Origin of the sequence: Histidinibacterium lentulum (genome assembly GCF_003789055.1) — a bacterium.
In the GTDB taxonomy this organism is placed as follows: domain Bacteria; phylum Pseudomonadota; class Alphaproteobacteria; order Rhodobacterales; family Rhodobacteraceae; genus Oceanicola; species Oceanicola lentulus.
In genome coordinates, this window is sequence record NZ_ML119094.1 from 1 (window position 1) to 91962 (window position 91962).

At 63.7% G+C, this 91962-nt stretch carries 91 protein-coding genes and 1 pseudogene; 46 read left to right on the top strand and 46 right to left on the bottom strand.

Going from position 1 to position 91962, the window contains the following annotated elements:
* Positions 1-120: 120 nt before the first annotated feature.
* The 7 genes from EAT49_RS19920 to EAT49_RS19950 all read right to left on the bottom strand — a co-directional run bounded on the left by EAT49_RS19920 (position 121) and on the right by EAT49_RS19950 (position 10217).
* Positions 121-2442: a class I SAM-dependent DNA methyltransferase gene (locus EAT49_RS19920; RefSeq protein WP_246003920.1), complete on the bottom strand. Its 2322-nt coding sequence runs from the start codon at positions 2440-2442 to the stop codon at positions 121-123.
* Positions 2439-2861, bottom strand: coding sequence for a type II toxin-antitoxin system VapC family toxin (locus EAT49_RS19925; protein WP_123644074.1), 423 nt, complete (start codon positions 2859-2861; stop codon positions 2439-2441). The genes EAT49_RS19920 and EAT49_RS19925 overlap by 4 nt, the downstream gene beginning before the upstream one ends.
* A gap of 3 nt (positions 2862-2864) precedes the next feature.
* Positions 2865-3113 carry a FitA-like ribbon-helix-helix domain-containing protein gene (locus EAT49_RS19930; RefSeq protein WP_123644075.1) on the bottom strand — a complete coding sequence of 83 codons (249 nt, stop codon included), beginning with the start codon at positions 3111-3113 and terminating at the stop codon, positions 2865-2867.
* 48 nt (positions 3114-3161) lie between these two features.
* Entirely contained in the window at positions 3162-3437 is a 276-nt protein-coding gene (locus tag EAT49_RS19935) for a WGR domain-containing protein (RefSeq protein WP_123644076.1), read from the bottom strand.
* Between the two features lie 84 nt (positions 3438-3521).
* On the bottom strand, positions 3522-4454 hold the full coding sequence (locus EAT49_RS19940) for a DUF2493 domain-containing protein (protein WP_123644077.1): 933 nt from the start codon (positions 4452-4454) through the stop codon (positions 3522-3524).
* 366 nt (positions 4455-4820) lie between these two features.
* Positions 4821-5852: a DUF7146 domain-containing protein gene (locus EAT49_RS19945; protein ID WP_123644078.1), complete on the bottom strand. Its 1032-nt coding sequence runs from the start codon at positions 5850-5852 to the stop codon at positions 4821-4823.
* Positions 5853-5855: 3 nt separating this feature from the next.
* Positions 5856-10217 (bottom strand): bifunctional class I SAM-dependent methyltransferase/DEAD/DEAH box helicase, encoded by a 4362-nt coding sequence (locus EAT49_RS19950; protein ID WP_123644079.1) that lies wholly within the window; start codon positions 10215-10217, stop codon positions 5856-5858.
* Positions 10218-10396: 179 nt separating this feature from the next.
* Here EAT49_RS19950 and EAT49_RS19955 point away from each other — a divergent pair, with 179 nt between their 5' ends.
* Positions 10397-10693, top strand: coding sequence for a hypothetical protein (locus tag EAT49_RS19955; RefSeq protein WP_088716141.1), 297 nt, complete (start codon positions 10397-10399; stop codon positions 10691-10693).
* Positions 10694-10715: 22 nt separating this feature from the next.
* On the opposite strand, the gene EAT49_RS19960 is transcribed toward EAT49_RS19955, so the two are convergent.
* From EAT49_RS19960 to EAT49_RS20005, 10 genes are all read right to left on the bottom strand, one after another.
* Complete coding sequence (locus tag EAT49_RS19960) at positions 10716-11738, bottom strand: nucleotidyl transferase AbiEii/AbiGii toxin family protein (RefSeq protein WP_088716142.1); 1023 nt, start codon at positions 11736-11738, stop codon at positions 10716-10718.
* Positions 11731-12324 carry a DUF6088 family protein gene (locus EAT49_RS19965; RefSeq protein ID WP_123644080.1) on the bottom strand — a complete coding sequence of 198 codons (594 nt, stop codon included), beginning with the start codon at positions 12322-12324 and terminating at the stop codon, positions 11731-11733. The genes EAT49_RS19960 and EAT49_RS19965 overlap by 8 nt, the downstream gene beginning before the upstream one ends.
* A gap of 57 nt (positions 12325-12381) precedes the next feature.
* On the bottom strand, positions 12382-13026 hold the full coding sequence (locus tag EAT49_RS19970; protein WP_123644081.1) for an antitoxin of toxin-antitoxin stability system: 645 nt from the start codon (positions 13024-13026) through the stop codon (positions 12382-12384).
* Complete coding sequence (locus EAT49_RS19975; protein ID WP_123644082.1) at positions 13019-13438, bottom strand: hypothetical protein; 420 nt, start codon at positions 13436-13438, stop codon at positions 13019-13021. The genes EAT49_RS19970 and EAT49_RS19975 overlap by 8 nt, the downstream gene beginning before the upstream one ends.
* Before the next feature lie 74 nt (positions 13439-13512).
* Positions 13513-13710, bottom strand: a complete 198-nt coding sequence (locus EAT49_RS19980) for a hypothetical protein (protein ID WP_123644083.1) — start codon at positions 13708-13710, stop codon at positions 13513-13515.
* A gap of 1 nt (position 13711) precedes the next feature.
* Positions 13712-14089 (bottom strand): DUF6915 family protein, encoded by a 378-nt coding sequence (locus EAT49_RS19985; RefSeq protein ID WP_123644084.1) that lies wholly within the window; start codon positions 14087-14089, stop codon positions 13712-13714.
* A gap of 10 nt (positions 14090-14099) precedes the next feature.
* On the bottom strand, positions 14100-14591 hold the full coding sequence (locus tag EAT49_RS19990; protein ID WP_123644085.1) for a DUF6878 family protein: 492 nt from the start codon (positions 14589-14591) through the stop codon (positions 14100-14102).
* 101 nt (positions 14592-14692) lie between these two features.
* On the bottom strand, positions 14693-15211 hold the full coding sequence (locus EAT49_RS19995) for a DNA repair protein RadC (RefSeq protein ID WP_123644086.1): 519 nt from the start codon (positions 15209-15211) through the stop codon (positions 14693-14695).
* A gap of 107 nt (positions 15212-15318) precedes the next feature.
* Positions 15319-15759, bottom strand: a complete 441-nt coding sequence (locus EAT49_RS20000) for a JAB domain-containing protein (RefSeq protein ID WP_123644087.1) — start codon at positions 15757-15759, stop codon at positions 15319-15321.
* 126 nt (positions 15760-15885) lie between these two features.
* On the bottom strand, positions 15886-17085 hold the full coding sequence (locus EAT49_RS20005; protein ID WP_123644088.1) for a DUF932 domain-containing protein: 1200 nt from the start codon (positions 17083-17085) through the stop codon (positions 15886-15888).
* Between the two features lie 294 nt (positions 17086-17379).
* Here EAT49_RS20005 and EAT49_RS20010 point away from each other — a divergent pair, with 294 nt between their 5' ends.
* Together EAT49_RS20010 and EAT49_RS20015 are read left to right on the top strand one after the other, a co-directional pair.
* Positions 17380-17949, top strand: a complete 570-nt coding sequence (locus EAT49_RS20010) for a DUF2087 domain-containing protein (protein WP_123644089.1) — start codon at positions 17380-17382, stop codon at positions 17947-17949.
* Complete coding sequence (locus tag EAT49_RS20015; RefSeq protein WP_246003921.1) at positions 17918-18322, top strand: GFA family protein; 405 nt, start codon at positions 17918-17920, stop codon at positions 18320-18322. The genes EAT49_RS20010 and EAT49_RS20015 overlap by 32 nt, the downstream gene beginning before the upstream one ends.
* A 134-nt stretch (positions 18323-18456) precedes the next feature.
* On the opposite strand, the gene EAT49_RS20020 is transcribed toward EAT49_RS20015, so the two are convergent.
* Positions 18457-18861 (bottom strand): single-stranded DNA-binding protein, encoded by a 405-nt coding sequence (locus tag EAT49_RS20020; RefSeq protein ID WP_090271194.1) that lies wholly within the window; start codon positions 18859-18861, stop codon positions 18457-18459.
* A 207-nt stretch (positions 18862-19068) separates the two neighbouring features.
* Complete coding sequence (locus tag EAT49_RS21355; protein WP_185020858.1) at positions 19069-19206, bottom strand: hypothetical protein; 138 nt, start codon at positions 19204-19206, stop codon at positions 19069-19071.
* Between the two features lie 83 nt (positions 19207-19289).
* Here EAT49_RS21355 and EAT49_RS20025 point away from each other — a divergent pair, with 83 nt between their 5' ends.
* The 3 genes from EAT49_RS20025 to tcmP all read left to right on the top strand — a co-directional run bounded on the left by EAT49_RS20025 (position 19290) and on the right by tcmP (position 21721).
* Positions 19290-19610, top strand: coding sequence for an H-NS histone family protein (locus tag EAT49_RS20025; protein ID WP_123644090.1), 321 nt, complete (start codon positions 19290-19292; stop codon positions 19608-19610).
* A 203-nt stretch (positions 19611-19813) separates the two neighbouring features.
* Complete coding sequence (locus EAT49_RS20030; RefSeq protein WP_123644147.1) at positions 19814-20569, top strand: DUF5131 family protein; 756 nt, start codon at positions 19814-19816, stop codon at positions 20567-20569.
* A 12-nt stretch (positions 20570-20581) separates the two neighbouring features.
* Positions 20582-21721, top strand: coding sequence for a three-Cys-motif partner protein TcmP (gene tcmP, locus EAT49_RS20035; RefSeq protein ID WP_123644091.1), 1140 nt, complete (start codon positions 20582-20584; stop codon positions 21719-21721).
* Positions 21722-21993: 272 nt separating this feature from the next.
* On the opposite strand, the gene EAT49_RS21360 is transcribed toward tcmP, so the two are convergent.
* The 7 genes from EAT49_RS21360 to EAT49_RS20065 all read right to left on the bottom strand — a co-directional run bounded on the left by EAT49_RS21360 (position 21994) and on the right by EAT49_RS20065 (position 29979).
* Positions 21994-22158 carry a hypothetical protein gene (locus tag EAT49_RS21360; RefSeq protein WP_185020859.1) on the bottom strand — a complete coding sequence of 55 codons (165 nt, stop codon included), beginning with the start codon at positions 22156-22158 and terminating at the stop codon, positions 21994-21996.
* Positions 22159-22548: 390 nt separating this feature from the next.
* Positions 22549-23022, bottom strand: a complete 474-nt coding sequence (locus tag EAT49_RS20040; protein ID WP_123644092.1) for a hypothetical protein — start codon at positions 23020-23022, stop codon at positions 22549-22551.
* A gap of 100 nt (positions 23023-23122) precedes the next feature.
* Complete coding sequence (locus EAT49_RS20045; protein ID WP_123644093.1) at positions 23123-25294, bottom strand: ParB/RepB/Spo0J family partition protein; 2172 nt, start codon at positions 25292-25294, stop codon at positions 23123-23125.
* Between the two features lie 127 nt (positions 25295-25421).
* Positions 25422-26534, bottom strand: coding sequence for a helix-turn-helix domain-containing protein (locus EAT49_RS20050; protein WP_123644094.1), 1113 nt, complete (start codon positions 26532-26534; stop codon positions 25422-25424).
* A 203-nt stretch (positions 26535-26737) separates the two neighbouring features.
* Positions 26738-27667, bottom strand: a complete 930-nt coding sequence (locus tag EAT49_RS20055; RefSeq protein WP_123644095.1) for a ParB/RepB/Spo0J family partition protein — start codon at positions 27665-27667, stop codon at positions 26738-26740.
* Positions 27657-28802, bottom strand: coding sequence for a plasmid partitioning protein RepA (repA, locus tag EAT49_RS20060; RefSeq protein ID WP_185020860.1), 1146 nt, complete (start codon positions 28800-28802; stop codon positions 27657-27659). The genes EAT49_RS20055 and repA overlap by 11 nt, the downstream gene beginning before the upstream one ends.
* A gap of 292 nt (positions 28803-29094) precedes the next feature.
* Positions 29095-29979 (bottom strand): recombinase family protein, encoded by an 885-nt coding sequence (locus tag EAT49_RS20065; RefSeq protein WP_123644097.1) that lies wholly within the window; start codon positions 29977-29979, stop codon positions 29095-29097.
* Positions 29980-30217: 238 nt separating this feature from the next.
* Here EAT49_RS20065 and EAT49_RS20070 point away from each other — a divergent pair, with 238 nt between their 5' ends.
* On the top strand, positions 30218-31453 hold the full coding sequence (locus EAT49_RS20070; RefSeq protein WP_246003922.1) for a helix-turn-helix domain-containing protein: 1236 nt from the start codon (positions 30218-30220) through the stop codon (positions 31451-31453).
* Between the two features lie 18 nt (positions 31454-31471).
* Here the strand turns inward: EAT49_RS20070 and EAT49_RS20075 are convergent, their stop codons facing one another.
* The 6 genes from EAT49_RS20075 to EAT49_RS20100 form a co-directional block, all read right to left on the bottom strand.
* Positions 31472-31936 (bottom strand): bifunctional (p)ppGpp synthetase/guanosine-3',5'-bis(diphosphate) 3'-pyrophosphohydrolase, encoded by a 465-nt coding sequence (locus tag EAT49_RS20075; RefSeq protein ID WP_123644149.1) that lies wholly within the window; start codon positions 31934-31936, stop codon positions 31472-31474.
* 152 nt (positions 31937-32088) lie between these two features.
* Positions 32089-32931 carry a helix-turn-helix domain-containing protein gene (locus EAT49_RS20080; protein WP_123644098.1) on the bottom strand — a complete coding sequence of 281 codons (843 nt, stop codon included), beginning with the start codon at positions 32929-32931 and terminating at the stop codon, positions 32089-32091.
* Positions 32932-33169: 238 nt separating this feature from the next.
* Positions 33170-33826 (bottom strand): hypothetical protein, encoded by a 657-nt coding sequence (locus EAT49_RS20085; protein ID WP_123644099.1) that lies wholly within the window; start codon positions 33824-33826, stop codon positions 33170-33172.
* A gap of 250 nt (positions 33827-34076) precedes the next feature.
* Positions 34077-37178 carry an efflux RND transporter permease subunit gene (locus EAT49_RS20090; protein ID WP_123644100.1) on the bottom strand — a complete coding sequence of 1034 codons (3102 nt, stop codon included), beginning with the start codon at positions 37176-37178 and terminating at the stop codon, positions 34077-34079.
* A complete protein-coding gene (locus EAT49_RS20095; RefSeq protein WP_123644101.1) occupies positions 37175-38473 on the bottom strand; it encodes an efflux RND transporter periplasmic adaptor subunit in 1299 nt (432 codons plus the stop codon). The genes EAT49_RS20090 and EAT49_RS20095 overlap by 4 nt, the downstream gene beginning before the upstream one ends.
* A gap of 4 nt (positions 38474-38477) precedes the next feature.
* Positions 38478-38975 carry a cytochrome b gene (locus tag EAT49_RS20100; RefSeq protein ID WP_123644102.1) on the bottom strand — a complete coding sequence of 166 codons (498 nt, stop codon included), beginning with the start codon at positions 38973-38975 and terminating at the stop codon, positions 38478-38480.
* Between the two features lie 137 nt (positions 38976-39112).
* Here EAT49_RS20100 and EAT49_RS20105 point away from each other — a divergent pair, with 137 nt between their 5' ends.
* Positions 39113-39685 (top strand): TetR/AcrR family transcriptional regulator, encoded by a 573-nt coding sequence (locus EAT49_RS20105; RefSeq protein ID WP_246003923.1) that lies wholly within the window; start codon positions 39113-39115, stop codon positions 39683-39685.
* Positions 39678-40055 (top strand): hypothetical protein, encoded by a 378-nt coding sequence (locus EAT49_RS20110; RefSeq protein WP_123644104.1) that lies wholly within the window; start codon positions 39678-39680, stop codon positions 40053-40055. The genes EAT49_RS20105 and EAT49_RS20110 overlap by 8 nt, the downstream gene beginning before the upstream one ends.
* Here EAT49_RS20110 and EAT49_RS20115 read toward each other — a convergent pair.
* Positions 40034-40447, bottom strand: coding sequence for an RrF2 family transcriptional regulator (locus EAT49_RS20115; protein ID WP_123644105.1), 414 nt, complete (start codon positions 40445-40447; stop codon positions 40034-40036). The two genes, EAT49_RS20110 and EAT49_RS20115, sit on opposite strands and share 22 nt — an antisense overlap.
* Positions 40448-40565: 118 nt before the next feature.
* On the opposite strand from EAT49_RS20115, the gene EAT49_RS20120 reads away from it, so the two are divergent.
* The 8 genes from EAT49_RS20120 to EAT49_RS20155 are packed head-to-tail and all read left to right on the top strand — an operon-like array spanning position 40566 to position 46611.
* On the top strand, positions 40566-41048 hold the full coding sequence (locus EAT49_RS20120; protein ID WP_246003924.1) for a hemerythrin domain-containing protein: 483 nt from the start codon (positions 40566-40568) through the stop codon (positions 41046-41048).
* Positions 41049-41055: 7 nt separating this feature from the next.
* The gene (locus tag EAT49_RS20125) at positions 41056-41589 is read left to right on the top strand and encodes a DUF2478 domain-containing protein (RefSeq protein ID WP_123644106.1); all 534 of its coding nucleotides are present in this window, start codon (positions 41056-41058) and stop codon (positions 41587-41589) included.
* Complete coding sequence (locus EAT49_RS20130; RefSeq protein ID WP_246003926.1) at positions 41586-42272, top strand: 5-formyltetrahydrofolate cyclo-ligase; 687 nt, start codon at positions 41586-41588, stop codon at positions 42270-42272. Before EAT49_RS20125 ends, EAT49_RS20130 begins: the two co-directional genes overlap by 4 nt.
* The gene (ubiT, locus tag EAT49_RS20135) at positions 42269-42796 is read left to right on the top strand and encodes a ubiquinone anaerobic biosynthesis accessory factor UbiT (protein WP_123644107.1); all 528 of its coding nucleotides are present in this window, start codon (positions 42269-42271) and stop codon (positions 42794-42796) included. The genes EAT49_RS20130 and ubiT overlap by 4 nt, the downstream gene beginning before the upstream one ends.
* Positions 42793-43791, top strand: coding sequence for a ubiquinone anaerobic biosynthesis protein UbiU (gene ubiU / locus EAT49_RS20140; protein ID WP_123644108.1), 999 nt, complete (start codon positions 42793-42795; stop codon positions 43789-43791). The genes ubiT and ubiU overlap by 4 nt, the downstream gene beginning before the upstream one ends.
* A gap of 5 nt (positions 43792-43796) precedes the next feature.
* On the top strand, positions 43797-44708 hold the full coding sequence (ubiV, locus tag EAT49_RS20145) for a ubiquinone anaerobic biosynthesis protein UbiV (protein WP_246003927.1): 912 nt from the start codon (positions 43797-43799) through the stop codon (positions 44706-44708).
* A gap of 20 nt (positions 44709-44728) precedes the next feature.
* Positions 44729-45934 carry an NnrS family protein gene (locus EAT49_RS20150; RefSeq protein WP_123644110.1) on the top strand — a complete coding sequence of 402 codons (1206 nt, stop codon included), beginning with the start codon at positions 44729-44731 and terminating at the stop codon, positions 45932-45934.
* An 11-nt stretch (positions 45935-45945) separates the two neighbouring features.
* Positions 45946-46611 carry an NnrU family protein gene (locus tag EAT49_RS20155; RefSeq protein WP_123644111.1) on the top strand — a complete coding sequence of 222 codons (666 nt, stop codon included), beginning with the start codon at positions 45946-45948 and terminating at the stop codon, positions 46609-46611.
* A 3-nt stretch (positions 46612-46614) separates the two neighbouring features.
* Here the strand turns inward: EAT49_RS20155 and EAT49_RS20160 are convergent, their stop codons facing one another.
* Both EAT49_RS20160 and EAT49_RS20165 read right to left on the bottom strand, forming a co-directional pair.
* Positions 46615-46926 carry a carboxymuconolactone decarboxylase family protein gene (locus EAT49_RS20160; protein WP_123644112.1) on the bottom strand — a complete coding sequence of 104 codons (312 nt, stop codon included), beginning with the start codon at positions 46924-46926 and terminating at the stop codon, positions 46615-46617.
* Between the two features lie 11 nt (positions 46927-46937).
* Complete coding sequence (locus EAT49_RS20165) at positions 46938-47636, bottom strand: cyclic nucleotide-binding domain-containing protein (RefSeq protein ID WP_123644113.1); 699 nt, start codon at positions 47634-47636, stop codon at positions 46938-46940.
* A gap of 256 nt (positions 47637-47892) precedes the next feature.
* Here EAT49_RS20165 and EAT49_RS20170 point away from each other — a divergent pair, with 256 nt between their 5' ends.
* The 10 genes from EAT49_RS20170 (at position 47893) to EAT49_RS20215 (ending at position 61274) form a co-directional block, all read left to right on the top strand.
* Positions 47893-50616, top strand: coding sequence for a nitrate/nitrite transporter (locus EAT49_RS20170; protein WP_109565320.1), 2724 nt, complete (start codon positions 47893-47895; stop codon positions 50614-50616).
* A 64-nt stretch (positions 50617-50680) separates the two neighbouring features.
* On the top strand, positions 50681-54439 hold the full coding sequence (locus EAT49_RS20175) for a nitrate reductase subunit alpha (RefSeq protein WP_123644114.1): 3759 nt from the start codon (positions 50681-50683) through the stop codon (positions 54437-54439).
* Entirely contained in the window at positions 54436-55962 is a 1527-nt protein-coding gene (narH, locus tag EAT49_RS20180) for a nitrate reductase subunit beta (protein WP_050930785.1), read from the top strand. The genes EAT49_RS20175 and narH overlap by 4 nt, the downstream gene beginning before the upstream one ends.
* Positions 55962-56666 (top strand): nitrate reductase molybdenum cofactor assembly chaperone, encoded by a 705-nt coding sequence (gene narJ / locus EAT49_RS20185; protein WP_185020861.1) that lies wholly within the window; start codon positions 55962-55964, stop codon positions 56664-56666. Before narH ends, narJ begins: the two co-directional genes overlap by 1 nt.
* A gap of 1 nt (position 56667) precedes the next feature.
* Entirely contained in the window at positions 56668-57453 is a 786-nt protein-coding gene (narI, locus tag EAT49_RS20190; RefSeq protein ID WP_123644115.1) for a respiratory nitrate reductase subunit gamma, read from the top strand.
* 5 nt (positions 57454-57458) lie between these two features.
* Positions 57459-58253 (top strand): peptidylprolyl isomerase, encoded by a 795-nt coding sequence (locus EAT49_RS20195; protein WP_123644116.1) that lies wholly within the window; start codon positions 57459-57461, stop codon positions 58251-58253.
* 20 nt (positions 58254-58273) lie between these two features.
* On the top strand, positions 58274-58843 hold the full coding sequence (locus tag EAT49_RS20200) for a hemerythrin domain-containing protein (RefSeq protein WP_123644117.1): 570 nt from the start codon (positions 58274-58276) through the stop codon (positions 58841-58843).
* Positions 58833-59465, top strand: coding sequence for a carbonic anhydrase (locus EAT49_RS20205; RefSeq protein ID WP_123644118.1), 633 nt, complete (start codon positions 58833-58835; stop codon positions 59463-59465). Before EAT49_RS20200 ends, EAT49_RS20205 begins: the two co-directional genes overlap by 11 nt.
* Entirely contained in the window at positions 59462-60739 is a 1278-nt protein-coding gene (locus EAT49_RS20210) for a molybdopterin molybdotransferase MoeA (protein ID WP_123644119.1), read from the top strand. Before EAT49_RS20205 ends, EAT49_RS20210 begins: the two co-directional genes overlap by 4 nt.
* Before the next feature lie 13 nt (positions 60740-60752).
* The gene (locus EAT49_RS20215) at positions 60753-61274 is read left to right on the top strand and encodes a DUF2478 domain-containing protein (protein ID WP_123644120.1); all 522 of its coding nucleotides are present in this window, start codon (positions 60753-60755) and stop codon (positions 61272-61274) included.
* 150 nt (positions 61275-61424) lie between these two features.
* On the opposite strand, the gene EAT49_RS20225 is transcribed toward EAT49_RS20215, so the two are convergent.
* A complete protein-coding gene (locus EAT49_RS20225) occupies positions 61425-61700 on the bottom strand; it encodes a hypothetical protein (protein ID WP_123644121.1) in 276 nt (91 codons plus the stop codon).
* A 194-nt stretch (positions 61701-61894) separates the two neighbouring features.
* On the opposite strand from EAT49_RS20225, the gene EAT49_RS20230 reads away from it, so the two are divergent.
* From EAT49_RS20230 to EAT49_RS20305, 16 genes are all read left to right on the top strand, one after another.
* Complete coding sequence (locus EAT49_RS20230; RefSeq protein ID WP_123644122.1) at positions 61895-62254, top strand: hypothetical protein; 360 nt, start codon at positions 61895-61897, stop codon at positions 62252-62254.
* The gene (locus EAT49_RS20235) at positions 62193-62963 is read left to right on the top strand and encodes a lytic transglycosylase domain-containing protein (RefSeq protein WP_123644123.1); all 771 of its coding nucleotides are present in this window, start codon (positions 62193-62195) and stop codon (positions 62961-62963) included. The genes EAT49_RS20230 and EAT49_RS20235 overlap by 62 nt, the downstream gene beginning before the upstream one ends.
* Positions 62960-63250, top strand: a complete 291-nt coding sequence (locus tag EAT49_RS20240; RefSeq protein WP_100196091.1) for a TrbC/VirB2 family protein — start codon at positions 62960-62962, stop codon at positions 63248-63250. Before EAT49_RS20235 ends, EAT49_RS20240 begins: the two co-directional genes overlap by 4 nt.
* Positions 63251-63259: 9 nt before the next feature.
* The gene (locus tag EAT49_RS20245) at positions 63260-63538 is read left to right on the top strand and encodes a VirB3 family type IV secretion system protein (protein WP_045682577.1); all 279 of its coding nucleotides are present in this window, start codon (positions 63260-63262) and stop codon (positions 63536-63538) included.
* Positions 63528-65912 (top strand): VirB4 family type IV secretion/conjugal transfer ATPase, encoded by a 2385-nt coding sequence (locus tag EAT49_RS20250; protein ID WP_123644124.1) that lies wholly within the window; start codon positions 63528-63530, stop codon positions 65910-65912. Before EAT49_RS20245 ends, EAT49_RS20250 begins: the two co-directional genes overlap by 11 nt.
* A complete protein-coding gene (locus tag EAT49_RS20255) occupies positions 65909-66124 on the top strand; it encodes a hypothetical protein (RefSeq protein ID WP_123644125.1) in 216 nt (71 codons plus the stop codon). Before EAT49_RS20250 ends, EAT49_RS20255 begins: the two co-directional genes overlap by 4 nt.
* Before the next feature lie 4 nt (positions 66125-66128).
* Positions 66129-67295 (top strand): lytic transglycosylase domain-containing protein, encoded by a 1167-nt coding sequence (locus tag EAT49_RS20260; protein ID WP_123644126.1) that lies wholly within the window; start codon positions 66129-66131, stop codon positions 67293-67295.
* Positions 67292-68089, top strand: a complete 798-nt coding sequence (locus EAT49_RS20265) for a type IV secretion system protein (protein WP_123644127.1) — start codon at positions 67292-67294, stop codon at positions 68087-68089. The genes EAT49_RS20260 and EAT49_RS20265 overlap by 4 nt, the downstream gene beginning before the upstream one ends.
* A gap of 14 nt (positions 68090-68103) precedes the next feature.
* Complete coding sequence (locus tag EAT49_RS20270; protein WP_246003928.1) at positions 68104-68763, top strand: VirB8 family type IV secretion system protein; 660 nt, start codon at positions 68104-68106, stop codon at positions 68761-68763.
* Positions 68760-69473, top strand: a complete 714-nt coding sequence (locus EAT49_RS20275) for a TrbG/VirB9 family P-type conjugative transfer protein (RefSeq protein WP_123644128.1) — start codon at positions 68760-68762, stop codon at positions 69471-69473. Before EAT49_RS20270 ends, EAT49_RS20275 begins: the two co-directional genes overlap by 4 nt.
* Complete coding sequence (locus EAT49_RS20280; RefSeq protein WP_123644129.1) at positions 69470-70795, top strand: TraB/TrbI/VirB10 family type IV secretion system protein; 1326 nt, start codon at positions 69470-69472, stop codon at positions 70793-70795. Before EAT49_RS20275 ends, EAT49_RS20280 begins: the two co-directional genes overlap by 4 nt.
* Before the next feature lies 1 nt (position 70796).
* Positions 70797-71831, top strand: a complete 1035-nt coding sequence (locus EAT49_RS20285) for an ATPase, T2SS/T4P/T4SS family (protein WP_123644130.1) — start codon at positions 70797-70799, stop codon at positions 71829-71831.
* Positions 71832-71852: 21 nt separating this feature from the next.
* Positions 71853-72272, top strand: a complete 420-nt coding sequence (locus tag EAT49_RS20290) for a hypothetical protein (protein ID WP_123644131.1) — start codon at positions 71853-71855, stop codon at positions 72270-72272.
* A complete protein-coding gene (locus EAT49_RS20295; RefSeq protein ID WP_123644132.1) occupies positions 72272-73297 on the top strand; it encodes a TrbL/VirB6 family protein in 1026 nt (341 codons plus the stop codon). Before EAT49_RS20290 ends, EAT49_RS20295 begins: the two co-directional genes overlap by 1 nt.
* Positions 73298-73598: 301 nt before the next feature.
* Positions 73599-75587, top strand: a complete 1989-nt coding sequence (locus EAT49_RS20300; protein WP_123644133.1) for an ATP-dependent nuclease — start codon at positions 73599-73601, stop codon at positions 75585-75587.
* Positions 75587-77455: a UvrD-helicase domain-containing protein gene (locus tag EAT49_RS20305; RefSeq protein ID WP_123644134.1), complete on the top strand. Its 1869-nt coding sequence runs from the start codon at positions 75587-75589 to the stop codon at positions 77453-77455. The genes EAT49_RS20300 and EAT49_RS20305 overlap by 1 nt, the downstream gene beginning before the upstream one ends.
* Positions 77456-77559: 104 nt before the next feature.
* Here the strand turns inward: EAT49_RS20305 and EAT49_RS20310 are convergent, their stop codons facing one another.
* From EAT49_RS20310 to EAT49_RS20320, 3 genes are read right to left on the bottom strand one after another with little or no spacing between them, the layout of a single operon-like run.
* Positions 77560-79542 carry a type IV secretory system conjugative DNA transfer family protein gene (locus EAT49_RS20310; RefSeq protein WP_123644135.1) on the bottom strand — a complete coding sequence of 661 codons (1983 nt, stop codon included), beginning with the start codon at positions 79540-79542 and terminating at the stop codon, positions 77560-77562.
* Positions 79535-81886: a relaxase/mobilization nuclease domain-containing protein gene (locus tag EAT49_RS20315; protein ID WP_123644136.1), complete on the bottom strand. Its 2352-nt coding sequence runs from the start codon at positions 81884-81886 to the stop codon at positions 79535-79537. Before EAT49_RS20315 ends, EAT49_RS20310 begins: the two co-directional genes overlap by 8 nt.
* Complete coding sequence (locus EAT49_RS20320) at positions 81873-82475, bottom strand: helix-turn-helix domain-containing protein (protein WP_123644137.1); 603 nt, start codon at positions 82473-82475, stop codon at positions 81873-81875. Before EAT49_RS20320 ends, EAT49_RS20315 begins: the two co-directional genes overlap by 14 nt.
* A 561-nt stretch (positions 82476-83036) precedes the next feature.
* On the opposite strand from EAT49_RS20320, the gene EAT49_RS20325 reads away from it, so the two are divergent.
* From EAT49_RS20325 to EAT49_RS21365, 3 genes are all read left to right on the top strand, one after another.
* Positions 83037-83756 carry a ParA family protein gene (locus tag EAT49_RS20325; RefSeq protein ID WP_123644138.1) on the top strand — a complete coding sequence of 240 codons (720 nt, stop codon included), beginning with the start codon at positions 83037-83039 and terminating at the stop codon, positions 83754-83756.
* 247 nt (positions 83757-84003) lie between these two features.
* Positions 84004-84423, top strand: coding sequence for a hypothetical protein (locus EAT49_RS21640; RefSeq protein WP_246003929.1), 420 nt, complete (start codon positions 84004-84006; stop codon positions 84421-84423).
* A 151-nt stretch (positions 84424-84574) separates the two neighbouring features.
* Positions 84575-84745, top strand: a complete 171-nt coding sequence (locus EAT49_RS21365) for a hypothetical protein (RefSeq protein WP_157903864.1) — start codon at positions 84575-84577, stop codon at positions 84743-84745.
* 348 nt (positions 84746-85093) lie between these two features.
* Here the strand turns inward: EAT49_RS21365 and EAT49_RS20335 are convergent, their stop codons facing one another.
* The 7 genes and pseudogenes from EAT49_RS20335 to EAT49_RS20370 form a co-directional block, all read right to left on the bottom strand.
* Positions 85094-86122, bottom strand: a complete 1029-nt coding sequence (locus EAT49_RS20335; protein ID WP_123644140.1) for a hypothetical protein — start codon at positions 86120-86122, stop codon at positions 85094-85096.
* Positions 86123-86375: 253 nt separating this feature from the next.
* The gene (locus EAT49_RS20340) at positions 86376-87269 is read right to left on the bottom strand and encodes an abortive infection family protein (protein ID WP_123644141.1); all 894 of its coding nucleotides are present in this window, start codon (positions 87267-87269) and stop codon (positions 86376-86378) included.
* Between the two features lie 508 nt (positions 87270-87777).
* Entirely contained in the window at positions 87778-88971 is a 1194-nt protein-coding gene (locus EAT49_RS20350) for a GIY-YIG nuclease family protein (protein ID WP_123644143.1), read from the bottom strand.
* Positions 88964-91012: a pseudomurein-binding repeat-containing protein gene (locus EAT49_RS20355; RefSeq protein WP_123644144.1), complete on the bottom strand. Its 2049-nt coding sequence runs from the start codon at positions 91010-91012 to the stop codon at positions 88964-88966. Before EAT49_RS20355 ends, EAT49_RS20350 begins: the two co-directional genes overlap by 8 nt.
* Positions 91009-91425 carry a hypothetical protein gene (locus EAT49_RS20360; RefSeq protein WP_123644145.1) on the bottom strand — a complete coding sequence of 139 codons (417 nt, stop codon included), beginning with the start codon at positions 91423-91425 and terminating at the stop codon, positions 91009-91011. Before EAT49_RS20360 ends, EAT49_RS20355 begins: the two co-directional genes overlap by 4 nt.
* Positions 91422-91865: pseudogene (locus EAT49_RS21845) on the bottom strand (type IIL restriction-modification enzyme MmeI); the annotation flags it as partial. The pseudogene EAT49_RS21845 and the gene EAT49_RS20360, both read right to left, overlap by 4 nt.
* On the bottom strand, positions 91866-91962 hold a 97-nt coding region (locus tag EAT49_RS20370), incomplete at its 5' end, for a transposase domain-containing protein (protein WP_148078744.1).

Below are 91962 nucleotides of genomic sequence, written 5' to 3' on the forward strand. Positions count from 1 at the left end.
TACGCCCAGCGATCTGAGAAACGCATTCGTAGCACACATTGCGAAACGCACTCCCTGCCTCATTACAGGGATGCCTTCGCAACTCGTCAGCTCAGCCAGAAGGTGGGGCTCAGCCGCCGCTTACAGATGTGTTATCACAACATCACTCGGTAGAATGCCAACAGGCAAGTATTCTCGACGCTCAGACGAGACCTGAGGGACGAGTATCTGGGAACTTTGAGCTAGATTTCGGTAACGAAATTGATGCGGGTTCTTTCTTAAGGTTCGTGCAACTTCTCCGCCGCCTTCTCTGTATTTTCGAACCCCAGAGATGCGCTCGGCTGACCCTGGCAGAGATTCAGCGAGTTTCAAATCACCATCTTCAAACCACAGACAGAAACGTTGTACGCCGTCGATGAATTCACTCGTGCCCTTAACTGGTCGAATGAAATCAACAAGCTCAGGCGATTTTTCCAATGCACTATTTCGTTCACTGGTGCTGAGGAACAAGTGTCCACCGTCATATGCAGCGTTTCCCGTTATCATTCTCGAAAGCCGGCCAGCCGGTGTTGCACGAGGGTGGACGACAAGATCAGACCCCTCGACCAAGTAGGGGCTAATATTAGAGACCTCCTTCTTTGTGTCTCCCTGAAAGATAAACTTCGGCGCGGCGCTTCTCTTGTTCAACCCAATAATTGTAACAGTCACGCCTGCGTTATGCGCAGCGTTATTTGACCATTTGAATGGCAGGTACGCAAAGTTGATCTCGCATCCAGTCCTATAAACCTCAGGCCAAAGGACGGGAACATGTGTCCCTTCGTTGATGGAGTTGGTAGCAACAAATGCAACTCGATCCAATGCGGAAATGTAATCGCATGCCTTTAGAATGAAGCCGCAAACGTAATCGAGGTTCTTGTATTTTTTGCTTCCCTCAAAAATTAGAGCTAGATCTTCCTTCTGCTCCGAGCTCTGCTTCTTTCCACCAACGTAGGGCGGGTTCCCGCAAATATAGGTCTCTCCCCCCTCGTTCGCGAAGTCGATCTGCGCCTGATCCAGGGGCGCCATGAACAGGTCATCGGCCTGAAACTTCACCCCCGTCCCTGTGGGCGGGCAGACCGACAGCCAGTCCAGCCGCAGGGCGTTGCCGCAGGTGATCCAGTTCTGCGCGTCCAGCGGCAGGAACTCGGCCAGTGCCTCTTTCTGGCCGCGATAAGTCACGTCGCATTGGTATTCCGCGATGATCAGCGCCAGCCGCGCGATCTCGGCCGAGAAATCCCGCAGCTCGATCCCGCGATAGTTGGTCAGGGGAATGTCGGTGCGGCGCTGCGGCTCGCCCCGGCGCTTGTTAATCTCATATTCCAGCGCGCGCATTTCCTTGTAGGCGATGACAAGGAAGTTGCCCGACCCGCAGGCGGGATCGAAGACGCGGATCTTGGCCATGCGGGCGCGCAGATTGGCCAGCTTGCGCGCGTTGTCGCCCGCCGCCTCCAGCTCTGCACGCAGGTCATCAAGGAAGAGCGGGTTCAACACCTTCAGGATGTTCGGCACGGAGGTGTAGTGCATGCCGAGGACCGAGCGTTCCTCTTCATCTGCGACGGCCTGGATCATCGACCCGAAGATGTCGGGGTTGATCTGCGTCCAATCGAGGCTACCGATATGAGAGAGGTAGCGCTGCGCGATCTTGGAAAAGCGCGGCACATCGGTGCTGCCCGAAAACAGCCCGCCGTTCACATAGGGAAAGGCATCGGCCCAGCGGGGCAGCCTGGCCTCGGCGCGCTTGGCGATGGGGGTGTTCATCGCGCGGAAGATTTCGCCGATGACTTCGTGCGTGTTGGACCCATCGCGGTTCGCCATCTGGTCGATGGTGGCGGTGAACAGGTTGTCGCTGACGAAGATGTCGGTGTCTTCGGCAAAGAAGCAGAAGATCAGCCGCGCCATGAAATGATTCATGTCGTGGCGTTTTTCCGCGCTGCCCCAGTCAGGGTTGTCCTTGATCAGCTCGACATAGAGCCGGTTGAGGCGGCTGGTCGCGCGGATGTCAAATGCACTTTCGCGGATCTGCTTGACGGTGGAGATGCCAGCAAGCGGCAGGAAGAAGCCGAAATGGTCGGGGAAATCAGTGTAGCGGCAGGCGATGGTTTCGCCGGTCGTGATATCCTCGGCCTCGAGGTCGATGCCGTCGGTGGCGAGGATGAACTTGGCCTTGGCGCGGGTCGTGGCGGGGCTATCGCGAAGGGCGGTCAGGGTCGCCGCGATGTCGCCCGGCGCGCAGGTCGCAAGGTGGATGTTGTTGGTCTGAAGGACGCCGCCGATATCGGACTTGTTCGATGCGCCGGTGCGCAGCCGCTTGATGGTCGTGTCCTTGTTGCCGAAGGCCATGAGGAAGGCATAAGGGAACTCGACCGCATCAAAGGGCTGCTCGGCGAGTTCAGAAACGGCTTGTTCGATTTCAACGGCGTTCATGCGGCGGTCCAGGGGTTGATCAGGTCGATCTCGCAGCCCTCGAAGTCAGGCGTATTGCGCGTGGCGACGGTGGCACCACGGGAGTGGGCAATGGAGGCGATCTGGCAATCGGCCTGGGCGATCGGCCGCCCGGCGGACCGTCGTGTGGCAGCGATGGTGGCATAGGACTGCGCGGCGTCGCTGTCGAAGGGCAGGATACGACCGGCGAGGTCTTCGCGCAGGATACGGTCCACGGCGTCAATCAGCGCGGCGCGGCGCTTGCCATTCCCCATGATCGCGAGGCCGTAGCGCAGCTCTGCCTCCGATATCGCAGTCAGGTAGACGTTGAGCCCGTCCTGAGCCGACAGCCACAGCTCGACCCTGGGCTCGGGGGCCGGGCGCAACAGCTCCGAGATGACATTCGTATCGAGGATGATCATGCGTCAGGCCTGGTCGAACGCGGGCGGTTCACGCATGGCCTCTCGCTGCGGAAGGTCGAGATCAACGCCACCGATAGGCGCGACCCGTGCTCGGATGGCCGCGGCAAGATCATGGGATGGCTTCGCTTCGCCGACGACATGGCGCAAGATCTCGCGCGCCTCCTCTTCCATCGAGCGGCCATGCTCGGCTGCGCGGATGCGAAGGCGGCGCTTTACGTCGTCGTCAAGGTTCCGGATGGTAATGCTCGCCATGATATCCTCCTGAGAGGAGTGTAATCATCGCAATCAATGCGATCAAGACTAATCGCCTGATTGCAGGGCCTCATAGCCCCGCCGCTTCTTCACCGCAGCAAGCTTCATCAATGCCGTGATGGCTTTGCCTTCATCAGGATGGGTCTCGACCATCATCTGCCCCCGAAACCCGATCCGGCCCCATTCGCGCACGAGGCTGGCGCGACCGAAGAGGTCGCGTTGCACACTCAGTCGATAGAAGCGACGCATGTTACGCGCCGGATCGATCCGGCGCATCTGCACATCGGTCGGGAAGACATCAAGCTGGATCGGACTATGGTACATGTAGTGATAGGGTGAAGTTTCCTACACAATATCAGGTGGAAGCCTGCGCTTCCACCTCGATTTCCCCGCGAGGGGAAAGGGGGCTCACGCCCCCTTCTCGAACTTCATGACCGGAATGCCCAGCTTCTTGGCCTTGTCGGCGAGGTTCTCCTGGATGCCATTGCCCGGGAAGACGAGGACGCCCACGGGCAGCACGTCGAGCATGGCGTCGTTGCGCTTGAAGGGGGCGGCCTTGGCATGCTTGGTCCAGTCGGGCTTGAAGGCCACCTGGGTCACGCCGCGGGCCTCGGCCCATTTGGCAGCGATGGTCTCTGCTCCCTTCGGGCTGCCACCGTGCAGAAGAACCATGTCGGGATACTTGGTCCGGACTTGATCCAGCTTACCCCAGATGAGGCGGTGATCGTTGAAGTCGGTCCCACCGGTGAGGGCGACCTTGGGGCCTGCGGGCAGCATCACCTCGGTCTCCGCGCGGCGCTTCGCGGCCAGGAAATCGCGGCTGTCGATCAGCGCTGCGGTCATGTGCTGGCGGTTCACCATCGAACCGGTGCGGGGGCGCCAGGTGGAACCGGTGTGATGGACAAACTCGGTCGCGGCGTGATCGCGCATCATGTCCATGCAGTTGCGCCGTTCGATCAGGGTCATGCCTTCGGCCGTCAGGCGCTCGAGTTCGGTGGATTTCACCTCGGAGCCATCCTGCTCCCGCTGGAGGCGGCGTTGCGCCTGCTCGTTCTCGTCCAGCGACCGCTCGATCCGGGCCGTGGCGCGGTGGAAGAGGTTGACCTGACCCCAGAGCACCTCTTCGAGGTCGGGTTCCATGCGGGTGTCTTCCAGGGTCGCGACGAGGGCATCGAAGATGTCGGCGACGGCGACCGCGAGGCGCTGCCCATCGGGCATCGGGCGCGGATCGGGCTCGTCAAAGGGGCGGTAGCCATAGAGCTGCAGCTCGTCGAGCGCATGGGCGGTCTGGGATGCGGTGTGGGCGGGTTCATACGCGTCGTCGTGGGTGTGGATCGTCATCGGTTCTTGCCTCCGGGCCTGTCTGGTCCGCGCGTCATCCCGCGCGGCCTTCATGGGCTGCGAAAGCCGTGGGAGGGGACGGCCCTTCACCCCCTTTCGGGGCCGGAACGCATGTGGAGGAGGACGGGGGGCGGCTGATTTGTCTCGCGATGCAAAGCGGGGGCTCGTCCCCCGCGGCGGAAATCAGTCGCCCCCCGTCCTTGAAGGGGCGGCCCCTTTGACGGCCGCCTGCCCATCTCTTGAAGGCCGCTCGGGGGACGGGTGGATGAGATTGCCCGGGAAGAGGCAAAGCCGACGGTCCACAGCCACGACAGGAATCCGTGACCCCTGCCCCGCACTCCCGGACCGCCCCTTGCGCGATGCAGCTCAGCCCAACAGGCGATGCCAATCCTCTGGACCGATCTGCCCTGCCAGATGTTGACGAAGCGCCTCCTTGCCGTTCGCCCGGAGATCATCGTTGAAATCCCCGAGACGCGGTTCCAGCACCCGCACGCGCACCCCGACCTCGGAAGCTCTGGCGCTCAACCTCTCTGCCGCGCGTTGGCCAGCGGGATCGCGGTCGATGGCGATGTAGAGGCGCTGCAGCCCCTCCGGCAGCAGGACGGCCCCGAGGTGTCCCGACGAGAGCGCCGCCCAGAAGGGAAGGCCGGGCACGGCCTCGACCAGGGACAGCATGGTCTCGATGCCTTCGCCGACCACGAGGATGTCGTCATGCGGGGCCAGCCTGACTGCATTGCCAAGGAGATGACCCATGGCACGCCGCTGCGTCTCGACCCGCGCTTTTCCCTGTCCGTCTGGCGCGAGCCAGGTGCGATGCACGCCCTGCAAGGCCCCTGCCCCATCGGTGACCGCGGCGATCAACGCCGGTCTGGGGAGGCTCCGGGTCTGGCCCTCATCCCGATGCCAGCACTTCGGGTGGAAGCGCAGCGCGCTCATCGTGCCTCCTTGGGTCAGGCCCCGGGCGCGGAGGTAGGTGTCGGCAAGCGTGCCTGCGATCGGCACCGAGGCTGCAAACAGACGCGCTGCGGCCGCTGGTGTGCCACCGGGGGCCTTGGCCTTCTTCGGCTCTGGCGCATCTGGGTGAACCGGCTGCGGGCGGCCAAGATGCGCCCGGGCCTCGGCCAGAAGGTCGGGAAAGCGGGAGATCCCGGTCCTCTCGCGGATGATGTCGAGAAGATCGCCATGCTCGCCCGTGGCGCCATCGGTGAACTTGCCGGCAGCGCCCGGGCCGGACGCGGGCCCGGTCAGGCGCACGAAGAGCGACCGGCCGGGGTTGTTCTGCAGATCGCCCACGATCCAGTAGGACCCTTCCCGCCGACCAGCGGGAAGGTAAGCGCGACACACGCTCTCTGCATTCTCCGCAAGAGCGCGGATCACATCTTCGGTCTCGGAATACATGGCTCAGCACCCTCCGCGTGCATGTAGTCCCGTCACAGGACAACGTGCAAGCAGACGATCAAGTACGGCGATGCCGGCTGAGTCCGTCGGGCAGAAAAGGCGCAGCTTCCAGCTGATGATCTCCGAGAAGCAGCCATCGGCCTTGAGTCGGTCCTTCGCCGCTTCCGTGAAGCCAGAGAGCTCGATCCGGTTCACGCCCATGACGCGGGAGAGGTGCAATTCCATCCCTTCGGCCAGCCGCACCACGGTCTTGCCCTCGAGAACGAGGGCATGGACCTGCGCCGCCGTCAGCTGCGGCGCGTCATTGGCCAGCGTGGTCGCGACCCAGGCAGGCGAGACCCGGCGGCCAATGATGCGCTGGCCGTCATCGGTCTGCAGCCGGTAGACGCGGGTTTCATCCTGTGGGAGCTGCTTCCAGATCGGCAGCAGCAGCCCCGCCACGATGTGGAGCGTGGCTTCCGAGAACTCCGGCATCTCAGCCAGTTCCGCGGTCCAGGCGGCAGCGAAGGCCGCGCGGTCGGCCTCGAGCCAGTGGGTTTCGTCCATAATCCTGGCCGGAACCGTGGTGGCCTCGGTCGGGCGGATCAGCCGCAAGCGGGGCTCGATCGTGCCGTCGTCCAGCATCAAGCTGGTGGCGGGCACCTGCACCGCGGCACGGCCCGAGCGGCTGTTGACCAGCAGGCGTGCTTGTGGGTCGTCGAGCCAGTCGAGCGCATCCGCGAGCGAGGTCGGCGTGTTGCGCCGCTTCTCCGCGATGGTGAGGAGCTGGGTTTCCGCGCCGGAGCCCGGGTGGGTGTAGATCACCCGGGCATCCGTGACCCGGAAGCTCTCGGCGCGCAGCGTCTCGAGGCCGAGGTCGTAGACACCGGCCGCGATGGCGCCCTCGATCCGCTGGTCGAGGAGTTCTTCGAAGGCCGAGAAGAGCACGGCCTGCATGTCGATCGTAAGCGCGAGCAGGCGATTGAGAAAGGTCGTGATCGGCGGCAGGTCGTCCTTCAGACCGTTGTCATCGGTCAGGCTGAGCCCTGTCGCATCCTCAAAAGCGCCAAGCGAGCAGCCCGCCACATCGCCGCGATAGAGGCGGCGGTAGAGTTGGCGAAGGGCATCGCGGGCGTAAGGCGACTCGAGGTTATCCTCGGGCCGGAACAGCCCCTGCCCGCCGGTCTGGCGCTGGCCACGCGTGATGGCCCCGAGCGTGTCGAGGCGGCGGGCGATGGTCGAAAGGAACCGTTTCTCTGCCTTCACATCGGTGGCCACAGGCCGGAAGAGCGGCGGTTGCGCCTGGTTGGTGCGGTTGGTGCGCCCGAGGCCCTGGATCGCCGCATCAGCCTTCCAGCCAGGTTCCAGAAGATAGTGGACCCGCAAGCGCTGGTTTTTCGCGCCTAGATCGGCGTGATAGCTGCGCCCCGTGCCGCCCGCATCCGAGAAGATCAGGATGCGCTTCTGGTCGTCCATGAAGGCGGCTGTTTCCGCGAGGTTGGCCGAGCCGGCACGGCTTTCGACGACGAGGCGCGCGGCAGGACCCTCGCCCTTCCTCACGATCCGACGCGAGCGGCCCGTAACCTCTGCCACGAGGTCCGTGCCGAAACGCTGGACGATCTGGTCGAGCGCCCCCGGCACCGGCGGCAGGCTGGCCAGCTTCTCGATCAGCGCATCGCGCCTGCGGGCGGCTTCGCGGCACTCGACCGGCTGACCATCCCGCACCACGGGCCGGGACGAGAGATTGCCCTCGCTGTCGGTGAAGGGCTCGTAGAGCTGCACCGGGAAGGAATAGGCGAGATAGTCCAGGACGTATTCCCGCGGCGTGATGTCGACGCGGATGTCGTTCCACTCCTCGGTCGGGATCTCTGACAGGCGGCGTTCCATCAGCGCCTCGCCCGTCGAGACGATCTGGACGACAGCCGCATGGCCCGCCGCAAGATCGGCTTCAATGCTGGCGATCAGCGTGGGGGTTTTCATGCTGGTCAGCAGATGACCGAAGAAGCGCTGCTTGGCGCTCTCGAAGGCAGAGCGCGCGGCGGATTTGGCTTGGCGGTTCAGCGTGCCGTTCTCACCTGTGATATTGGCCGCTTCCATGGCAGCCGCGAGGTTATTGTGGATGATGGCGAAGGCCCCGGCATAGGCGTCATAGATGCCGCGCTGCTCGGGCGTCAGCGCATGCTCAAGCATCTCGTATTCGACGCCATCGTAGGAAAGCGACCGGGCGGTGTAGAGGCCGAGCGATCGCAGATCGCGCGCCAGGACCTCCATCGCGGCGACGCCGCCCGCTTCGATGGCCTCGACGAACTCCCCGCGCGTCGCGAACGGGAAGTCTTCGCCGCCCCAGAGTCCGAGCCTTTGCGCATAAGCGAGGTTGTGGACGGTCGTGGCCCCCGTGGCCGAGACATAGACCACGCGGGCATAGGGCAGTTTGTGCTGGAGGCGCAGTCCCGCCCTGCCCTGCTGCGAGGCTTCCGTATCGCCACGCTCGCCCTTGGACCCTGCGGCATTCGCCATGGCGTGGCTTTCGTCGAAGAGGATCACCCCGTCGAAATCCGCCCCCAGCCAATCAACGATCTGGTCGACGCGGGATTTCTTGGCGCCCCTCTCTTCGGAGCGAAGCGTTGCATAGGTGGTGAAGAGGATGCCCTCGGTCAGCGGGATGTCGCGGCCTTGCGCGAAGCGCGACAGGGGCGTCACCAGAAGTCGCTCCTGGCCGAGGGCAGACCAGTCGCGCTGAGCATCTTCCAGGAGCTTGTCGCTCTTCGAGATCCAGAGCGCCTTGCGGCGACCCTGACACCAGTTGTCGAGCAGGATCCCGGCCGACTGGCGGCCTTTGCCCGCGCCAGTGCCGTCGCCGAGGAAGAAGCCGCGACGGAAGCGCACGGCGTCCGCGGCATCGTCGGGCGCGGCCGAGACCATATCGACGGTTTCATCGACGGTCCACGAACCGGCGAGATACGCACCATGCGCTTCGCCCGCGTAGATCACCGTCTCGAGCTGGGCGTCGGAAAGCAGGCCGTCGCGCAGAACGGCTGCGGGGAGTTTCGGGCGGTAGGAAGGTTTCGGGGGCGCGACCGAAGCCATCGCCGCGGACTGGACCAGCTTGGTCGGGTGCGGGGCAGCGCCAGGGATGTCGATCGCCTGCAGGCGGAAGGTCTCGTAGATCGCGTCGGAAAGGCGCGCGGCGCCGAGATCGTCCGCCGTCTCGCGCAGGGTGTAGCCGAGGTCTTCGGCATCTGGCGCTGCGACAATTGCATTGGCACTGGCCGATGACGTTGCCCCCAAATGTCGAGCGGGAGGGCCGGACGTACGGGCTGGTTTTTCCCGGAAAGGGGAAGTGGGCTGGGGGCGAGGCAGCGCGCCCTCTTCCAACTCGAGGCGCGGGGGGCACTCGGCCACGATCCGGGTGAGGAGCTGCGGCGCATCGACGGACATCGCCCGAGCCAGATCGGCGGTGATCCCACCCCGTTCGCCGCCGCGGCACTTGTCGAAGACCGAAATCCGCGTCTCGAAGCTGGTGCCATGCTTGGCGAAGGCGGCACCGGACACAGCGCCCGTGAACCCGAGATGCGCGGTCTCGGTCAGGCGTGTGAAGGTCTCGGCCCAAGCCGGGACATCAGGCGCAAAACCCGCCCCCGTGATGGCCACCAGACGCCCGCCGGGCGCGAGCCGGGCTAGGGCCGAGCGCAGATGCCGGGCCGTCGCCTCGGTCGTCCGGCCATCGACATTGGCCACAGCCGAGAAGGGCGGGTTCATCAGGATGACGCTCGGGCGCAAGCCCGCGTCGAGGTGATCGTCGATCTGTGCGGCGTCGAAACTGGTGACAGGGCACCCCGGAAAGAGGAGGCGCAGAAGATCGGCGCGCGTGTCGGCCAACTCGTTCAGCGCGAGGCTGCCACCCGCGATCTCAGCGAGGATCGCCAGAAGGCCGGTCCCGGCCGAGGGCTCGAGGACGAGGTCACGGGGCGTGATCTGGGCTGCTGCCATTGCAGCCAGTCCCATGGGCAGCGGCGTCGAGAATTGCTGGAAGCGCTCCATTTCCTCCGAGCGCCGGGTATGCGTCGGCAAGAGGCCCGCCACCTTGGCAAGGATCGGCAGCAGCGCCGCGGGCGAGCCGACCCGGGCGAGCAGCGCGCGGCCGAATTTCCGCAGGAAGAGGGCGAGCGCCACCTCGCCCGCCTCATAGGCAAGCTTCCAGTCCCAGGCACCATCGGCATCGGAGCCGCCAAAAGCGCGCTCCATCTCGAGACGCAGGCGCAGCACGTCGATCTGGAAGCCCTGCGCGAGATCAGGCTGCAGTGCCTCGGCCACGGCGAGGATTGCGGGCGCGGGTTCAGTGGACGGAACAGGAACGGGAGGCGCAACAGGCACGAGATAGGTCATCGGGAAACTCCGGAATGAGGGACAGGGATAGGCCCGGACACCCTCTCTCTCGGGCACCCTCAGGCCTGATCTTCCCCGACCCCTCTCTCCCTCTCGAACCGGTGCGTTCCGTTCGCTTGGCTTGATTTTGTTCCTGTTCTGTTCTATATTGAGGGCCAAGCCAGAAAGGGAGTTTCCCGATGGACAGCACCACATACACCCTGCCCGCGACACCGAAGCAGATCGCCTATGCGCGGTCACTCGCCCTGCGCAATCAGACCCTTCTGCCCTGGGAGGTTCAGCAGGACCGCCGGTCCTTGAGCGTCTGGATTGAGGCTCAGGCCCAGCTGAAGCCGGTCTCCGACATGGACCGGCTGCCGACCTCAAAGCAGGTGGCCTTCGCGGAGAAACTTGCCCGGATCAAACAGCGCGCCGTTCCGGAAGAGTGCTTCCGCGACAAGGGGCTTATGTCGAAATGGATCGACGGAAATAAGTAGCGGGAATCTTCCGAAAAGATGGTCAGTCAGGCTTGAACGCTGCATTGGCCTTACGCGCGATGTCAGCGCAGCGGTCCATCAAGTCGCCAAAGGGCTCTGGTGTTTTTGCAAGCAGGCCGTCCTCGGCCATCCGGCGATAATCGTCAGCGAGAACGTCGAGGGCTGCACCGCTTGGGGCCAGTTGGAGTTGACCACAGGTTGCGGCTCCGTAATCGATCCACGTGGCATCCGCCGCCTTCTCTGCAAAGAACATCGTCTTGTGCCGGGCGACAGCGGTCGCAAGCGCGCGATCTTCGATGGCCGCAGCGGCGATGCCCGCATCGTCCAACCGGGCGACATCATGCCAGTGGCGAGAAAAGCGATCCCCTCGCATACGGTTTTGCAAACAGAAGACGTGGATCGCTGTCGCCTTTTCCCAGAACGTCCGTTCCGCATGCATCACGCGCGGGCGGGCAGTGGGAAACTCCACGCCTTCGATCACCGACGCGGCATCGCAAACGATATCGCGTGGGGATGCGGGCTCTCCTGTAGAACGCGCGCCGAATTCCAGCATCACGCTCGGAGAAACGTATCCAGTGCCTTGGGCGAGGTGCGGGTAGTCGATGAACAGCTTGTCGCCATCAATCCGAAGGCCGGCATCGACCCCTTCCCGATCAATTGCCTGCTGCAGGATCGGCTGAATGGTCCCGGCCACCCATTCAGGCAAAGCCTTTCGAACACGTTTCGACCAGCGCCGCTCTTCGCTGGATGTGGCGGGCATGGCGTCTTCACGGCCCTCCAGCAGATCCGGGATCAGCGCTCTGATATCGAAGGTCAGATCCACATCCTCGGAAAACCGGTCAATGACCCGGTAGGCCTTCGACAGCGAGGTGCCGCCCTTGAAGACGAGGTTTGTGCCGATGGGCGATCCAAACAATTGCTGGATCGCCCAGACCACCCAGACGTCCTTTTCGAGGAGATGGGCTGGTCGGCCGAGCCGATCGGCCGCGACACCAAGAGCATCCAGTCGGTCCTTACCGCTGAGGCGCAGGAATGCCTCAGCCATGGACCATCTCTCCGACTAATCGTGCCAGCCAAGTCGGAAACTGCGGCGCGGCGGACATCAGCTCAGTCTTTGCCGTCTCCGTGAGCTTGGATCGCAGGATTTGAAGAGCTTTGGGAGCCTCATCCGGCCCGAGCCATGCCAGCGCACGGACGGCCTGGCCCGAGGTCTTGCTCCCAAGGGCCAACTGCCAACGCGGCGCATGACGCAGTTCGACTTCCTGCCGGCCAAGGCTCAGCACGCGGCTTCGACCGGAAGTAAGGTAAACCGACTTGACCGGCACCTGTGTCGTGAGGCCCAGAGCGTTTGCCGCAGCAGCGCCACTCGGGACGATCGTCTCGCCCCGCTGCATAGCGAGCGCTTCAATCGCCTGTTCAGCCGACGGGCTACGCGGTCCAAAGCGTGTCTGGACCGGGCGCATGTAGATGCCGCGTCCTGCACGGATCAACTCGCCGCGCGCAGCCAGACGCGACAGCGTTTGATCGACCGCCGCGCGCGAGCCGAGATGCAAAAGCCCCTTCGCTGCCAAGGGCACCCCCTCCGGCAACGTCGTTGCGACATTCATAATGCTCTCGGCCATGCGCTCCATGATCGCTCCTTTGTCAGAAACATACGCAGTTTTCTGACAGTTTTCAACCGTGCGCCCTTACCCGAAGCGACGCCCGGCTTCCGTGAAGGTGTACTCGTTGACGATGATCCCCTCCTCGATGGCCTCATCCGAGGTCAGGTGGTCGTATTCAGCCTCAAGCTGGCGGTAGAGCCAGCGGGCCAGATCACGCAGCGCCTCGGTCACGATCTCCTCGGCGTCCTCGGTCGGTGGCTGCCAGGTCGGGCTGTCCCGCGTGACGTCAACGGCCATGGTATATTCGTGGTAGTAGCGGCCACGGTGGCTGACCTCGGCGGCGAGCTGGTAGAAGTTCCGCCGCTGGATGGCCTGCAGCCGGTCGGCTATGCCATGCAGCGTCGCGTCCTTGGGCGCGTAGTCCCGGGTGCGCGCGGCCGCGCCCTTTGCCTGGGACCAATAGCCCTCGAAGCAGGCCCCATCGCCCTGGCTCCAGAAGCCGGAGAACCAGATGCAGGGCTTGGCCCGTCTCCCGCCACCCATCAGGCGGACGGGGGTGGTTTTCAGGCGGATGCCGAGGATTTCGCAGACCCGCTGGAAATCCTCATAGACCGCGTCCCACCAATCGTCGTGGGGGCCCAGTTCGCGATACCAGCTGCGCGCCTTTTCCTTGGCCGCATCCGAGAGTTCGGGGAACTGGTAGACGGTGGTACAGATCACCTCAGGCATCGACGTCCTCCCCGTTCAGCGCGGCGGCCAGCCATTCCTGGCTGCCGGTCCAGCCGATGGATTTGCGGGCACCGAGATCGATGACATGCGCGCCGCCGCCGAAGGCATCGAGGCGGGGCCGGGAGCAAGTCAGGGCATACTGGAACCCCCAGAGGCCAGTGAGCCCGAGCTCCTCGGCGAGGCGCAGGACGAAGCGGATGACGGCTTCGACATCGCCGTGCTCGTCATCATGGATCCAGAGGCTGCTGCCCTCGGGCGCGTTCTGGTGAACCAGATCGAAGCCTGCGACCTCCGGGTCATCGGCGTCCTGATCCGCAGCGCGCAGTTCCTGGAGCAGCGCGAGCGCGCGGGCCGCCTTGTCGGGGCTGCCGACGTCGAGCAGGCATGAGAAATGGGTGAAGTAATCCGCCATGGGAACCTCCTGAATTTGAAGACCCGGCCGAGAGGCCGGGCACTGGATTGGGATGAGGGGTTTGTTGGGACCGATCAGCCGGAGGGCGGATCGCTCGCTGCCTGTCGCGCGGCATGGGCGCAGAGCATCTGCCGGTAGAAACGCTTGCGCGCGGCCCGGAAGCCACGAACGGCGCGCGTGTCGGGGTGGAGCGCCCGGACCGCCGCCCGCAGGACGGTGTAAGGCGACGCCTTCGCCGGCAGGCCGAGACGCTGATAGGCCGGATCGGTCATCTCAGCTGACCTCGACCACTGGTGACGCAAGATGCGGATCGACCAGTGCCTCGATCCGCTCGGCCCGGCCCATCCAGGGTTCGGGCCGGATCGCCTTCACCCAATCGGCAAAGCTCGGGATGAAGCCGAGGTCTTCCTTCACATGCTGCTCGCCGACCCAACGGGTCGGGATGACGCGCCCTGTCGAGAGGGTGAGGGTCGGCCCGAAGATCGTCTCGGCCATGAAGATGCCCTCGGCATGGTGGCGCAGCGCCCGGTGCCGAAAGTCAGCGGTGATCTCCTTGCTGGCGTCGAACCAGGTGTGCACGGAGATGAAGTCGTCGACCGTGCCGCCCCATTTCTTCACCGAGGACAGGGCGTGGTGATAAGGATGTGCCATCGCCACCCCCTCAGAAGTCGTGGGTGTAAAGTTCGGACGAGGTGAACCGTTCGTTGAACTCGAGGTGGATGCAGCGGGCCGCGGCGTCGAAGCAGAACTCGCCCCAGGCACCGTCGTTGTTCTCCCAACCACCATAGGTGTCGGAGAGGAAATCGTAGGCCAGCTGCTCGACGACATCTTCCAGCGGGAGCTGCCGCATCTCGACCTCGGGGTCGTCCCACGTCAGCGCCGCGTATTCGATCTCGGTCGCGGGAAACTCGACGGCGGTCTCACCGGACCATGCGCCAATGCTTTCGATCTGGCCGCTGTCACCGGCGCCGTCAAAGGTCACGGTGACATGGGTGATGCCGGCAGCCATCAGGCCATCGAAGAGGCGGTCCTTGTTGCCGGGGCGCAGCGCTTCGATGCGGGCCGCGCGCGCGGCATGGGCCGCGAAGATCTGCGCCACGTCGACGGTCGAGGGCGCCATCGGGGGTGCGAGGGTGGGTTCACTCAGGGTCATCGGGTGTCTCCGGTAAGGGGAAGGGATCGGAGCCGGGCCGGGCGATCTCTCTCCCCCGGACAAGCTCCAAATCCCCCCTGCCCTTCTCTGTCTCTCGGGCCTCACGCAGCGACCGGCAGTGACCTGGCGGCGAAGGCGCGCCAGAGCGGGTCGACGAGACGTCCGTCCAGAAGATCGGCGCGGTGGCGCAGCCGCTGCGCGAGATCGGGCTCACCCCAGGCAGCCGCGCGGCCCGCCTGCGCGCGCAGCTGGCTTGCCTCGGTCACGACGCCCCGCACCTCGGACGCGCTCGTCATCGGGTGGCACCAGACGACGGCGTGGTCGCTGGCGGCCCCGGCCAGAACAAGGCGCGCATCGCGGTCGAGGATTGCCAGAAGCTGGGGTGCGGCACCCGGGGCGATCCCCTCGGCATGGTCGATCGCGCCTTGCATGGCCTCGGCCAGGCTCGCGAAACGGGCGAGGACCAACGGGGCGGCACGGCCAGACATCAGATCAGCCAGTGCACAGCGAGCCAGGGTCAGGGCGAAGGGGTGATTGGGATCGGTGTTACCCGAAGTAAAATGCGGCGGGATGCCCCGCGCGTGGGCGGTCGGGTGGATGGGAAAAGGCAGATCGAACATGGGAGTATCTCCGACGGCGCGGGAAGCCTCTCTCCCCGCTTCACCGTCAAAGACAAAACCGCTGCCCTCTTCCTCGACGGGGCAGCGGTGATAGGTCCGATGGGCCCTCAGAGCTTGCCGAGGGCCCGCAAGCTCAGCTCAGTTCCGGCGCCGACGATGATGTGATCGTGCAGCGTCAGCCCAAGGTACTTGCACCCCTTCTGGATCTCCTTGGTCATGCTGAGATCGGCCTCCGAGGGCGTCGGATCGCCTGACGGGTGGTTGTGGATCAGGATCAGGGCGCTGGCGTTCAGCATCAGCGCCCGCTTGATCACCTCGCGCGGATAGACCGGGACATGGTTGACCGTGCCGGTCGAGAGAAGCTCATCGGAGATGATGCGGTTCTTGCGGTCGAGATAGAGCACGTGGAACCGCTCGATCGGGCCGCGGACGGTGAGCGCGCAATAGTCCATCAGCGCCTGCCAGCTGCCGATGACCGGGTTCTGGCTGAGGTAGCGACCGAGGATGTCGCGGGCCTCGAGGATGACGGTTTCTTCCTGGGGGGTCATGGAGGTTCTCGCTGAAATGCGCAGGCCGAAGTCCCCAGCCCTCTCGGGGCGGGGCCCGTGGCATGTATGTGGAAGGGGAAAGCGCGACCGCCGCGCGCGAGGGCGGTCGCGTTATCGGGTCCGGCGTCAGCCGACCCGGTCGAGGAGCTTCTTCGCGCGCCCTTCCATGTCGAGGCGGGCGTCTTGCTGGGTCTTGTCGCGCGCAAGCCGCGTGATGCCCTGCACGAAGTCAAAGATGCTCTCCGGCGGGCGGCCTTCTTCCATCAGCACTTTCTCGATGATCTTGCCGGACTCTGCCTTCGAGAAGCCGCGCTTGCGAAGGAAGTTATCCCGATCCTCATCTGTCCGCGCGACGATCTGCTGTCGCGCCGCCTTGATGCCGTTCACGAAGCCCTGCGGCGAGGAATTGGCAAACCGCGTGAGCGCCGGCGCCGCCTCATGGGCAAAGCGCGACGCGGCGTATTTCGAGTGACGGATCCGGATCTCCTGAAAATCCTCGACGCCCCAGAGGTTGCGGTTCTGGCACACGGCACGCAGGTAGAAGCTCGCCATGCCGAGGGTCTTCGCCCCCACCTCGGAGTTCCAGCAGTAGAAACCCCGGAAGTAGAGATCGGGCGAGCCATCCGGCAGCTTGCCCGCTTCGATCGGGTTGTGATCGTCGACCAGGAACAGGAAGACATCGCGGTCCGAGGCATAGAGCGTTGTCGTGTCGCGGCTGATCTCGACATCGGGGTTGTAGACCCCCGTCGACCAGTCGAGCACACCCGGCACCTTCCAGCGCGTGTCGCCGGTGCCATTGCCCGCGATGCGCTGCACTGCCTCGACCAGTTCATGGTCATGGATGCGGCCATAATCGGGGCCGGTCACAGCACGCAGTTCGGTCCGGCCGTCTTCCGTCTCGAAGGTCTTCACCTGCTCGGCGCGGTGGTTGGTCAGGCCGTATTGCAGGTTGATCCCCGCCAGCGGCGCGGGCAGCTGCCGCAGGTAGGAGGCCGGTGCGCCGACGATGCTGGCAAGCTGGCCGAAAGCCCAGTGCGTGGGCGCGACCGGCTCATGCGCTTTCGGCAGCATCAGATGCAGCCGCTCAGGGTTGTCGCGCGCGGCCTCGACCCGGATATCGGCGGTCTGCACCACACGGCTGCGGCTGCGCTCAGAGCGGCCCTTCACGTTGGCCCAAAGATCATCGAGCGACAGGTACCGCTCGTCATCAGGCCGATTGAACCACTCGGACGACACCCGCCCGTTCCGCTCACCCCTGCTCACATCCACTTTCCAGCCACCAGCCCGCGTCGGTGCGACCGGATCCAGAACTTCCACAACGCCCATCGGCTATCTCCCGCAACGGGCGCCGGAAGCCACTCTCCCAGCCCTCAACCCGTCACCGGGAAACCGGCACTCCTCTCACTCTGGAACCCTCACGGGCTTCCACTGTCAGCTTCATTGCATCCGGTCGCACAATCGACTAATTGAGCAGAACGGTCGGCAGTCACCGAGGCGTCGCTGCTCCAGTCGGAGTGCTAAACCTGCCGCGATATCGATGAACGACATCGCATCTTCCAGGGCGTTGTTTCGTTAAGTCAGCGACCGACGAAGCAGCACAACGCCTGTGTTGGATGTATGATGACCAAAACACCCCTATCGCTCCACGTCGATGACGTGACCGTCTTCTCTCGCGCGCTGTCGAAGCAGCTTGACGAAACCAGCCCCTCTCACCTCGCACTGATGAACATGGTCGCGAGGGCGGCGGGCTTCCAGAACCTGCAACATATGCGCGCTGCGGCCGCCGCCCGGAACCGTTTGGACACGCGCGAGGCCCCACCAATCGTGGATGCAAGATCTGTCGAACGCACGCTGAACCTGTTCGATGCGCTGGGACGACTTCGACAATGGCCTTCCCGTCGTGCTGTTCAGACGCTTGCTCTTTGGGCCCTTTGGTCGACTTTCCCCGTGGAAAAGGCGCTCGGCGAAAAGGCCGTGAATGCGCACCTGGCCTCCGAGCATACATTCGGGGATGCGGCGACCTTACGGCGGACGATGATCTCTTGCGGGTTAATGACCAGAAATCGCGACTGCTCTGACTATCGCCGAGTGGAGCGAAAGCCGCCTGCGGAGGCACAGGCCGTAATTAGCCACGTGAGTACTCGGCGGCGGGCACGGCTTGAAAGCGAAAGGGCATCCCAAAGTGCATAACGGGTCGTGTCTTTGCGGTGCCGTTCGGATCACCGTTCAGGGAGAGCTTCCGCAACCGAATGCCTGTCACTGCACCGCCTGCCGCAAGCAAAGCGGACACTTCGGCGCCTCGGTTGATGTGCCGCGCTCCGCGTTGTCGATCACTGGGCAGGAACACGTCCGGTGGTATCGCTCGTCGGAAAAGGTGCGGCGCGGGTTCTGTTCGGTCTGCGGGTCGACGCTCTTTTGGGACCCGGTTCATCATGACTGGACCGCCATCGCCATGGGCGTGTTCGACGGTCCAACCGGAACCAATCTGTCCATGCACATCTTCGTGGCGGAGAAAGGTAACTACTACGCTATCAAAGACGGGCTCCCGCAGAATGAACAATAGGCTAGGAACTTACGCCGGAGACTTTGGTTCATCGTTGTACCAGTATCGGCTGTTTTGTGCGCCAAGCCGCTTTGTGGCAGTGCCGCGAACCCGGCGGGTTTCCCCGCCGGGCCCGAGGGGGGAGACCCCGTTCCTCAGAACGGGATCTCGTCGTCGCGGTCGACCAGTTCGGGGTTTTCGTTCTCGGCCGACTTCGGGCGGCTCAGGAAGTCGACCTTCTCGGCGATGATCTCGCAGCCGTAGCGGTCGTTCCCCATGCTGTCGATCCACTTGGTGTAGTGGATACGGCCGTGGACGAGGACCTTCATGCCCTTTTCGCAGTGCTCCGCGACCGTCTTGCCGAGACCGTTGAAGCAGGTGATGCGGTGCCATTCGGTGTCCATGACCCGGTAGCCGTTCTCGTCGCGCAGGACGCGACCTTCCGAGAGGCGGGGGCGCGAGGTGGCGAGGCTGAAGTTGGTGATCTTGGTGCCGCCCTGGGTGGTGCGGACTTCGGGGGTCTGACCGATGTTGCCAGCGAGGATGACGATGTTCTGCATGGTAAGCTCCTGTGTGTCCTGTCTTCGGGACCGTCCCTTCGACAAGACCCGGAAAAAGCCCGTCGGGTGACGCGTGCACGGTGGACAGCATGGACGCCGGAAACCCCCAGAGGACCGGGGTGGAGCGGGCAGGACGCCAAAGGCGGCCAACACGGCCCGGACTGACGCGGGGTTGCGCGCAGGAGCCCGAACGGGATTAGGGGATTGTCAGTCGAAGGGATGGCCCAGAAGCCAGAGATGCGCGAGGAGCCCATGCCCGACCCTGTCACCTTGCCCATCGGAAAAGCCTGACCCCCAGTTCAGCACCTCCATGGCGGCGGAAACGGCGATCACCAGTCTTGCCACCCCTGCCCTTGCCTTCCGGGAGTTGCGGCACCCTGCCACGACGGGCTATCGATACCGGGACATTCAGGGCATGGACCGCATCAATGGCTGATTACGATCTCGAGGCACTGTCGCTCGGCGAGCTGAAGAAAATGCAGAAGGACGTCGCCAAGGCGATTTCCACATTCGAGGATCGTCAGAAGGCGGAAGCCCGCGCCAAGGTGGAAGCTCTCGCCCGGGATCTGGGCTACTCACTAGCCGAACTTGTCGACACCGAGACGAAATCCGCCCGTTTGCCTGCCGCGGCGAAATACCGGCACCCTGAGAACCCGGCGCTCACTTGGTCCGGCCGGGGGCGCAAACCGCAGTGGTTCGTGGAGGCGTTGGCGGCGGGAAAGACCGCGAGCGACCTCGCCATCAGTTAAAGGCTTGACCTACGCGATCGGCCCTGAGCTGACCTTGCACTCCACGTTTTGCGCTGCTGTGCGCCTCCCCGTAGTTGACGTTCGCAATGACCCCCGGCGAGTTCAGGCGGAAGCAGATGCGTCCGCTTCCGAGGCTGCGCGATAGCGGGGGATTCCTTACAGTCGCGAAAACTTTTAATATTACAAAGAAAATCGAGGCGACCATGGCACAGAGATCTGAGATCGAATGGACAGACGCGACGTGGAATCCCGTCACGGGATGCACGAAGGTCGGTCCTGGCTGTGACCACTGTTACGCGGAAAGGTTTGCAGAACGCTGGCGCGGCACTGCAGGGCATCCTTACGAACAGGGCTTCGACTTGCGGCTTTGGCCTGCGCGGCTGGCACAGCCAGCCCAGTGGAAGAAGCCGCGCATGATCTTCGTCAACTCGATGAGCGACCTTTTCAACAAGGACATTCCGCGCGAGTTCATCGACCGCGTATTCGATGCGATGGAAGCTGCAGACTGGCACGTGTATCAGGTGCTTACCAAACGGTCGTCGCTAATGCGCAACTATGTGCGCCGCCGCTACGACAGTGGGCGAGTGCCGTCACATATCTGGCTGGGCGTGTCTGTCGAGGATGCCGCCCACAAAGGGCGGATCGAACACCTTCGGCAGATTAACTCTGACGCGCGCTTCATCTCATTCGAGCCTCTGCTCGGTCCGATTGGCGAGGTTGACTTAACCGGCGTGGCTTGGGCGATTGTCGGCGGCGAGAGCGGTCCTGGCGCGCGTCCTATGGAAGCGGCGTGGGCGACCGAATTGCGTGTGGCCTGCGAGCGATACGACGTGGCGTTCTTCTTCAAACAGTGGGGCGGTGCGCGTCCGAAATCCGGTGGTCGTCTGCTTGAAGGTGAAGAATGGAACGGTTTCCCATGGGAGATCGTGCCCAAGGCGATCATAGCGGAATTGCAGTAGCGAAAGATACGAATGGCAGCAGATTTAGACCTTTACCGTGACCGCGAACAATCTTTTATAAAGCACCAGTTCCTGACGAAATACCTCCAAGCGGCGGCCTACAAGACGCTGCAAGGCCATTCTCCGACATTCAATTTTGTAGATGCCTTCGCTGGACCGTGGCGCGTGTCGGATGACGCCAAATATTCAGACGCCTCTTTCGATCAGGCAATCAACACACTGGAAGCCGTTCGCGCTGATCTTGGGAAGCGCGGTGTAGGTGGGTTGAAAATACGCTTCTGCTTTTGCGAACAGCGCCCAGAGGCGGTTGCGCGCCTTCGGGAATACGCCGCTTCTAAGGGGCTGTTCGAGATACATGTTTTCGAAGGCGCATTCGAAGACAACCTCAACGCCATTGCCACCAAACTGACCGATGGCTTCACGTTCACCTTCATCGACCCGACCGGATGGAACATCCGCAACGAGGAGGTGTTTCGCTTTCTGCGCGAACAGAACGGCGAGTTCATGCTGAATTTCATGTCGGACCACATCAACCGACATGCCGAGTATCACGAGGTGGCAGCGTCGTTCGCTCGGTTCCTCGCCGATGCCCAATGGGCTGACGAATTTGCGCGCCTGCCAGCCGAGTGGAGCAACGAGCGGAAGATGCTGCACTTGATGAAAGCCGCAATGCGCGCAAACAAGGTGGCGTCATACCTGCCAGATTTTTCGATCATGGTACCAAGGCGCGACCGGGTGAAGATGCGCCTCATACTCGGGACGCACAGCCCGTCCGGTTTGGAGGTTTTCCGCGACGTTCAGGAGAAGGTCGAGAAGCAAGAATTGGAGATGAGGCACAACCTTCGCGAAGGGGACAGCCCGCAGGTCAGTCTGTTCTCGTCGGCGGACATAGCGGCGTTTCAGCAGGAACAGAAAGGCGTCGGCTGCAAAGCGAACAGAGCGCGGGCGGAGGAGATCATCGTCGACTTTCTGCAAGGCAGAACGCGGGCGTTTCCCGGGCCCATGTTCAATCTGGCGATGGAGGAAGTTCCGATCCGTCGCACGCATCTAAACAAGGTCATCATGGATATGCGGGACCGGGGCGTAGTTCGTTTCGATCTTCCAGCCCCTAAGCGTGTCCCCCAGCCCAATACTGCAATTTCGTTGGTCTGAGTGGCTCTCAGCAGCGCCTGTCTCACTCCGCCTGCGGGGCCGATCAGCCCGGAGCCGACCGCATAAGCCTGATTGAGTGTCCGCCACTGCCGTAAGCCGGGGGTGCGTTCGCTAATGCAGCGAACTACCGGTCCTCCCGCCCTGTGCGCACCAAGATCTGTGCAGGTGGCACATAGGTGTTCCTCAGATCGGCACCGACGATCACTCTGTCGGCGATAAGCCCGGAGGCGCACCTGCGCCGTAGCGGGCCCTCGGGAAGTGAGGCCGAAGCCTCACCCGAAGGGATCGTATTCCGAGACGATCAGGACCTCGTCGCCGTCGATTTCATCGGCGGGGATGGCGCCGAAGGTTCCATCCCCTGCCTGAAAGACAACGATCGAGACCATGAGCGTGGCGGCGAGGGAGGCGGCGAAGGCGTGTGCATCTTTGCGGGACATCTGTTTGGCTCCTGTCTTGGAGGCGGGGGACCATCCCCCGCGCGACAGGACCCCGCAGGCCCGAAGACTGGCTGACATCACCGGGTGCGTTCGGCTCGACCGAATCCACCCGGCGGCACGGGCTCGCCCGTAGTCCGACCCCTTTGCGGGTTGATCTCGAAGACAGGATTCGGGGCAAGGAAGGGAATGGCGAGCGGGGGATGGTGCCCCAACGTCAGGAGCCGGTTGTCCCGCTCATGCTTGGAACGCCGCCAGCCTCCCAGGCAGGCTCTTGGTTGAAGACCTCCGTCTTGGGGGATGGATCCTAAGGCGCCCCGCGATATCGCGGGACGAGCTTCTTGGTCGGTGAGAGGCCCGGCCCTTCGGCAGACCCTCACGCATTGTCGGGGCTCAGGCGGCCAGGTCCGCGCCCCCTGCCCTTTCGCCTTCCTCGGCACCGACGATCTCGAGCCGCGCGTTGCGATAGCCCTCCCGCGCAATCCATAGCTCGGCCGCGGTGACGGACTCCGCCAGATGCAGCAATTCAGTGTTGCCCCCGAAGTCGAGGAGCACACGCACCTGCCCAGCCTTCGGTACCTCGGCCACTTCGAAGATCAGTCGGCTGTCCGCCGAATGACTGCGCATGATGGTGACGAGGATCACCCCGTCCGAGGAGAAGTTCCCTTCATGCAGCGTAAAAAAGGCCGGTGCCGTCCAGGTCGGATAGACCCGGGGCGGCTCCTTCTTCACAAGGCGGCCGACGCCGTTCGAACGCTCCCAGGCGGCAAGCTTCTTGGTGAAGCGTGCCGGCGGCTTGGGACTGCCGTCGGTGTAGCGAACGAGCGCCCCCAAAGGGGCTGTGTCGATGATGTTTGTTGCAGACATGATTCCTCATCCCAAATGCGAGTATCCGCATTCATCATATTGATATTGCTGTGTTTTGTGAGATATAGGGGCGGGTTTTCCCGCCCCCGGATGGCTCAGATCACTCTGCTGCCATCATCGACGCATCGCTGTCCGGCAGATCGGCCGTCAGAAAGGCCGGGAGATCGACATCCTCGGGCTGACCCGCGTCCTCCCCCTGCCCTTCTGCGATCGCCTCGCCGTCGCTTGCCACCAGATCGGCCCGGCGCAGGACCTCGGGCAACCAACCGCTGCCCTTGAGAAGCCGCTCGGCCTCCGTTGCCATCTCACCCTTCTTCAGATGGTCGAGCAGTTGCGCAGTCCCCTCCCCTTTCGCCTCGCGCACAGCCTCGAGGATCCGAGCCTTTGGCACGCGGTTGAGATAGCCATCGACCGTCGGCTCCCAGCCTGCCTCGACCATGTCGAGATCCACCGCGTGGGCCACGAGGTCGGCATGCGCCATGCGGCGGGTCAGACCGCTGGCCGAGATGCCCGCACCGTAAGGGTTCACCTTCTCATGGAGCGCATTGATCCCGAAGCTGAGGCAATGCGCCAGAAGGGCGAGACGGCTGCCCTGGTCGAGAGCCGTCAGATAGTCCCAGAGGGCAGCATCATCGCCGAGGGGTAGATCAGCCTCCCAGGCGACATGACGCTCGTCGACCAGCTTAGCCACGACGCTGTCCTTCAGGTCGGGCGCCTGGGCGGACATGTAGACGTGGCGCACCGAAGCCTCGAGACAGCTGCCCGAAGCAGAGGAGGTGCGGAAGGTGTCCGTCACCAGCTTCAGGAGCAGGAGCGTCAGCGCGACGTCGGGAGAACGCCCGATGGCCTCACGCAGCGCGAGGGTCCGATGCGCGGTCAGTTCCATGACCAGCCGCTCGGGAAGCGGCTTCAGCGCCCCGTCGTCTTCCTCGTCGGATGCGTCCGCGCCGATCGGGTGACCACCCGAGGTGATGACGGTACCCCCGGCGGAGGTCGCCGACGGGTTCCAACTGGAACCCCCGACATCACCCCCCTGCCCCATGGCATCCGCGCCATCACCATCCTGGACCGCGGTCTCCTCGCGCGGCTCGTCCTCAGGCCGGACATAGCCGCGATAGACCGCGAGACTACCGTCCCGATCCAGCGTGACGAAGACACCCGCGCGACCGACCTCGACCGGGTCGAAAATCACGGGCCGTTGCTCAAGCGCTTCCATCGCCGTCTCGAGCTGACCGAGCCGGGCATCGATCTCCTCCGGGTATTCGTCCTGGCCGGAGTATTCCTCCTCCAGCGCGCGGTATTCGGAGAGCAACGCCGCATGGGACGCGCTTTCCTCGTCGGCCATCGGCGCGGGATCACCGGCCAGACGCCGCAGGCCGTGGCTGTAGCCATAGGGCAGGTCGGTCGCCACCTCGATCCACTTCCAGCCCTCCGAGGCCAGAGCCTCTGCTTCGGTATGGAGCTTCTCGGAGACCAGCCGGTCGAGCAGGGCCGGATCCTCGAGCCAGCCGCCGTCATCACCCTGGAAGAGATCGCGCAGGACGACACCGCCCGCCGCCTCAAAGGCATCGACACCCACGAAGACCGCGCGACGATCCGAGGTCCGGACCGAGGTTTCCGTCAGCATGCGCCGGATAGCATAGGGCTCCTTGTTCCAGGAGTTCTTCACCGCATCCCAGACCTGCACCTGACGCGCGTGATCCGGGTTCACCGTGAAGGCCATCAGCTGTTCGAGCGTCATGCCATCCTCGGCATAGACCTCAAGCAGGGCAGGGGCCACGGACGCGAGCTTCAGGCGCTGTTTCACGATCTGCGGCGTGACGAAGAAGGCCGCCGCGATCGCTTCCTCGCCCTGACCCTTCTCGCGCAGGGCTGCGAAGGCGCGGAACTGGTCGAGCGGGTGCAGGGCGACACGCTGCATGTTCTCCGCGAGCGAGTCGTCCTCGGCGAGAATTTCCGACGCAGCATCCCGCACGATGCAGGGGACCGGCGCGGTCTTCGCCAGCCGCTTCTGCTTCACCAGCAACGACAGCGCCTGGAAGCGACGACCGCCGGCCGGGATCTCGAACGTGTCGGTCTCGACACCATCGGCATCGAGCACGGGCCGGACGTTGAGGCTCTGCAGGAGCCCGCGCCGCCCGATGTCCTCGGCCAGTTCCTCAACGGAGACGCCAGCCTTGATGCGCCGCACATTGGACTGGCTCAGCACGAGCTTGTTGAAGGGGATGTCCCGCGATGGGGACAGGACGACGTTGTGGGCAACTTTCGCCATCAGATCTTCTCCACGACGGGCGCCGGAAGCCACTCTCCCGATCTCACCTCCCGTCACCCCTCAAACCCCCAGCCTTTTCCTCTCTTCGTCAGTCTTGACCGCGGTCAAGACGTGCAAGTTGGATGCTCTATGCCTTCATGATCGTTTCAAAGTATGCCTCGGGCTGCCTGATCGCTTCGCCTTTTCCCAACAGGTAGTCCAAGATCAGCAAAAGCCGTCCAGCCCCAGCTTTCTGAAGACCACGCATCAGTTTTTCTTGGCGTATTCTAAGCAATCGACCGATGTCGAAGAGAACGCGGTTGAGGGCTTCGCTTGTTCGTGGAGGGTCTGGGAAGAAGTCCGCGACATGTGAAAAGTCCGTCCATGCCATTTTTGCCGGGTCCCGGTTCATGGTCGGTGCTCCAACGCTTTGGGAAGCGTTGGTCTGGTTCACGTGCGTGTCTTTCTTAATATGTTCTTTTTTTACAGACTCTATCTGCCGGTCATTTTGTCCGGTCCTGGCGGACATTTCGCTCGCGCACTCACGGCCGAGGGTTTGGTCTTGCGATTGCTCTCGGTCCGCACGGGTGTTTGAATCGTGGCACTCTCCGTAGCTCGGTTTGGCATTGGCTCCGAGCTCGCGGAGACCAGCGATGATTTGCAAGACTGTGTCGGCAGTCAGGGTTGCTCGACGAAGCAGGTTTCGGATCGTTTCCAGTGAAGCCCGCCGTGCGTCATGGAGCTGTTCGTCCTGTAGGAGGGACGCGCGCAGCGCTAGCGCTTCTGCCTTGAGGGAGCGCAGGCGTTCACGCTCTTCCGTGACCTTCGATGCTCTGGCTGCAAGAGCATCGTGGCTCTGCAGTAGCGGACCCAAGTCGATCCCAAACGCATCCCTGATGATCCCTCCGTAGCGGAGAGGGAAGCGTTTCCCGTTCGCTGAACTCTTTCGCTGGATGAGACCCGCAGCCTCAAGGCGCCCCAGGCAGCGGCGAAGCGTTCTTTCATCAATGCCGTTTGCGCGCTGTGATAAGGAGGCGTTTGAAGGAAACACAACGGTCAGCTTGCAGTGTGTTTCACCAGAGTTGGGGCTCTGATCGCGCGGAAGAAAGCTGATGAGCGCTGTCAGTACGGTGACGTCGTTGCTCGTGAGGCTCAGGTCTTTCCGAAGAACCCGCACCGGCCCCAGAAGCTCGTAGGGGTTAGGGCAGGCATTAGCCGCCTGTTCCGCCAAGGCGGTTCGTGCTTGAGTGACATGTCTCATGGTGTTTCGGAAGAAAAAGCTTCCCCGTTCACCGCGAGCGGTGTTGAACTCGATTCGTTTTGGGGGTATCAATCAGGTGTCGAGACTGATTGAGGCCCTTCGGAAGCACCGCTTTCGGGGGGTCTTTCCTTTTCTAGCCGTTCCTCCTTTCGTTTTCTGCTCGTTGCTCTTGATGTCTTGACCGCGGTCAAGACACGGGGTCGTCACTTTGGGCCGTCTTGACCGCGGTCAAGAAGCTCTCCGATCAGCTTTCGGACGGCCTCTTCGACGCGTGGGGCAAGATCAGCGTCCACATCGATAGTGATGCGATTGCCTTTGCGGCCGATCTTCACGCGCTCACCTGGCTCAGCCTTGGGCGGAGTTGTCTTGGTGGCCGTGAGCAGCGTAACCGCTGCGTCAAGCCGCTCTGGGCCAGGCAAGCTACGGGGGATTTCGCGGGCGACTTCCTTGGCTCTCGAGACGTCCTTCTCGCACAGCCTGAAAAGCTTCTCCCAGACCCGCCGACCAACGCCATGTGCTGGTCCGATGGCCTGGATCAGCTCCATCGGAATGCCCGTCGCGATACGGTTCATCCGAGAGACGAGAGACTCATCGATCTGGAGTGCCCGATAGGCGATAGTCTGGGCGTTCTTGCGCGTCTCGTCTGTTTTCCCAAGTTCTCGAATGATGCCGGCGACGAACAAAGCCCTCTCGATGAACGAGGGGTCTTGGCGGGCATTGTTCTCCACGCCTTGGGCGATCAGTGCTTCCTCTTCGGTCATTTCCATGACCGTGGCGCGCACCTTCTGACCAAGCTCACGACAGGCGAGAAGCCTGCGGCGCCCATAGACGATTTCAAGTGCGCCATCCTGGGTTCGGCGGACAAGAATGGGAACCTTTTGCCCATGCTCCCGGATCGAGGACACAAGTTCCTCGAGACCATCGCTCGGATCGATACGGTCCATGACCGCGGACATCCGCACGGCGCTCGGGTCGATCAGGCGCGTGGCGTGTTTGTCTTCCTCGAGCACGGATGCTTGCGCACGAGCGACTGTCGGGCTCGTACGTTTCAGATCAAGATCCACGTCCTCTTCTGCAGTCGCGGCATTGCCCATCGCGTTCTTGAGGGAATCTCCGAAGACCTTACGCGCCATGGCTACGCCCCCATGCCTTTAGGATTTCGCGTTCGACTTCGTCGGTAACGCGCGAAACGGACTCGATTGCACGCTCGTAGGTTCTGCGGTTCACGTCGCGAGGTTCGACCTCAAAGATGCTCTGCTGCGTATTGGCGGCATCACCTACCGCTGTCGACTTCAGGAACTCGGCCGGGAGGACCGCATCGCCAAGGACCGTCCGAAGCAGAGACGAGATCTGGACCTGTGGACCATCGGTATTCTCGTAGCGGGTGATCAGCACCCGCACGAAGTTCAGACCGTGTTCGGGAGCATGCGCCTCGACGACGCCCATCAGGTTGCTTGCCATACCGAGGAAGCTTGCCAGGGACATGACATCAAGCATGGACGCGTTAAGCGGGATCAGGACCCCGGTGGAAGCAAAGAGGGCAGAGATCACCGAGAAGTTCAGCTGCGGCGGGGTGTCGAAGATCACCACATCATACCTGCTCAGGACAGGCTCAAGCGCTTCACGGATCCGACTGTGGAAGGTGGTGGCGCCGTGTCTGAAGCTCAAAGCGACCTCGAACTCGTACTCCATGATGTCCATGGAGGCCGGGATCAGATCCACAGTCGGGAAGTTCGTCTTTCGAATGATATCGGAGGCGGGCAGGGGACCTTCCGACCGGATCAAATCGTAGGAGGTCGGCATGTCCGGATCGAGTTCAGGGGTCACCCCGAACAGGTTCGTCAGACTTGCCTGGCTGTCGAGGTCGATCAGCAGGACCCGATAGCCGCGAAGGCCCAGTAGCTGACCAACATGAGCCACGGTCGACGTTTTTGCGGACCCACCCTTCAGGTTGAAGATTGTCACGACCTGGCACGGTTCGCCGGCTCTTCTGTGAGGGTGCTCATCGGGCTTAATCCTGCCCGTCTCAAGAAGGACGCGTTGGGCCTCGACCATTTCCTCGGCAGAGAAACTGCGGCGGTTGCCACCCTCGAGTATACCTTCGGGAAAGCCTTCGAGGTTTGACACATGGTGGCGGAACGTGTTCTGGTTGAGCCGTAGGAGATCTGCCGCTTCCCGCATCGCGAAGCGGCGGAGACCCTTCTGGGCATCCGGTGGAAAAGTCTCCTGAGCATGTTCTCGCAACCGGCTACCAAGCCGCTTGGACATGACATCGAATCTTTGAGAGGCTCGTATCCCGCTCATCACTGCCCTCAAGTCTTTATTGTTTTGTAGACCTTAACAGTTTTGGTGAGTAAATCCAGCCCAAACCGTTGAACGGCGTATGCGCGTTGAAGGGGCTGATTTCTGACGAGAGAAAACCGTTAAGTATCAGTGCGTTGGGTGGCCTTGTTCGCAGCGTACTTCAACAGCTCGTGGGTCGTGGCGTCGTGGCCACAACATGTATTGTGGACGCCTACGGACTGCAGATCATAAGAATCGCATGGCGATTCCCGCGACTTCAATCAAGTAGCCCCAGCCTCTCGGCTCGCTCCAACAGCATCTTCACGGATGACGGCTGCCAGCTGGTCCGCCCACGCGGCGTCCGCTCCCGCATTTTCTCGAGCCGGTTGCAGATTTCTTGCAGCGTAATCTCCGGGTTTGCGCCCTTGATGCCGGCAACGATGGCCGGCAAACGGTCGTCGGTATCGCGGCGACCGGCACGGCCCAACACGGTTTCGTCCAAGAACCCATCCCGCACATACGCGTTCACAGCGCGGAGTAATCGGCTTTGTGTCCACTGACGTTCATGGGGCAGGGGAGCGTTGATGATGCGCAGCACGTCCTCCCAGGCCATGTCGGGCCGCAGGCGACGAACGTGCGGTACCCAGTCCTGTGCCGTCTCGTTCAGGCGATCCATGTAACCGTCTTGCCTCGCCAGCCGCACTTTGCGAAGCGCCGCGGGATCGCGGGCGCGCAGGCCCGGGTTGCCGCCGATCCGACCCTTGCTGCGTGCCGAGGCCAGCCCCGCTTTGGTGCGTTCGCGGATCAGGGCGCGCTCGAACTCGGCCGCGGCACCGAGAACTTGCAGGGTGAACTTGCCCTGCGGCGAGGACGTGTCGATCGGATCGGTCAGCGAGCGAAAAAAGGCACCTTTCGCCTCCAGCCGCTCGATGACCTCGAGCAGATGCGACAGCGATCGCGCCAGACGATCAATGCGCACGACGACCAGCGTATCGCCCTTGCCAATCCGCTCGAGCACGCGGGCCAGCACGGGCCGCGCACGGTTGCCGCCCGAGGCCTGCTCTTCGTGGATCTCGACGCAGCCCGCGGATTTCAGGGCCTGCGACTGGGGCAGGGGGGTCTGATCCTCGGTCGAGACGCGCGCGTAGCCGATCAGGGGCATCAAAACAGGCCGTTTGCAGTTTCATATGTCACTAATAAACGACCGTTTGTAGACGTACGCAAGGGGTGTTTCCTTCGTCGCGCTGAGTTCGGGAAGCCTTGTATCAATGGGCTGAAGCCCGCGAGAGGCGCTCCAGCGTCCTCGAGAAGACAGGGGCCTCGGGCGCCTCTATAGTAGAGAAAATCGCAGCCCCTTAAACTCCATCGTCAAGCGCGCATAATGGCCGTATAATGCGCGCATGAACCGATCACGCCAGACATATATGGACGACGAGGGGGTGCCTCTTGAGGACATGGAGGCGTCCGAGGACCGGGATGACGCTGATCTCTGGTTCCTGCCCGGGCCGATAGAGGACGAACCGGATTACCTGCCGCCCGGACCTCCGCCTGAGGCGAAGGAATCCGATGTTGTCGATGCCTGGCGCGCGGCCGAGGCCGGGCAGGCGGCGCAGCTCGCCCGTGTTTCTGCGCGCCTGGGAATCCTTGATGAACGCCTGCGCCGAGGCCCGGCTGGCTGGCGGCAGCGGCTTGCCCTGATCGAAGCCGCGGATCTCAGCTGGCTCACGCAGGACCGCATTGGGCTCGACCGGTTGTCGCTCTACATGGCGCTGCGGGTTTCGACCGTCACGGATGATGCGCAAGCGCTGTACCGGATCGGCTGGACCGTGCGGCGGCTGACCGGCGGACCCGCGCCGTTGGCGCATCGGTCAGGTGTGGGCGACCTCGAAACCTTTCTCGACCGGCGCGACCGCCCGGGGCAGGGGGAGCGTTTCGACGATGCCAAGGCGCCCTCGCGCGTGGCCGAGATGGCAGAGCGCGAAGCCTTTGAGGACCGGGCCGCCGGATGGCTCGCGATGATGGATCAGGCTGAGGATCTCCACCCCGTGACACGGGCCTGCATGGGCTTTCATCTTTGGCACGTCGCGGAGCTTTCACCGGTCGATGACCCGCTCGAGGCTGCGGTGACGGCTGCGCGTGTCGCGATCGCCGATCTCGCGCCGTCGGGGAGCGCTCCGGGCGCAATCTTCGCACCCATCGCCATGGGCGGGGGAGGGGGTTTCCGCGCGATCGGGGACCAGCCCGCCCGATTGGCGCGCTGGCTGAGCGCGATGGAGAGCGCGACATTGGCAGCCTTGCGCAGGCTCGACGAGATCGAGGCTTGGGCAGCGGCTGCCGAGCGAACGATGGCACCGCTCTCGGGCAAGACACCGCCGTTGCTGCGGGACCTTTTCACAAGCTGGCCGCTCGTCTCGGTACAGATGGCTGAGAAACTGACAGGTGCGCACCGGGCAACGGTTCAGCGCAACGTCGACTGGATGGAGGAGCGGGGCCTGATCCGGGAGGTCACGGGGCAGGGGCGCTATCGCATGTGGCGGATCGTCGAGACGCGCGCGACAGAGACAAGATCGAGCTCTGATCGAAATGATGGGCTGTCGCCTGAGGATCTCTACGATGTGCTGGCCGCACGCCAGTGATACCCGAATACAGCGCTGTCAGGTGTCTGCATCCCGCAGCTCCCGTAGAGCAGCGAGGTAGCGGTTCATGCGGCGCATGTCTTTTTCGGTCAGTGCGGACAAACGCGAAGCGTTCAGGTTGTCGAGGATGTCGGCCGTCTTGACCCGACGCGCAATCTTGTTGCCCTTGGCGCGCTGAACGAAGGCCACGTACACTGCCTCGCTGTCGCCTTCATCCTCGGGCCGCTTCGTTACAAGGCGCAAGGCGTCGAGCACAGTCGGCGAGAACCCTTCTTTTTCCAGGCGCTCGAATGTCCAGCCGGGGCCGTCTTCGACCACGTCATGCAGGACGCCCACGATCCGTTCGTCGTCGGTCTCCAATGACATCATCACCCGGAGCGGATGTAGCAGATACGGCGCACCGGCCTTGTCGGTTTGTTCCCGATGGGCTTCCGCAGCGATTTCGATGGCACGTTGAAGGTTCAATGGCTTCTCCTGGTTCATGAATGTGATCGTGACCATTCGGTCGATATACAGCGCGATGGTATTCGCACGATGTCGATCTGCTCAACGTCCATGCGTTCGATGCCTGAAGGAAATCGTCTCTCGTCTTTGACGTGAGCCGACACAGGCGGTGTCGCAGGAGCACCGCAAAGTCATCGTGTAATCTCGCCTGCGATCACGGCCTTCCCATGAACCGCGAGTGTCGCGGTGAACCTTGGGCAGCCAAACTGCCGGATGACGTCGACGACCCGCGCATCGTAGGCAGCCTGCCCGATGAGCCGACACAGATCTGACGCGTGAAACTGCCGGTTGCCGCTGGGTGCGGCTTTGATCTGAGCGAGCAACACCCGCTCGCGTGGGTCAGCTGCCTGTTGCGGAGTTGGCGCTTCCGTTGGTCGGCTTTCCGAACCGGGTGAGGTTCGCCATCGGCGCATGAACCCGAGAAGATAGCCGGCGGGAACCCTGTCGTTCCCGCGAGCTCGGTTGAAGGCAAGGAATCGGTCCCAGATCACCTGCGTGTCGACGTTCCAGCAGGGCAGGGCCCTCTTCGCAGCTTTGTTCAACTCCGCCCAACACGTCTGGAAGACGTTCGATACCTCAGAAATAGTGATCTGTCCCGAGAAAATAGTTTTGTTATTTCTTTCTCTAGATAGTGATGTGTCGCCTGTGCCTGACGCAACATCCTGATCGCCGTCCTCAGTATCGAAGGCCGTAAAGCGGAAGAGCCAGGGCGCGAATTTGCCGTTGGGCTTGTCGCGTCTCAGCTCCAGCTCAGACGCTTCGAGTTCAGACAGCAGCTCGGTCAGGTACTGGCGCGAGATGCCCATCTTGGATGCCAAGTCGGCCAGCGTGAAGGCGGCCGTCCCTCGCGGCAGCCCGTTGTAACCCTCCTTCCACGCAATGGCGTCGAGGATGACGGTCGCCAGCTTGTGGGCGGAAACGGACAGATCTGTCTGAGTGATCCGCCTCAGGATCAGGCCGGTCGTGGGTTCCATGGTCGGTGTCTCCTGTGAGAGACGACCCCATGCCGAGAGCAAACAACATTATTGCCAGCAAAACAACTTTGCTGGTTGCGGCGGTTCGGACAGTGCGCTAGAAGATCCTTGTTCACGGGTTCTTCTAGTGCGGCGTCAGGCTTTTCGGTCTGGCGTCGTTTCCCTTTTTGGTTCGGTGCACCGTCACAGGCGCAAGATGATCAGGTGCGGACCTGCCCCGGGCCAGGCCCGGCCAAGTTCAGTAGCGGACCTCTTCGAAACCGTAGTTCCCCTCATGATCCCGCCAGTCCACGAAGACCGAGCGGTAGCTGACCCAGTTGCAGTGCCCGGTGTCGGGCAGCTGTGATGCGGGCGGGACGTGGGCAACACTCGACCGTGTCCATCGATAGTCACCCTGCACACCGTAGGATCCGAGGCGCGTGGCGTCGTAACGGTTGCAATCGCCTTCACTGTTTTCGCGTTGGCTGAACTGGATGTGAAAGACGCGGATGCTGCGGACGAAGTCGAAGGCGTCGCCCGAAATGTCGATGTCGGCCTGCTCGTCTGACTGGACTTGGACCAGGGGCAGGGGATCTTGCTGTACGCTGGCCTGGGGCGCCTCTCGGAAGGCGATATCGTAGAGCCGTTCCATCGGCGAGAGCGGGGCAGGGGCGTTGAACGACGCCCCCATAGGGCAACGCCAGATCTGCAAGGGCGGCTCAATCGGCCAGGGTGTGATCCTGCGGATGAAGACCGCACGCGCATGGGCACAGGGTGCCGATGCCGGCCAGCCGCCCGCGAGACAAAGCAGAATGGCACAGTCGACCTGGTAGGCTTGCGCCGGCTCGACCGAACCGACGAGGCTCGATACTGTAACGGCCGCAGCAGCTGCTGCGGTCCGGACCTTGTGATTCATGACACCGACTCCAGCTATAATGGTGCGGCGATACAAAACAACACTAACGATAGCAAGCGGATTTGATTGATCGCGCGCACCCTGGGCACATCACGCCCCGAACGTAAGGGACGCGGGATAGTACACAACCGTTACGGAGTGCAGATTGCCAAGAGGGCAAGCGGGGACCGGCTTCGACTCATAGCAGCCATTGGCCGGGCAAACGTCAGAATGCTTCAGCCCGCTTGTCGTTCCGAAAATAAGTGGCTGATCAGCCAGCTCCCGCCAGTTCGCCAGTTCCTCGTTTTCCGTGCCTGAGGTCCTCAAGTGCTGCGTAGAACGCAGGCAAAACCAGAAGGATCAGTACTGTCGCAGCCAAGAGTCCGAAGACAACCGAGATCACCAGCGGCTTGAGCGTCTGGGCCTGCGTCGAGGATTCCAGCAGCAAGGGTGCCATGCCCATGATCGTCGTCGAGACCGAGACGAAGATAGGACGGAACCGCGATCGCACGGCTTCGCCTGCGGCCAGCGCAGCTGACAGTCCTTCGGCGCGGCGGGTGTTGATGACGCCGACCAGCAGGATCGCGTTGTTCACCACGATTCCCGCAAGCGAGGCCGCCCCCACCAGCGAGGGCATGGAGATGTTGTAGCCCATCAGGACATGGCCCCAGATGACGCCCAGGAACGCCAGCGGGATGGTGATCATCACGATCAGCGGCTCCACATAGCTGCGGAACTGGAAGCTGAGGACGATGTAGATGCCCACCAGTCCGATCAGGAACCCGCGCAGGATCGAGACGACGGTTTCCGCCGAATTCGCGGCCTGCCCACCGATCTCGAAGATCAGGCCGGGGGTGGCAGCCGCGAGGTCCGGCAGAAAGCCCTCGGCCAGCCGGGCGGTGATCGCGTCGGCATTGCCGATGCGGCCGTCCACATCGGCCGCGACGGTCAGCGTACGCAACCCGTTGCGGCGCGTGATGGTTCCCCACCCACGTGCTTCGGTGACGGTGGCGATGCTCGACAACGGCACGGTGCCGCCACCGGGCAGCGCGATCTCGAAAAGGTTCAGGTCAGCGCGGTTGGCGCGGTCCTCATCGGCAAGCCGCAGCTCGATTTCCCAGGCCAGATCGCCGCGCCGGATTTCCGCAAGCTGTGTGCCGAGAAAGGCCGCGCGAAGTTGGCTTGCCACATCCGTTGCGGCCAGCCCCAGCGCCTCGGCCCCCGGCGACAGGCTCAGCCGCAATTCGGGCGCGCCCGGGCGCAAATCGAGGATCGCGTTGCGCACACCGGCATAGGTTTCAAGCTCCGCCAGCGTGGCGCGCCCCGCCGCCTCCAGCGTGGCGAGGTCGGGGTGGCTCAGGCGCAATTCCACCGCGATGCCCTGCGGGCCGATCCCCGGCTCGGTCAGGATCAACGAGGACACACCGGGCAGAGTGCCGATTTCCGCGCGCCAGAGCGTGACGATTTCGTCCAACGTGCTGCTGCGTGTCTCGGCGCCGAGCAGGTCCACCGCGACGGTGGCGACATGGGCACCGGCCTCGCCCGCCGAGAGGTTGCGGCCCAGCCGGGTGATGCGGCGGATCACCAGCGGTTGTGCCTGGGGCTGATCGGGGGACAGGCGGGCGTTCGCGCGGTCCAGCGCCGCCTCTACTTGTGCGACGGCCTCGGTCGTGCGCACAAGCGGCGTGCCCGCGGGCAGCATCAGCCGCGCCTCCAGCACGTCGCCGTCGATCTCGGGCATCGCCTCGCGCTTGACCACGCCGCCGCCCAAGGCGCCGACGGTCACGATCAGCGCCCCGATGGCCAGACCGACAACAAGCCAGCGCGCCTTGATCGCGGCGTCTGCCAAGCGGCCCACGCCACGTTCGCGCAGGGCATCGAAACCCGCCTCGAAGCGGATGCGAAAACGGGATGCGGCGGTGTCCTTCATCCCGCCTTTCAGGTGATGGGGCAGGATCAGGAAGGCCTCGATCAGCGAAGCGGCGAGTGCGGCCAGCAGGACCACCGGAAGAACCTCCAGCACCGCCCCCAGTTCGCCTGCCAGAAAGGCAAGGGGCAGGAACACGGCCAACGTCGTCAGGAAGGACGAGATCACGCCGGGCGCCACGGCTGCGACGCCCGCCGCGACGGTTTCGACCGTGGCCCCCTTGGCCGAATGAACCGCGATGGAATCCGCGATCACGATGGAATCGTCCATCACGATCCCGATCGCCATCAGAAGCGCCACCAGCGTCATCATGTTGAGGCTGAGCCCTGTCAGCGCCATCCAGACGAAGGCGCCCGCAAAGGCCATGGGCAGGCCCATCGCTGCCCAGATCGCGAAGCCAGGTCGGAAAAACAGACTCATGACGACGACCACCAGCACAAGGCCTATCACCCCGTTCTGAACCAGCATCACCAGCCGGTCGCGGATGATGGAGGTCACGTCCTGCACCACCTCCACCGTGATCGTGTCGGGCAGGCGGGCGGTTTCCTCGGCCACCAGCGCCGCGACGCCGTCGAGCACCCGCAGCGCGTCGGCATCGAGCGCCTTGGCGACATCGAGCACGATGGCGGGGATGCCATCGACAAAGGCGCGGTCTTGCGGCGGGTCGAAGCGTTCCTCGATCGCCGCCACGTCGCCCAGCGTCAGGGTCGCGCCATTGGGCAACACCAGAACCGGGATCGTGGCAAGCGTCCTGGCTGTATCGCGCTCGGCGGTGAAGCGCAGGGTCAGCTCCGCGCCCGGCCCCTCCAGTGTGCCTGCGGGCAGGTCGATGTTCTGCGCGGCGATGGCGGTGGCGAGCGTCGTGGGTGTCAGCCCGTGGCTGTCGAGCACGGCGCGCTCCGCAATGATGGTCAGTGTCCGGGTGCCGAGGCCGCCGCGCGTGACGCCCGCGACACCTCGTAGGGCGGTCAGCCGGTCCAACAGCGCGTCAGCGTAGCGGTCCAGCTCGCCCAGAGGCAGATCGCCCGAGATGGCGACCGATGTGACAGGATCCGAGCGGTGCAATTCGCGCACCACGGCAGGATCGGCGCGGTCGGGGAAGGTGTCGATGGCGGACACCTCGGTGCGCAGCGAATTGACGAAGCGCAGCGCATCGTTACCGGGCGCCATGGTTGCCACGGCCCGCGCGCGACCAGTCTGGGCCGTGCACGTGAAGGTTTCCAGCCCCTCGACACCCTGCACTCCGTCCCAGAGCGGCGCGCAGATCGCGGCTTCCACATCCTCGGCTGCAGCGCCCCGGTAGGGCACGGTGACCTCGGCCTCGACGGCGCGGAAATCGGGGAAGGTTTCGCGCAACAGGCCCGGCGCGGCAAAGATGCCCGCTGCAAGGAACAATAGAAGCAGCAGGTTGCCCGCCGTCGGGTGGCCGGTGAACCAGCGTATCATGGCTGGACCTCGACCGGGGTCAGGGCCATGCCGGGAATGGCCGGCGCGATGTCGTCGATCACCACGCGTTCGCCCGGCGACAGGCCAGCGGCGATAACGACGCGGCCATCCTGCGCGAAGGCGGCGGTGACGGGGCGCAATTCCAGCAAGTCTTCGGGGCCAAGGATACGCACCATGTCGCCATGCAACGCCGCCTCGGGGATCGCGATGAGGCCTGTCATGGAAGCGCCCGAAAAGGAAAGCTGCACCTGCATGTTGGGCACCAGCGGCAGGCGGCGGGGCGGGTCCGCGCCCTCATAGGGGTCGTCAACCCTGACCACCACCGGCACGGTGCGCGCACGGGCATCCAGCGCGCCCTCGATCCCGACAACACGGGCGCTCCAGATCTGCCTCGGGTCCGACAGAGGGCTAAGCGTCACTGCAATCCGCGTGGCGGGCATGTCGCGCATCATGTCGGCAAGGGTGATGCCCTCCGGTGCATCTCCCAGCAGCTGTCGAAAGCTGTCGATGGGCAGATGCGCCACGACCTCGGCCGCCGCGATCCCGTCGGCACGGATCACCACCTGACCGGGGGCGACGGTCTGAAACAGCTCAGCATTCACCTCGGTTACGCGCAGGTCGAACGGCGTCGTCAGGGTCGTGCGGTCGAGCGAGCGGCGCGCCCGGTTGATGGCGGCCTCGCTGCGCGCGACCTGTGCCGCGATCCGCGCCTCGCGGGAGGGGATCAGGGCGAGCGTGTTCTCCAGTTCCGCCACCGTGCGGCGGGCCAGAAGGGTCGCGCGCTCGGCCTCGTCGGCGCGCGATTGCGGAACGGCGCCTTGCGCGACGAGTGTGCGCGTGCGTTCCAGATCGGTCTCGGTCAGGGCCAGCCGGTTCTGTTCCAGCGAAAGGATGCGCCGTGTGTTGTCCGCCTCTGCCGTAAGCTGCACGCGCTCGGCCTCCAGCACCGCGAGGTCGGCCTGCGATTGCGCCAGCGCCAGCTCGTAGTCGGCGGGGTCGATTCTCAGCACTTCCGTCCCCGCCGGGATCAGGCGACCGGGCTCAAGGTCCGGATGGCGCCAGATCACCTCGCCCTGCACCTCGGCCACGGCGACCCAGGTCTCGGCCGCGCGCAGGTTGCCCCAAGCGGTCGCGGCGGGCCGAATATCCTGCGCCGCGACCGTCATCACCCGAACGGGCAGTGCGGGCGCGTCGCCCCCGACCTGCGCGGGGCCGGGGGCAGACGCGACCATCCAGGCCGCCGCGGCAATGCCGAGCGCGATGGGTGGCAGCGCCAGGAGCGGGGCGAGGCGCATGGGTTCAGCCCTGCGCCCGGCGCATCCGCGCCAGCGTGTCGTCGCGCAGGATGAACTGGTGGTAGAGCGCGCCCATCACATGCAGCGCAACCAGCGCCAGCAGGATGACCTTCATCACGTCATGCCCCTGCGCCGCGGCCTCGACCCCGCCGAACCACGCGACAGACCCGCTGAGTGGCATCAGGATCATCAGCGCGTAAAGCCCGACATGGGTGAGCTTCGCGAGAATGCCTTGCACCTTGCTGGCCTCGATCGCCGGGGGCACGCCGCGCCGGGCGCGCAGGGTCAACCGCCACAGCGCGAAGATCATCACCAGCGCGCCGCCCGCCACATGGGCCAGCACGAGCGGGTCGAACCCAGCCTCCAGCCCATCTGTGATGTGGTCCCATGCGGCCGACATCGCGTCCTTGAAAAGATATTGCTGCGCGATCAGTGCGAAAATGAGCCAATGCAGCGCGATCTGAAGGCGGGAATAGCCGGCGGGGGCGGTCTTGGCGGGCATGGCGAGGATCCTTTCGGTCAGGGTGCGCGACCCGGATAGAGGTTGCGGTTGTCAACAGTATATGTTAGTGAGTTATAACTAACAAGAGGTGACTCGTGTCGGGCCGTCAAAGTGCTGAAGAGAGAAAGGCGCAGATCGTGGCCGAGGTTCTGCGGCTGGCCGATGAGATCGGACCCGACCGGCTGAGCACCACGGATGTCGCGCGTGCCATCGGCCTCAGTCAGCCTGCGATCTTCCGGCATTTCCCCACCAAGGGCGCGCTCTGGCTGGCGGTGGCCAAGGATATCGCTGACCGGTTGCAGAGTTACTGGGCTGCGGCCGAGGCAGGGGCCACCGGGCCGCAGGCGCGCCTGAAAGCGTTGATCGGTGCGCAACTGACGGCCATTGCTGAAACGCCTGCCCTGCCGTCGATCCTGTTCTCGCGCGAGTTACAGGTGGACAATCCAGCGCTGCGCGAGGTGTTTCGCAAGCTTCTAGGCGTGTTCCAGGGCCGACTTGTCGCCGCGATCAGGGAACTTCAGGCGGCGGGTCACCTGCGCCGGGACGTCATCCCAGAGGATGTCGCCATCCTGCTGACGTCGCTGGTGCAGGGTGTCGCCATCCGCTGGACACTCGGCGCCCGGGGCTTTGCGCTCGTGCCTGAGGGGTTGCGGCTGTTTGACGTGCAGATGGAACTTCTACGCGCAAAGGAGGGCGCTTGCGATGCCTAGAACCAGTCTGACGCGCCGCATAGCAGGCGGTGTTGCGATTGCCTTTGGCGTGCTGACCGTTTTCTCTGGTGGCCGAACATTGCTCGGATCAGCCGACATGGGGGCAGTCGTACCCTTCGTGCTGTGGTTCAATACTCTAGCCGGGCTTGCCTATGTCGTCGCGGGTCTCGGCCTGTGGCAGGGGCGGCGATGGGCCTGGCCCCTATCGTTCGCGATCTTCGCCGCAACGTTGCTGGTTTTCGCGGCGTTCGGCCTGCATGTCGCCCGAGGTGGAGCCTTCGAGATGCGTACCGTTTACGCCATGGCCCTGCGCAGCGCGGTCTGGGGCTGGATCGCGTGGGTGGCGCGTCAGGCGTTTTCCGGTCGGTAAACGCAATCGGCCAGGGTGCTGCGGTTGAGGTCGGCGACAAACGCCGCCTCGGCATGGGCTAGCCGCGCTTTCAACCGACATTGCGGGGTCAGGGTGCAGCTGTTGGTGCCGACCGCGAAGCATTCCACCAGAGCCTGATCGGCTTCAAGCAACGCCACCACATCGCCCAGGCGAATGTCCTCGGGCGCGCGGGCAAGCATGGCGCCGCCGCCGCCGCCGCGCCGGGTCTCGAGAAGACCTGCCGCGGCAAGTGCCGAGATCACCTTGGCCAGATGGTTGCGGGAGACACGGAATTCATCGGCGAGTTCCGACGTGGTGAAGGCCCGGTCGGGTGCGCCCGCCATCCGCATCAGAACGCGCAGGCCGTAATCGGTGAAGGAGGTGAGGCGCAAGGTCGCGATCCTGATTTGGTAGTTGAAATGCGCATTCACGAGCGGTATGCGTATCTCAAATACCAATTCGCTGCGGCCCACGCAAGGACCGGGCGACGCGCGAGGGAAAGGACCCGCAATGAAAGACCTCCCAGAAACGGACGTGCCTCAGGAGACCGGCGCGCTGATCGATCACATCCTGACGCGCTATCACGAGATGCATCGGGAGGATCTCGCCTCGCTCGTACTGCTCGCCGACCGGGTCGAGCGGGTGCACGCGGACGATCCCGAGGCGCCCACGGGGCTCGCCGCGGCCATCCGGACGCTCGCCGGGGAGATGGAGGATCACATGATGAAGGAGGAGATGATTTTGTTTCCGGCCATGCGCGCGGGCGGCGGGCCGGGCATCGAGCACCCCATCGCGGTAATGCGCGCCGACCATGACGATCACGCCGAAAACATCGCGCTAATCCGGCGGCTCACCTGCGATCTGACACCGCCCGAGCACGCCTGCGGCTCTTGGCGCTCGCTCTATGGCGGCCTGACGACGCTGTTCGACGACCTTGGTGCGCATATCGCGTTGGAAAACAACGTGCTGTTCCCGCGCTTCGAGCAGGCTTGAGGCGAAGATGCGGCTTGCGGGAGTGACAGTCGGGGGACGCGGCGGGACGGATCGTCTTATGGACGCGGTGGCTGACCGGCTAACGCAGGACGGCGTCCGGCTGGTGGGTGCGTTGCGCGCGGCCTCGCCCGATGCCGGATCGGGATCGTGCGACTGCGATCTCTGGCTTCTGCCCAACGGGCCGCGCTGGCGCATCACGCAGGATCTCGGACCCGGCGCCACCGCCTGCCGGATGGATGCGGGCGCCTTCGAGGAGGCCGTCGGGCTGGCGATGTCGCGGCTTCGGGCCGGCCGGGCAGACCTCGTGATCCTCAACAAGTTTGGCCTGAGCGAGGCAGAGGGGCGCGGCTTCCGCGCGCTGATCTCCGAGGCGCTTGCCCGCGGCGTTCCTGTCCTGACGGGTCTCTCCGAAACCCACAGGGCCGCGTTCGACCGCTATGCCGATGGCATGGCGACGATCCTCGCACCGACCGAGGCTGTAGTCATGGACTGGTGCAACGCCGCCGTCGCAACCGTGGCCGAGGAGGGCGTGACGCCATGAGCGGACAGGGGACTTACGCCTCGCCCCCCTGCATGGCGGCGGAGGTGGACCCGACCTATTTCGATCCGCTTGGCACGAATGCGCAGCAGGCGCGCGATGTCGCGCGCTGGCGCCGGGCCGAGCGGACAAGACTGGCCGGCCTTAGGGAGGGGCTGGGCCAGACAGGACGGGCGCAGGTGAGCAATTCCATCTGCGGTCATCTCGAAACGGTCCTCGCCGCGCGCGGGACCCTCCGGGAGACCGTGCTTGCCGGCTACTGGCCGATCCGAGGAGAGCCGGATCTGCGCCCGTTCCTGTCCGATCTTCACGCGGCGGGCGTCCGTATCGCGCTGCCGGTGGTGGAGACCCCCGCAGCGCCGCTCGTGTTCCGACGATGGACGCCGGGCATGCGTATGCTGCGCGGCCATTGGAACATCCCCGTTCCGCCGCCCGAGGCGGAGGTCCTGGTGCCCGATATCGCGCTTGTGCCCTGCCTCGGCTGGGAAGAGGGTTGTTACCGGCTCGGCTGGGGCGGCGGCTATTATGACCGGACACTTGCCGCGCTTTCGCCGCGGCCCGTCACCATCGGCATCGCGCTGGCGGCAGCCCGACTGACCACAATCTACCCGCAGCCCCATGACATTCCCCTCGACAGGATCGTGACGGAGAAGGGCGTATCGGGGGAGCGAAAGGACCCATCATGATCCCGACGAGCGAACCAACGGCCCGGTTGCGGCCCGGCGAAGGCGCGATCGCGCGGCTTGCCTGCCTTGTGCTGCAACCGGTCCTGACGCGCGTTGTCCGTCGGGTCGCGGCGCGGCACCCGTCTCTCTTCGCGCGGCTCGGACCGCACCAGGCGACTGACTTCCTGATCGATCCCGTGGAACTGCCCTTTGCGCTGCATCTCCGCCCCGACCCGCAGGCGCTCGTCTTCCGCGCCGTGCCGCGCGATACGGCGCCGCAGGTCGGGGCCACGATCCGCGGGCGGTTCTTGCTGCTTCTGGAACTGATCGACGCCGAGCAGGACGGCGATGCGGCCTTCTTCTCGCGCGATCTGGAAATCAGCGGGGACACCGAGGCCGTCGTTCGTCTTAGGAATGCGCTCGACGACATAGACGGCTCGCTGGCCGAGGAGGCGTCGGCGATGTTCGGGACACCCGGACGGACGGTTCTCGCACGGTTGCGGCGGGCCTATCCGGATGCCACCAAACCGAGGGAATACGCATGAGCCTTGCCGAACTGATCTGCCCCGCGGGCACCCCCGCCGCGCTGCGCACCGCCGTCGACGCGGGCGCCGATGCGGTCTATTGCGGCTTCCAGGATGCGACCAATGCGCGGAACTTCCCGGGGCTGAACTTCACCCCCGATGAACTGGCCGAGGCGGTGACCTATGCCCATGCGCGCGGCACCAAGGTGCTGCTGGCGCTGAATACCTATCCGCCTGCGGGCAAGGTCGATCTCTGGCGACATGCGGCGGACACCGGCGCGCGCTTGGGCGTTGATGCCTTCATCGTGGCCGACATGGGCGTGGCCGACTACATCGCCCGGATGTATCCGGGCGTCCGGCTGCACCTGTCGGTACAGGCCGCGGCCTCATCGCCCGAGGCGATCCGCTACTATTGCGAGAACTTCAGTGTAAAGCGTGTGGTCCTGCCGCGCATCCTGACAATCCCCGAGATCCGCCAGATCCGCCGCGAGATTCCCTGCGAGATCGAGACCTTTATCTTCGGCAATCACGGGCTGATGGTGGAAGGGCGATGCAGCCTGACCAATTACCTGACGGGTCAATCCACGAACATGGACGGGGTGTGCTCGCCCGCCTCAGATGTGGAATATGTGCGCGACGCTGACGGGTCGATGTCCTCGCAGCTCGCGGGTTTCACCATCGACCGGTTCGGGCCCGAGGAGAAGGCCGGCTATCCCACGATCTGCAAGGGCCGCTACGCCGCGCCCCATCGCCCCGAGGGCTACTACGCCTTCGAGGAACCGATCAGCCTGAATCTGTCGCGGCTCCTGCCCGAATTAATCGAGGCGGGCGTGCATGCTTTCAAGATCGAAGGGCGTCAGCGCTCGAAGAGCTATGTCCGCGGCGTTGTGCGTGCGTTCCGCGCAGCGGTGGATGACATCAAGGCCGGACGCGAGGCAAACATCGCCGACCTGATCGCCCTGACCGAGGGGCAGAAGCAGACCCAGGGCGCCTTCGAGACAAAGAAATGGCGGTGAATACCATGACGAAACTGACGCTCGGCCCGATCGCTTACCACTGGTCCGCGGATGCACGGCGTGACTTCTATGCCCGCATCGCGGATGAGGCGCCCGTCGACGAGGTTTATCTGGGCGAGGTGATTTGCTCCAAGCGCGCGCCCTTCCACCAGGCAGACCTGCCGGCCACGATCGAGCGGTTGGAGCGCGCAGGCAAGCGCGTGATCCTGTCAACGCTGGCCGAGGTGATGCTGAAACGCGAGCGCAAGGCAACCGAGGACATCGCCGAGATGGTCTCGCCCGAGATGGAGGTGAACAACGCCGCAGGGCTTTACGCGCGAGGTAAGCGTCCGCATCGGATCGGCCCCTTCATGAACGCCTACAACGACGCGACGATAGCCTGGATGGCCGGGCAGGGCGCGACCCATGTCTGCCTACCGGCCGAGATGCCGGCCCCGGCCATTGCAGCCGCGGCGCAGGCAGCAGTTGCGTTGGGCCTGGGTGTCGAGGTGCAGGTTTACGGCCGCGCGTCTCTGGCTGTGTCAGCGCGGTGCTATCACGCCCGCGCGCACGGCCACACCAAGGACAACTGCCAGTTCGTCTGTGAAGAAGACCCCGACGGCATGCCGCTCCGCACCCGCGACGACCGCCCGATCCTGCGGGTGAACGGCATCCAGACCCTGTCGGAAAGCTATGTCGACCTGCTCCCCGAAGTGGCCCGTCTGATTGCCGATGGCGTCACGCACCTGCGGCTGATGCCACAGGCGGTGGACATGGTCGCGGTGGCGCAGGTGTTTCGCGATGTGCTCGATGGGCGCGGGCCGACAGGCGAGGCCGATGCCCGCCTTGCGACGCTGAGCGGGGATGCGGGCCTGAGCAACGGTTTCTATCATGGCACGGCGGGCTACCGCCGCATTGCCGCCGCGGCGCCGGCCTGAGCGCGCAAGGGACGCCACAAATGACCTCGACCGCCGAACAGATGCGCGCCTGGACCGGACCCGCGATCCTGACCTACGGGTTCCGCCCGTTCTTTTTCGGTGCGGCGGTCTGGGCCGTGCTGGCGATGGTGTTTTGGGTGCCGATGCTGTCAGGGCACCTGATGTTGCCCACAGCCTTCGACCCCGTGTCATGGCACGCGCACGAGTTCCTCTACGGTTATCTCGGCGCCGTCGTCGCGGGCTTTCTGCTGACCGCGGTCCCCAACTGGACCGGGCGTTTGCCGATCGTCGGCTGGCGGCTCGGGATGCTCGCGGGCTTGTGGCTGATGGGCCGCGTGGCGGTCGCGATCTCGGGAAGCGTCCCTGCCGTGCTGGTTGCCTTGGCAGACCTTGCCTTTCAGGCTGTCTTTGCGCTTCTGATCGCGCGCGAGATCGCGGCGGGCAAGAACTGGCGCAACCTGATCGTGCTGGCGATGCTGGGGGTCTTCATCCTCGGCAACGCGCTGTTCCACTGGGAGGCGGCAAAGGGCGACTACGCGGCCCAGGGCTACGGCCTGCGGCTGGGTCTTGGCACGGGCATCATGATGATCGCCGTGATCGGCGGGCGGATCGTGCCCTCCTTCACCCGCAACTGGCTTGTCAAACGGCGCAGCACAGCCTTGCCCGTCCCGCCGATGCAGCCCTTCGACAAGGTGGCGCTGGCGGCTCTTCTGGTGGCGCTTGGGCTGTGGGTCGTGCTGCCTCTCGGGACGCCGACCGGGCTGGCCCTTGTGCTGGCAGGCGTGTTGCATGCACTGCGCCTGGCCCGCTGGGCCGGACACCGGACCTTTGCTGAACCGCTGGTGACGGTGCTTCATGCCGGCTACGCCTTCGTCCCACTGGGGGCTCTGGTATTGGCTGTGGAAATTCTTGCTCCGGGGTCGTTCGGAATGGCAGGCGCGCAACATTTCTGGATGGCTGGCGCAATCGGGCTGATGACGCTTGCCGTGATGACACGCGCCACGCTGGGTCATACAGGGCAGAACCTCACCGCCGGCGCGGGGACGGTTATAATCTACCTAGCCCTGATCCTGTCCGTATTCGCGCGGGTCGCTGGGGGCGTATGGCCCGAATTTTCCAGCCCGTTGCACACGGTGTCCGGGCTGTCGTGGATCGTCGCCTTCGGCAGCTTTGCGGTCATTTACGGCGGGCTTTTGCTACGTCTGCCCGCCGCCAAGCGGATCTGAGGCGCGCACCGATGGGATGGTTCGAGTTCGCCCTCGCCTATGTCGTGTTCTTCCTGTCGCATTCCTTGCCCGTGCGCCCGCCGTTGCGGCCTCGGCTTCAGGCTCGACTAGGCGCTTCCGGCTTCACACTGGCCTATTCTGTCCTGTCGCTGGCGGTACTTTCCTGGTTGATCGGGGCGGCGGGTCGCGCACCGCATGTTACCCTTTGGGATTGGGCCCTATGGCAGGTCCATGTCCCACTGACGGTCATGGGGCCGGTCTGCCTGATCCTCGCGCTGTCCATCGGCCGGCCCAACCCGTTCTCGTTCGGCGGGGCGCGCAACGATCTGTTCGATCCTGCACGGCCCGGAATCGTCCGCTTGTCGCGTCACCCGCTGCTTCTGGCGTTGGCGCTTTGGGCGGCGGCCCATGTCGTGCCCAACGGAGATCTGGCCCATGTGATCCTGTTCGGTACCTTCGCCGCCTTCGCGCTGCTGGGAGGCCGACTGATCGACCGGCGCAAACGCCGCGAGATGGGGCCAGAATGGCAACGGATGCTTGATCGCGGAGCGGAGGCGCCGCTCCTCTTGGCGTCCCTGTCGGGGGGCACTCTCCTACGGCTTGCGGCAGGCGTTGCGCTTTACGGGGCGCTGCTCTGGGCGCATCCATTGCTTTTTGGGGTCAGCCCGCTTCCCTGAACGTCAATCCTTGATGTCTTCGATCCAGGTCTTTGCGGCGACGGCACGAGGCAGGCCAAGCGGGCCGATGGCCAGCATCGCTACCTGCATGATCGCCTCAGCCTCAATGCCCTCCGATCTGGCACGCCGGGTGTGGGAATGGACCGCGCCTTCGGATCCGGCGCCAATCGCGAGTGCGAGTTTGACAAGGCGCTTTTCGCGGTCTTTCAGCGGGCCGCATTCGGCTGTAGCCTTGCCCAAGGCAGCATAGGCCTTCCAGACATCGGGGTGTTCCTCGGCGAGATCTCCGGCGGCGCCGGGCATGGATTTGGTCATCTGTCAGTCCCTCAAGTTGAAAAGTCATCAATCAGTGGATTTGGTCTCGCAAAGCGCTCAAGATCCGCCTGACTGTCGATGGTGATGCGAGTGCCGGTCACGGTCACCCCGTAGGGCTGCAGGCCTTTGAAGGCGCGGCTGAGATTTTCAGGTGTCATGCCCAGCACAGAGGCCAGGCGCCGCTTCTCGAAGTCCAACTCGAACGCAGCCCCACCGCCGGCGTGCCTTTGTTGCCTGAGCAGGTAATTCGCGAGCCGCTCGAGCGACGTTCTGAGTTTCAGGTCTTTTTGCGCCTTGATGACCGAGCGATAGCACTGCGCCAGTTCAGTGACGATCGCACGGGCAAAGTTGCCGTCGGCGTCGAAGATCGCGCGAACGTCCTGGCTGGGGATCAGCGCGATCCGGCTTTTCTCCAACGTGCGGGCCGACATCAGGTAGGGCGCATCCTTAATGGTCGCCGCTAGAATGAAGGTCGAGATCGGGCGGACGGTCGCCATGCTGGTCTCTCGGCCATTCCAGGTCGAAAACAGATCGACCGAGCCCGAAACGACGATATGAAGAAAATCGCTCGGTTCTCCTTCAGTGATCAATTCGATCTGTGCAGGAAAATTCTGCACATAGGCGCCCCGCATCAAGGATGTGAAATTATCATCCGCCATATGTGCAAAGAGATCGAGCTTTCGAATTTCCCGGTATTCGGAATCGGGCACGTCGTTCTCCCTCCCACATCGCGCGCTTAACAATTGTCACCAAATCAATTGATATATGTCAACCGGTCGGTTGACCTTCGCGACCGCAGCCTTGATCTGCGACCGCGCACCGGATGACAAATTTCTGTAAGCCATTTATTTCGTTATCCTTTTCCAGGTTTTGTGATCTAGATCAAGTCACGAGCGTCGCCGTCGCGTCAGGTCTGGCAGTGATCCCCTCACAGGGGTGAACCGCTATTCTTGCCGGAGACCCGCCATGCAGACCGTAGCCACAGCCTCACGCGCCGATCAGACACGCGCCCTGAGCCTGAGCACGATCGCCTTCACCGCCTGTTTCGCGGTCTGGACGATCTTTTCCATCATCGGTGTCGCCATCAAGGCCGAGCTTGGCCTGAATGACACACAGTTCGGCCTGCTGGTCGCCACCCCGATCCTGACCGGATCGGTCACCCGCCTGTTTCTCGGCGTCTGGACCGAAAAATACGGCGGGCGGCTGGTGTTCTCGAGCCAGATGATCCTGACGGCGCTGGCCACATGGGCGCTAACGCTCGCAGACAGCTACATCATGTATCTGATCGCGGCCCTTGGCATCGGCCTCGCGGGCGGATCGTTCATCATCGGCGTCGCCTATGTCAGCCGCTGGTATGACGCCGGCCACCAAGGGACCGCGCTGGGTATCTTCGGTGCGGGCAACGTCGGCGCCGCGGTCACCAAGTTCGTCGCTCCCTTCGTCATGGTCGCCTATGGCTGGCATGGCGTGGCCTATGTCTGGGCGGCGGGGCTCGCCATCATCGGCGTGCTGTTCTTCCTGCTCGCCAAGGACGACCCTGAGCTGGTCGAGCGCCGCAAGACCGGCACCAAGGCACCGACACTGGCGCAGCAATTCGCGCCATTGAAGAACCTCCAGGTCTGGCGCTTTTCGCTCTACTATTTCTTCGTGTTCGGTGCCTTCGTCGCGCTGGCGCTGTGGATGCCGCACTACCTGATCGACGTCTACGGCATCGATGTGCGCTTCGCTGGGATGGCGGCGGCGTCCTTCAGCCTTTCAGCCTCGTTGTTCCGCGCCTATGGCGGCGTGCTGTCGGACAAGTTTGGCGCGCGGAGGGTCATGTACTGGACCTTCGGCTTTTCCCTGCTGTTCCTGTTCATGCTGAGCTACCCGCCCACGGATTACGTCATCCAGGGCAAGGACGGTGCCATCGCCTTCTCGACACAAATGGGTCTTTGGCCCTTCATCGTCACGCTCTTCGCTCTGGGCTTCTTCATGAGCCTCGGCAAGGCGGCAGTCTTCAAGCACATCCCGGTCTACTACCCCAAACATGTGGGCGCCGTCGGCGGTCTTGTTGGCATGATCGGGGGCCTTGGCGGTTTTGTCCTGCCGATCGCCTTCGGCGCTCTCCTCGATCTCACGGGCATCTACACGTCATGCTTTGCGCTGCTCTTCGGGCTGGTCGCTATCGCTCTGACCTGGATGCACCTGTCGATCCGCGCGATGGAGCGCGCTGCGCATGGTGAAGTGCTCGACCAGTTGCCGCAACTGCCCGAGATGCAGGACATTCACCACCCCGAACGCACCGCCATGCCGCGCGTGCTGGAGGACTGGCGGCCGGAGGACCAACAATTCTGGGCCGAAAAGGGCCGTGCCGTTGCACGCCGGAACCTGTGGATCTCGATCCCGGCGCTTCTGCTGGCCTTCTCGGTCTGGATGGTGTGGTCGGTGGTCGTGGCTCGCTTGCCCGCCATCGGGTTCGACTTCACCCCGGGACAGCTGTTCTGGCTGGCGGCCTTGCCGGGCCTGTCGGGCGCAACGCTCCGCATCTTCTACAGCTTCATGGTGCCGATCTTCGGTGGGCGGCTGTGGACGACGCTGTCGACCGCTTCGCTGCTGCTGCCCGCCATGGGCATCGGATATGCGGTGCAGAACCCCGACACGCCTTACCTGATTTTCCTCGTCCTGGCCCTTCTGTGCGGCTTTGGCGGCGGCAACTTCGCCTCGTCGATGGCCAATATCGGCTATTTCTTCCCGAAGGCCGAAAAGGGCAACGCACTGGCGCTGAACGCGGGGCTGGGGAACCTCGGCGTGTCGGTCATGCAGTTCCTCGTGCCCATCGTCATCACGGCGGGTGTCTTCGGGGCACTTGGCGGGCAACCGCAGACCATGTCCGACGGCGGTCAGCTGTGGATGCAGAACGCAGGCTTCGTCTGGGTGCCCTTCATCCTCGCAGCGACCATAGCGGCCTGGTTGGGCATGAACGACATCGCAGATGCACGCGCCAGCTTTGCCGACCAGGCAGTGATCTTCGGACGCAAGCAGAACTGGTTGATGTGCATCCTCTACACCGGCACCTTCGGCAGCTTCATCGGCTACTCGGCGGGTTTCCCTCTGCTGACGCGCCTGGCCTTTCCCGAAGTGAACGCACTCAACTACGTGTTCCTTGGGCCGCTCGTGGGGGCGCTGAGCCGCGCTGCCACCGGCTGGATCTCGGACAAGTTCGGGGGCGGTCGCGTGACCTTCTGGACTTTCGCCCTGATGATCGTCGCCACCTTCGGTGTGATCAGCTTCCTTGGATTGGGCTCCTTCGTCGGCTTCTTCGCCTGCTTCATGGCGCTCTTCTTCCTGACCGGTGTCGGCAACGCGTCGACCTTCCAGATGATCCCGGTGATCATGGGTCGCGAAATTCCGCGCCTGATGCCGCACTTGGGTGCTGAAGAGCGCAAGCGTCAGATCGCGATGGAGTCCGGCGCGATCGTGGCCTTCACCTCGGCCATCGCGGCTTACGGCGCCTTCTTCATCCCCAAGGCCTACGGGACATCAATCGCGATGACCGGGTCTGCCGTTGGGGCGCTGTGGGGTTTCCTGATCTTCTACGTGATCTGCGTCGTCATCACCTGGGTGGTCTACACGCGCCCCGGCGGCCTTCTCCACGACATCGAACATGGCCGCACGCCGCAGGGCACCGCAGCCCAGCCCGCTGAATGATTCAGTTGATTTCCCGGGCGGCGGAGCTCGCCGCCCGGACCCAGACACCCGAAAGGACAGCCAAATGAGCCATCTGCTCGACAAACTGAACTTCTTCCAGAGCAAGGAACTGGAGCAATTCTCCGACGGTTGGGGTCAGACCACCCGCGAGGATCGCAGCTGGGAAGACACCTACCGGAACCGCTGGCGGCACGACAAGATCGTCCGCTCGACGCACGGGGTGAACTGCACCGGGTCGTGTTCATGGAAGATCTACGTAAAATCCGGGATCGTCACCTGGGAAACCCAACAGACCGACTATCCGCGCACCCGTGCGGGCCTGCCCAACCACGAGCCGCGCGGCTGTGCGCGGGGAGCCTCCTACAGCTGGTATCTCTATTCCGCGAACCGGGTGAAGAACCCGTTGATCCGTGGTGCGCTGATGCGGGCGTGGCGGAAGATGTGCGAGACGATGACGCCGGTGGCCGCCTGGGCCGCGATCCAGGGCGATCCCGCCCTGCGCAATTCGATCAACAAAACGCGGGGCAAAGGCGGCTTCGTGCGGGCCACCTGGGACGAAGCGACCGAGATCATCGCCGCCGCCAACGCCTACACGGCCAAGACCTACGGGCCCGACCGCGTGTTCGGCTTCTCGCCGATCCCGGCCATGTCGATGGTCAGCTACGCCGCCGGTTCACGCTACCTGAGCCTGCTGGGCGGTACCTGCATGTCGTTCTACGACTGGTACTGCGACCTGCCGCCAGCTTCCCCCCAGACCTGGGGCGAACAGACTGACGTTCCGGAATCGGCCGACTGGTACAATGCAGGTTTCCTGATGCTTTGGGGCTCGAACGTGCCCCAGACCCGGACACCCGACGCCCATTTCTACACCGAGGTCCGCTATCGCGGCACCAAGTCGGCCGTGGTCAGCCCCGACTATTCGGAAGCCGCCAAGTTCGGCGACATCTGGCTGAACCCGCAGGCGGGCACCGACGCGGCGCTGGCAATGGCGATGGGTCACGTGATCCTGCGCGAATTCCACCTCGACCGGCAGGCCGAGTATTTCGAGGACTACGCCCGCAAGTATACCGACATGCCGATGCTGGTTCGGCTGGATGAAAAGGACGGCCACCTTGTGCCGGGCCGGATGCTGCGCGCTGACGACTTCGACGGCAAGCTGGGCGAGGCCAACAACCCCGACTGGAAGACCGTCGCCTATGACGAGGCGTCGGGTCAGATCGTGGCTCCGAACGGGTCCATCGGGTTCCGCTGGGGCGAAGAGGGCAAGTGGAACCTCGAAGAGAAAGCGAAGGGCGCTGAAAGCAAGCTGCGCCTCAGCCAGATCATGGATGGCGATCACGATGAGGTCGTAGGCGTTAACTTCCCTTATTTCGGCGGTGCGGCCACGGGCGATTTCGTGAAATGCGATCACCCCGAAGTGTTGACCCGGAACATTCCGGCGCGCCGCGTGAAACTTGCCGACGGGTCCGAGGTGCTGGTTGCCACCGTTTTCGACCTCTTCTGCGCCAACTACGGTCTCGACCGGGGTCTTGGCGGTGACTGGGTGTCCAAGGATTTCAACGACGACAGCCCCTACACCCCCGCCTGGGCCGAAAAGATCACCGGCGTTGAGAGGGAGAAAATCATCGCGGTCGCCCGCGAATTCGCCGGCAACGCCGAAAAGACCCATGGCAAGTCCATGGTCATCCTCGGGGCCGGTCTGAACCACTGGTACCACATGGACATGAACTACCGCGGCATCATCAACATGCTGGTGATGTGCGGTTGCATCGGGCAGGAGGGCGGCGGCTGGTCGCACTACGTGGGGCAGGAAAAGCTGCGCCCGCAGACCGGCTGGCAGCCGCTGGCCTTCGCGCTGGACTGGAACCGCCCGCCGCGGCACATGAACTCGACCTCCTGCTGGTACGCGCATACCGACCAGTGGCGCTACGAGACGCTGCGCGCCGGTGAAATCCTATCGCCCACGGCACCCGAAGGCGATTGGGACATCTCCCTGATCGACTACAACATTCGCGCGGAACGGATGGGCTGGCTGCCCTCGGCCCCGCAGTTGAAAACCAACCCGCTGGAAGTGTCGAAAGCCGCGAAGAAGGCCGGCAAGGAGATCAAAGACTACGTCGCCGAACAGCTGAAATCCGGCGATCTGGAAATGTCCTGCCAGGATCCGGACGCCCCGGAAAACTGGCCGCGCAACCTGTTCGTCTGGCGGTCGAACCTTCTGGGGTCGTCCGGCAAGGGGCACGAATACTTCCTCAAGCATCTCTTGGGCACCGACCACGGGGTGATGGGCAAGGATCTGGGCGAGGAAGGCGGCGTGATGCCGAAGGAGGCCCGCTGGCACGACGAGGCGCCGAAGGGCAAGCTCGACCTGCTGGTCTGCATCGACTTCCGCATGTCCACGACGGCGGTGTATTCCGACGTCGTCTTGCCGACGGCCAGCTGGTACGAAAAGGACGACCTCAACACCTCGGACATGCACCCGTTCATCCACCCGCTGCAGGCGGCGGTGGACCCGGCCTACGAGTCGAAATCGGACTGGGAGATCTTCAAGTCGATCGCCCGGAAGTTCAGCGAAGTGGCGCCCGAGGTGCTCGGCGTGGAGACCGACATCGTCCAGCTGCCGCTTCTCCATGACACCGCCGCCGAACTGGCACAGGCCCATGTGAAGGACTGGAAGAAGGGCGAATGCGACCTGATCCCCGGCAAGACTGCGCCGAACTACATCGCGGTCGAGCGGGATTATCCCAACCTCTACAAGAAGTTCACCTCGGTCGGGCCGCTGCTGGAGAAGCTCGGCAACGGTGGCAAGGGGATCAACTGGGACACCAAGACCGAGGTCAAGCATCTGCGCGATCTGAACGGCATCGTTCAAGATGAGGGCGTGTCCAAAGGCCAGCCGAAACTCGAAACCGCCATCGACGCGGCCGAGATGATCCTGATGCTCGCCCCGGAAACCAACGGCGAAGTGGCCGTGAAGGCCTGGGAAGAACTTGAGAAGCCCACGGGGCAGCACCATACCCACCTCGCGGAGGGCGCACATCACACCAAGATCCGCTTCCGCGACATCGCCGCGCAACCGCGCAAGATCATCTCGTCGCCCACCTGGTCGGGGATCGAAAGCGAAGATGTCTGCTACAACGCGGGCTACACCAACGTCCACGAACTGATCCCGTGGCGCACCCTGACGGGCCGCCAGCAGCTCTACCAGGATCACGAATGGATGCGCGCCTTCGGCGAAGGGTTCGTCAGCTATCGTCCGCCGGTGGACCTCAAGACGATCACTGCAGCCGTCAACAACGACGCGGCTGAGGGCAGCCCGCACGTGGTGCTTAACTTCATCACGCCCCACCAGAAATGGGGCATCCACAGCACCTACACCGACAACCTGCTGATGCTGACGCTGAACAGGGGCGGCCCGGTGGTCTGGATGTCCGAGGTGGACGCGAAGAAAGCCGGGCTGGTCGATAACGACTGGGTCGAGGCCTACAACACCAACGGCGCGCTGACCGCGCGGGTGGTGGTGTCCCAGCGCATCAAGCAGGGGACGCTGTTCATGTATCACGCGCAGGAAAAGATCGTGAACACGCCCGGCTCGGAAAAGACGGGCAATCGCGGCGGCATCCACAACTCGGTGACCCGCGCCACACTGAAACCCACGCACATGATCGGCGGCTATGCGCAGCTGTCCTACGGCTTCAACTACTACGGCACCGTGGGCAGCAACCGCGACGAGTTCGTGATCGTGCGGAAAATGAAGAAGATCGACTGGCTCGACAAACCCGCAAGCCGGTCCGCAACCCAGAACGTGGAGGCAGCGGAATGAGAGTTCGTGCGCAAATCGGCAAGGTCCTGAACCTCGACAAATGCATCGGGTGTCACACCTGCTCGGTCACCTGCAAGAACGTGTGGACGACGCGCGAAGGTGTCGAATACGCGTGGTTCAACAACGTCGAGACCAAGCCCGGCACCGGCTATCCGACGGACTGGGAGAACCAGAAGCGCTGGAACGGCGGCTGGGTGCGCTCGGCCTCGGGCAAGCTGCATCCCAAGCAGGGGTCGAAATGGCGGATCCTGGCGAACATCTTCGCCAACCCGGCCATGCCCGAGATCGACGACTACTACGAGCCGTTCGATTTCGACTACGACCACCTGAAATCGGCGCCCGACATGACCGCGTTCCCGACCGCGCGCCCCCGCTCGAAGATCACCGGCGAGCGGATGGAGAAGATCGAGAAGGGTCCGAACTGGGAGGAAATCCTCGGCGGCGAATTCTCGAAGCGGTCTCAGGACTACAACTTCGATCAGGTGCAGAAGGACATTTATGGAGAGTATGAAAACACCTTCATGATGTATCTGCCGCGCCTGTGCGAGCACTGCCTTAACCCCACCTGTTCCGCCTCCTGTCCCTCGGGCGCGATCTACAAGCGCGAGGAGGACGGCATCGTTCTGATCGACCAGGAGAAGTGCCGCGGCTGGCGGATGTGCGTCTCGGGCTGCCCCTACAAGAAGGTCTATTACAACTGGGACACCGGCAAATCCGAGAAATGCACCTTCTGCTATCCGCGGATCGAAAGCGGCCAGCCGACGGTCTGCTCGGAAACCTGCGTCGGGCGCATTCGCTATCTGGGCGTGATCCTTTATGACGCAGACAAGATCGAAGCTGCGGCCAGCGCCGAGCGCGAGACCGATCTCTACGGCGCGCAGCTCGACGTCTTCCTCGACCCGAACGACCCCGAGGTGATCGCCGCGGCGCGCCGTGACGGCGTGCCCGAAGACTGGATCGAGGCGGCGAAGGTCAGCCCGGTCTGGAAGATGGCGATGGATTGGAAGGTCGCCTTCCCGCTGCACCCGGAATACCGGACGCTGCCGATGGTGTGGTACATCCCGCCGCTCAGCCCGATCCAGAACGCCGCTCAGGCGGGCCAGATCGCGATGAGCGACCAGATGCCCGACGTCCGCTCCCTGCGCATCCCCGTCAAATACCTCGCCAACATGCTGACGGCGGGCGACGAGGAGCCCATCGTTCACGCCCTCGAACGCATGTCGGCGATGCGGCTCTACATGCGGGCCCTCAGCGTTGACGGCGTGCGCGACGAGGCGATTGCCGCCCGGGTCGGCATGTCCGGTCGGGTGATCGAGGACATGTACAAGATCATGGCCATCGCCGATTACGAGGATCGTTTCGCGATCCCCACGGCGCACCGGGAACAGAACGAGCATGGCGCCGACATCCGCGGCGGCTGCGGCTTCACCGACGGCAACGGCTGTTCCACCGGCGAGGCGGGCAAGACGACGCTCTTCGGCGGCAAGAAAAAGAAATTCGCCCTTCCGCAGGAGACCTTCTGATGCTGGACCGTTCCCTGAAAGCCCTGTCGCTGATCCTGAGCTATCCCTCGCGGGAACTTCAGGAGGCGATGCCCGAGATCGGGACAATTCTTGCTTCCGATCCTCGCATCGCCACCGATACACGCGCTGCGCTGCGCTCGTTGACCGATGGCTTCGCAGACGCCGACCTCTACGATCTGCAGGAGAGCTATGTGATGCTCTTCGACCGCTCGCGGACGCTGTCGCTCAATCTCTTCGAGCACGTTCATGGCGAAAGCCGGGACCGCGGCGGTGCAATGGTCAGTCTGATCGAGACCTACCGGGCAGGCGGGTTCGAGCCCGCCACAACGGAACTGCCGGATCACCTGCCGGTGCTGCTGGAATTCCTGTCGACGCGTCCCTTCGCAGAAGTGCAGGAAACCTTGGCGGACGCGGCGCATATCCTCGATGCTCTCGCGGCCCGGCTCGTCCGGCGCGACAGCGGATATGCCGCCGCGTTCGCCGCTCTTTTGCAGCTGTCAGGTGACAAGGCAAACGCCGAAGCGGTGGCCGACATGCTGGCCCAGCCCGATGATGATCCGACCGACCTCGCGGCGCTCGACGCTGTCTGGGAGGAAACGGAAGTCACCTTCGGCCCCGATCCGAACGCCGGTTGTCCGCAGGTCCGCGACATGCTCGCGGCGATGGACAAACCGACCCCGCAACAATCGAACAGGAGTGCATGACATGTTCGGCGACTTCGACATCAACTTCGTCATCTTCGGGGTCATGCCCTATGTCGCGCTGACGATCTTCCTGGTGGGATCGATCGTGCGTTACGAGCGGGACCCCTTTACCTGGAAGAGTTCCTCGAGCCAGCTTCTGCGCCGAAAGCAGTTGATCTGGGGCTCGATCCTTTTCCACGTCGGCATCCTGACCGTGTTCTTCGGTCACCTCGTCGGCCTCTTCACGCCGATCTGGGTGCTGGATGCCATCGGCATTCCCTATGCGCTCAAGCAATGGATGGCGGTGCTGATCGGCGGCCCGGCTGGCATCGCCGCCCTGATCGGATCGACCATGTTGATCCATCGCCGCCTGGTCGATCCGCGCATCCGCGTGACATCGACTTTCCCCGACATCCTGATCATGGTCCTGATCTGGCTGCAGCTGGCCATCGGCCTGCTGACGATCACCCAGACGCTGCAACACATGGACGGGTCGGAAATGGTCCGTTTCATGACCTGGTCGCAGAGCGTGGTCAGCTGGAACATCAACGCCTGGGTCACCGTCGTCGACGTGCACTGGCTCTACAAGCTGCACATCTTCCTCGGTCTCATCATCACGGCGCTGTTTCCGTTCACGCGGCTCGTCCACATCTGGTCCGGTTTCGCCGCGCCGTTCCGCTACCTGCTGACGCGGCCCGGCTACCAGATCGTGCGGTCGCGCCGCCACCGTCCGCTGGAAGAACGCCGCCGCGCCTATGACAAGGTGCAAGCCAAACGCGGTCCTACCGCCACGACGCCAGCGGAGTGAGCCAGATGAACGTGGCCCTGTTTCCCGATGTCGTCGTGAACGGCGAAACCATCCCCTCGGCGGCAATCGCCGCCGAGGCCCAGAACCACAGCGCCCCCAAAGACAAGCCGGGGATCGCCTGGCGCAAGGCGGCGCAGGCGCTGGCGATCCGTACGCTGCTCTTGCAGGAGGCAAAACGGCGCGGGTTGACGCCCGACCCGCTCGAGCTGGCGCCGGGGCGGTTCGAGACGGACGACGAAGCCCTGATCCGCGCCTTGCTGGACGAGGCGCTGGTGATCGAACCCGTCGGTGAAGAGGCCGTGCGCGGGGAATGGGACAAGGACCCCGCCCGATATCGTTCGGCACCGCTCTGGGATGTCTCGCACATCCTGTGCGCCTGCGATCCGCGCGACGAAGCCGAGTGCGCCGCGGCCGAGGCACGGGCCGTTACCCTGCTGGCGCGACTCGACGGCGATGCCAAGGGATTTGCCGCTGCCGCGCGCGAAAGCGATTGCGGTTCGAAGGCTTCTGGCGGCCATCTGGGTCAGCTTGGCCCCGGTGACACCGTGCCGGAGTTCGAGGCAGCCCTGCGCTCCCTGACCGAAGGGGCCGTGACCCCGGCGCCCGTGTTGTCGCGCCACGGCTGGCATATCATCCGACTGAATGCCACGGCGCCGGGGCAGGTGCTGCCCTACGACACCGTTCGGCCGAAGATCGCGCAGGCGTTGGAAAAGGCAGCCTGGGCGCGCGCCTCGCGCGCCTTCGTGGAGAGCCTCGGTCAACGGGCGCAGATCTCCGGCGCAAGCCTGACGCCGATCTGAACCACGCGAAAGGACGTGTGATGAAACCGTCAGAGACAGTGACGCGCGGCAGTGGCGACAAACCGACGAGTCCGAGCCTGCTCGCAAATCCTCTGGACTTCATCAGCGAAGACCACCTGCGTGAACGTCAGATTTGCGCAGTTATCGACGCGCTGGCAACGGCGGACGCTTTCAATCGCCAAAAAGCGACAACGGTGCTGCGCTTTGTGAACGAGGAACTGAACGTCCACCTGCGCGACGAGGCTGAGGACCTGTTCCCGCTTCTTGCCCGGCGCTGCACAGAAGAGGATGCGATTGAGGGTGCGATCGACCGGATCAGGGCCGATCAGGATGAGGCGATGCGTCTGCTGCCCGAAGTGCGTGCGATGCTCGCCGGTTGCCTTGATAGGGGGGCCGATCTGTCCGCAAAGGAGCGCGGGGTGTTGTCCAGGTTTGCGGGGCACGTGCGGCGCCACCTCGTTGCCGAAAACGCGATCCTCTTGCCGATTGCCCGCGCCCGGCTGACCCGGGCCGATCTGCGGATCCTGTCGAAACACATGCGCTCAAGACGCGGGCTGCCAGATTTCCCGGAGACGACCGATGCTGAATGACCTTCTGGCGCGCAACGTGGCGTGGTCGAAACAACGTCACGACGAAGAGCCCGACTATTTCACCCGCCTTGCCGCCCTTCAGGCGCCCGAGTTCTTCTGGATCGGCTGTTCGGACAGCCGGGTACCGGCCAACGTGGTCGCGGGGCTCGATCCGGGCGAGGTTTTCGTCCATCGCAACGTTGCCAACATCGTTCATTCCTCGGACATGAACCTCCTGTCGGCGCTGGAATTCGCGGTCGATGCTCTGCATGTTCGCGAGATCATCGTTTGCGGCCACTATGGCTGCGGCGGGGTCAAGGCCGCGACCGAGGATCTGCCACACGGTCTGGCCGATCACTGGCTCGAGCCGATCCGGCGCCTGGCCCGCGCTTACGCGGTCGATCTGGGGCGCGAACCCGACCTCGAAGGACAACGTGACCGGCTGGCCGAACTGAACGTCGTCGAAGGCGTTCGGCGTGTCTGCGAAACGCCGATCCTTCAGAGGGCATGGCGTCGCGGGGCTGATGTCCGGGTGCACGGCCTGATTTACGGGCTCAAGGACGGGCGCCTGCGCGATCTCGATTGCAGCATCGGGCCCGGGCATTTCCAGCCTACCCATTCCGCCGAGGAGGCAGCACAATGACCATCCATCAAGCCATCGCGTCACCGGGCTGCGGCTGTGACAGTCAGGACATGCTTCACGCGCTGATCAGCATCGACGAGGCACTGACCCGGATTGCAGGAAACGTAGCACCGGCCGGCCGCACCGAGGCCCTGTCGCTCGACCACGCCTTTGGCCGCATTCTTGCCCAGCCGGTCCGGTCCCGGTCCATGGCACCGGCTTTCGATAATGCGGCAATGGATGGCTATGCAATCGCGACATCGGCCCTGACTGGCGCTGGACCCTGGGTGCTGCCAGTCGTTGCGCGCGTGCCTGCCGGGCAGGCGGTGACGACGCCGGTTGCAGGAGCCGTGGCGGCCCGGATCTTTACTGGCGCGCCAATCCCCAATGGCGCGGACGCTGTCGTGATGCAGGAGGACGTCCTGCGTGACGGGGACGTCATACATCTGTCGCACAGACCTGAACCGGGTTTGAACGTCCGCCGCGCGGGTAGTGACATGTACAAGGGTGCGACCGTTCTGGACAAGGGCCGCAGGCTCGGACCAAGGGAGATCGCCGCCTGTGCCGCCGCCGGCGCGGGCATCCTGCGTGTTCGGCGCAGGCTGCGCGTGGCACTGCTTGTCACCGGCGACGAGGTACGCCGCGCCGGGGGCGCGCGCGAGGAAGCCCAGATCTGGGACGTGAACACACCGATGCTGACGGCAGGCCTTGCAGCTGCGGATGTGGACGTCGTTGCCTCGGCTCATGGTGCCGACAACCTTGCCGGTCTTGTCCGTGAATTGGGCGACATGGCGGCGCAAGCCGATCTTGTCATCACCACGGGCGGTATCTCGGTGGGCGAAGAAGATCATGTGAAGCCGGCCGTCATGGCATTGGGCGGCGAAACCCTGTTCAGCGGCGTCGCGATCAAACCGGGCAAGCCGGTGTCGGTCGGGCGCATCGGCAAGGCGCACTGGCTTGGATTGCCCGGCAACCCGGTATCGACCTTCGTCACATGGCAGGTCTTCGGACTGGCGCTGATCCGTGCCCTGAGCGGCGCGGGACCCGCCCCGACCCGACGGCATGTCGTGACCGCAGGCCCAATCCGCCGCAAGCCCGGGCGCTGCGAACTCCGACCCGCCACGCTGGCCGGTTTCGATGGCCATGGTCGCGAGATCGTCTCCTTCGAGGATGCCACACATTCGGCCCGTGTCGGGCTGCTCTCTCCAGCGGACGGGCTGATGTTTCTGCCCGCCGACGTCGAATCCCTGCCAGCCGGTGCGCTGGTCGAATTCCAACCTTTTTGCCAATCCTGAAGGAGCCCCGGACATGAAACTCGCCTACACGATGGCGCCAGGACGCGGCGATACGGATCTGGTGCTTGAACGGCTGGCAGCGAACCTCGCAGCCCGGGGCCTCAGATGCTGCGGAACCGTCCAGATCAACAGCGAGCGCGCCGATGCCGGCCCCTGCGACATGGATGTGCGGGTGCTGCCCGATGGTCCCGTTCTGCGCATCAGCCAGGACCTCGGGTCGCAGGCGCGGGGGTGCCGCCTCGACCCGGCCGCGCTTGAAACGGCGGTCGGGCTGGTCAAGGTGAGCCTTTCATCCGGCGCGGACCTGCTGATCGTCAACAAGTTCGGAAAGCACGAGGCGGAGGGGCGGGGGTTCCGCGACGTGATCGCCGAGGCGGTTGCGATGGAGATCCCCGTTCTGGTCGGTCTAAATGCGCTCAACCGACCGGCCTTCGAGAGTTTCGCGGAAGGGCTGGCAGTTCAGCTACCGTCTGATCCCGCGGCGCTGATGGCTTGGGTTAAGGAAGTGACAACGAGGGTTGACGAGGTGGCCTGAGGTCAACCGACGCGCGCGACTTCCCGTCCCCCCTCCCGCCATTCCGGCAAACCGCCCTCCAGCCGCCGTGCGTTTAGCCCGTGGCGACGCAGGGTGGCGGGCCTGATGGGCCTATCGGATCAGGCCCGCCCAGTGCCAGCGGGAGGGGGGCTACTCGACAGCCTCGATGAACCGCCCGTATTCCTCGCTCACTTCCCTAGCCTCAATAAAGGCCCGCGCGCGCTCCGCGTCGATGCAGCGGAAGTAGTCCTGCACATCGGCGATATAGGCCTCGAAGTCCCCCCGGATCAGATCCGCGTAAGCGCGCATGTCATCTCGGGACGCGGGCAGGAACGGCCGTTCCGGCGGGATGCAGGCATGGGCCGGGCCACTCATCACAAGGACGGTGATCAGCAGCGCGAGGGGGATGTTGCACGCACAGGACATGTGCAGGGCAAAACTCCTTTGCCGCCTTTAAGATCACGACTTTGTCAGCTATCACCGTTATCGGAGCAAGGCAATCTGCGTCAAGTCGATTTAATTGTCTTGCTATCATTCATGTTGTCTTGTATCGCCCGCGGTGTTGCGACCCCGTGGGCCCGAGACTGCACCCAGGCAGAACAAGGACCCAAGGGAAGGCCATGATAGAAGAAGCACCGAATGTGGTTACAGAAGACGGGCTGCGCGGCCTCCTTACCGAGGGCTATCTCATCGAGGTGGTCTGCAAGGAAGGCGCCGAGAAGCGCCATAACAGCTGGTACGGCGCCTGGGTCATCCGAGCCGTTGCCCCGGATGGCGGTGACGACAAGATGCTTGTCACCAGCCGCAGCGTCCTCAAGCTGCGCGATTTCAAGACCATCGTCGGCCTTGTCAGCTTCCTTGCCGACATGGGCTGCACGACCGCCAGCATCCCGCTCGTCGAAGGCGCCCGCGAGCGCCATGCAGCACCCGGGCGCACGCCCGAGTCACGGACCGGACCGGTTCTGGTCAAGGACAACTGACCGCGCGTTTGCGCTCGTCGTTGCATTGGGTACAGGTGTTTGTTCCGCACCCTTGGCCCTGGCCGACGGTTTCATCTTCCAGGTCAGTCCCGATGGCCGACTGATCGACACCGCCGAGACTGCGAGCACCTTGCGCTCGTTCACTGGCGAAGAAGATGCCCAGAATGGGCCTCTTACAGATCGTCTCTTTCTCTTTGCAGCACCGCAGGCCCGTGGGGATGATGGTCCCCTGAGCGATATGACAGCTGCCGCAGCGATTGCCCCGCGCGCCATCCGCGCCGCCCCCGAAATCCTCCACGCCATCGAGACCACGGCGCTGCGTTACGGCAGCCATGATGCCCTGCGTCAGGCGGGCCTGTCGGTCACCGATTGGGCGCTGTTCTACCGCGCCAATATCGAGGTCGAGAGCGCCTACAATCCCGGCGCGCGCAGCCCGGTCGGAGCCATCGGGCTCGGCCAGCTCATGCCTGACACCGCGCGCGATCTCGGCGTCGACCCCCATGACATCGCGCAGAACCTCGACGGGTCGGCCCGTTACCTGTTGATGATGCTCGAGCAGTTCGGCGATCCCGCGCTGGCGCTCGCGGCCTACAATGCCGGTCCCCATGCGGTCACCCGCCACGGCGGCATTCCCCCCTTTCGAGAAACCCAAGGCCATGTGGCCCGTGTGACAGCCGTGTTCCAGCGGCTGAGAGGAGACCTTTCGTGACGTCCAAACCTTCCATTGTCGCGCTCGGCGCGATGGCCCTCATCGTGCTGGCCGGCCCCGCTCTGGCCCAAAGCATCGACCTCTCGCCCGTGCAGACCCTGCTGCAGGGCATCGTCGATGCGATCACCGGCCCCTTGGGCATCGTGATCGGCACGCTCGCGCTGATCGGCGTGTTCCTCTCCTGGCTCTTCGGCATCCTCGACTTCCGCCAGGCGCTTTGGGTGGTGGTCGCGATCGCGGGCATCGCCGCGGCGCCCACCATCGTCGCCGCCATCTGGACGACCTGAGAAGCACCCATGTCCGACCAGTCCCGCGTGTTCATCGGCCTTCTCAGGCCACCCAAGCTGATGGGCTTGCCGATCATGTACGCCATGGTTTGGCTCTTCGGCTCGACGCTTCTGTTCCTCTGGGTCCAGAGCTGGGTGGTGGCCGTCTTCGCGGGGCTGGCCTGGCCGGCGCTCTGGAAAGCCGCGGACTGGGATCCAAACTTCCTCGATGTCCTGGTGATCACCTTGCAGGAAACCCCGCCCACGGCGAACCGCAAGCTGCACGGGGGCGACAGCTATGCACCGTGATGGAATTGCCGATGATGTGGCCGACACCCTCGATCCGCTGACCGCGCTGCCTGCGTGGGTCAAGGGCGAGAAGCAGCTCTCCACGATGCTACCCTATGTGAGCCTCTTGACCGACCGGACGATCCGAACGCGCGGCAACGAGCTGATGCAATGCATCCGGCTGGAAGGGGTGAACAGCACCACGAGCGAGGATGCGCATCTCGACCGGATCGGCGGGCTCCTGGCAGGCATCGTCGCGCAGGTCGGAACCGAGTTCTCATTCTACCTCCACAAGGTGTCGAAAGCGGTCGACGTGACCCTGCCGCCCATCCCGGGCGAGGGGTTCGCGGCAGCCGTCGACCAGCGCTGGCGCGCGCATCTGGGCCGGTCGGGCCTGCGCGACAAGACGCTGACGCTGACGGTGCTGAAGCGCCCGGAGGCAGGCAGCCGTCTGCCCTTCGGGCTGGGGGCGTCGCGTGCGCGACATGCAGCGGACACAACCCGCCGCTTGCGCAAGCTCGACGAGGTCGTGGGGTTTCTGCTGTCCTCCTTCGATGAGCTGAAGCCCCGCCTGCTTGCGGCAAGCAGCGGCGAGCTTCTGGGCTTCCTCGGCTCGCTCAACACGGGCGAGGAGCACCCGCTCTTCCCCCGGTCGCGCCTCGGCGTGATCGCCGAGGACGTTTCCAATACCCGCGTCACCTTCCGTGGCACGACCATTGCGCTTTCCGACGGCGCCGTCGGCGACAAGCTCGGCGCGATCTTCGCGGTGAAGAATTACCCTGCCAAGACCGACAGCCTGATGCTCGACGAGCTGAACCTGCCCGTCGACATGGTGGTCACGCACTCTTTTGTGCCGATCAACGCCAACATCATGGCAGGCCGGATCAAACGGCAGCTGCGCCTGATGCAAGCCGCCAATGACGGCGCCGTCAGCCTCGCGCAGGAGTTGGAACTCGCCCAGGACGATCTGGAATCCAAGCGCCTGATCTTTGGCGAGCACCACATGACGGTGGCGGTCTATGCGCGCAGCCAAGCTGCCCTAGACGACATCGCTGCCGAGATCCGCAACATCTCTGCGACCTCTGGCATCAACCTGATCTCGGAAGCCTTCGGGGCGCGGGCGCATTTCATGGCACAGCATCCGGGGAATACCGGCGCGCGCAGCCGCAAGGCCGCGATCACGAACCACAACTTCGCCGATCTTGCTACTTTCCACCGCACGCCCCTCGGCAAGACCGGTATGGAAGTTCCTTGGGGCGTGCCGATCACGCTTTTCCCGACACCGGAGCGCAGCGGTTTCCGCTTCAACTTCCACGAACAGGGCGCGCCAGATCGCGAACCCACGGGTGGCCACACGCTGATCCTGGGCCGTCCCGGCTCGGGCAAATCCGTGCTGGCGGCGTTCCTCATGACCATGGCGCACCGGGCGGGCGCGCGGCTTTTCGTTTTCGACTACCGCGCCGGCATGGAAATGGCTGTCCGCGCGCTTGGCGGCAGCTATTCGACGGTGCGGGCAGGGCGCCCCACGGGTCTGAACCCGCTGCAAACCGAGATCGACGCCCGCGGGCAGGCCTGGCTTGCCGACTGGCTCGCAAGTCTTCTCGAGCGCCGCGACCGGCCTCTGACCCCGGTGCAGACCAACCGACTGCAGGAGGTCGTACGCCAGAACGCGAGCGCAGGACATGCGGGCCTACGGAACTGGTCGGATTTCGCCTCGCTGCTGGTCTCGACCGATGACGAGGGCGATCTCTTCGAGCGGATGCAGGAATGGACGGCCGACGGCCGATACGGCTGGATCTTCGGGGCCAATGCCGAGGACAGTTTCAGCATCGACGGGGACGTCGCAGGCTTCGATCTGACCGGTATCCTCGACTCTGAGAGCGAGCGGGAACGCATGGCGGTCCTGTCCTACCTCTTCCGCCGGGTCGAACGCGTGATCGAGGATCGCAAACCCACGATCATCGTCATCGACGAAGCCTGGAAGGCGCTCGACAACGCCTATTTCGCGGAGCGGCTCTCGAACTGGCTTGTGACTGCCCGCAAGCAGAACGCCGTCGTCGTGATGATGACCCAGTATGCCAGCCAGCTCGAACGTACCCGGACCGGCAAGACCATCGTGGAAGCCGTGCCGACGCAGGTGCTCTTGCCCAACATCCGCGCCTCGGCTGCCGATTACGCGATGCTCGGCCTTAGCGAGAAAGAACTCGACGTTCTTCTGGGCGTCGGCTCCGCCTCGCGGCTGGCCCTCGTCCGCGATGACCGGGGTGCTGTGGTGATCGACGCCGATCTCAGCGCCCTCGGCCCCCTCGTGACCATCCTTGGCGGCATGGAGAAGGGCGAGGCCCTGGTCGGCGCCGATTACCGGGACCGCCCTGATTTCTGGAGAGTGACATGACCCGTATCCTCATCCGCAGCGCTGTGCTGCTCGGCCTCGGCCTGACCCTGACGGCTTGCGCGCAGCATAACCCCGCGCAAGCCAACTGCTTCAACTTCCGCGATGCGCCCGCACGAGGTGCAACCGCCACGACGACGATCTCGACCATGGGGGCCGCCGTTACGCGCCGCGACACGGCCTGCGATTTCGTGATGCTAGGGGCGGGCGGCTAAGCCCATGCGGACCTGGCTTCCCCTCTCGATAGTCAGCATTGCGCTGGCAGGTCCCACATTGGGGCCGGCCGCCGCCCAAGGCGTACCGACCTTCGATCTGCGGCTGTTTGCCGAACGGCAGGCAATCCTCGAGCAGACCGATCGCGACCTGGCACTTCAGCAAGACCGGCTGACCCACGAAGAGGAACTGGCCGAGATCGAACGCCAGCAACTCGCCTCCCTCGAAGGGCTGATGGATGCCATGTCGCTCGGCTCCGGCGATGTGGCTGGCACCGTGGCCGGGCTCGAGGCGGGGCAGGGGGCGGTTGGCGACGTCGAAAGCGCCGCGGCCAGCCTCTATGCGCCCGAGGATAACAACCCGGCCGCGGCCCGAATGTTCGGCGATGCCCGAGAAGGGATCGAGGAGCTGATCATCCGCGCGGCGCGTCACACCCACAGCCTGCCCGGCGTAAGCCGCGCGGGGCTCTCACTCGTGCAATGGCGCTGCCTGCTGCAGGCGCTGATCTGGCAGGAAAGCCGCTTCCAGATCGGGGCGCGCTCTCCCGTGGGAGCCTTCGGCCTCACCCAGATCATGCCCGGCACGGCGGGCGATCTCGGAATCTACCCGGCCTATTACGACGACCCCTGGCTGCAGGTCACGGGTGGCGCGCGCTACCTTGCGCAGATGCTGAACATGTTCGATGGCAACATTATCCATGCGCTCGCCGCCTATAACGCCGGTCCGGGCAATGTGCGAGAGCACGGCGGCGTCCCACCCTTCGCGGAAACCCAACACTACGTCGTGGTGATCCCGCAGCAGTACAACAGCTACCTCGCCGCCGTGGGCGGCATCGATGCGCTCGGCACCATCGATCCCGTCCTTCTGGCGAACGCGAGCTTCAGCCTCTCGGCCCATGGCGCGGGCGTCTATGGCGACTATTCGCTGGTTTCGGTCCGCGCGGCAGCCCTGCGTGTGCAGGATATCATCACCCGCATCAATGAGACCGAAGACCTGCACGAGGCAATCGCGCTCAACACTTATGCCCGCGCCGAGCTGGCCCGGCTGGTCGCGATCCGGACCCGGATCAAGGCCGCCCATACCCAGCCTCTGAGCGAGGAACAACTCGCCATGGCCGCGGCCCAAGCCGCCGAGCGGCAGTTCATGGATTTCACCCAGGAGACATTGCGATGATCCGGCGCTTGTACCGTTCCCTCACCACCACCGCCGCGACCCTCGCGCTGACCACCGCCCTCGCGGGCCCAGTCACCGCACAGGGCGTGCCCACGGTCGATACCCAGAACATCGCCCAGGAAATCCGCCAGCTTCAGCAGATGCTGCAGGATTTCGGGATCCAGACCGATCTTCTGGACAATGCGCTGGCGCAACTCGACCTCCTGCAGCAGCAGTTCGACCAGCTCGAGGAGATGTATGCCTCGCTCACCGGGCCGCGCAGTATCCTTGGCCTCGCCATGGGCGGTGACCTCGACGGCCTGTTGCAAGCCAATTTCGAAGACATCCCCGGCCTGATCCGAGGCATCCAGGCGGGCGATTGGTCGAGCCTGATCGGACCCAACGCGGGGCCCCTGCGCACGCAGATGGAACAGGCGCTGGCCAGCGCCGGGTTCGACGAGGACTCGCTACGCGAGATCGCCACCAGCGGCAATCCCGGCGCAGAAGGTGTCGCGACGCGGGCCACGACCGGTGCCGTGATGTCGGCGGCGGCCCAGAACAGCCATGCCGAGGCAGCGCAATCCCTCGAGCGCGTCGAACAACTCGTTTCGATGATCCCCGACATGGAGGATCTCAAGGAGTCGATGGACCACAACACCCGCGTCACGGCGGAACTCGCCATCGCCATGACGCGGATGTGGGAGCTTGAAGCCATCCAGACCCTCGGCGCGGGCAATGCGGGCGTGGTGGATGCCGCGACTGTCGCCGAGGAGCGCCGCTACATGGACTTCACCCTGCCGATCCTGCGGCCATGACCAAGGCACCGGACATGACGCCAGGCATTAGCACGCGCGAACTCGTTGAGGAGGAACTGATCCACGGCGCACTGCGCCGGGAGCAGCTCTGGCGGATGATCGGTCTTGGCGGAGCGGGCTTCGGGGTCTTCGGCTGCCTTGCGGCTGCGGCCGTCGCCCTGATGGTTGAGACGCCGCCGCCCGTCGTTGTGCCCTATGATCCCGCGACGGGTCTCGCCCTGCCGAACGCCACGGTGGAAACGGTCTCGCTTGCCGAGCGGCCCGCCATCATCGAGGCGCAGATCTACCGCTATATCCTTGACCGCGAAGCCTACAACCAGCTCGACAACGATCTGCGTGTGCGCCGGGTACTGGCGCAATCCACCGGTGCGGCCGAGGCCAGCATGAGGGCCATGTGGACCTCGGGGCAGGAGAGCTATCCGCCGACCCGCTACGGCCCTGCGGCCGAAATGGCCGTCGAGATCGCCTCGATCACGCTGATCGGCGAGAACCGCGCGCAGGTGCGCCTCAGAAAGCGCCTGACCAGCCCGCAGGGCGCGCAGGACGGATCCTTCACAGCAACATTGATGTTCGCTTTTCAGCCCGAACGGACCCGCTCGATCGACGATGTCTGGCAGAACCCTTTCGGCTTCACCGTCACCCAATATGCCATCCGATCGGACCGATCCGAATGACCTCTGTTCCAGTTCTCACATCCGTTCACGCCCTTCTCGTCGCTGGCGCCCTCGTGCTCTCCGCACCCGCAGCCTTTGCCGAGACCACGCCGCGCCCCGGTCCCCATGACAACCGCGTCCGGGTTGCCACCTGGACCGAGGGGCAGGTTTACCGGATCGTCACCACCCTGACCCGGGTTACCACCGTCGAGTTCGGTGAAGGCGAGACCATCCGCTCGATCATCGCGGGCGACACGGTGGGCTTCCAGTTCGACGGCGTGCCGGGCGGACGCGCCTTCGCAATCAAGCCTGCGGCCTCGGGCGTTGCGACCAACATCACCGTCTACACGAACCGGCGCTCCTACTACTTCCACGTGGTCGAGGCGCGCGAGACCCCGCATTACGTCGTGCAGTTCCGCTATCCCGAGAGCCGCGTTCAACCGGCCCGGGCTGTCGCGGCCGACGCGCCGAATGCCAACTACGCTGTCAGCGCCCGGGAGGAGTTCACGCCGACCGCCATCTGGGATGATGGCACCTTCACCTATTTCCGCTTCGCGCGGAACGCGCCGGTCCCGGCGATCTTCCGCTATGCCAATGGCGGCGAGCGAGCGGTGAACAGCACCGCGCTTGAGGACGGTGTGATCCGTGTCTCGGGCGTGAACCGCCAATGGGTGCTGCGCCTCGGCGAAGACGAGGTCTGTGTTCAGGATATGGGTGGGCCCACGTCATGAGCCAGGACACCGAAGACCTCGCCGCGCGCCTTGCAGCTCTTGAAGCGACAGGCGACAAGAAGCGCGCTGCCGCTCGGCCCTCCCCGCTGGCCGCCATACTCGGCGTGGCCGGGATCGTTGCTGTGGGCGGTCTGGCCTGGGCCACCCTCCAACCATCGCCGGAAGCGCCCCTACCGACCGCAGCCCCCGAAGAGTTCCAGACCGCAGGATCGGGCTTCGGTGACCTCGTGCCCATGCCCGTCGTCGAGCCTGCCCCGCCGCCCCCGGCTGAGACCGGTCCCTCCGAGTCGGAACTGGCGCTGATGGAAAGCCTCGCCACGCTGCGCGCGGAACTCGAAGACCTGCGCGCGCGGCCCGTCGAGGCGTCTGAAAGCGGCGCAGAGCAAGCCATCGCCGATCTCACGGCACAAATCGCGGCGCTGCAGGAGGCCTCGTCTGAGGCGCAGCGCGCGCTCGAGCGACAGTTGACCGAACGCGACCGCGAGCTTGACCAGTTGCGCATGGACCTTGAGGTCGCGCGGCTGACCCCGCCTGCGCCGACAGACCTCGGGCCGAACGAGGAGGTGCTGCGGCTTGCAGAACTCGAGCGCCGCCGCATCGCGGAGGCCGAGGCGCGGGCCGAACGTATCGCGTCGCCCATGATCGCGTTTTCCGGGATGGGGGCAGGGACCGACCGGGAGAACAGCCTCGAGGCGGCGCGCCTGAATGAGGATGAAGCCTTCGTGCGGGCAGGCGCAACGCTCGCCCCGGTAACGCGGGCCGAAGTGATCGTGAACCCCGGCAACACCGTCGTGCAAGGCACGATAATTCAAGCCGTGACCGAGACGGCGCTCGACAGCACGCTGCCTGGTGCAATCCGCGCCATCGTCTCCGAGGACGTCCATTCCTTCGACGGCACGCGCGTCCTGATCCCGCGCGGCGCGCGCCTTGTCGGGCGTTACCGCTCCGATGTGGCGCTCGCGCAGTCGCGGGTCATGGTGGCCTGGGACCGCATAATCCTGCCCGACAATCAGACCGTGGAAATCAGTGCCTTTGGTGGCGACGAGCTTGGCCGCACCGGCACTACCGGCTTTGTCGACACCCGCTTTGCGCAGCGCTTCGGCTCGGCCGCGCTGATCTCGCTGATCGGGGCCTTGCCCGCAGCAGCCGCCGGACAAATCGAGGATGAGGCCGCGGCCGACATCGCGAGCGACGTCGGCACGGACCTGCGCGACAGCACCCAAAGCGTCATGCAGGACTATCTGGCAATCCGGCCCGTAATTCATGTCGATCAGGGCACGCGGATCACCGTCATGGTCGACCGCGATCTGGAGATTTTCTGACATGGCGGCGAGCTATCTCGAAGCCTCGCTCGACCGGCTGGGCGTGCCTGTAAAACGGGACGACACGATCGAGATCTGCATCAACCCCGACGGGCAGGTCTGGGGCGAGTTCCAGGGCGATCACTTCATGCGAGGTCTTGGCAGCCCGCTGAGCCAGACCGAGATCAAGGACCTCGGCAACCAGATCGCCTCGGCCGCATCGACCACGCTCAGCACCAAGAAACCCATCGTCTCGGTTTCGATCCTCTACCGGGATCGTCCGATCCGGGCGCAGGTCATCCAACCTCCCGCCGTCGAAGGCGGGTTCTCGATCTCGCTGCGGTTCTTCTCCTCGCTGCCGCTGAAGGCCATCAAACTTGGCTTCCTCTATGGCAAGGAGCGCAGCCTCGAGGGCCTGCGTCGCGAACGAAACGCCGCGCTGCGCGATGTGGTGGCCTCCGGCGACATCGACGCCGCCCTGCGGTTCTGCGTCGAAAACAAGCTCAACATGATCGTCTCGGGGGGCACCTCGACCGGCAAGACGGTCGCGGCGCGCAAGATCCTCTCGCTGATCGCACCCGAGGAACGGATCATCACCATCGAGGAGGCAGCCGAGTTGCGCCCCGAACAGCCGAATGCCGTAACGCTGATTGCGGACCGGGACACCGAGGCCCGCAGCGCCGATGTGCTTCTGGCTTCGACCCTGCGCATGAGGCCCGACAGGATCGTTTTGGGCGAGGTCCGCGGCCGCGAGGCCATGACCTTCCTCGAGGCGATCAACACCGGGCATGGCGGCTCGCTCACCACCTTGCATGCGGAGACCCCGCAACTCGCCGTCCGCCGCCTCGCCATCGCGGCGCTCAAGACCGATGTGCCGATGACCTATGCCGACATGGTTGACTACATCGAAGGCTCCATCGACGTGATCATCCAGGCCGGTCGCCACGACGGTGCTCGCGGCATTACCGAGTTCTTCCTGCCGGCGCAGGCACAACACCCAGACCAGAACACGGGCCCAACCGGGGGAGCAGAGAACCCCGCGGTCGCGGCCGAATGAAGACCCGAAAGGAACCCCCCCATGCGCAAGATCACCCTCGCCGCAGTTGTCACCCTGTTGGCCGCACCCCTCGCGGCCCAGACCTCGCCTCCGGTCACGAACGATCTCACCGTGACCATCGCGCCCCAGCAGTACCGGATCTGCAACGACCGGCCCGCACGGCCGGTCTGGATGGACGAGATCCACCCGCGCGAGGCCTACAAGGCGCTGACGTTGATGCGACTTTACGAGTTGCGGTCGTGGGAGGCGATCAAGGCAACTGGTGAATGCGGTTGTGATGTCCGCTTCCCGTCATGGGATGCGGCCTCGGCCGAGTACGAGGAACGGTTCGCGACCAACATTCAAGCAGAGCACACTCAGATCCAATTGGCCCTCCGCAACGAACAGAACCAGATCGCCCGCGACGTCCAGGATATCTGCGAAGCGCAAGGTAACTGGTAATGAGCATCGTCAGCTGGATGGTCGGAACGGCCGATGGCTTCCTTGCCGATGCGGCCGAGTCCCAGTTCGGGACTGTGGCCAGCAATACCGGCACGATCGTCCTGCTGATGGTCACGCTCTCGCTGATCGGCGTCTGCATCAACATGGCCTTCCAGATCCGCAGCATGGATGGGGCCAGCTTCTTCTGGTACCTGATCAAGCTGACGCTGATAGGGCTTTTCGCCTTCAACTGGGCCAACTTCAACGCGGTCGCCAATGCCGTGATCGGCGGGCTCGATTACATCGCCGGGGCCCTAATCTCCTCGGTTGGCGGCGGCGGGGCAGGGGCCACCTACTTCGCGGGCGAATTCGACCGGCTGATCACAGAGTTCAGCCAATACCTGAACGCGATCGGCAACAACCTGAACTGGATGACGGGCGCGATCCTCGGCGGCATCGGCCTCGTGCTCTTGAGCCTCCTTGGCTTCATGACCGGCATCGTCCTCATCTTCGCCAAGATGATGCTGACACTCATGCTCGGCCTCGCGCCGATCATGATCGCCCTGTCGCTCTTCGATGCAACGAAGGATTTCTTCCACAGATGGGTCTCAACCACGATCAGCTATGCCTTCTACCCCATTGTCATCGCCGCCATGTTCTCGACCGTCGTCGGCATGGCGAATTCGCTGCTGGCCCAGCTCGGTGACCCAAACTCGGCCACCAACATCGGTTCACTGGTGCCGTTTTTTGTGATGGTCTTCCTGGCCAAGGGCTTCGTTGCGGCAACGCCCCTCATCGTTCGGGGGATCTCTGGAAACCTGATGGTGGCTGCGGCACCCGCTGTGGTCGCGGGATCGACCGGGATCATGCGGGGGATCTTCAATACCGACGGCGTCAAGGGCAGGGCGCGGATCGGCGCGCTGACGACAGGCGAAGCGATCGGACGAGGGGCTGTACAAGCCCCGGCCGCCGTGCGGAGCGCAGCGGCAACGGCAAGCGCGCAGGTGGTCAGGATGGCTGAGAGAGCGAAGCGGTTGGGTCGGTGAAACCTAATGCGCCGCCGCCATGATGCCTTCTCGTTGATGCGAAGGGCGGGAAGCAGTCGTTCGCTGCGAAGATGATCAACGGCCGATCTAATGCCTAAGGGCCTACAGGTAATTGGCCAAATTTCACCGGTGGTCACCAAAGATTGGGCGGCCGACAGAGTTGTTTGGGGCGCGATCTTCGGGTTGCAACCACGCAGCGAGACGTAAAGAGTTCCGCTTGCCGACGAGGAGTTGTGGGATAGCCCATATTTCACGACCTGCCTTGGCCGTGCAGAAAGATTCTTCGCAGTGGAGCCCACCCATGAAGATTGAGAGTGTTGCTGTGCGCAATTTTCGCTGCTTCGGTCCCGAGTGGATGGTAGTCAGCCTGCAAGAGCAGGTAACAGCCTTCGTTGGAGGGAACGGATCAGGCAAGACAGCGCTCTTCCAGGCGCTCTCCCGTCTCTTTGGCGTGACGAGAACGGACAGGACCGTCACCAAGAAAGACTTCCATATCGCGCATGACGAAGAGGAGCTGCCGGACGGGCGGGCTCTGGAGATTGAGTGTGTGCTCGGCTTCCCGGAGCTGGACGAAGAAGAGGACGAAGACGCCCCCTCCGTCCCCGACTTTTTCAATCACATGGCTGCCTCGGGCCCCGATGAACCGCTAAAGGCGCGCATCCGGCTTGTCGCCAGATGGGTCGAAGACGGCACGCCAGACGGGACCGTCGAAGAAGACGTCAGATGGATTACGACGCTCGGAGACGAATTCGACTGGGAGACCCTTCCGAAAGTCTCCGCCGTGGATCGCGCGAGTATTCAGGTCGTCTACGTTCCCGCCCTTCGAAACGCCGCCGACCGTGTCACCGAGCTTCTGAAAGGACGCCTGTGGCGAGCGGCGCTCTGGTCGGCTGATCTTGGCGCTCGCGCGACTGAAGGGGCCGAGCTTATCCAGAACCAATTCGATCAGGAGGCCCCGTCCAACTTCATCATTGAGCGTCTGACGCACAGATGGCAGCAGGTCTATGAAGGTGACACAGACTCGACCCCCAATCTTCGGCTGATCGAGAGCAGGATCGAAGAGCTTGTACGGCGGGCTGAATTCGTGTTCCACCCTGACGAGGCCGGTCGAAATCGAGTCCTTGCCGATCTCAGTGACGGCCAACGCTCACTTTTCCACATCGCTCTGACGGCCGCGACGCTCGAAACCGAACAGGCGGCACTTGCGCTCGTTGCGGCAGAAAGCCCGTTCGATCAGGAAAAACTCCGACGCACGCATCTGACCATTCTCGCGATTGAGGAGCCTGAGAACAGCCTTTCCCCGTTCTTCCTGTCCCGGATCGTGACGCAGGCGCGGGAGATCGGCGAAATGAGCACAGCGCAGGCGCTCATTTCAAGCCATAGCGCGAGCATCCTCTCCCGCATCGAGGCGGACGAAGTCCGCTATTTCCGGCTCGACCGGCAGACGCGCCGCGCCTTCGTCAGGCTGCTGACTTTGCCTAAAGACGATGCCGAAGCCAGCGCCTATGTGCGCCTCGCAGTCCGCTCCTACCCCGAGCTATATTTTGCGCGGTTCGTGATCCTGGCGGAGGGGGACTCGGAGCGAGTCGTTCTGCCCCGGTTAGCCGAAGCAAGAGGCGTTCCGCTTGACCCGTCATTCGTGCCGATCGTACCTTTGGGCGGTCGCTATGTCTCGCACTTCTGGAGACTGCTCACCGATCTCGGCATCCCTCACGCGACACTGCTCGACTTCGATCTTGGCCGCGCCCATGGCGGAGCCAAAATGATCCGAACGGCGTTCGCGGCTCTCGAAGAGGTGGATCGCGACCTGACTGCAAATCCCCTCGTTATTGATGGCACCATCAGTCTCGACGATCTCGAAGATTTGGATGACGAAGATGTTCTGGAGGATTGGGCGGAAAATGACTGGCTTCAGGCTCTCAGACATGAAGCCGTCTTCTTTTCCGACCCCATCGACTTGGATTTCGCGATGCTTGAGGCGTTTTCTGCGGCGTACCAGCACCCCAATCCGGGTGGACGAGGCCCCAGGACGACAGCGGAGGCGATTGTCGAGAAAAAAAGGGTGGTCCTGAAAACCAACGGGAATCCCGACATCTACGACGGCGAGCAATGGAACGATAGCTTTGCCTGGTATCCATATCTTTTCCTCAGCCGCAGCAAACCGGAGACCCATCTCGCCGCGCTGAGCAGGATCGCTCGTCGAAACCTCGCCCGGCGCGCGCCCCCGGAACTGCGCGCCCTGATCGATCATGTCAGAGACGTTCTCTCTCCCGAGCCGGATGAAGACTGATGCCCGTCGCGCCGGAAGATTGGCGACCACAGGGCGTCGATGACCTTGAACCGCGAGCCTGGGACGCTCTTCGAGAGACCGCGCAGAGCGTTTGCGTTACCGCCGGTGCCGGAGCGGGCAAGACCGAATTTCTGGCGCAGAAGGCCGCTTATCTCCTGCAGACAGGTCTTTGTGCAGCACCAAAGCGCATCCTTGCGATCAGTTTCAAACGTGATGCCGCTCAAAACCTTGCCGCGCGGGTTCGCCAGCGCTGCCCTGCGGACCAGGCCCGCAGATTTCAGTCGATGACGTTCGATGCATTTACGAAGCACATGCTGGATCATTTCCGCCTTGCGATCCCCGATGCCTACCGACCGCCTGCAGACTACAGCATCGCTTTTCCCTCAAGGCAGGACGTAGAGCTCTTCCTGCGAAGACACGGCCGTCCGGACGTTAGTGCGGACCGGTTTGAGCGAGCGGTCGCCCGCACACCGCTGCCGCTTGAAGAAACCGTTGAAAATCCACGTGCGAGAGAGCTGCTTCGGGCCTACTGGGATGACCAGTATGCCATGCCGGACGGCGCACTTGTTTCATTTGCGATGATCAACCGCGTCGTTGAGTACATGCTTCGCGCGAATCCCAGGATCAAGCGCGCTTTGCGCCTCACATATCCCTTTGTCTTTCTCGATGAATTCCAGGACACAACCTACGCGCAATATAGCCTCGTGGATGCTGCGTTCAGCGAAAGCGATGCTGTCTTTACCGCAGTCGGCGACGACAAGCAGAAGATTATGGGTTGGGCGGGCGCAATGGATAACGCGTTCGACGAATTCACCGCCGACTTCAATGCCGTTCGCCATGCGTTACTCAGGAACTGGAGATCTCACGGGACGCTTGTTGCCATCCAACATGTCATCGCACGGCAGATCGATCCCGATGTCGAGGAGGTTGAGGCGCGCGGCGAGCTGGCGGTCGAGGGGGATACGGCGGCCATCTGGCGGTTCGACAGCCGCGAGCAGGAAGCTGAGCAGATAGCGCGATGGATCAGGAGCGAAGTCGATGATGGCCGCATCGCCCCACACGATATTGCCATCCTCGTGCGCATGCGGGCAAACAACGTTGAAGACGAGCTTGCGCCCGCTCTCCGTGCCTACGACCTCACGCTGCGAAATCTTGCCAGAAACGTTGGCGAAATCGCCATTCAGGATTTGTTAGCCGAGCCCCTGACCGAAGTTCTCCTCCCGCTCTTGCGGCTGGGTGCAAGCGTCCGCGACCCCGATGCTTGGAACGCGACGCAGGAACGCCTGCAAACGTTGGCGGGCACCGGTCCCGAAGATGAGGCCGGGCAGGAGCGCTTGCAGCGCGAGATCGGAGAGTTCTCCAGGAACTTTCAACAGACGATGCGTGACGAGCCACCTGATCCGGCAGTGGCCGACCGGTTGTTCGCGCAGGCTCTGGACTTCGCCGGGGTCGAGCGTCTGCGTCAGGCCTATCCCGAATATCGACGCGACGCCGATTTTCAGCGAGTGCGCAACGGCTTTCAGGTTCTTTTTCGGGAATGCGTCGAGAACGCAGCGGACTGGAGTGGCGTTCTTGATCACTTCGAAGGCAAGGACCAGGTCCCGCTCATGACAATCCATAAGAGCAAGGGCCTCGAATTCCACACCATGATCTTTTTCGGTCTCGATGCCAAGACATGGTGGAGCCTGTCGCCGGAGCGCGGCGAAGAGCTAAATTCATTCTTCGTCGCGTTTACTCGAGCGAGGCAGCGGGCGTTCTTCGCTTACTGCTCCGAGCGGGGCAATGCTATCGACTGGCTGGAACAGCTTCTCCTGCCTGCAGGTGTGGAGCAGATTGACGGAGCCAATATTGTCGCTGCCGACAGGTAATGACGGCAGGTTCTGGGGTTGGTAAGCCAGTTTCGTAACGGACGTGGTAGAGTGCTTGAAGCGGGCGTCGACTCAGGGATGGCTGAACGGCGGCTTTGGGCCGATCACGTATACCCCGCGATGATGGCCCGAGTCGTCTGCACAGCCGCCGCAAGTTGGGTCCTGTCTGCCTCCTTGAGCCCCAGTCCAACCAGATCGAACGACAATCGACCGGACCCACCGCCACCCGCCGCAGCGCGTGCTGCTCGGCCGCGCGCCCGACCTGATGGCGCTGGCTGCGGATCCTGCGTCTCCGTTGCAGGTGGCTCAACAGTCATCGACGAGGGCGCGGTCCCAGACCCCTGCGCTCCCGCAGCAGCCCTAACCGCCTGCAGTTCCTGCTTCAACTTCTCCACTGTCTCGCGCGTCTCGGTCATCTGCCTATCCCGCCGCAGTCCGTCTTCATCTGGGTACGGGAGACTCCCCGCCTGACCCGCATGCAGCGCCTTCAGCGCTGGGTCTTCGAAATACTTGATCCGCCGCGCCCGGATCGGCATCTGCGCGTCGATGACAAGGATCACCTCATCGAGGTCCATTCGGCGGGCTTGGTCCTCGGTCAAGAGCGGCGTGTCCTCTGTCCGCTCAGATACACTGCGCCCTTCGAACGGGTTGCGCCCGACCGCACGCGACCGGGTCACCACGCGCTTTGTCGTCTTCCCCACAGCCTGGCTCAGTTCCTCGATCGTCTTCTGCTCGGAAGGTGTGAGGTAGAGCTTCACGCCCGCGCCGCCCTGCAACGACCGGCGGGTGTTCTCGCCATAGATCTCGTCCAGCGCGGGGATCGTCTGAGTGACGATGGCGAGGTTGCCGCCAAAGGAGCGCAGCGTCTTGATGCTCTCGGCCACGATCGGCATTTTCCCGAGGCGGTCGAATTCATCGAGCATGATCATCACCGGCCAGGGTTCATCGTCGCCCGGCTCCTGCGCCTGCAGGGAGGCGATGAGGTCCGAGAAGAAGAGCCTGATCAGCGGGGCCAGGGGGCGGATCATCTCGGACTCGACCACGAGATAGATCGCGTGAGGGCGACGCCGTATGTCCCGGAAGGAGAAGTCCGAGGTCGCGGTGGCTGCGTCGATGGCACGGTTGTCCCAGGTGTCGAGACCCGAGGTCATCAAAAGCGACAGGTAGGAGGTCAGGGTGTCGTTGTTGGTCGAGGCCATGCGCTCGAAGATCAGCTTGGCCGACCTGTTCTTCACCTCATGCGCGCGCTTCAGGTACTCCTTCTGCTTGTCGCCACCCGAGGCGGTGATGCGGTAAATCTCGCCGATGGTCGGCACGCCGCGCTCGAAAGCCAGAAGGCCGGCCGCCACAAAGAGATCGATGCCGCCTGCCAGGAGGCCGCTCAGCTTTTCGTTGTCGGTCTGCAGGAAGAGCTTGGCGGTGAGCTTCAGCTCCATCTGCTGCCGGTCAGGGTTGGTCATGGCGGCGATGCGCGCCAGCGGGTTATAGCGATGCGTCGGGCGGTCCCAGTCGGTCGGTGCGAACCGGAACACTTTGTCGCCCATGCCGGCACGGAAGCGCGAGGTCTCCCGGAAGTTCTCGCCCTTCACGTCAAGCACCACGGCCGAGCCTTTGTAGGTGAGCAGGTTCGGGATCACGAAACCCACCCCCTTGCCCCGACCCGTGGGCGCCACGATCAGCGCATGCGGGAAGGTTTTTGACACAAGGAAGGGGCGTCGTGATTTCGGGGGGCCGAGCTTACCGAGAAGGAAGCCGCCGCCCGGCTTGGCGAAGAAGCCGTTGCGCTTCATCTCGCCACGGGTCTGCCAATGCGTGGTGCCGAAGCGCGTAAGCGCATCGCCGAGAAGCGTGACGCTCAGCATCAGCGCGGCGATGCCGAAGCCTGCGAGGATCAGATTTACCCAGAGGAAGTCCCGCGGTGCGCTGGTGCCGAGGGCTCGGTACTCGCGCGCAAGCAGGGTGACGTCGAAGGCGTTCGTCGACAGGCCATAGCGGATGGTCAGGTAGCCCGTAGCCACGGCATAGCCGATGGCGAGGCCAACCAGCGTCAGGCTCAGGATCCCGCCCGCGATCTTCCCCTTATCCATGGGTGATCCCCTTCTCGCAATGCGCTGCGGCATGGCGCGCGCGCTGCGCCTCGATCTGCTCCTCGGCCAAAGCATCCAGCACCCGCTCCATAGCGGGGCCATGGGCAGTCACCTCGCTGCTTTCGAGATAGGCCTTCGCGAGTTCCAGCTGCCGCAGCGGATGCTCGGTGAATTTCTCCAGCACATCGGCGTGGCCCGCGCGCAGCGCGGTCACCGCGTTCGGCGTGAGGTTACGGTCGATCTGGGCGACGAGGCGCTGCCCATCCGTCTCGCTGAGCGGTTTCACGTCCTCGGCCTCTGCCCGCTGCAGGAAGGTCATCACATCAGGGGCGGTCTCGGCCATGAAGCGCCGTTCGGCGTAGTCCTGTCGCGCCTGATCCTCGATGTCGAAGCTCCGCTCGCTGATATAGGCGCGTGATGCCCCCATGGCACGCAGGCGGTTTATTTCCTCCTGCACCGCCGCCCCGAACTCCTCGTCCGGCATCTCGGCGCGGTAACGCGCCAGGATGCGGTCGTCTTCGGTGATCGGCCCGAGATGCTGCATGGGATCGCGCAGCGCGAGGTCCATGTCCCCGGCATGGAGCGTGCGGTCCTTTTCGTCGACGGCGAACTCCTGCGGCTTGCGGCTGTCAGTAATCTTGTCCCACGCCATCGAGGCCAGTTCGGCATGATCGGGCGACCGCTGCGCGAAGGCGTTGAAGGCGGCGCGGGCCTCTTCGACCTCGACGGCACCGGCTCGGCGCACGGAAGGGTCGTCCGAGAAGGGGTGGTCGAAGTCTGTCCGGCGGAATTGGGCGACGAGCTCCTGGAAATCCCGGCGCTCGGACGGGGCGAAAATGTCCGGCTCGCCCGCCGTGCGCTCGCGCTCCGGCAGCGTCACCCGTTCCGCCAAGGCAACCGGGTCACCTTCGGTCTCATCCACATCATCGATGGCCCGCAGAATGCGCGCATCGGTAAGGGTGTCGCCCAGACGGACATGGACGGCTTCCAACCGGTCCAGTGCTTCCTCGCGGTCCTCGCCCTTCTCCAGATCGAGATCGCCCGCCTTGGCGATGGCGCGCAGATCCTGCGCCAACCATTGCCTTTCGAGAGCGGCATTGCCTGCACCCTCGCGCATGCGGGCAGCAACTGCCTCGGGATCGATGCCCGTGCCCTGCAGCGCCTCGCTGAGACGCGCCTTCACCGCATCATCGTCGAGCCGCCCCAGCTGGTCCTCGCGCATGTTGGCCCGCGCATAGACGCCGCCTCGGGATGGTGCATCGAGGAGCGTGGCCGAGCGGTCCCCGAGCGGATTGAGATGCGCGACCGATGCCAGCACATCGGTGAGCTTACGCTCGATCTCCGGTCGCGCGGCCGCGGGCGCCCGGTCGATCGCCGCCTCGATCTGACGGATGTTCTGGGAAAACTCAGTGATCAGCGTGTCGAACGCTGTTTCGTCTTGGGACATGTAGATGGCTCCGTCAGATTGGATCTGACCGCCACTGGCAAGGATGGTGCTGGCCCGCTCGAGCGCCTCGGCGACGTCGTCGAAGTTCGACCGGGACGCCTCAGCCGCCAGGCCGCGATAGGTCAGCGCATTGCGCGCCACCGTTTCCAGGGCTGCGGCCAGATCGGCCCCCGTGCGCTGGCGCTCGACCGGCGGGCGGCCCTCGTCACGGGCCTTGTAGACCTCGTCGATCTCGGCGCGGTAGGTCGTGACCCCCCGGTCAAGACGCCGTGTCGCCTCGAGCCGGATCCCGTGGACCTGCGCCGCCTCGACCATCGCCACCCGGAAGGCGTCGTAGTTGAAGTGGTGATCCTTCCTGAGAAAGAACATTTCGCCATCCTTGCTGCGGCGGTTCAGAACGATATGCGCATGTGGATGCGCGCGATCTTGGTGTATTGCAGCAATATAGTCGAATTGCGACCCCTCACCTTGAAAGAACTTCTCGCAGACGGATTCCGTGATCGCGTGGACCTCCTCGCCGCTCGTGCCGACGGGAAAAGCCATCAGAAGATGCGAGGTATGGCCGAGTTTCGGACTGTGCCGCTCGCCCCATTGGTTCTCGAAGCGCCGCACGACCCGGTCGATCTCGGCCTCGGTTAGGGTCTTCTTACCATCATGGGTGCCGCGACTGTCGAGGATGTGGCTCGACTTGGTGGTGAGATAGGTCAGCTGGGCCTTGAGCTGGGCGCCCGTGTGGCACCCTCCCTTGGAGATAGGCTTGAAGATGGCAGGCGAGTAGCCGCGCGCCGCCCGAACCATCTGCGCCTTCTTCGCAAGCCCCTGCCAACTGCCTGAGACCCGGCTCCAGTCGCGATCGAAGAGGGCGGGCCCGACGCCGCGCGCCTCACTCCGCGCCATGCTCGGCCACCTGCGCCGCTTCCTGCCGCACCAGACCGGCGAGGGCCTTGGTGACCTCGAGGTCCAGTTCGCGACGCCGCGCGCGGAACATCTCCTGGATCTGGTCGGCCATGTCGAAAACGAGCACCGCAAGGTCACGGATCTCAGCATGACTGGCGGGGGTATAGGGCAGCCGCTCCCCTTTGAGCTTTGCCTCGTTCAGGCGGCGCGCGACCTGGTTGACGTTATTGCCGACCCGGTTCAGCGCCGCGCTCATCCCTTTCAGCTCATCCGTCATGCCCTCATCCGGGCGCAGGAGATCGTCGGCGGCCAGCATCAGGCAGCGCATGGCGTCTGACCGGTGGGCAATGCCGCGCCGCGCGAGAGCCGCATCGAAGCCGCGAAGGTCGCGGTCGGTGACGCGCATGGTCAGCACGCGGGTGCGACTATCGTTCGCCGAGGCGGCGGAACGGCCCCGGCTCAGCACGTTGTAGACGGTCTTGGGCGAGACCTTCAGCGTCGCACTGATCGCACTGACCGAGACGCCTTTCGCCCGTTCCCGGACGATCTGACGGCGCTCCTGATCGGTCAGTCTGCGACTGCTGCTCATGTGAAGTATACGTTCCTATTTCTTGCCAACTTCGTACAAGCCCGCCTTCTCCCAGCACAAGCGGAGAAGGCACCAAGGGCTTGTACTCAATGTAGAAAATCGGCCAGACAGGCCGATTTGACGTCCTTTGGCAAATGCAGCGCGCAACGCGCTCAATGCAACGCGTCCCGCGTTCCCTGCACCGCGCATCGCGTCCTTTGGAGGGCGTTTTGCGCGCCCTGCAGCACGTCTTCTGGCGAGTGCCCGATGCCATGTGCCGCCTGCATCGCGCGTGGTGCCGGATGGCACACGTCCTGTGCGGGATGCGTCGCGTTTTCTGCAACACGGACAATGGGCCATGTCGAAAGTCGCACGTCATCTGGGGCCTGCATCGCGCAGACCGGATAACGTCGGGCGCCGCGTGCAGCGTGTCGTCCGCCCCCCGCGCGATGCACCATGCGCCCCGCGTTCCGCCTGAGGCAGCCCGTATCCCGTCTTCTGCTTGACGCCGTCACGCGCAGGAGTTAGCGACGCGCAAACATCTTTGCTGCGTTTCACCATTATTGCGAGAGGTCCGCACCCATGCCGAACGACAATCTCGTGGTGATCGCTGCGATGGCCCGGAAGGGAGGGAGTGGCAAGACCACGCTCTCGCGCGCCCTTATCAGCGCTGCCGTTGCCGCTGGCCGTCGCGTCCTTCTGATCGATACCGACAGCACCGGCGTGCTCGGCACCTGGCACAAGCGGGCTGAAGCCGCGGGGCTGGGATCGCCGCTCCTGCGTTCGGCGACCGTCGAAAGCGTGGGGGCCGTGGATCGCAGGATTGAGCAGGTCTATGATGCGGACTCGGCGGATTTCATCTTCATCGATACCGCGGGCGTCGGGGCCGAGTGGTCGGACGGGATCGCCGTTCTGGCCGATCACATCGTGACACCGGTCATGCTCTCGACCTCGGATCTCGATGTCGGTGCACAGACGGCCGACTGGTTCGAGAAACTCCGCGCCCGCGTCGATGACCCCGACAGCCTGCCCCGCCACCACGTGGTCCTGAACATGGTGGACCCGAAGACCACCCGTGCCGATGCTGTGCTCATCGAAGCGGCGATCGCGCGGTTCCCGGTGGTCGAGACCGTGATGATGCGCCGGAACGTCTACAAGGAGATGGACGAGAAGGGCCTCCTGCACGCTGTGGCGCTGCAGAAACAGGCCGATCCGAACCCCCTCATGCGCCCCCATGTGCGCCATGTGGTCGAGGCGCTCGAAGAGGCGACTGACATCCTCAACAACATCCTCGCGGCGTGAGGATGGGGCGGTGAGGAAGAAGATCCCGACAATCACGCGGCCCGACCCGGCTTATGCCGCATCCCTGCGGCCAGAGGTGGTAGAAGACCCGGGAAGGGAAGAGGTGCGGCTCGCGGAGGTGATGCCAGAACCTGCGAGTGTGGAACCAGCGCCAATGGGAGATGACGTCGCCGAGCGTCCAAGCAAAGCGCCTACGTCCGCGTCTCAGCCCAGCCAGGAGACGGGCGCGAGGACGGCGCCTGCGGTCATGGTATCTCCCACCCGCCCGCGAAGCAGTCCGGAGACGCGCAAGATCGACATCCGGGTGAATGCACTGGAACGGCAAGAGGAAGCCCTGATCGACTGCGGCGTCGATCCCGCACATGTCATCCGCGCCGCCATGCGCCGCGCGGTCAAGAACTGGGAGCTCGGGTCCGAGTTCGTCCCACCGTCTGAAGAGCAGCGGACACGGATCACCGAATGGCGCGCACGCACCTCGCTGGCGGTCGATGCCCCTGCGTTGACCGCCCTCCTGCGCGCCCACGACCCGCTCGACGTGCTCAGCAAATGGACCCTGATCCGCGGGCAGTTGGAGCCCCGTGTTTGGGCAGAGATCGACATACTTCTGGACGAGATCGCCGTTCGCGCTGCAGCGCAGAATGCAGAAAAGGTTACGCCAGAAACCTGACTATAAAGACAACTTGTCCTTTTGTCGGTGGGTTCTTGCCGAGGCCGCCGAGTTCATCTTGCAGTTGCAGAAACCCATCCCTAAGACGTTCAAAACGATATTGCGGCCTCGTTGTTAACAAGTCCTGAGGTCAGTTTGAGAGGAGCACATCGTGACCACTTTTCCGCGGCTTACGGCCGAACCGATCATGCGCATCCTCTGCAAGAAGACCGACACGCTGGTGGGCTACCTGTACCAATGGAACAATGGCGACCTGCAGCCTGCCTGGCTCAATGATGCCATGCCCGACGTGCGCTACGAGCCGATGGTCGAGGCCGCCTGACAGGCATGATCTGACTGCGGGCCAGGCAATCAAGGGCGGTGCGGAGTGCCGGTCGCACAGCAGGCCATGCCGAATTCTGCGCGTCATGAGTTATAGACTGGGCTTCTATAACTCATGCGTTGGGACGGGACCCGTTCCGACCGGCCCAATTTCTTTTCTTTCAGTCCCCCGTCCAACCTACCGAGCCACAGTACTGCGGCTCCTTTGAAGGCGTAGCTTTTGCGGCGAGGGATCAAAGAGGCAACGGAACGATCATCCGTGAACGCACGCGCACGGTTCTCGGAGCGGCAAGGGCAGACTGGAGGCCGGTGGCCTTCTCATGTGGTGGCGCCGCGCCTCTGCCAGTATTTACGGTGAAGACATCTGCCCTGAACGGGCACTGCTTGCATCATCCCGAAGACCCGCAACGAGCCTCTCGACAAGCTCTACGGCCTCGGTGACGCCTTCGGCGCGAAGTACAAGCCGCTGGCCGGGCCGATAGCGGGTGTCACCGCTCTTGGCAATATACTCCTCATCGACAAGCCCCTGTCGGTGGGCAAGCAGATGGCGCTGCTGGAACGCCCGCGCGAGTTGGTCGAAGGAAGGGGCGTCGAGATGGGCACCATAGCCCTGCCCCGTCGCATGCTGCCAAAGGGTACTGCCCTCTGCAAGGTTCTGGAATGCGTTCCGCCTTGCCTTCGGCGGAGCGGGAAGCTCCACAAAAAGAGCTTCGACCACACGCTGAAAGGCGGTGACAGCGTTTTGCAAGCCGTTTTCGATCACGACGCGCACGGTGGTTTCGGCGGTGTCCCGATCCGGCATTGCGGCGCGCACCTGGTCGAGCGCGCCAAGGGTGGCCTTGATCCCTGCAATGGTCTGCTCGAAGACCTGCTCGGCAGCGCTATGCCCGCAGGCGGGGCAGAAATACGCAGCCCCGATCACTGCGTAGCGGCAGGCACAGGACGGACAGGTGATCTTCAGCGCCATCGGGTCGGTGGCGGCTGGGGGCAGCATGACATGCTGCGGCCGGGAATCCACTTTCATCGTCATCGAAATAAAGCCGCCGCGCGGCCTGCTCCGGTTGAACCGGGCGGAATCGGCTTTGAGCGCCTTGCTGAACTGTGCTTTGAACTGCGCGATGGCAGCGGTCTTGGCGTGCTCGACCTGCTGCTGCGTCCACCAACGGTCGCTGTGATCGGTATGGCCGCAGGCGGGACAGTGAAGCCGCTCTGCTTCCTTGGCCTTATGCCAATCTTCGCTGAGCATCTTGAACTGGAAAAGGCATTCATCCGATGGGCATTCACGGTCAAAGTAGCCTTCCTCGTCGTCCTCAATGAGGACCGGGACTTGGCCGCCGCCATCGAGGCTCCGCAAAAATCGTTGTGTCTCTTCAAACATCTCGCAACCTCAGAACATCTTGTAGCGTACCGTTCGCTCCAACCTAAATATAGCATGTTGGCAGGGCAACTTGGAGTCTTCCATTGGCACGGCGCTCTCCTCCGTGCCGGGAAGGGCGTAAAGAGGCGGCCTATTCGGTCGCCATCACTTGGGGCTCAGTTGGGACACAAGCGCGGGGACATTCAGCCGCCTTCAAAAACGAGGAAGAAAAGACCGGCCAAAACCGGTGCTACTGACAGGATGAAACTGGCCGTTACCCTGCTGGATCGTCGACTTTTGGAAGCGGGCGGGCAGGAAATTTCCGTTGCCAGGTTTCGATGAGGAAGAGAGCGGCCGTACTCGCGGCATGGATCGACAAACGGGCAATCCGCGCGTCAATACGGGCATAGCCCTTCTCGCGGCCGTGGGCGTCCCCGCCATGGGTGCGAAGAGCCCCTACCCCACCGATGACCGTGGCTAGGCCGGAAAGGATTTGTCGCACATCATTCGCGATCAAGGGGTCGATGTCGGAGCGGTCAGGGGACAGACCAAGCGGCTGCTTCACGGCATTGTAGAGCCCCTGTACGTCCTTCTTGGCAGGGAGCGGTAACCCCAGCTCGATGAGGATCGACCGGCACACGCTCTCGACCGTGCTGCACGCGGCGGTGACGGCATCCTCGGGGTCGGTCTGGCTACTGGCGAGGGCGCGGTCCAGATCGCGGCTCACCGTGTCGAAGTCGATCACCTCGGACAGCCCGGCAAGCTCCGCCAGGACAGGGACATTCTTGCCCGCCTCGACAAGCCGCATCCGCCCGCCCTGCTGCTGAACCTCGAAGCCGTCGAAGCGCAGCGCGCGGTTAAGATGATCGAGCACGGCGATATGGCGCTCGGGCTCATGGATAAAGTCGCGGGGGTCAGCGGCAGCCTCGATGATCCTCGGGAGCGCTTGATCGGCTTCGAAGCCATTGTTGAGATTGATAAGGCACTGCACCAATGACGGCACGCGGGAGCCATTCACCGTGAAGGCCACATTGCAGGCGCGCATGAATTTCTCGATCTTCGGCCCGCTGCGATAGATCCCTATGGGAGGCGTCGTGTCATTGCCCCCACCGCCGCTGATAATGTCGGCGATGGCGTCAATGCTCTGGGGCGATAGCGGGAAGGGCATGGCTATAGGTGATCCTTCGCCCAAAGAAGCGCATTGAAGGCGGCAAGCTTTGCATCGCTTTCAGTTGAATATGCCTTCCTGCCAATCTGAGCGGCTCCCGATGCCCTTCTCAGGACACGCACTGACCATCCGGCGCCTGCCCGATACACCGTAAGATTGAACCCGTCTGTGTTGATGTAAAGGTTGCCTTGTCTGGATGTGCGCCATTTTCGAGAAGGCCATGCAGCACGGCGGCGTGCGGAATTTCTGAGACGCTTCTCCCGCTCCCGGGGCCGCTTGTAGTCCTCTTCCATGTGCTCAGCACAAACACAGCCGACTTGAAGCGAACCGGGATAGTCTGGATGCTCCATGATATGAGCATACCGGATTTCGGCGCTTTCACACATCTCGCAGAGTTGGCTGGGCTCTTCCAAGTCTTCGACCCCGACACAGGTCCAGCCTTTTTTCGGGACGCCTGCCTCTGACCATTTCCCTCGACGCGTGTGACTGTCCCGATCCATCGCCCAACCTACCCCGAAATCCGTTTGAGTTCGGCTGCGTGGGGATCGTAGCGATAGCTGGTTATTGTGCCGTCCCTGATCTTCTCCACAGCATCGTTTATGACAAAGAGGGGTACGAGGAACCATTCTCTTGGGACCACAGGCCGGCCAAAGCGATCCATGATCTCGATTTCGAGCCGTGCGGGTTCGAAAATGCGGTGGATCAGGTTTTCCAGCTTGGACCGGTTGATGTTGTAGAGGTCGTATGTCGCAATCACCTCGACATTCGCCATCAAGAATGTCGGTTGCAAATGCGCGCCGGCGATCCGCTTTTCGACGCTCATATTGGTGACGCCGATCTTGTGCACCAGTTCCCGGTTTTCTGTGACGAGCGGATGATCTGACTTGCTACGAAGCACATAGATGATCCCGCTCGCCTCATCGCCATCGATTGTCTGATCCGAAAAAAGTGGGCCTGCCGATGGGTCAGTGATCCGGCGTCCGGCGTCGTCCTTGTTCAACGCGCGCTGGAGCGAGCGCATCAGCATGTTGCTCTCGGTGCCATTGTCAAAAATGACCCGAAGGCGAGCATCCGTACGACCTTGCTCGTTCGTGATGGTCTCACCCTTTTCAGCAACATAGGCTTTCTGACCGCCGACGATGAAAAAGCGGCCCTTCTCGATCTCCGCTTTCATCTCGAAAGGGCGCGTTTCGCGCAAACCGGTGTCCAGTTCCTTTTGGACCATCTCGAACAATGGCTTGAACTTTGAGAAATCTTCGCATTTTTCACGGTTGGCGACCTCGTCGGCGGCCTTTTTCTCAGCGGTAGAGCGGACATGCTTCAATTCGGTAAGTGGGGATGCATCAACCGCCACACCCAGTTCCGCCAGAAGCGCGTCATCATCGAGCTCATCCGTGTCCGTCGCTACGAGCATCGGGCCCTCTGACAGAAGTTCGTGTTTGTCAAAGGGCGCGACGAGATCGCGGCATTCCTGTAAGTTGCGGATCCGATCGAGGCGCACTGCATAGAGACGTTCGAAGATATCGCGGTCTTCACCGTGCTGTGGCGGGCGACCGAATTCATCGACAAACCGAAGGATCTCTTCAAAGCCTGCGATGATGCGTTCTTCGCGCGGTGTGCGGCTGAGCTGCTTCTTGACCTCGACCTCGACGCCAAGCTCTGCAAGCAGGGCATCATCTTCGTCGGTGAAACCCTTAGCCATTGGCAGCCTCCTGCTTCATACGGGCGAGATAGGCCACGCCTTCGGCCATTTTCTTCTCCCATGGATCAGGCGATGTGATGGAAGGCAGACGGCCCCGCTCCTGCTTGAACTTCACAGCGCGCTTCGCCAGATCGCGCGCCTCATCCGGTGACAGCTGCACCTTCTTCGCCGAGATCACGGCCTGAACCTGCCGAAGGCTCTCCTCGCTCATCGTCTTTGCCAGGATCGAATAGGCTTCGCCGAAAGGGTTGATCCGGTCGATCAAGTCGATGTCCAGCTCACGCACATCCATCGCGAATTTGCGCACCCCGTCGATCAGCGCGGTGTTTCCCGTAGTCTGCATGTCATCGCCGCTCGACAGAGCGATCTCCTTCGCCTTCTGGGTCAGGTTCAGCGCAGCCACCGCATGCTGGCGCACGGCTTCCTGATCCTCGGCGTTGAGCTCCGGGAACTTTGCTCCGACGATCTTGCCCATGCGAACCTGCGTGAGTTCCTCAGGCACCAACTCCTCATCGAAGAGCCCGCGTTCGATCGTGGTCTTGTCTTGAACGAAAGCGGTGATCACCTCGTTGAGGTCTTCCTGGCAGATGCGCTTGGCTTCCTTGCTCTTGGGTTCGACCAGGCCCTTGATCTCGATCTGGAACTGCCCGCTGGCCTCGTTGAAGCCGACATTTTCCTTGTTGGGATCATAGCCGCCCTCGCCGTAATCGAACCCTTCTAGAGGGCCGCTTTTCGCGGTCTTGGGCGTGAAGTTGAAACGCGGGGCCAACACCTGCTCCATCAGCAGGCTCGCAGCGATCGCTTTCAGCGTGTCGTTGACCGCCTCGGTCACGGCCTCGGCCGCGGCGTCCGGTTCAGCGATCAGGTTGGTGAAACGCGCACGCGTCTTGCCCTCGGCATCGCGGGTGGCGCGGCCGATGATCTGCACGATTTCCGTCAGGCTGGCGCGATAACCGACTGTCAGGGCGTGTTCGCACCAGATCCAGTCGAACCCTTCCTTCGCCATCCCCAGGGCGATGATGATGTCGACATGGTCGCGGTTGTTCTTTTGCGCCGGGTCCTTCAGAGCGGCGGATACCTTGTCACGCTTGGCGGGCTCATCATCCACCAGATCGGCGATGCGCAGCACCCGCCCCACGGGCGTCTTGACCAGCTGAAACCCGGTGGCGGGGTCGGTTCCTTGCCAGTCACCCAAGGCGTCGATGATGTGCTCGACCTCGCGGTGCTTGTCCTTGGTGCTCTCGCGCGAGTTCACGTTCGGGATGTGCAGGATCGTCTTCTCAGTCGGGTCCAGCACCTTGAGGATGTCGTCCGCATAGGACCCGGAATAGAAGAAATACCCGATGTCGAGCGACTTCAGGTATTTGTAGCCATTCAGCTGCTCGTAATAGGTATAGGTGACTGTGTCGAACCGCGCCTCGTCCTCGGGCGACAGAACGGCCTCGGCATCACCGCGGAAGTACGATCCGGTCATCGCCACCAGATGCACCTTGTCGCGGGCGACCAGCGCGCCCAGATGCGTGCCCAGCTTGTTGTCGGGGTTGGCCGAGACGTGGTGGAATTCGTCCACCGCGATCAATCGATCGTCGAAGACCTCGATCCCGAACTTGTCGACGGCGAAGCGGAAGGTCGCGTGGGTGCAGACCAGCACCTTGTCGTCGCTCGCCAGGAACTTGCCCACGGCGCCGACCTTGCCGTCATCGCCACCGGGCGCATTGCAGAGGTTCCATTGCGGCTGAACCGTCCAGTCGGCCCAGAAGCCATGTTTGCTGAGCGGTTCGTCATTGAAGCTGGACCCGATGGACTTTTCCGGCACCACGACGATGGCCTGACGCAGGCCCTGATTGTGCAGCTTGTCGAGCGCGATGAACATCAGCGCGCGGCTCTTGCCCGAGGCGGGTGGCGACTTGATCAGCAGGTATTGCTCGCCCCGCTTTTCATAGGCGCGCTCCTGCATCGCGCGCATGCCCAGCTCGTTCGACTTGGTCGAGCTGCCGTTGGCGGCGTATTTGACGGAGACGGAGGGAACACCTTTGGTCATTGCGAAATCCTGTACTCGTTCAAATAGCTGATGGCCCAGGCCGGCGGGCTTGGCCAACTACGAAAGCCCTTCTGATGCCAGGTGACGCTGTCCGCGCCGATCTTGTCATTCGCTTCCATGAAGCCGACCAGGGCATCGTGATCATAGAGATAGAGATCGTCGCCATGAAGAAAGGCGATGTGAATGCCCTTACCCGAGTATTTCCGGTCGATGACAAGCCGGCCCTTGAGCTGAACCTTCAGAAAGGTTTCGCCGTCGATATGCACGGCGATGAAATCCGCGCCCTGCCAGTCATCGGTCAGGCGGATGCTGTTGAAGCCGTAATCGGCCAGCCGCCCGGCAACCTTCTGGAAGTTGTAGTTCTCTTTCTGCCGTGAGTTGAGATCGGCATAGGCAACGCGCTGCAGCTTCATGCGCTCACCTTGGTCGTCATCTTCGTGTACATCTCGAACAGTTTTTCCAGCCGTTCGGTGTCGTTGCGGAAGCGGCGGCCGATGTAGATGCGTTCCAGAACCTCGTCGTTGTGGTCATGCGCGGCGCGGAGGTTGGCGGGCATTTTCTCGGGATCGTAGAGGTCGGCGATGGTGGCGGGAAAATGCGCCTCGCGGGCCAGAAGGATGCCTTCCGCTGCCGCTGTCAGGTCGGCGCGGTTCTTTTCGGTCAGCTTGGGGACGGGGAAGGTGTTCCAGCCTGAGTTGCTTGCATACCGGATCCGAGTCTCAAGCTTACCGCATACGGCACGCACCCATACCAAGTGAAGTCTCGAGCTCAGCACGGAAAAGTCCGTCATTTCTGGATCATAGATTGCATGAGCAAGATGTGTGTAAGCGGCGTCTGCTGCCCACGAGGCGTTTCAGCTTGACGGCTTGAAGTTCCAGGGCAGCAGATCGTCGATGGCGGACTGAGGGTGACCGTTGGCGATCGCTTCGAGCGTGGCCTTGAGATACGCG

Bases quoted from the DNA above. Each gene is read 5' to 3' on its own strand.
- EAT49_RS19920 (WP_246003920.1), bottom strand. From the start codon at position 2,442: ATGAACGCCGTTGAAATCGAACAAGCCGTTTCTGAACTCGCCGAGCAG.
- EAT49_RS19925 (WP_123644074.1), bottom strand. From the start codon at position 2,861: ATGATCATCCTCGATACGAATGTCATCTCGGAGCTGTTGCGCCCGGCC.
- EAT49_RS19930 (WP_123644075.1), bottom strand. From the start codon at position 3,113: ATGGCGAGCATTACCATCCGGAACCTTGACGACGACGTAAAGCGCCGC.
- EAT49_RS19935 (WP_123644076.1), bottom strand. From the start codon at position 3,437: ATGTACCATAGTCCGATCCAGCTTGATGTCTTCCCGACCGATGTGCAG.
- EAT49_RS19940 (WP_123644077.1), bottom strand. From the start codon at position 4,454: ATGACGATCCACACCCACGACGACGCGTATGAACCCGCCCACACCGCA.
- EAT49_RS19945 (WP_123644078.1), bottom strand. From the start codon at position 5,852: ATGTATTCCGAGACCGAAGATGTGATCCGCGCTCTTGCGGAGAATGCA.
- EAT49_RS19950 (WP_123644079.1), bottom strand. From the start codon at position 10,217: ATGACCTATCTCGTGCCTGTTGCGCCTCCCGTTCCTGTTCCGTCCACT.
- EAT49_RS19955 (WP_088716141.1), top strand. From the start codon at position 10,397: ATGGACAGCACCACATACACCCTGCCCGCGACACCGAAGCAGATCGCC.
- EAT49_RS19960 (WP_088716142.1), bottom strand. From the start codon at position 11,738: ATGGCTGAGGCATTCCTGCGCCTCAGCGGTAAGGACCGACTGGATGCT.
- EAT49_RS19965 (WP_123644080.1), bottom strand. From the start codon at position 12,324: ATGGAGCGCATGGCCGAGAGCATTATGAATGTCGCAACGACGTTGCCG.
- EAT49_RS19970 (WP_123644081.1), bottom strand. From the start codon at position 13,026: ATGCCTGAGGTGATCTGTACCACCGTCTACCAGTTCCCCGAACTCTCG.
- EAT49_RS19975 (WP_123644082.1), bottom strand. From the start codon at position 13,438: ATGGCGGATTACTTCACCCATTTCTCATGCCTGCTCGACGTCGGCAGC.
- EAT49_RS19980 (WP_123644083.1), bottom strand. From the start codon at position 13,710: ATGACCGATCCGGCCTATCAGCGTCTCGGCCTGCCGGCGAAGGCGTCG.
- EAT49_RS19985 (WP_123644084.1), bottom strand. From the start codon at position 14,089: ATGGCACATCCTTATCACCACGCCCTGTCCTCGGTGAAGAAATGGGGC.
- EAT49_RS19990 (WP_123644085.1), bottom strand. From the start codon at position 14,591: ATGACCCTGAGTGAACCCACCCTCGCACCCCCGATGGCGCCCTCGACC.
- EAT49_RS19995 (WP_123644086.1), bottom strand. From the start codon at position 15,211: ATGTTCGATCTGCCTTTTCCCATCCACCCGACCGCCCACGCGCGGGGC.
- EAT49_RS20000 (WP_123644087.1), bottom strand. From the start codon at position 15,759: ATGACCCCCCAGGAAGAAACCGTCATCCTCGAGGCCCGCGACATCCTC.
- EAT49_RS20005 (WP_123644088.1), bottom strand. From the start codon at position 17,085: ATGGGCGTTGTGGAAGTTCTGGATCCGGTCGCACCGACGCGGGCTGGT.
- EAT49_RS20010 (WP_123644089.1), top strand. From the start codon at position 17,380: ATGACCAAAACACCCCTATCGCTCCACGTCGATGACGTGACCGTCTTC.
- EAT49_RS20020 (WP_090271194.1), bottom strand. From the start codon at position 18,861: ATGCAGAACATCGTCATCCTCGCTGGCAACATCGGTCAGACCCCCGAA.
- EAT49_RS20025 (WP_123644090.1), top strand. From the start codon at position 19,290: ATGGCTGATTACGATCTCGAGGCACTGTCGCTCGGCGAGCTGAAGAAA.
- EAT49_RS20030 (WP_123644147.1), top strand. From the start codon at position 19,814: ATGGCACAGAGATCTGAGATCGAATGGACAGACGCGACGTGGAATCCC.
- tcmP (WP_123644091.1), top strand. From the start codon at position 20,582: ATGGCAGCAGATTTAGACCTTTACCGTGACCGCGAACAATCTTTTATA.
- EAT49_RS21360 (WP_185020859.1), bottom strand. From the start codon at position 22,158: ATGTCCCGCAAAGATGCACACGCCTTCGCCGCCTCCCTCGCCGCCACG.
- EAT49_RS20040 (WP_123644092.1), bottom strand. From the start codon at position 23,022: ATGTCTGCAACAAACATCATCGACACAGCCCCTTTGGGGGCGCTCGTT.
- EAT49_RS20045 (WP_123644093.1), bottom strand. From the start codon at position 25,294: ATGGCGAAAGTTGCCCACAACGTCGTCCTGTCCCCATCGCGGGACATC.
- EAT49_RS20050 (WP_123644094.1), bottom strand. From the start codon at position 26,534: ATGAGACATGTCACTCAAGCACGAACCGCCTTGGCGGAACAGGCGGCT.
- EAT49_RS20055 (WP_123644095.1), bottom strand. From the start codon at position 27,667: ATGGCGCGTAAGGTCTTCGGAGATTCCCTCAAGAACGCGATGGGCAAT.
- repA (WP_185020860.1), bottom strand. From the start codon at position 28,802: ATGTCCAAGCGGCTTGGTAGCCGGTTGCGAGAACATGCTCAGGAGACT.
- EAT49_RS20065 (WP_123644097.1), bottom strand. From the start codon at position 29,979: ATGCCCCTGATCGGCTACGCGCGCGTCTCGACCGAGGATCAGACCCCC.
- EAT49_RS20070 (WP_246003922.1), top strand. From the start codon at position 30,218: ATGAACCGATCACGCCAGACATATATGGACGACGAGGGGGTGCCTCTT.
- EAT49_RS20075 (WP_123644149.1), bottom strand. From the start codon at position 31,936: ATGAACCAGGAGAAGCCATTGAACCTTCAACGTGCCATCGAAATCGCT.
- EAT49_RS20080 (WP_123644098.1), bottom strand. From the start codon at position 32,931: ATGGAACCCACGACCGGCCTGATCCTGAGGCGGATCACTCAGACAGAT.
- EAT49_RS20085 (WP_123644099.1), bottom strand. From the start codon at position 33,826: ATGAATCACAAGGTCCGGACCGCAGCAGCTGCTGCGGCCGTTACAGTA.
- EAT49_RS20090 (WP_123644100.1), bottom strand. From the start codon at position 37,178: ATGATACGCTGGTTCACCGGCCACCCGACGGCGGGCAACCTGCTGCTT.
- EAT49_RS20095 (WP_123644101.1), bottom strand. From the start codon at position 38,473: ATGCGCCTCGCCCCGCTCCTGGCGCTGCCACCCATCGCGCTCGGCATT.
- EAT49_RS20100 (WP_123644102.1), bottom strand. From the start codon at position 38,975: ATGCCCGCCAAGACCGCCCCCGCCGGCTATTCCCGCCTTCAGATCGCG.
- EAT49_RS20110 (WP_123644104.1), top strand. From the start codon at position 39,678: ATGCCTAGAACCAGTCTGACGCGCCGCATAGCAGGCGGTGTTGCGATT.
- EAT49_RS20120 (WP_246003924.1), top strand. From the start codon at position 40,566: ATGAAAGACCTCCCAGAAACGGACGTGCCTCAGGAGACCGGCGCGCTG.
- EAT49_RS20125 (WP_123644106.1), top strand. From the start codon at position 41,056: ATGCGGCTTGCGGGAGTGACAGTCGGGGGACGCGGCGGGACGGATCGT.
- EAT49_RS20130 (WP_246003926.1), top strand. From the start codon at position 41,586: ATGAGCGGACAGGGGACTTACGCCTCGCCCCCCTGCATGGCGGCGGAG.
- ubiT (WP_123644107.1), top strand. From the start codon at position 42,269: ATGATCCCGACGAGCGAACCAACGGCCCGGTTGCGGCCCGGCGAAGGC.
- ubiU (WP_123644108.1), top strand. From the start codon at position 42,793: ATGAGCCTTGCCGAACTGATCTGCCCCGCGGGCACCCCCGCCGCGCTG.
- ubiV (WP_246003927.1), top strand. From the start codon at position 43,797: ATGACGAAACTGACGCTCGGCCCGATCGCTTACCACTGGTCCGCGGAT.
- EAT49_RS20150 (WP_123644110.1), top strand. From the start codon at position 44,729: ATGACCTCGACCGCCGAACAGATGCGCGCCTGGACCGGACCCGCGATC.
- EAT49_RS20155 (WP_123644111.1), top strand. From the start codon at position 45,946: ATGGGATGGTTCGAGTTCGCCCTCGCCTATGTCGTGTTCTTCCTGTCG.
- EAT49_RS20160 (WP_123644112.1), bottom strand. From the start codon at position 46,926: ATGACCAAATCCATGCCCGGCGCCGCCGGAGATCTCGCCGAGGAACAC.
- EAT49_RS20170 (WP_109565320.1), top strand. From the start codon at position 47,893: ATGCAGACCGTAGCCACAGCCTCACGCGCCGATCAGACACGCGCCCTG.
- EAT49_RS20175 (WP_123644114.1), top strand. From the start codon at position 50,681: ATGAGCCATCTGCTCGACAAACTGAACTTCTTCCAGAGCAAGGAACTG.
- narH (WP_050930785.1), top strand. From the start codon at position 54,436: ATGAGAGTTCGTGCGCAAATCGGCAAGGTCCTGAACCTCGACAAATGC.
- narJ (WP_185020861.1), top strand. From the start codon at position 55,962: ATGCTGGACCGTTCCCTGAAAGCCCTGTCGCTGATCCTGAGCTATCCC.
- narI (WP_123644115.1), top strand. From the start codon at position 56,668: ATGTTCGGCGACTTCGACATCAACTTCGTCATCTTCGGGGTCATGCCC.
- EAT49_RS20195 (WP_123644116.1), top strand. From the start codon at position 57,459: ATGAACGTGGCCCTGTTTCCCGATGTCGTCGTGAACGGCGAAACCATC.
- EAT49_RS20200 (WP_123644117.1), top strand. From the start codon at position 58,274: ATGAAACCGTCAGAGACAGTGACGCGCGGCAGTGGCGACAAACCGACG.
- EAT49_RS20205 (WP_123644118.1), top strand. From the start codon at position 58,833: ATGCTGAATGACCTTCTGGCGCGCAACGTGGCGTGGTCGAAACAACGT.
- EAT49_RS20210 (WP_123644119.1), top strand. From the start codon at position 59,462: ATGACCATCCATCAAGCCATCGCGTCACCGGGCTGCGGCTGTGACAGT.
- EAT49_RS20215 (WP_123644120.1), top strand. From the start codon at position 60,753: ATGAAACTCGCCTACACGATGGCGCCAGGACGCGGCGATACGGATCTG.
- EAT49_RS20225 (WP_123644121.1), bottom strand. From the start codon at position 61,700: ATGTCCTGTGCGTGCAACATCCCCCTCGCGCTGCTGATCACCGTCCTT.
- EAT49_RS20230 (WP_123644122.1), top strand. From the start codon at position 61,895: ATGATAGAAGAAGCACCGAATGTGGTTACAGAAGACGGGCTGCGCGGC.
- EAT49_RS20235 (WP_123644123.1), top strand. From the start codon at position 62,193: ATGCAGCACCCGGGCGCACGCCCGAGTCACGGACCGGACCGGTTCTGG.
- EAT49_RS20245 (WP_045682577.1), top strand. From the start codon at position 63,260: ATGTCCGACCAGTCCCGCGTGTTCATCGGCCTTCTCAGGCCACCCAAG.
- EAT49_RS20250 (WP_123644124.1), top strand. From the start codon at position 63,528: ATGCACCGTGATGGAATTGCCGATGATGTGGCCGACACCCTCGATCCG.
- EAT49_RS20255 (WP_123644125.1), top strand. From the start codon at position 65,909: ATGACCCGTATCCTCATCCGCAGCGCTGTGCTGCTCGGCCTCGGCCTG.
- EAT49_RS20260 (WP_123644126.1), top strand. From the start codon at position 66,129: ATGCGGACCTGGCTTCCCCTCTCGATAGTCAGCATTGCGCTGGCAGGT.
- EAT49_RS20265 (WP_123644127.1), top strand. From the start codon at position 67,292: ATGATCCGGCGCTTGTACCGTTCCCTCACCACCACCGCCGCGACCCTC.
- EAT49_RS20270 (WP_246003928.1), top strand. From the start codon at position 68,104: ATGACGCCAGGCATTAGCACGCGCGAACTCGTTGAGGAGGAACTGATC.
- EAT49_RS20275 (WP_123644128.1), top strand. From the start codon at position 68,760: ATGACCTCTGTTCCAGTTCTCACATCCGTTCACGCCCTTCTCGTCGCT.
- EAT49_RS20280 (WP_123644129.1), top strand. From the start codon at position 69,470: ATGAGCCAGGACACCGAAGACCTCGCCGCGCGCCTTGCAGCTCTTGAA.
- EAT49_RS20285 (WP_123644130.1), top strand. From the start codon at position 70,797: ATGGCGGCGAGCTATCTCGAAGCCTCGCTCGACCGGCTGGGCGTGCCT.
- EAT49_RS20290 (WP_123644131.1), top strand. From the start codon at position 71,853: ATGCGCAAGATCACCCTCGCCGCAGTTGTCACCCTGTTGGCCGCACCC.
- EAT49_RS20295 (WP_123644132.1), top strand. From the start codon at position 72,272: ATGAGCATCGTCAGCTGGATGGTCGGAACGGCCGATGGCTTCCTTGCC.
- EAT49_RS20300 (WP_123644133.1), top strand. From the start codon at position 73,599: ATGAAGATTGAGAGTGTTGCTGTGCGCAATTTTCGCTGCTTCGGTCCC.
- EAT49_RS20305 (WP_123644134.1), top strand. From the start codon at position 75,587: ATGCCCGTCGCGCCGGAAGATTGGCGACCACAGGGCGTCGATGACCTT.
- EAT49_RS20310 (WP_123644135.1), bottom strand. From the start codon at position 79,542: ATGGATAAGGGGAAGATCGCGGGCGGGATCCTGAGCCTGACGCTGGTT.
- EAT49_RS20315 (WP_123644136.1), bottom strand. From the start codon at position 81,886: ATGGCGCGGAGTGAGGCGCGCGGCGTCGGGCCCGCCCTCTTCGATCGC.
- EAT49_RS20320 (WP_123644137.1), bottom strand. From the start codon at position 82,475: ATGAGCAGCAGTCGCAGACTGACCGATCAGGAGCGCCGTCAGATCGTC.
- EAT49_RS20325 (WP_123644138.1), top strand. From the start codon at position 83,037: ATGCCGAACGACAATCTCGTGGTGATCGCTGCGATGGCCCGGAAGGGA.
- EAT49_RS21640 (WP_246003929.1), top strand. From the start codon at position 84,004: ATGGTATCTCCCACCCGCCCGCGAAGCAGTCCGGAGACGCGCAAGATC.
- EAT49_RS20335 (WP_123644140.1), bottom strand. From the start codon at position 86,122: ATGTTTGAAGAGACACAACGATTTTTGCGGAGCCTCGATGGCGGCGGC.
- EAT49_RS20340 (WP_123644141.1), bottom strand. From the start codon at position 87,269: ATGCCCTTCCCGCTATCGCCCCAGAGCATTGACGCCATCGCCGACATT.
- EAT49_RS20350 (WP_123644143.1), bottom strand. From the start codon at position 88,971: ATGGCTAAGGGTTTCACCGACGAAGATGATGCCCTGCTTGCAGAGCTT.
- EAT49_RS20355 (WP_123644144.1), bottom strand. From the start codon at position 91,012: ATGACCAAAGGTGTTCCCTCCGTCTCCGTCAAATACGCCGCCAACGGC.
- EAT49_RS20360 (WP_123644145.1), bottom strand. From the start codon at position 91,425: ATGAAGCTGCAGCGCGTTGCCTATGCCGATCTCAACTCACGGCAGAAA.